Source organism: Roseburia hominis, assembly GCA_040702975.1.
In the GTDB taxonomy this organism is placed as follows: Bacteria; Bacillota; Clostridia; order Lachnospirales; family Lachnospiraceae; genus Allocoprococcus; species Allocoprococcus hominis_A.
Genome location: CP159990.1, coordinates 2,940,828 through 3,056,170 on the forward strand (window position 1 = coordinate 2,940,828; position 115,343 = coordinate 3,056,170).

The following is a 115,343-nucleotide window of genomic DNA, read 5'->3' on the forward strand; positions in this document are numbered from 1 at the left end:
AGCGACAGACGGGACTCGAACCCGCGACCTCCACCTTGGCAAGGTGGCGTACTACCAACTGTACTACTATCGCATAAGTTATTTTGTTTTCTCTTGTGTTCCTCGGAACAATATATACTATACACGATGAACCGGGATTTGTCAACAAAAAAACGAAATTTTTTAATGTTTTTCTTTTTTATGTTTTTTTGTAATTTTTCGGAATATTCTGTAAAATAGAATGAGCTCTCGCACGCTCTTCACGCGCAAACGGGCTGCGCAGCAGCAATTTTAAGTAAAATAGAAAAGAGAGGCCCAGCCTTTTCGCTTCTGCCTCTCTTCTCATTCTCACTTACTATTCCGTCTTTGCCAGTTCAAGTCCCAATTCTTCAAGCTGTTTCGTATCAACAGCGGCCGGTGCCTCTGTCATCAGGTCGGAGGCGTCCTTCACCTTCGGGAAAGCAATCACATCACGGATACTATCCTGTTTTGCCATCAGCATCACCAGACGGTCCAGACCATACGCAAGTCCTGCGTGCGGCGGTACTCCATACTTGAACGCATTAAGAAGGAATCCGAACTGTTCATTCGCCTGCTCCGGCGTAAATCCAAGCACCTCGAACATCTTGCTCTGAATCTCCTGATTGAAGATTCTCACACTTCCTCCACCAATCTCGTTGCCGTTCAGCACGATGTCATAAGCCTTCGCGCGAACTCTGCCCGGATCAGAGTCAATATACTGAAGATCCTCTTCCATCGGCATGGTAAACGGGTGATGCATTGCCGTAAAACGATTCTGCTCCTCGCTCCACTCCAGAAGCGGGAATTCCGTGATCCAGATGAATTTATACTCGTTCTTATCCAGAAGTTCCATCTGACGGGCCAGCTCCAGACGAAGCGCGCCCAGCACATCCCAGACAACTTTATTCTTATCAGCGGCAAACAGAAGCAAATCTCCGTTTTCTCCGCCCATCGCCTGGATCAGTGCGCTCATCTCCTCTTCCTTCATAAACTTGGAGAAGGAAGATTTCACGGTGCCGTCTTCCTGGAGCGCAATATACGCCAGCCCCTTTGCGCCATAGTCCTTCGCAAAAGCTACCAGTTTATCAATTTTTTTTCGCGGCATCGCGCCCTGTCCTTTGGCGTTGATACCGCGCACAGAACCGCCATTTTCAATCGCTCCTTTGAATACTGCGAACTCGCAGTCCTTCACGACCTCAGTCACATTCTGAAGCTCCATTCCAAAACGGATATCCGGCTTGTCTGAGCCATAGCGGTCCATCGCTTCCTGCCAGGTCATTCTCTGAATCGGGAGCTGTACTTCGATTCCCAGAACCTCACTAAATAATTTTGCCAATAGTCTCTCATTGACATCGATGACGTCATCTACATCCACGAAAGACAATTCCATATCGATCTGCGTAAATTCCGGCTGACGGTCCGCGCGCAGATCCTCGTCACGGAAGCATTTGACGATCTGGAAATATCTGTCATAACCGGAACACATCAAAAGCTGTTTAAAAATCTGCGGAGACTGGGGAAGTGCATAGAAATTTCCCGGGTGCACACGGCTCGGCACCAGGTAGTCTCTCGCCCCCTCCGGCGTACTCTTGATGAGGAACGGAGTCTCAATTTCCAGGAAGCCTTCCTCCGAAAGGAACTGGCGGGTCAGAGTTGCCACCTTGCTCCTCATCATCAGATTTCTCTGGATATCCGGTCTTCTGAGGTCGAGGAAACGGTATTTGAGGCGCAGTTCTTCCTTAGTTTTGGAATTCTCTTCAATCGGAAATGGTGGCGTCTCGGACTCAGATAAAATCCGCAGTTCTTCAGGTCTGATCTCGATCGCGCCCGTTGCAATATTATTGTTTACCGCACCGGAACGTGCCTCCACGGTTCCCACCACGGCAACCACAAATTCGCTCCGCAGCTTTGCCGCTTTTTCCAGAATCATTTTGTCGGTGCTCTCCTCCTCAAACACGACCTGCACCAGGCCGGAACGGTCGCGCACATCAACAAAGATGAGTCCTCCTTTATTTCTGTTCTTCTGCACCCATCCCATGATGGTAACTTTTTCGCCGATATTCGCCTCAGTAAGCTCCGCACAGCGGTGCGTTCTCCTAAGGCCCATCATTGATTCTGCCATGATATTTTCCTCCTGTTTTCCTCATACTTATTCTTTCTGGGCTTATCGTAATCCGGAAGGCGCATTTCCATACGCCTGCATCTAAAATCCCCTACAGAGACATTACCGAATCCTTATAGCAGTCTACGATATTCTCATATCCGTCAGCGATCATCTGATCCTTCTGGAATTTTTTATTTTTCTTCATGTTCGCGATCAGCACCTGCTTTCCTTCCTCGCGGTCCTTCTTCGCCATCTCCAGAACCTTCAGCACGCCTTCCTTCGGCATTCCCTTCTCCAAAAGATAGGCCTTCTTCTCCCTTTTTGTCGGAAGCTCATAGCCATTCTCCAAAAGCAGCATTACAATACGCTCAAATCCTATGGAAAATCCACATGCCGGCGTATCCTGGCCGGTAAATTTGCCGATCATCTTGTCGTACCGTCCGCCTCCTGCGACAGAGCCGCCGAACTCGTCCATCGTCACCTCAAAAATCGTTCCGGTATAGTAAGACTGCCCGCGCACCAAAGTCGGGTCGAACTTCATCCTGAAATCCGCTTCCTTTGCGGCTTCCACGCTGGAAATGATCATTTCCATGCTCTCCGCCACCTTCTCGTCCAAAAAGCCTGCCAGCTTCTCCTTTAAGAAACGGATTCCCTCCACATCCGGGCTGATCTCGTCAAACAGTTTCAGGTAGGTGTCCACGTTCTCCTGCGTGTAGCCCATCTCCTGAAGCTCTGCACCAACGCCCTCTGCCCCGATTTTGTCCATCTTATCCAAAATGATGAAGACCTCATCAAAATCTTCTTCCCGGAAACCGCTGTATGCCGCCATAGCCTTTAAAATGTTGCGGTCATTAATGCATACGGTAAAATTGTGAAAATCCATCTTTCCAAGCATCGTGGTGGTCGCCAGGATCAGCTCGATCTCCGCTAAGTTTCCCGGCTCTCCAAGGATATCAATGTCACACTGCATGAACTGGCGGAACCGTCCTCTCTGCGGGCGGTCTGCACGCCACACATTTCCAATCTGCATCGCTTTAAACGGAGACGGCAGCTCATTTGCATGGTTCGCATAATATCTCGCCAGCGGAACCGTCAGGTCATAGCGGAGCCCGCCGTCCACCAGATCGATCTCTTCTTTTGCCTGATCGATCTTCAGCTTATCACCGCGCTTTAAAATCTTAAAAATCAATTTTTCATTGTCACCGCCCTGCTTGCTGCACAGGTTCTCGATATGCTCCACACAGGGAGTTTCCATTGAGGTAAATCCAAAGGTTTTATAGGTATCCTTGATCATCTGGATCACATAATCCCTGATCTCCATCTCCTTCGGGAGCATGTCCTTCATACCGGTGACCGGTTTCTTTTTTAACGCCATAACCATTCTCCTTTTCGTTCTATCATCTCGTCAAGCCGCGAAATATACTCTCCTACGTCCTTGACATTCTCAATTCTGATCATATTCGTCTTTCGGCCGTTCCTGCTGCCCGGCGCGTCGATTTCATAGGGAAGCACCACCTTGGTAGAAGCACCCGCCCCTGCCGCTATGATGGATTGTTTTTCTTCCATAATAAGTATATTGTATATTCCGGCTTTGTCAACCTTTGCATAGCCTACATTTTCAAAATTTCCGGCAATATTTTTCTGACGGTAGAGATAATAGGGCGCAAGACCCATCTCTTTTGCGCAATCGGCTGCCATATCGATCATTTCTTCCAATTCTCTTGCCATCTGCGTATTGTTGATTTCTTCATCTGCTTTAAGCGAGGGGTCCGCTCCCCTGGCGCTTTCATTTTGCATAGCCTTCTGCCGCTCTATTTTTTCCCTTGTCAGTCTCGATCCGTGCTTCATCGCAAGAGCGTGTACGGTCAGGCTGTCCGGGGAAAGCTCCCTGATCTGCCGGAGCGTATCCTTCATCTCCTCCGGATGCTCTCCCGGGAGACCTGCAATCAGATCCATATTGATATTGTCAAACCCGATCTGCCTTGCCATATGAAATACATTTACCACATCTTCCACCGTATGCCGCCGGCCAATCACGTCCAGTGTCCTCTGTTGCATGGTCTGCGGATTGATCGAGATTCTGCCCACGCCATGGCGGTAGATGACTTCTAGTTTCTCCTTTGTAATACTGTCCGGCCGTCCTGCCTCTATGGTAAACTCTTTCAGATCTGCGAAAGAGAAATTCCTCTCCAGGTGAGTGAGGACCCTGTCCATCTGCGCCGCACTCAGGGTCGTAGGGGTGCCTCCGCCCATATAGACCGTGTTCAGCTTTTTCTCTTTGGAGACCTCCGCGATATAGGAGAGCTCTTTTAGCAGCGCGTCCACATACTCGTCCATTCGGCTCTGCCATTTTGCGACCGGATAGGAGGTGAAGGAACAATAGCTGCATGTCGTCGGACAGAACGGAATTCCGATATACAGGCTGTATCCGTTCTGATAATCCAGCTTTTCAAGCTGCGCCTTCTCTCTTCTTGCAATCTCGATTCCAAGCCTTGCCTTTTTCTCACTGACCACATAGGTATCCTGCATGAAATCAATAATCTCCTGCTCGCTTCGCCCCTCTTCCAGCTTCTCCATGATCATCTTCGTGGGACGCACGCCTGTCATATCTCCCCAGGCATGCTCCTCCCCCGTCATTTCCGAGAGCAACTTATATAGTTTTTTATTAATATAGCGTTTCTGTTCTCTCTTATCCTCTATCGCCTCTATTTCCGAAAATGCAACTTCAAATCTTAAGTTCGCTTGGCGGCCGAGACAAAGGTCCACCGGACCTTTGCTTAGGCATGCCGAGCCACCGAGATGAATGTCCACTGGACATTCACTTAGGTTCGCTTGGCGGCAGAAAAAACAAGAATCACGATCGAATTCTATCTGTATCAGTGATTCTTGTTCCGGTTCCACCGTCTGGTTTATCTCGGCATCCGGAAAGAACGATTTCACAATATGGTACATATCATAGGTGAAACGCTCATTCTGACATTTAATCTGAATCATGCCATGAAACCTCTTTACTTTCTATATTATATTCCTACACAAATGGATTATTGACCTTCTCATTTCCGATCGTAGTCGCTCCCATGTGTCCCGGATATACGACCGTCTCATCCGGCAGAAGGAACAGCTTCTCCTTGATTGAGCGGATCAACGCCGAAGTGCTGCTGGTCGCGAAATCGGATCTGCCTACTGAGCAGCAGAACAGCGTGTCGCCGCTGAACAGTATATTCTCCTCTGCAACATAGTAGCATACGCCGCCTGCCGTATGCCCCGGCGTATGAATCACTTTGAAATCTCTTCCCAGCAGATGGAACACATCTCCATCATGTATCACATCTCCGCCCGCATAGCTGTAGCCTGCGGTATAGACGGTAGACTCGTTGAGCTGCGGCGTGTGAAGAAGCTCCAGATCCTCTTCCTCCACATACACCGGCATCTTACCATAAAGCTGAATCAGCTTGTCGATTCCCATAATGTGGTCAAAATGCGCATGCGTCAGAAGAATCGCTTTGAGCTGAATCCCCTGCTCATCAATATAGCTGATCAGTTTGCGGGGCGCAGCCGCCGGGTCCACAATGACGCCCTCTTTCGTCTCCTCATCCCAAACGAGATAACAGTTGGTACTGATGATGCCCGTTACAATAATATCTACTTTCATCTTATCTATCCTCACTGCTTTTTACGTATTTTATTCTTTCACTTCAAACGATCTCTGGCTGCAATATAATTTCAGAATGCACCGCATACCATGCTAGCCCACCGCGCGCTCAATATCCAGCACGCCCTGAAGCTGCCTGAGTTTCTCGATCACTTTTCCCAATTCATCTCTTCCCTGGACAATAAATCCGGTCTCAATCGTCGCAGTTCCCTGTTTGCTGGTGCGGACATTCATGGATTTCACGTCAATATTCATCTCTGTGAACACCTTGGACATATCCATCAAAAGTCCCTGTCTGTCGTGGGCATACATCTTGATCTCGGCCAGATAGCTTCCAGTTCCCTCACCTTCCGCCGGTTTCTCCCACTCGGCCGGAATCAGCCTAACTCGTTCCTGCTCGGACAAATGAATCATATTGACACAATCCGTCCGGTGAATCGACATTCCACGCCCCCGGGTAATAAATCCAACAATCTCATCTCCCGGAACCGGATTGCAGCAGCGTGAAAAACGAACCGCCATATCGTCGATTCCTTTGACCACAATCCCGCTCTTCGACTTGGTCACATGAACCCGGTTCTTGGCCGCCTCAGCCACCTTCTCCAGAACACTCTCGTCCGTCATTTCCTTCCGGTGATCTTTACTGTACTCTTCCGCCAGCCGGTTCACCACCTGACCTTCCTTCAGACCGCCGTGCCCGACCGCGGCAAGAATGGAATCCCAGTCGCGGAATCCGTATTTCTCCTGCACGATCTGCATATACTTCGGCTTCATCAGATCCGAAATGACAAATCCCTTCGCTTTACAGTAGGTGGAGAGCATTTCCTTTCCACGGACAATATTGTCCTCTTTAAACTCTTTCTTGAACCACTGGTTGATCTTATTCTTCGCCTGGGTGCTCTTTACAATATTCAGCCAATCCCGGCTGGGACCCTTGGAATTCTGCGATGTCAGAATCTCGATCCTGTCCCCGTTCTGTATCTTATAATCGATGGTCACCAGTTTCCCGTTCACTCTGGCGCCCACCATCTTGTTTCCTACCGCTGTGTGGATCGCATACGCGAAATCGATCGTCGTCGAGCCGCTCGGCAGATTCTTTACATCTCCGTTCGGCGTAAAGCAATAGATATCTTCCGCAAAAAGATCCAGATCGCCCTTGAGAAGATTTAAGAACTCCCGGTTGTCTGACATATCCTTCTGCCATTCCAGGATCTGGCGGAGCCAGCTTAATTTCTCCTCCTCTTTTGCTTCCACACTCTTCTTTCCGTCATCGGATTCCTTATATTTCCAATGCGCGGCAATTCCGTATTCCGCGGTCTTATGCATCTCTTTTGTCCGAATCTGGATCTCAAAGGGCTGCCCTACCGAACTCATAAGCGTCGTGTGAAGCGACTGGTACATATTGGGCTTCGGCATGGCGATATAATCCTTAAAACGTCCGGGAACCGGAGTATACATCTCGTGGATCACGCCCAGAGCCGCATAGCAGTCCTTGACAGAATCCACAATGATCCGCACGGCAAACAGATCATAGATCTGATCCACCGTCTTATCCTGATTCACCATCTTCTTATATATACTGAAGAAATGCTTCACCCGCCCGTTGACATCGGCCCGGATGTGCGCATTCTCCATATGTCTGGAAACCTCATCCACGATCTGGCGGACAAATTCCTCCCTCTCTGTCTTGCGCGCATTGATCTGTTTTACCAGATCCTGGAATACCTCCGGCTGCGAATATTTCAGCGCCAGATCGTCAAGCTCCGTCTTGATCTTGGAAATACCGAGACGCTGTGCAATGGGCGCATAGATATCCATCGTCTCCTTTGCCTTTTCCAGCTGCTTGGCCGGACGCATAAACTGCAGAGTCCGCATATTGTGCAGACGGTCCGCGAGTTTGATGATAATGACACGAATATCCTTTGCCATGGCAAGGAACATCTTCCTTAGGTTCTCCGCCTGGACCTCCAGCTTATCCGAAGAATACGAGATCTGCCCCAGCTTGGTGACGCCGTCCACAAGAAGCTCCACTTCCGCGCCGAACTCCTGCCTAATCTCCTCGCAGGTCATCACCGTATCCTCCACCACATCGTGGAGCATGCCGGATACGATCGTCTCTTTATCCATCTCCAGATCCGCCAGAATAATACTCACCCAGAGAGGGTGGATAATATAGTCTTCACCGGATTTTCTCTTCTGCCCCTCATGTGCGCCTCTTGCGATGCGGTACGCCTTCTCTATCATAGAAATATCCGTAGATGGATGATATTTCCGAATCCTTTTTATCAAAAGATCGTAAAGTTCATCCGGGTTCTGATAGTCCGCAGGCGCTTTCACCGCATGACCGTCCACAATATCAAGCTGTTTGTTTGTCGGTGCGATCACCGACTCTTCCTGAATGCCGATAACAACGTCTGACATACCTTTCCCCTTCTTCCTTTTCTCTTCCTTTGTTGTCTTTTTGTTTAGTTGCCCGGATACTGAATCACAGCGTCCACTTCATATCCTTCCAGCTTCTCCCGTCCCTTAAGGCCCATAAGCTCCATCAGGCACAGAACTTCCACCACTTCTCCGCCTAAGCCTTCAATCAGAGAGATCATCGCCGCTGCGGTCCCGCCGGTCGCCATAAGGTCATCCACAATGACCACCTTATCTCCCGGTTTGATGGAACGCTTATGAATCTCGATCTCTGCACTTCCATATTCCAGATCATACTTGATGGAAGCCGTCTCACAAGGAAGCTTTCCCTTCTTCCGGATCGGCACGAAAGGCTTATGTAAATTATAAGCGATCGGCATACCGAAAATAAACCCGCGGGACTCCGGTCCCACTACGATATCAAATTCCTTATCTTTCAGCTTCTCCTGCAAAAGTTCAATGGCAAGATGCAGTCCCTCGGCATCTTCCAGGATACTGGTCACATCGCGGAAAATAATTCCTTTCTCCGGGAAATCTGGAATACTTAATACATAATCTTCAATCTTTTTCATTGCTTTCTCCACCTTTAGAATCGACATAAATTTTACAATATCTTATAGTATACCATAATTTAATCAATTTTCAAATTTATTTATAGTTTTGTACCACAATTTGCGGGGTTTTTACGCCCTGGTACTCATTGATATCCGGATAAAAGGTAAATGCCATGACAATTTCACCCGCAGACAGGAGGCTGCCTGATTCCAAGCGCTGCCGCACATAGGCGCCGAACCTCTGACCGACATAATCCATAAAGTCCGGAATATTTCCGAAATACATGGCCGTAAGCCGCTCGCTTCCATCTTCCACCTGCATTTTTAATACGTTTCGGTTTTTCCCCAGAATCCGCGCGTTTCGCACGCTCACCTGCCGCTGGGCAAAGACCGGCTTCGCATTTCCCTTTCCGAAGGGCTCCATAACATGGATCTCCTGCACGAACTCCTCTGTGACATAGCGAAACGGAAGCTGCATATCGATGGAAACTTTCTCTACCAGATCCGCTCTTTGAAGCCCCGACCTGGCATTAATCAGCCTGCGGAATTCTTCCAGATTCTCCTCCGGCATTGAGAGCCCCGCCGCCATCTTATGTCCTCCGAATCTGGTCATGAGATATGCGCACCGGTTGAGCCCTTCGTACATGTGCCAGGACTCGATGGATCTTCCGGAGCCCTTCAGCCCTTCCTCCGCCCTGGTAAGAACAAAGACCGGCCTATAATATTTTTCCCTCACTCGCCCGGCAACGATTCCGGCCAGACTTTCGTGACAATCCGGCAGATAGATCACCAGCACATCGTCTTCCCGTATCTCTGTATTTTCCACCTGAATCAGGGCGTCCTCCACGGCGGCTGCCGTCATGTCTTTGCGGCTGTCGTTTAGCGCTTTTAAATCCCCCGCCAGAACATCGGCCTCCCGGACTGTTTTGGCCTCCAGAAGAGCCAGGGCGCGTTTCGCCGTATCCAGACGTCCGCTGGCGTTCATACATGGTCCCAGCACAAATCCGATATGGTAGGCCGAAAGAGACTCCTTACGCACCCCCGTACACTCGATCAGGGCACGAAGGCCTTTATTCTGTGTGCGTTTCAGCATCTCCAGCCCCTGCCTCACAAAAATGCGATTCTCATCTACCAGGTCCATCACATCACCCACCGTAGCGATGGCAACATTTTCCATCAGATAATCCACGTCGCAGACATCTTTTCCCATGGCTTCAAGCAGCGCTTCCACCAGCTTATATGCCACCGCTGCTCCGCACAGACCCTTAAATGGATATTCACAGTCCCACCGTTTGGGATCGACCACCGCATCTGCCGCGGGAAGCAGATAACGCCGCTCCCCATCCTCCGTTTCCTCATAGGGAACTTCATGATGATCTGTCACCACCACCGTCATTCCCATCTCTTTTGCATAGGCGATCTCCTCACGGGCCGCAATCCCGTTATCACAGGTGATGATCACCTCTATCCCGTCGTCAAGCGCACGCTCAATCAGATGCCGGTTCAGTCCATAGCCGTCCTTCATCCGGTCGGGGATATCACTGTCCACCTCCGCACCCAGCGCGCGAAGTCCCTCGAGAAGAATATAGGTGGACTGAATCCCGTCAATATCATAGTCGCCGATGATTCGCAGCTTCTTTCCCTCCCGGATACTCTCCATCAGGACATCCACCGCCTTATCCATATCCCGCATCAGCATTCCGTCATACAAATCGTTTATCGTGCCGTTCAAATACCGTTCGATCGCCTCATCTCCCACCACATCGCGGTTGCGTATCAAGGCCGCAATCCGGGGGCTGATATGGAATTTCTCACTAATATGCGAAAAATCTGCACCTTTTCTCAGAAGCACCCAGTTCTCCATCTTTCGTTTCCTCACCCGATTCTTTTATCTGCCCGCCATCTTCAGGAAATGTCCGGCAAATTCTATTTCTCCATGTATAGAGGAAAAGGTGCCGGATATGCTCCAACACCTTTTCTCTATGCAATTCTGTTATTTTTTCTTCTTTCCAACGGCTGCTTTCACCGGCTCTGCCTTCTTGCCGAACCTTGTCCGCATCACATACCACAGTGCGCCTGTGATACATACAGAAGAGTATGCTCCGCAGATAATACCTACCATCAACGGGCTTGCGAACTCTTTGATAGAGCTGACGCCCATGATATAAAGTACCGCTACCATGACGAAGGTCGTCAAAGAAGTGTAGATACTTCTGGTAAGTGTATAAGTAATACTCTTGTTCACTACATCAGCAAGGTCCTCGTCGCGCTTCTTAAGGTGCATCTCCTCACGGATACGGTCGAAGATTACGATAGTCGCATTGATCGAGTAACCTACGATCGTCAGCATACATGCGATAAAGGTGTTGCCCACAGATACTCTCGCAACTGCATAGAACATGAGTACCACCAGTACGTCATGAATCAGCGCTGCTACCGCACTGGTCGCGAACCGGATATCCTTGAACCGGAACCAGATATAGATCAGCATACAAATCGTTGCAATCACCACCGCTACAATCGCGTCGCTTCTCATCTCCGCACTTACGGTAGAACTGATATTTTCAGCAGTAATCAGGGAATCATCTACTCCGAACTTCTCGACCAAAGCCGCATTCAGTTCTTCACGCTTCTGAAGATCCAGAGTCTGAGTCTTGATCACTACCTGATTGCTGCCCTTTACCTTCTGTGTCTGCACGTTCTTGTCGCCTGTCACTTCCTCTACGACCGGAACGATCTCAGAGTCAATCTCTTTGATACTGTAATCCTTGTCAAAGGTCACGTTCGTCGCCGTACCACCCTTGAAGTCAAGGCTGTAATTCAGCGCTCCGTCTCCTTTGCCTGCATGGATTCCCATTGCAGCAAATCCGGCAAGGATCACAACAGCTGACAGTGCAAAACATATAGCTCTTTTGCTAAGGAAATTAATCACCTTTCTATCTTTATGTTTCTTCGCATAGAACTTCTCACTGCGGATACCGATAGCATAGAAGGCGAATACAATCACTCTCGTAATGATCAGCGCCGTGAACATGGATACCACGATACCCAAAGCCAATGTCTGTGCAAATCCCTTCACACTTCCGGAACCCTTAAGTCCCAGCACGATTGCCGCGATCAGGGTCGTCACGTTACCGTCCACGATTGCAGACATTGCTTTCTTAAAGCCGTTTCTCAGTGAAGAGCGAACACTGATTCCTGCGCCGATCTCCTCACGTACACGGGCAAATATAATGACGTTCGCATCTACCGCCATACCGATACCCAGAATAATACCTGCGATACCCGGCAGAGTCAGGGTAATGTCGAATGCATTCAAAAATACGATTACGATTCCGGTATAAATGATTAGTGCCAGGCTGGCAGCAAATCCCGGAAGCAGGTAAACGATACACATAAATACAAAGATAATTGCAAGACCGATGGCACCCGCATACAAGCTGGTGCTGATTGCTTCCTCGCCGAGCTGTGCGCCCACCACGTTGGAACGGAGTTCTTCCAGTTCCAGCTTCAGTCCACCAATACGGATGGTGGAAGCCAGGGTATCTGCTTCCTCATAGTCAGCCATACCCTCGATGATTGCCTGACCATTTGAAATCACACTGTTTACTTTCGGTGCACTGACGGTCTCACCGTCATAAATAATAGAAATCACTTTATTAAGGTTCTCTTCCGTCGCTTTTGCGAACTTTTCAGCACCTTCCTTTGTCATTTCCAGAGATACCACATATTCTTTATTCTTTGTGGTCTGATTCTCTATCGCCTTTGCCTCTGCGGTTTTGATATCTGAGCCGTCAAGAACCGTCTCACCCGCAGAATCCTTGAATTCCAGAGATCCCGGTTTTCCAAGCTCTTCCAGAACTTTATTGGCATCGGACACGCCTGGAATCTCTATATTGATTCGGTTATCCCCTTCCTGATAAACGGTCGCTTCCGTGCTGTACTGCTCCACACGCTTTTGCAGCTTGTAGACCGTATCTGCCATCTCTTCACTGGTAGGATTCTTCTCTTTTGCCTGATAGGTGATGCTGACACCGCCGGCCAGGTCAAGACCCAGCTTAATATTTCTCGCAGAACCGATGTGGCCCTTTCCGAATCCCTGCCAGCAGGTAAATCCAAGCAATCCGATAAGCACCGCGGTCAGGATCAGGCTAATGACGCCTTTACTTTTTTTCATCTCTTTCTTACTTCCTTTCTTCATCTGCCAGAGCAGCCTTTATCATAATAGCGCACTCCACTCTCTTACGTTCCATCTCGCAGCCCAGATCATAGGAATCCTTAAGGCCGTCCGCATACTTATATGCATTCGCCATACAACCTCCGCTGCAATAAAATCTTGCAAAACAATCCCTGCATTTTTCCTTTGTGTAGACGTTGCAGCATCGGAATTCATCTGCAATCTCCGGTCTTGTAATTCCCTCATCCACATTACCCATCAGGAAATCCTCGTCCCCGACGAACTGATGGCAGGGGTAGAAGTCTCCCCATGGAGTGACTGCCAGATACTCCGTTCCGCTTCCGCAGCCGGAAAGTCTCTTTGAAAGGCAGGGGCCACCCTCCAGATCAATCATGAAATGGAAGAAATTGAATCCTTCTCCCTTTCTTTCCTTCTCTATCATGTACTTCGCAAGTTTATCGTATTCCTCGAAAATCTGTGGGAGGTCCTCCTCGCGGATCGCATATGGATCGGAGGCATCACCTACCACCGGCTCAATGGACATCTGCTTAAAGCCCAGCTCGTCAAAATGCTTCACATCTTCGGAAAAGTCCAGATTGTTCCGGGTAAAGGTTCCCCGAATATAGTATTTCTCCTGATTCCGTGAATCCGCCAGCTTCCGGAACTTGGGAACGATCAGATCATAACTCCCCTTTCCATTCCTGAACGGACGCATCCGGTCATTGACTTCTCTTCGTCCGTCAAGGCTTAAGACCACATTGTCCATCTCTTTATTAATAAACTCCTGAATCTCATCATTTAACAGTACACCGTTGGTCGTGACGGTAAAACGGAAATGCTTGTCATGCAGTTTTTCCTGCTCCCTTCCGTATGCCACCAAGTCTTTTACCACCTGCCAGTTCATCAGCGGCTCCCCACCGAAGAAATCCACTTCCAGATTGTGTCTGCTGCCTGAATTAGCAATTAGAAAATCCAGGGCCTTTTTTCCTACTTCATAACTCATAAGCGCACGGCGGCCATGGTATTCTCCTTCTTCTGCAAAACAGTATTTGCAGGCAAGGTTACAATCATGTGCGATGTGAAGGCAAAGCGCCTTTACCACCGTCTTACGCTTCATTACTTCCCCAATGTATGGTTCGTATGTATCCGGGACGAACAGCTGTCCTGCGCCGGTCAGCTCTGCCACATCCTCTATGATCTCCTTTAGCTCATCCTCCGGATACTTCTCTCCTAATGCTTTTCTTACATACTCCCAGGTCTCATCGGCCTTAATCGTCTTCTGCGTGTGATTGGGATTTAACTCATTCAGACAGGCGATCACATCATATCCCGGCTCGTCCACCACATGGACACAGCCACTGTTCACGTCCAGCACGATCCGGTATCCGTTATTCTGGTACTGATGAATCATCAAACGTACCCCTTTCTATTGTTATCATTCCTAATTATCGCCAGAACAAATAGCCATCAAACGTCTTCGCGGATACGTTTGGCAACAAAAAAGGTCCACCGGACCTTTTTATCATATGATGTCGAGGTCAAAAGACATTTTGTCCCCTATGATATACGGATTACTCCGCACTTCGTGCCCCCGTAATCCTAAAACACCTCAAATCCGCTCAGATATGCCTGGCACCGAGTGAACATCCGCCGGATGTTCACTTAGGTATGCCTGGCAACCAACAGACAGCGGCTAGTGTCACACTAGGAGCCGCTGTCCGCCTTTTTTCTCAATACTCGTCTGAAATTCTCTATCTACTTATGATGTTCGCAGGTCTGATTTCCTACTGTACAGGAAGTCTTACATGCAGACTGACAGGATGTCTGGCACTCACCGCATCCGCCCTTTTTGATAGTATTGTTCAAAGTCTGGGTATTCAGTGTTTTGATGTGCTTCATCGCAAACTCCTCCTTTATCGCTGTTATACTTAAAATCATAAGCGGTATCTATGTATACACTCTCACCGCTTCTGTATCAGGCCGCCAAAAGGCGCAGTATCCCAAATACTATCCTAGTATAGCATAACTCTCTTAAAATCGTCAATGTATAGCCGAAGAGTTTTTGCAGGTTTTTCAAGATAATTTCAGTTGGAACCCTGCCCTTCTTTTCTACTGTCTAACCGATTAATACCTGTTTTCCTTTAAACGCGAATCCATATCTGCGTATTTTCTCTGCCGGAATCTCTTTTGCTTCCAATGCGGCTGCATATTTCTTATTGTCAATCTGCGAAAGCGCTGCCTCCACCGTATCCTCCAGACACGTTTCTCTGCGCGGGTTAAATACTTTAAATTCCAGTATAATGGCATCCAGTTCCGGTTTTCTCGGCTCCAGTATCACATCGTATCTGCCAAATCCACTCTCCCGATTAGAAATCACGGCATACTTGTCCGTCAGTTCCACCATAAGTCCCAGCACAAATCCATGATAGAAGCGCTCCGGCTCCGCTTCACCGGAAGGTCTGTTCCCAACATCAAAATAACTGAATGTTGCGAGAGCCACCCTGTTCATGTACACATTCATCGCATCTAAATCTCCCAAAAGCAGTGCCTTTATAAAATCATTATAATTCGAAGAGGTCGAGGCAAACCAGCCCCTCACCATGCCTCGGAACATGACTTTTACCTCAAAATTCGTAAGCTCCAGCTCATAGACCTGCTTCCACTCCCCATATTCCGAAGCCTTGATCTCATGATTTTTCACTTTGAGATACCCACTGGCAAGAAGAAGACTCCAGATTGCGCTCTCGTCCAGATCAAGCTGATTATACACAATCTGTTCATCAATCTCGGTAACTACAGATCCGCCATTTAATAGTTCTTTGAACACTTCTTTAATATTTCCTGCACTTTCCCGGACCAATTTTCCTGCCAGACTGTTACTGCTTGTGTTGGCCCAATAAGGCCCTACAGCCTGTTTGTCCAAATAATTAATAATTGACCATGGATTATAGATATCCCTTTTTCCTCCAAACGTAAAACCGTCATACCATGCTTTCACACAATCCCTGTTTTCCCAAAGTCCATACTCTTTCAAAGCCAGATAAACTTCCTGTTCCGTAAATCCAAATACCTCTTCATACTTGGCCGAAGTTCCGAATCGACGTGGGCGGGTGATCAGGGTAACACTGTCCCCGCTCTCCCACCATTCTTTTATAAAAGCCGTTTTATCAATATAGAAATAATCCCTTGTTCGGATTACACTAAAATCCTGATTCCCAATTCCAATCGTTCTTGACATAGAAGTGCCTCCTTCCTGTTACTTTTCAGTATAGCCGATTTTTTTGTTAAATACAATTACGAACTGCCTACAGTTTTTACAAAACTGAGATGAAGATCCACTGGACCTTCACTTAGGTATGCTTGGCAACAAAAAGCTGACCACCTTTTACAATGATCAGCTTTCTCTCTCAGGAAACCATTCCCCCCAGCATTCCTCCCGCCGCGCAGAGTGCAAATGCCATCACGGTACTTGCTCCCCCCTGCGCACTGCGGTAAACGCCAATAGATATTAATAACAACAATGCAAAATACAATGCCCCCAGGATCAACCCCCAAAGAAATCTGCGCACCTTTGCCAGCTTTCCGATGATCAGACCACCGGCAAATGTAGAGATTACGTAGACGGCCAGGATTCCGATCTGCACCTTCCCCTCCTCCAAATCGAACTTATAAAGAAGGACTGTGAGGAGGAGCAAAAGCACTCCGGTCACTATGTAGGATGCCAGCAATGATTTCAGCATCCATATCGCTTTTATATCACTTTGCAATTTCTTTTCCATATTCTTCCGCCTCCTTACTTACATAAAACATATGAAAGAAGGCTGTGAAATATGAATGATTCCAACAAAAAGACAGATCCCCTCCATTGGAATCATACCAATAACAGAACCTGTCTTTTTACATATTTATATATTACCCTATGCAGTTTCCTTTCCCCACCCCCCAATCGTGCGGCGGGACCTCCTGCACTTTGCCTAGTGGGTCGTTCCTCCCACCTGCTCTTTAATATCCTCTTCGTTCTCTACAGTCGCCTCAATCGCATACTCCAACGCTTTCGCGATGGTCTCAAGGGCCATGCTCGGCGTTCCGTTCGGTTTCGTTACTACCTGCTCATCCGCATACGGTACATGGATAAATCCTGCGCGGATATTCGGGTACTTCGTCGCTGCCATATGAAGAACATTATACATAACACAGTTGCATACATAGGTTCCTGCCGTATATGAAATATGGCACGGAATTCCATGCTCACGTACATTCTTTACGATCGCCTTGACCGGAATCGTTGCGAAATACGCGGTCTCGCCCTCTGCCTGAAGCGGCTCGTCCATCGGCTGCTCACCGTCATTATCCGGAATTCTTGCCTCGACCAGATTGATTCCTACCTTCTCGATAGTCACGCAGGAACGCCCGCCAGCCTGACCCACATTGATCACTACATCCGGATTATGTTCCTTGATTCCTGCCTCAACAGCCGGGCCGCTCTTTGAAAATACGGTCGGAATCTCCAGTTTGATGATCTCGGCGCCTGCGATGGCATCCGGCAGAAGTTTTACTGCCTCATACGCCGGGTTCACGCTCTCTCCGCCAAACGGATCAAAGCCTGTAACTAAAACTTTCATTTCTATTTCCTCCTTTACCTTCATACTCCATTTTTTATAGGATGCTTTACGCTCGCCTGCCGCTCTAGTACGGCACAGCCTCCGGTATAATAATCCGGCCCTGCTGCATAATCTGCCTGTTATCCGTATAAATATCCGGCTCATGGCACACCAGGTCAAAATGTCCATTGGCATTCTGCCGTCCGCCAAGCGCCAGATTTCTTCCAAGTCCAATATGGAAGGTCCCATAGGCAGACTCATCTTCAATATAACAATTCCCCAGACACCGGGAATACGAATTCAGGCCGATTCCAAATTCTCCTCCAATATAGATTCTGGAATCCCGATACCCTTCCATGTATTCCTTAAGCCGTTTTCCGGTCGGGGTCTCCTCGATCTTCACGATCCTGCCCCCGCTGAACACGATTTTTGTCGGCTCGTCTGCCTTTCCGATATACCCGAGAGAGCCATCCAGCATCATGACGCCTTCCGTCTTCGTCTCCTCAATCGGAACATACACCTCGATGCTCGCGGAAGAATATCCCTTTCCATCTTTGACCACGCCGTTAAAAAATCCCGGAACGCGTCCGCTCTTTCCCATATGCAGATCCGTGCCCGCCGGAGTCGTCACATGAAGCCTGCTGGAGCTTTTCAGGTATTTCATGATCACCTTCGCCATCAGGCGGCTCTTTCGGGTGTCCATGGTCAGGAAGTCATATCCCAGCATCGACCTACCATCATTCGTGGATAACGGAAGAGACAAAAATTTCTTATGCTTCTGGATCGCACGCTTCGCCGCCTTTGTCGTCACAAGCGAATATTCCGTTGCCGCAATGATTGCAGTGTAAGGATCAAATACCTCCTCATTCTCGTCAAAGAACACCCCTACATGGCGCCCTTTGTTCTCCACGACCAAAGAGTTCACCGACCTGGCCCTTCCAAGAGCCGCCTTGCGCATAATCCGGGACTCTGCCAGATGTTCTTTTGTTGTCACGATCAGCAGCCTGTCCCAGGGCTTTACCTGCACCCATTTTTCAATAATAATTTTTGCCCCTCTCCCCATTTCCCACGACATTTATTTGTACCTCTATAAAACCACGATCAATAAATCCTGTTATTTCAAAGCGATCATGAATCCGATCTGTACGACCAGCATGATAGCCGCAACGACCACCTGATTCTTAATAACACCCCAGCGGTCCTTCATATTCAGGATTGCCACCGGAACGATATTGAAGTTCGCTGCCATCGGTGTACATAAGGTACCACAGTATCCACAGGTCAGAGCCAGCATACCGATTACCACCGGATTAGCACCGTATTCCAACACGAACGGTGCACCAATACCAACCGTCATAACTGTGATCGCTGCAAACGCATTTCCCATGATCATGGTAAAGAGTACCATACCAACTGCAAAAATAATGATACCTACCGTCACATTTCCTTTCGGAACGATCTTGCCCACGAGATCTGCGATCACATCACCTACGCCCGCTGCTGTGAACACACCGCCCAGACAGCCAAGAAGCTGCGGAAGCATACACAGAGGTCCCATAATAGACAGGAAACGCTCGGAATCCTGTAAAAATACCTGCGGTTTATTCTCTTTCGCAGAGTAAAGCATCAAGATCACAATTGCAAGCGCCACGCCAAAGGTGATAGCGATCATAGAGCTGATGTTTGCAAAAAATGCAAATGCCAGTGAAAATACGGCTACGGAAAATGCCGGGATAAAAATCTTCATTCCGATTTTCTCATACTGTGCTCTTGAAAATTCTTTCGTCGGTGCATTCGTCTTACCGACCTTTACTTTCTTGAAGATCGGCGGCAGACACATGATAATGACCAGCACACCGGAAACCTTTGCCGGCAGCCAGGAGCCAAATGCACAAACCACACCAAAGGAACACCAGAAAATAGCAGTTCCTACTCTGGACGGATTCTCCTCGTCAAGCAGGTTCTTAATTCCTGCATAGATCGTAATCAATCCGACAATAATCCATACGATATTCAGACCGTTCGCATTAAACGCATCGCTTACCTGTATAAACTTTAAATTACTCATCGCTTATCCTCCCCCCTATTTTCTTCCGTTCTTTCCTGTGGAACTACCGTAGTACTTCTTTGTCAGTTTCTTATCTTTCATAAGGAAGTAGACACAAGCTACGACCAGCGCGATCAAAGCGACCGGAATTTCCTGCATAGCCAGATCAATCAGCTCTACCTCGTATCCAAGAGACGCCAGTGTGGTCTGTACCAGAATACCACCGGAACCTCCGACGAACAATACCTGGAAGAAGAACCATGTAATATTTTCCATAGCGGACGACATACCTTTAATATCTTCCATGTGTTCCTCTGTCGGCTCATGTCCGGAGTTCTTTACAGCACCTTCCGCCATCGGGAGCAGTACCGGACGGATAAATCCGGCAACGCCGCCGAATCCTACGTTGAATGCTCCGAAGAATCCTCTTAAAATACCATATGCACAGACTAACTTACCGGCGGTCGCTCCTTTGACCTTCTTGATCAGGTCGGCAGCCGCCTCACGAAGACCATTTCTCTCCAATGTTCCGGTAACCAAAAGGATCATGATAAAGATCGCCATGCTTCGGTTCGCAACAAAGTTTGTTCCGATGGTCTCCAGAAGTCCCTCTACTCCCAGGCCGCCAACAATACCGGTGGTAATAAGGGCCAGGAAAATGATCAGGATAGAATCCAGTTTCAGCGCGAATCCAACGATTACGATTACTACGCCAAGCAGTTTGATGAGTTCCATAACTTGCTCCTCCTTTGGATATGTAAAATTTTTATTTTTTCCAGATATCAGACAACCACGGGACGAAGTCTTAAATATCTGGCAAAAATCTTATCTTTGGTGCCATACCATACCTCCTGCGGGCATTTTGCCTGCATCAGCATCCTGATGGTCACTTCATCGTGCGCCGCATGTGCGCGTGCACACAGGTTCAAATACTCTCCCTGCGCCGTCTCATCTGCCACCTCGCTGGTGTAGGATACCGTCGTGATCCAGGGGTAGCGGATCGACGGATACCTGTGGGCCGGATCGTGGGCAAAAGGAATCCAGTAATTGATCATATTTTTATAGTAATCTGCCGGAAACAGCTTCGGCAGCCAGCCATGTGCGTATTTCTCGAACTGTACGCTCCACTCGCGGTTCAGCGCAGTCATCTCGTCATCTTCGGCAATCCGGTCCGCAATCACATCTTCCATTCGCTTATTCACCGGATAATTTCCACTATACTCCGGATCCGTCACATACCAGAAATACCCGTAAAGGAGCGATCTCGGAAGCCAGAATCCCTTATAGGACGGGGACGTGTATCCAGAGAACTGCTGTTCCCACTCATGACTTGGAACCCCATGATTGTCCACCAGAACGTCCGGCGCAAACCGCTCATAAAGGCGGGAAAGCCCCATCGCCTCCGTGTGGATCGTATCCTGCTGAAAATGCTCGTAATAGAACTCTTTTCCCAACGAATTGAAACGCGCCACATGGAATTTCCAGTAAGGGTGCTCCTTTTGGAGTTCATAATGAATCGCCGCGCCGTCCACATTCTCCATCGGCACCAGAACCAGATTCAGCTTATCGGGAAGCTCTCTAAAGTCCTCCGTTGTCAAAAGACGTTTCAGCAAAATAAAGGCCGCGTTGGTGCTGGACACTTCGTTTGCGTGATGCCTGGCATTGATAATCTCACTGGGAACGCGGCTTAAGCGTTTCGTCAAAGAGAGATATCCCTCATACCCGGGCTTAAGCCAGATCGCATACAGCTTTCTACCCGTATAGGACACTGCGCTTTGAAATACTTCGATCTGCGGCACCTGTTTTAACTCTTCTATAATCTCTAAATAAGTATCATACCCAATCAATTCATTCTCATGCAGATTAATGTCCGTAATCTTTTTTGTTTTCTCGCAAACCGGGCGCACAGGCATCTTTGCCTCGCATACTACGCCATCTGTGTCCTCAAACCGAATCACATCGCAATTTGCCATTTCCCGGCTGATACTTAAGATTCCTCGCTCCAAAAGAGAGGCATACTCCCTTAAATGCGGCTTTTCCACGCCTTCTGCATGGACCGTCACGACAAACTGCCCTGCCTCATAAGACAGGCGGCTTATGAAAAGCGCCGCCGCACTGCGTTCTCTCTGTCTGCAAATAACCATATCTGTCCCCGGCTCTTGCCCCGCCTTTTGTACCAGATACGGCTCTTTGGCAAGCTGATCCAGTAGCGTCACTTTAAAAATCGGCCGTCCTTCCTTATTATGAATCTGCGGCAAAATAAGTCCCGGCGCATCCAGCATCACATCGTAACTGCGCAATCCATAATTTTTAAAATAATCACTGCCTGTAAAATACATATCTTCATGCAATGCATCCAGTGAAGAAATCATATCTTCCCTGCTGCCCGTCCGAAAATCCGGTTCGCTGACCGTCACATCGAGAAGCAGTTCATGGAAAAACGGCTGCCTGCCCGGCTCTTAAGTCTTGGCCCGTCTTTTCCTCCACATAGGAACGGACATCCGGCAGGACCTTACTCTGGTATACATCCCAGATCTCCTCCAGATCAGTCCTGACCTTCTGGCTTACGATCGTTTCGCCATTAACCTGCACTTCCAGATAACCGGTCGCAGGGTGCACCTTTCCCAGCTCCGGACAGGAATCCAGATAGGGACGCTCTGAACAATGCGCCAGATAATTTCCCTCATAACAGAGTTCTCCTGCTCTCCAGCATTTGCAGAGATAGGTCAGCTCCTCTTCTCCCTCATATGGCAGAAATACCACCTGCTCTCTCGCAATATGTAACTCGCGCACCAGAATATCCTCGATCGGGTACAACTCCTGCAAATACCGAATCGGCAGGTCATACCATTTATCCGGGTCATTCGCCTTCACATTATGATAAGAAGGAGTTGCCCCGTTCTCATCTACCCATTCTGTCTGTCCTTCCGGCAAGAATGGCTTAAAATAAATCTCAATCCGTTCTGATCCGGCTTCCCTGGCCGCCGGAATCACAACCTCGTCGATCCAGGAAAAGCCTTGTTTATAGGCACAGAGAATCTGCGTCTTTATAAGATCCGCTCCCCGGTCTTTGACCGCAGAGAGAATTCTTTCTTCCAGATCCTCCCGAATCCTTCGGTCTTCACTTAAGGCGCCGGATACCTGGACCGTATCGCCTTCCCGCAGCAGCGGATATACCTTTTCTTCCAATATCTGTTCAAAATTCTCTACTTCCCAGGGAAGCTCATAAATCTTTTCATAAATTTTCTTTCCGGATTTGTAATTGTGAAACACATGCTCCGGGAAATGCTCTTTCTGCTCCTTCGTGATCTCCGGCGAGCCATAGACCTCACAGACACCGCCCGGATTCTCCTCTTCCCAAGCCGCCAGATATGCGAGCTGTCCATCCGCCCCGCGCAGGATAAAATCATCCGTCATCTCCATCAGAATGTCCCGCCAGGTCTTCCACTCGCCCATCTTCGGGAATTTCTCGCAAATCTGTGCAGAAAATGCTTCCAGATCCTTCCCTTCTCCTTGCATCACGGCGTGAACGGCATCTTTCGTTTCCACAAGAGCCAGCTCCGTACACTTCGCATACTCGAGAACGACTGCATTTCCACAGTAGCCCTCGTCCGCTACCAGCCTTCCCTCATAAGCCGTGGTCTCCATTCCGAACCGATACGCCAGATTGCAAGCCGCGATCAGCATGGAATCATCTATCTTATCTGGCAGTATCAGCTTCACATCCAGCTTATCCGGAAACAGATCCTGATCTTCGTCCTTCAAAAACGGCCCTTTTCCGAACATACACTCCAGGCCTTTCTTTTCCCGGAAATCCAGATCGAACATCTCTTCACCTAAGTCTGCCTGGTAGCCATGATGAGAATCTGTCGGATCTCCAATTAAGCATGCCTGGCAGCCATGGTGAGCCGCCTGATACCCTTCCGGTACCGGTGCCTCATGCTGCATCCAAAGTGCCCGAAGCTCCTCATCACTTTCCGGAATTCGAATCTCCCCGTCTTCTGCGATCACGGGAAACTTTGCCGTCTCAGACTGAAATCCAAGAAGCAGCGCCGCCTCCACCGCATAGCACACCCTTTGCCTGTCTATCCCCGTCTCCAGTCTCAATCTTTTCATAGTGTTCTCCTTTAAAGCTGCAGTAACAATGTACACCCCGTTTAGGAATGCATACCGTATTTGATACAGCATTACATTCCGTACTGCGTTCTCTTTTTTAACTTATGGCATCATTTTAGCACAACCTAACTCATATCGCAATCATTTTCTCCGCTTTATCACTGTATCTCAGTAAAGTAATTATTGCTCATTTTCTTTTCAACAGCACACTTCACCGAAGGAACGCCTGCGAACAATATAATTTTTTCTATAAGTTCTTTCAACTTGAGTAAAACATAATAATAATTGAAAACCCTTCTCATTTTATGGTACACTACTCATATGGATATCCGAGTCAAAAGATATGTATGACATGCTTGCATACCAACTGACTGTAGGACCTGCAAAACACCGAAAAGCAGCCATTTTTGAGGAAAATGAGCGGATTTGAGGTTTTTTAATATAGATAAGTAAAGAGGAATTATAATTATGAAACCGTCCACCAAAAAAAGTGCAAAAACGAAAATACAGGAGACCGCCTGGGAGCTATTTCTCGCCCAGGGCTACGAAGAGACCACCATTTCCCAGATCATCGAGAGGTCCGGCACCTCCCGCAGCGCCTTTTACCATCATTTCCGTGGAAAGGACGAACTGCTTTTCAGCGTGGCCTATACTTATGACCTGCGCTATCAGGACTGGGTCGACGCCTGTCCGAAGGATTTGCACGCGGTCGACAAACTGATTTCTTTCAATGATTATATCTTTAAGGCTTTGGAGGATTCCCCGTATCGTTCTCTGTATTCGCTGCTTTACGGGCTCCAGGTCTCCACCACCGGCACCCGCCATATCCTGAACCCGGACAGACAGTATTATCAGATTCTGCGCTCCATCACAAAAGAAGGCATAGAAAAAGGAGAGATCATCTCTCCTCACTCCTACACAGAACTCTCCAATATGATTTCCAGTTTTCAGATCGGCACGACATATAGCTGGTGTCTGCAGCGGGGGCAGCACTCGCTCTTTCAATATGGAAAAGAATTATTAACACCGTTTTTAGAATCACTCAGGGCACCCAGATAGGGTGCCCTTCTTTTTTACGTCAAAGGAAAGTGCGAAAGCACATTCTATTTTTATCGTATATCATATACACTTCTAAGCCTGATTCCTTTGATTTCCCCTGACAGCACCCTGACTCTCTTTTCATTTCCGTTCAAGTCAAAATAATTGTCTGACAGGATCAAATCTTCATTTTCGTTTAGAATCTCCACGCTTTTTGCATACGCTTTCGCGGACACGACAATCTCATCGCCTTCAATCCGATAAGAAAGCCCGGGATCCTCGTACCGGAAATACTTCGGGTAAGAGAAGATTACCGTTCCTTCGGAAAGGACTTCGCCATTCCGGGTCATCTCGTAGCTCACATATTCCGAAAAGATATCCACCTCGGGAAGCAGCACCTTGTCAAGCCACACACTGCTAAGCGCAGGCACCCTGATCTCCTGCGTACCGCCGTTTCTTAAAATCTCTGCCCTTGCATTTCGCACCGCCCAGGATACCTGCACGGTTTCTTCCTGCATCGTCTCATTTGCCACATTCAGGCGAATGGATTTCTCAAATTCAAAGTGTTCCCGGTTCATGTCAGCTTCTACCGTCATCATTCCCTCTTCCTGGCAGGAAAGAAGCAGCGGTGCAAAGAACCGTTTTTCCGCATAATGCAATGCCTTCCAGCGTCCGCAGTAATCAATGGACGCCCACGAGGTGACCGGCCAGCAGTCGTTGAGCTGCCATACGATCGCTCCCATACAGCGGCCTCTGTTTCTCCGGAAATGCTCCACTCCATAGCGGATTGCATCTGCCTGAAGAAGCTGTGACGCATAAAGAAGAGTATCAAAGCTGGTGGGATACAGGTAGGTCTGCTGCAGATAATTCATGATCTTCCCGTTGGCGCCATACTGTCTTTGATGCTTTTCCATCACATAGGAAAAAATATTCATATCCTTCGGATCGTCGGTAAAAGTCTCGACCGTCTTCCTGCTCGGGAAAGACTGGAACCCGAATTCCGACGCATAGCGGAAAAAGAATTTCCGGTATTCGGAGAACGGCTTATTGCCGTGCCATACGTCCCAGTAATGCACATCGCCCCGGCCTGGACTGTTCGGCTCATCAAAGGAGCCGCCGGAGGACGGACTTGCCGGCCAGTAGAAGGTCTGCGGGTCATACTCTAAGAGCACCTCGGGGATCAACTGTTCATACATGATGATGTAATCACGTACCTCCGTTTTCTTTGTCACCCAGTGGTGGCCGTCCCCCACGAACATTTCCATCTCATTGTTCCCGCACCACAAGCCTAAGGATGCATGATGACGCAGCCGTTTCACATTATCTATAAATTCCTGACGGATATTTGCCTTGAACGCAGGGGTCAGCTCGTAAACTGCACAGGCGAACATGAAGTCCTGCCACACGATAAGGCCCAGCTCGTCGCAGATATCATAGAACCAGTCGTCGGGATAATAACCGCCGCCCCACACGCGCACCGTATTGTAATTTGCCAAGACGCACTGCTCTAGGAGTTTTCTCGTCCTCTGGGGCGTAACTCTGCCAAGCAGGTGATCCTCCGGGATATAATCCGCTCCCATAGCGAAAATCGCCGTCCCGTTCACCTCATGCGCAAAGCTCTCTCCCCACTCGTCCTTCTCGATTTTCATGGTCATCGTGCGAAGCCCGATACGTCTCTCCCAGGTATCCACCGCCATTTCATCTGCGTACAGCGTTACCTTCACCTTGTAGAGCGGCTGGCTGCCGTATCCGTTCGGCCACCAGAGCAGAGGATCTTTGACCTTGATCTTTTCCGGCGAACCCTGATAAAAATGAAGGTTTCCCTCCGGGTCCGTGATCTCCACTTCATAAGAAAGCGCTGCGTCCGCAAACTGCTCTTCCTCCACCTTAAAGCAGAGGTCTACCTCGCCCTCCTTATGCTCCTGCCGGATATAAACACTGTCGATCCGTGCTTTGGTGATTCCAAGCAGAGAGACCTGACGGAAAATTCCGGCGTCCGGAAGGTGTGCCCCCCAGTCCCAGCCGAACATACAATGCGCTTTTCTCATGTGTACGAACCCGTCCATGGCGTCCTCGGAACCCAGGGTACGGCATTTTTCAAACTCTTCTCTGATAAAACGGGTCGGAGAATGCAGCACGACGCGAAGCAAATTTCCTTCTTGTCTTACCACATCTGTCACATCGTATTCCCAGATGCGGTGCATATTGAAGGCCTCTCCCACCTTTTTGTCATTCACATAGATGTCCGCGATGGTATCGATTCCGTCAAAGCGAAGCAAAATCCTGTCGCTTCCCATCAGCGCCTCTTCACAGTCAAATACACAGGTATACTCATAGTCATCTTCCATGAGCGCCAGTGCCTGAATCTCATTGTCCTTCCAGAAAGGGTCCTCCATATTGCCGTTCCTCAAAAGGTCGGTATACACCGTTCCCGGCACGACTGCCGCCTGATGCTCCTCCCCGGCACGCTTCATCTTCCAGTGCTTACCTATCCACTGCTGTATCATGCAAGTTCCCCCTTATTCTGCCTTTGGATATTCATTGCACAGTAACCGGTACGGTGCCTCGTCCTCTTCGATTTCCGGGAAACGGCCGATCGGCTCATAGAAACGGTTATCATTCTCATCATCGTTGCACATGGAAACCTCGCCAAGCAGTACATCTCCGCTTCCTTCTTCCACATGGAAATCGTGGTACATGTACGGATAGATGGTAATACTTTCACCCGGAGTTAATTTTACCTGACTTCCGGCCGGTACCGTAAATTCGCGTCCGTCACAGTTTACCGTTACGTCTGTATCCGCAAACTCCCCTTCCGGAGTAGAATTGTATACGGTGATCAACACATTTCCGCCGCCGCGGTTGATAATATCCTCCATCTTGTTCCAGTGGAAATGCATCGGCGCCATCTGGCCTTCCTTTACCACCAGTAGCTTCTCCGCATAGGTCTTCGTATACTTATCCATCTTCAGATTTCCATTACGGATCGTAATCAGAGAGAATCCTACCTCGTCGAATTTACCGAGGCCATAGTCTGTAATGTCCCACCCCAGCATGTTATCGCGGATCTCATTGTACTCTGCTCCTTTGGCCTTCCATTCCTCTGCCGTCCATTTGCAGAACGGCGGAATCTCAAAACCGTGCTCCCTGATTAGCTGTTCCATATGTTTAATTTCTGCATTGATTTTTGAACGTTTCATAACCTGTAATCTCCTTTTTTCTTTTCTATCAGAACGCGAATGACGTTTTCATCATTTTCCTTTTATCTTAACGCAGGGACTTTCTCCTGCCAACAGTTTTTTTACTTCTTTTTTTACTTCCTGTAATTCTGCTCCCTGAAGAAACGTGAGGGTCAGCTCCATCTGCTCCGTCTCAAAGGCGTCAATGGTGTGAAGGGTATCCTGCTTCATGTGATACAGCCTTCCATAAACGCTGGAGTTCGCAGGCTCCAGTCCTACCACATAATCCCCCGAAGCGATGGATTTCCACTGCATAAAATACGGCAGATTCCTCTGGTTGAACTCTATTTTCAGCCCGATTCCCAGCGCTTCATTGATCACCGCGGCAAAGGTATTTCCCTCCTCGTCGGCTGCCAGCTCGTGCAGAAATACATATTCCGTCTCGCCGTCCCTGGGACTTTCCATATGGTTCCAGTTGCCCGTATGCCCTTCGGCCGCAGCATCTCTTGCCGTCACCTTCCTTGTCGGAAGCAGGATCTCACTTTTCTCACACAGGAGCGGGTAGCCCACATTCATATGATAGAGAAGCATCATCGGCTCCGCGCGGAAGCCTTCATTGGTAACCTCATCTACAATATGGATCTGATTCTTTCCATATTGTGTCTCGATGCGCCTCCTAAAAACAAGATTCTCACCGAAAAGCTCTGCCTCCCGCATCTCTCCTGAAAGCACTGCCTCATACTCTTCGCCGTTCCACTTGGCATCGGCACTGACATGCTCTGCCGGCGTCGTCCGTATCCGCCCATGCATCGGGTAATCCTTCCCGTCCGCCTGACAGGGGGCACAAATATTTTCCAGACCGCAGGTAAAAAGCATACCTCCCATGATACTACGAAGCGCCTCATCTCCATTGGTGTCAAAATGATTTCTCCCCATCAGTCCCGGTTTTGACAGGAAATTCATGTTGCAGCCCATAAAAGACACGTCCGTGATATCCAAACACTTGTCGGCCAGCACCGTAAACGCAAGCGGTCCGTTTTTCACCTCGTACGCCTTCATGCCTTCGGCTCTTCCCTCTTCATATTTCAATGGACGCACATACATAAGCTGCTGCATACTGCCTACACGGCTTAATAATTCCTTCTTCCTGCTCTGCATTTTTCTATTCCTTCTCTTCAAAAAGGGCACCCTTCTATAAGAGTGCCCGTGTTTTACTGTCTGCGATTATTTTGATGCTTTCCACTCATCAATCTGTCTCTGCATTTCCTCAATTACTTTGTCAATGCCTGTCGCTTTCAGCTTCTCCTGCAGTTTTGGCAAATATTCATCAGGATCTACGCTACCTGTATAAAGAGATTTACCAAACTCGTCCATTACATTTCCAAAACCTGCCACTTCTGTGCTTACCGGCTCAAGGTCAAAGTCGAATCCGAAGGACGGCGCATCAACAGAGGAGTCGTTGAACTCTTTGAAGGTTGCCCATTTGTCAACCGGCTCGTTCTCCAATACATAAGTGTTGAACAGTCCTCCCTGTACCCAGTAGGAAACAGAGTAATCTTTTCTTGTCGCTTCATTCAGCTTGATCTTGTTGTCATATACGTACGGTTTTCCTTCTGCTTGTGCAGCTTCATCTGCCGGTATTTCTACCTTATCCCAGTGTACGCCCTCGATACCGTAGTTCAGAAGGTTTCTGAGGTATTCGTCTGTGTTGATCAGGTTCAGAAGCTCCACTGCTTTTTCCGGATATTCGGTCTGTGCATTGACTGCTGTCAGAGCGCCACGTGCGGAAAGATTGGTCACGTAGGTATCCATGATCGGAGAAGTCACTACCTCATATCCAAGGTCTTTTCCCCATGTCAGCTCGGCGTATGGCTGTCCATCTCCTTTGGTCACAAAACGTTTGAGAGACTTGTCGTCCTGTGCAGTCGCTGCGTCTTTGTTGATATAGCCTTCGGTATAATACTTTCTCATGGTCTTCAGTGTAGATTTCATCTTATCTGTCTCAAATACGTTCTTGACAGTAAGGGTCTCATCACCGTACTCGATACCGACCGGATTCTGGATCAGGTCCATGTAAATCGGTGCAGAGTATCCGCTTGTCAGATAGAACGGTACTACGTCCGGCTCATTCTCTTTGATCAGCTTGAGCCACGGCTCCAGATCTTCCAGGCTGTGGATCTCATCGACCGGAACATTATATTTGTCTACATATTCTTTTGTGAATACCCACATCGGCATAGAACCGATCTCTTTTTCACTCGGAACACCGTATGTTTTTCCTTTTACCTTTGCAGCTTCCCAGAAACGTTTGTCGATACTCTTATACATATCCATGTCCTTGATATAGTCGTCAAGCGCAAGGAAAGCACCTTTGTTCGCATTCTGAAGATAGTTGTTTGCCCAGGAACAGGTAAATGCCAGGTCCCATCTGTCACCGGTGTTAATAACGACCTGCATCTTCTGATCGTAATCTCCCCAGCCTGCCGTGTTGATCTTCAGCTTTACGCCGATTTTTTCTGCGGTGTACTCGTTCACTTTCTCAAGCACCTTATCCTGGTCCTTCTGCGCGTCGCCGATCTGCCACCACACGAGCTCTACCACTTCTTCGCCCTTCGTGTTTGTCTCAGCCTTCTTTTTGCCGCACCCTGTAATGAGTCCTGCTGCCATAATGACCGCAAGTCCTGCTGCAGCAAACCTTTTCCATGCCTTTGGTCTCATAAATTTTTCCCTCCTGAATTCGTTTACTCTTTTACTGCACCTACCGTCAGACCATTTACAAAATATCTCTGGAAGAACGGATATGCAAAGATGATCGGTAATGTAGAAATTACTACGATCGCCATCTTAATCGTCTCTTTCGGCATATTGGCCGCAGCCGTAATACCGTCCACACCCATCATGGCTTTATTATTTGCCAGCCAGTCGATGGAACTTTCGATCTGAATCAACAGATACTGAAGCGGAATCATGTTCTTATCGTCCATGTACATCATCGCATTGAACCAGTCATTCCAGTAACCAAGTGTCAGGAACAGACCGATGGTCGCAAGTCCCGGAAGTGCCATCGGGATTACGATCTGGAAGAAAAGTCTCCACTCAGATGCTCCGTCGATCTTCGCCGATTCTACAACGGCGTCCGGTATACTCGTCTTGAAGAATGTCCGCAGGACGATGATGTTAAAGGAGTTAAGGCAGAGCGGAAGAATCAGCGCCCACAAGGAATCCTTGAGCATCATTACCTTCGTCACGATCAAATAGTTCGCGATCATACCACCGCTGAACAGCATCGGAATCGTGATGACGGTAGTAAAGAATTTGCGATAGGCGTATGATTTTCTGGACAATGCATAGGCATAGGTTCCGGTCAGAAGAAGACCGATGATCGTTCCTACCACTGTGACCAGAATCGTTACGCCGTAACTCCTGATAATACTTTCTCCTGCACTTATGATGTATTCATACGCGTACAGGCTGAATTTTTCCGGAATGAAACGGTAGCCGTTCATTACCAGTGACTGTTCATCTGTCAGGGAAATGATGATGACAAAGATGAACGGGATCACACAGATCAGAGATAAGATTGCCAGTATTACATTGAATAAAACATTCGTGGAATTCTTGATCTGATTATATTTGCATTCTTCAGCTTCGATCTTTTTGATCCGCTTTTCCATTTTTCTTCGGCTCATCGCCTTATTAAGTTCTGTTGCCACAATCTTACCTTCTTTCTAGAACAGTGCGTTTTCGTTATCAATTTTTGATACGATTTTATTTGCGATCATGATCAGGACAAATCCTACCGTAGACTGGAACAACGCTGCCGCCGAACTCATTCCGATCTCGCCGCTGGTCTTAAGTGCACGGAAGATGTATGTATCAAGTACGTTCGTCACCGGATACAGCGGACCGGAGTTCTTCGGTAACTGATAGAACAGACCGAAGTCGGCCTTGAAGATTCCTCCGACGGACATGATGAGCAGGATTGTGATGACCGGTTTCAGAAGCGGCAGTGTGATGTATTTGATCTGCTGCCATTTCGTTGCACCGTCAAGTGCTGCTGCTTCGTAATAGGTTTTGTCGATACCGCAGATAGATGCCAGGTATACGACCGTATTATATCCCATACCTTTCCACTGGCTCATGAAGATGATGATAAATGGCCAGAACTTCTTCTCTGTATACCATGAGATCGGCTGACCGCCAAACTGCTGAATGATCGCATTGAAATATCCTTTTTCCGGATTTAAGAATGCGAATACGCAGTAGCTTACAACTACCCATGACAGGAAGTACGGCAGGAACATGGAACTCTGATAGATCTTCATCATTCCTTTGTTCTTGATTTCATTTAAGAGCAGAGCAAGCACTACCGGAACTGCCACACCGAGAATAATGAATGTGAAGTTATAAAGAACAGTGTTCCTTACGATAATCCATGCATCGCCGCTGCTGAACAGGAACTTGAAGTTGTCAAATCCAACCGTTTCACTTGTGAACAGGTTATAGAAAAATCCGTTGCCGCTCAGTCTGAACTTTTTAAATGCTACCAGAATACCGAATAACGGCAGGTATGCAAAGAACAAAAACCAAACTGCTCCGGGGATACTTAAAACAAGTAGTTCCTTGTTTGCTTTAAAGCGTGCAAAAAAACCGTTTTTCGGCGATTTTGCCGCTTTTTGGGTATTAGCTTTCACCTTTAGACCTCCCTCTTTCCTATACCGCAAAGAGACCCGCCGGCTGGTCAATTTGCAGTACGATTTTGTCTATATACACTATATCATTGTGCAATTTTTCTTTAAAGTTGAAAACTTTTAGGTTCATTGTACAAATTCTAGGGAATCTGTGAAAAATCGCGAGATCCCAGGCTACCTATCTCGCGATTTTCCCTTCATTTCTGCTAATATTTTTTCATTTCACGCAAGGACGCCGGAGAAACTCCGTAGCATTGTTTAAATTTCCGGTAAAAATAGCTCGTGTCCGGATACCCGACTTCCTTGGCTATATCATTGATCTTCATATTCGTGTTCAAAATAAGATCCTTGGCAATGCTGTTCTTCGTATTGCTCAAATACTGGGCGAAGGAGCAGCCCACCTCCTTCTGGAAGATCTGTCCTAAGTAAGAGGCGTTCATGTGATACTTATAGGCCAGTGTTTTTAAGTTCATATCCTCCTTATAATTCCGCTGCACCTCGGCGATGATCTGGCGCACTACCGGAGTATACTGGGAGTCCTCCTCATGCATACTGGTAATGATCTCCGTAATTTCTGATATGAACGCCGTCTTTAATCCCAGGATATTATCCGCCTGGTAGATCGTCTCGATCAGCTCCGGCATGTCATGAAGCCGCACGTTTTCCTCCAGCTTATACTCTTTTTTGATCTCCTGTAGAAGCATGGCGATTTTAACTGCCATCTTATACAAGGTATCGACCGCCGCCCCTCTTTGTATATTATTGATGAACAGGTCCTCCAGATAGTCCACCGCCGCTTCTTTTTCTTTCTTAAGGATCAACTTTCTTAGCTGACTTTCATTGATATCCACATCTTCACTTTTTCTGTCCCGTATCTGCCCTGCACTGATGCAGCTTCCATAGCCCTCAATGATCAGATATTTCTGGAGCTTCATGGCCGCCTTATAGACTTCCGGAAGCTCTTCAAATCTTTGAAATCCCGGTCCGACACAGATGAAGGTCATGACGTTAAAATGGCTCTCGATCTGGCTCTGGACCTTCATAAAATATTCCAGGACCTGCCCCTCGCCAGATTCCTCATCCTTCAGGATCATAAGCAGGCTGTCCGGCGGAAGATGTACGACCCTGAGATCTCTTTCCGCCTTCCGAAGCCCCACGATCACATCCGCGATCTTCTTCTCTTTGAGTCCTTCCATGCTCCATTTCATAATGGCTGCATGATAGCTGCCTTCTTCCAGATGACAGTCAAGACGCCTCTCGTAAAGCCCGTACTCCTCCCGCTTTACCTTCCCGCTCAGAAAGTGCAGCCATTCCGCCTTTTCATCGATATATTTGATCTTCTTCTTTGCCATCTCATCGATCTTGGCAGCCGTCTCGCAAAGCTGGCGCTTCAGCTCTTCCTCGTCGATCGGCTTTAAAATATAATTCTCCACTTCCAGCCGAATCGCTTCTCTCGCATATTCAAATTCATCGTATCCGGTCAAAATAATGAAACGCACGCTTTCTTCCAGGCTGCGGATCTTTTTAAGGAGGGTAAGCCCGTCCATGACCGGCATACTCAAATCCGTGATCACGATATCTACCGGCTCCTGCTGCCACATTTCAAATGCTTCCTGCCCGTTGCGCGCCATATGCGCTACTTCAAGTCCCAGGGAGTCCCAATCCAGAATATTGCGGATTCCCTGCAGAATGAATTCCTCATCTTCCACTATCATTACTTTCTTCATCTTGACCTTCCTCCTCATTCGGCCTGAATCTTAAGATGACGCGCAGACCTCCCTGCGGATTCTCCTCGATTCGGATCCCGTACTCCTTTCCATAAACCGCCTTTACTCTTCTGTTTACATTCGCAATTCCTATAGAGGCATTCTTTTTCATCTCATTTGCTTCCAATTCCTTATTTTTTGCCGCAATTTCCCCTCTTGTCATACCTCGTCCGTTATCTTCCACGATCATCCGATATATCTCGTCCACCTGATCCACTATAATGCGGATATGGTTATCCTTCTCCCCCATGCGGATTCCATGGATAAAATAGTTCTCAATGATCGGCTGTATGACAAATTTAATGATCGGAACCGTCAGATATTCTCTCGGGCATTCCACGCTGGACTGAAACTGCCCCTGATACCGGTATTCAAACAATTCCAGATACTTTTTACAATAGTGAAGCTCCTGTGCCATCGTGATGACATCTGCTTCCTTGATCTGACTGCGGAAGGTGACCGCCATACTGTACAGCATCTTTCCCACTTCCCGGTCGCCGTTGCAGACTGCCTTCATCCGAATCGCTTCCAGTGTATTGTACAGAAAATGTGGATTGATCTGGCTTTGAAGTGCTGCCATCTCCGCATTCTTCTGCTCAATCTCCGCAAGATACCGCTTCTGGATATGCTCGTCCAGCTTCCCGCACATTTCATTAAAATGCTTGGCTATGACGTCCAGCTCATCTCCATTGCGGTCCACCGGAATCCGCACCCTCAGATCTCCGCTCATGACCTCCGTCATTCCGTTCAGAATCCGGTTCAGACGCCCCGCAAGCCTCTTTAAGTACCATCTGACAAATATTTCCCCTGCTGCTGCAAGAACGATTCCCACGCCAATAATCATACAGGTACGGGACATCGGCACCCTGGCCGCCTCTTTTCGGTCCAGATAGCTGATAATATGGTAGGATCCCACTTCCTTTTCTTCCACATAGGCTCCAAGCACCTCTTCCACTTCCTCCGGTCTGTCAGCTTCCATGATCTTCCTGATATCAAAACGGTCTGCCGAAGCGAAGATCACCGCTGCACTGTCATTATACACCAGCATCTGTGCCCGGGAATAATACTGCCAAATCGTCGCAAATCTCTCCCCGTCAAAGGTCAGGATCATACAGCCGGCACTCTGCATGGTATAGGGGTCGCGGATTTCCTTGAGGAAAGAAAAGCCTCCCGGCTCCGCCAGGTTGCCGCTCTCGATCCGTGCCCTGATTTCTTCCCCCGCATGCTCCCGATAGAGCTCCCGTTTTCCGCTGTAAGCAGTGAGCTCGCCCTGGCCATAGCTAAAAAATGCCACACGCTTCAGATTCTTGTAGGTATCAAATATATCTTTGACAAAGGTATCCATTCCTTTATATTCAATGTCACTGCTTTTCATATAGGCGTCCAGGCGATACTGCTGATACTGCTCCGCATCACAGTTCAGATAATGCAGAAGATCGTCCAGCTCCGTATTCGATTTGTACAAATTCTCATGAATCACTCTGGCCGTATCCTGAACCCCCTCCAAATAGGCCACTGCCTCCTCGTTCATCAGCCTGGTATAATCCAGATTCTCCTCCAGGTAACGATTCTTCGTACTGGACAAAAAATAAAACACCAGCGCCGACACGACTCCTATGATAATGGACGTATAGATCAGCAGCAGTTTATTATATAATTGTTTAGAACTTCTGATTTCCATATCTTTTTATTTCCCTCTCCTCATTTAGATCCGCACCATTTTCAATTACCTCCATTATACCAAAGGGAATGCAAAAATGGAATGCCGTGCCCAGCAGCATTCCACCCAAACACTATGTGACTTATTCCTGTTCCAGACTTCTTAAGACACCCTGGTTCATGAACATCACAAGAAATCCATAAATACTTCCCATAAAAAGTACAGTCGTCCCTGCGGCCAGTTCATATGCCATCAAAACGACCGCCAACGCCGCAATATTTCCGATGGTCGCGACCGGTCTTGCGATCAGAAGGGTCAACGCAGTCCGCACAATCTGCAAATTCTTCATCTCATACCGCGCGATCAGCATATAGAGGTTCGGCGTGATCAGCACCGATACAGCAAACAGGATCACGAACAGAATTTCCAGCGGCAGCACCGGAATCTGTAAGGAGAAAAATCTGATATTGGTCCAAAATACCAGTATGGCAAATAGCTGTCCGGCTGTCAGAAGGATCTTCTGCTTAAGATCCGAACAATATCCCTTCTTATAATCCCGCAGTACACGCCCCTCCGTCCCCCGGATCAGCCGGTTCATGGTGTAGAACACCGCGCCAAGCGCCGGGCCCATCGGAAGCAGGCTAAGCAGAAAAAGCGGGAGACATTCCCCGATCTGCTGTACCCCGACGAATAGCAAAAACAGCAGCACCGGAATATTGGAACCTATGAACAGCAGGTTCACTATAAAAAAATACCATACCTTTTCACAGAACCCCAATACTCTCTCTATGTTAAATAATTCGGACATTTTCGGAATCCTCCCTTTTCCTGTTCTTTCCTGCCCGGGCGAAGGCTTTAAGTTCCTTCGTCCGGACAGATTCGATTGCCATACATACCTAAGTGAAGGTCCGGCGGACCTTCATCCCGGCCAGCTATAATTCAATCAGAAGCGTCTTGATCTCATATGCGTGTAGCTCCATGGTAATCTCTTTCTTTTCAGAGAATGTGCTGATCGGACGTTCTCTCAAATCGCTCTCGGCCCATGCTTTGAAATCAAATCCGGTCTTCATCGTCACGTTCTGTCTGGAACCTGCAAATTCATGGAATCGGATCACGATATACCTGCCGTCTTCCGATTTCTTCACTGCGTCCAGCTCCACCTGCTCGTTGTCAAATGTAAGGAAACTCTCATAAGCAAGAGTGCTCTTTCCTTTTACTGCCTGCATCGGCTCGTTCAGGGCAAATGCCTCCTGTACCACATTTCCTTCCACAAAATCTCCGCCGTGCGGAAGCAGGGAATAGGTAAAGGCATGCATTCCCTGATCCTGCAGATGATCCGGCTGAAGCCCGGACTTCAAAAGCGTGATCCGCATCACGTTATCCTTGATATCGTGACCGTATTTGCAGTCATTTAAAATACTGACGCCATAATTTCTCTCCGACAGATCAGCCCATCTATGCGCAACCGTCTCGAATCTTGCCTGATCCCAGCTTGTGTTCCAGTGATTCGGCCGTCTCACATTGCCATACTGGACATCGAAGGTTCCATAGGTGGAACGAACGTCTACCGGGAAGGCCGCTTTCAGAAGCTGCTGGCGCTCATGGTAATCCACGTTGGTCCTGAAATCGATTCTCCGGTTGTTGCTGTACAGGACCAGATCCTGCCGGATCAGGGAACTCATGTATTTCCATTCCATATGAATCGTCATCTGAAGCGCCCCCATCTGCGTCACCTCAAATGCGGTAAGCTCCGTGATCTCGCGCATTTTCTGCTGATAGAAAATGTCGATATCCCACGCGTCGTTGTCGATCGGTTTATCCTCAAACATCTGCAGCACGTTTGCCCGCTCCCCTTCCGGAAGTACATCGCGCTCAAACGTTTTATCGTAAAGTCTCGTAATCTGACCATAGTTGTTAAGGGCAATATGGTAGAACGGTGTGTCGATATCCTTTCCGTTCACCTCAAAAACGGGATCGGCGAGTTCCGCCTCCAAAGGCTCAAAGTAGATCACCTTTGCCCCCATTTGCGGTACGTCTTTTACTTCTACATAGGTAACACCTTCTTCTGTCTGAGAGGTGAGGATATTGCCTTCCTCGTCCTTGTAGATTCCCGGCACATCATTTAAGATCTCCACATTCTGGTCCAGCCTCCAGGCCGATGCGTTAAATACGGTGTAGGCATTTTCCTTTGCCTCGAGCACCGCTTTGTAAGCCTTTTCCTCTACTTCCTTTGCAATACATTCAATATATTCGTAATCTTTTCTGGAATCCTCATATACCTCATGGATCGAAGAACCCGGGATGATATCATGGAACTGGTCAGTCAGGATATGCTTCCAGCCTTTGGTCAGTTCCTCCTGTCTGGCCCTCTCAAGACTTCCTTCCTGCAGGGCTTCCATCACTGTCAGCCATTCTGTCCTGCGGTAGAGAAGCTCCATTTTCCGGTTCATGCGCTTGTTGTAACCCTGGCTGGTATACGTGCCTCTGTGGTATTCCAGGTACAATTCTCCGTCCCAGGTATGCACATACTGATCAGTATTTTTCACCGTTTCCTGCAGATTCCGGAAATACTCTGCCGCTGTGGACGTTTTCAGATGCGGCAGTCCCGGAATCCTATCAATCCTCCTGCGGTATTCCAGCATATCACGGTTTACACCGCCGCCTCCGTCGCCAAAACCATAGGCAATCAGAAGTTCCTTATTCATCTGCTTTTCGCTGTATGCGTCCCAGGTTCCTTTGACCGTCTTCGGGAGCAGTTTTCCATTATAGGTATAGAACCACGACCCCGGCTCATTCCACGGCTCCGGCGCGGTGATAAAATGCGTCAGCACTTCGCTCCCGTCGATTCCCTTCCACTTGAACGTGTCATGCGGCATACGGTTATACTGGTTCCAGCTTATTTTCGTCGTCATGAAGGTGTCGATTCCGGCTTTTTTCAGAATCTGCGGCAGTGCCCACGAATAGCCGAACACGTCCGGCAGCCAGAGGTACTTTACGTCTTTGCCAAACTCATCTTTGATGAACTTGCTTCCGATCAGAATCTGCCTCGTCAGGGACTCACCGCTTGTCAGGTTGCAGTCAGCCTCCACCCACATCGCTCCGTCCACTTCCCAGCGTCCCTCTTTTACTTTCTCTTTGATCTTTGCGTAGATCTTTGGGAACTCTTCCTTCATATATTCGTAAATCTGCGGCTGTGTCTGAAGGAAAATGTATTCCGGGTACATTTCCATCAGGCGAAGGACCGTCGAGAAGGAACGGGATCCTTTCTCCTTCGTATGTTTCAGCCTCCAAAGCCACGCCATATCAATATGTGTATGACCCACGCAGCGGATATTTATCATAGAATCCTTGTGCATTCCGTCAATCTTCTCATTCAGGAACTCGTCCGCCTGATATACGGATTCATAGAATTCTTCACTTCCCGGATAGGACCAGTCGATCAGATGGCAAGCACCATCCAGTGCTTTTCTGAGTTCATGCTGGATCGGATCAAACTCGTCCAGTTCCCTGATCGTCTGCCATACCATAGATGCCATATAGTAAAAATCATCTGTTTTTTCATCCAGCCACGCAAGATCCGCACGGGCGATCCGATGCTCCTGCGCTGTCGGAACTCCGCCGCCTTCCAGACCTGACCAGAGACGGAAGGTCACATCTGCCGTCGTGCCGCAGAGCGCATCGTTAAAGAACACCTCTTTGTGATTCGCATCTACTGCCTGATACATCTCGCCATTTAAATAGACCATGGACTCAAATCCCGCATTATTTCCCGCTCCGGTATTTCCATAATCAAAAACTCCCACCACTTTTCTGCCCTTCCACTGGGAGGGAATCTCAATATCCTTGTGCATCCACAGGTACAGATCGCGTCCTTTCCATGTATCCTGCACTCTCAAAGTGTCCCAGCCTTCAAAAGAAGTCGGGAGCACCGGATTTACTACGCCCTGCGTATCTTCCTGCACAGCAAATTCGTTCAGGGCGATGATGTCTCTGTATCTGTATTTTTCCAGTTCAGTAATCCGCCGTTCTAATTTTCTGTCCGTTAAAAACATAGTATCCTCCTACGATATTCACCTGATCATTACGGGACATCCCCTTTTTTACTGGTGTACTGATTTTATCGTACTACGCAGGGAATTTTATCTCAATTCAGAGAATTCTATATTTGATGGAAAAATTTTAGGAAATGTATTGTTTCCATATGACCGGTATAGAAAAGGATTTCACTCGCAGAACTATTGTGAAATAGAAAAACGGCTATCGGATTCTGAGGCCTTTACCTCAAAATCCGATAGCCGCAGTAGTCAAGTACAAGTTCACTGAACATTGCATTCGCCCACGAAAACCATTCTCTTGTATACTGTTCCGGGTCATCCACATGAAATCCTTCATGCATCAGGCCTTTTCCCCCATCAGTCCTGGAAAGGATGTGCAGAACTGCCTCCTTCTCTTCCGGCGTCCTGGCAGTCAGCCCCTCCATGGCAAGAGCGATATGCCACACATATTTCACCGGAGTATGAGGGCTTCCGATCCCCGCCGCGCACCTACCCTCATAGTAATAGGGATTTGCCTCACTTAGAATGAGCCTCCTTGTATTCCTTGCAACCTCCGGATTCTTCCCCCAGTATCCGAGATACTCCATAGAAAGAAGGCTCGGCACATTTGCATCGTCCATCAGGTTATACTGTCCATAGCCGTCCGTCTCATAAGCATAGACCTCTCCAAAGCCTTCCTTCCTCGTGATACCATAGGTTTCGATCCCCTCATAGATTTCTTCCTTTAATTTCCCGGCCTCCGCTTTCAGCATCTCATCTCTTAGCACGACTTCCGCAATTTCTTCCAAATATCCCAGCGCCACGACCGCAAACATATTGGAGGGTACAAGGTAGCCATAAGTACATGCATCATCACTGGGACGAAATCCCGACCAGGTCATTCCGATTCCGGATCTGACAAGCGCGCCCCTTCCTCCTCTGGATAAGGTATCGGTATAATACGTGTTCTTTCTCACGAAACGGTACGCCGACTCTTCCTCGTGGTACTGCTCCGTCCGAAACACTTGCAGGATTTTTGGCACTCCTCTCCGGAAGCTGGTGTCAAACTGGTCTGTACGCCCGGTGTTTTTCCAAAGCAGATAGGCAAACTGAATCGGATAACAAAGGGAATCGATCTCATATTTCCGCTCCCAGACCCAGTCATTCCTTTCCGTTTCATCCTTTTCCCAGCAGTTTCCACTTGCCTCCTCGTTAAATGCATTTGCATAGGGGTCAATGTTTATATACAGGAACTGCCGTTTTACCAGACCGACCAGGAGGTCCGCAACCTCCTCTTCTTCCCTCGCCGCTATCAGGTAGGGCCGAAGCTGGGCGACCGAATCACGCAGCCACATGGCGGGAATATCCCCGGTGATCACGTATGTGGTTCCATCTTTTGGCCGCCTCACCGTCGTATTTAAGGTATTCGTAAAACAATTCCGGAACATCTTATACAGCCTTAGGTCCCCCTTCAGCTTCTCCTTTACGTCCTGCAAAATCCGCTCTATGGAAGGATATAATACGTTCTTTTCCATTTTTCTTCTCCTCGTCACTTGTAAATGATACTGACTGGATTTTAGCATCTGCACATGAGGAATACAAGGGTGGCAAAAAGATGTAGAGAATATGTCCTTTAGAACTAGAATATTTACAGACAGCGTCGGCGGACTTCCGGCGGGGATTTCCCTTCATCCCGAAATAAAGTTTTAACCATGCCGTTACGTCTCCCCGACTCAGCTATTTATTTTCGCCGTTGCAACGATTATAATCCCGCCAGAACTCATCCGCTGTGTTCAGCAAATGTAAGACCATATACTGGCTGGCCTGGTCAGCCTCTTTTCGCTCAATGCAGGAAATAATCCGTTCCCATTCATTAATACTTGCCAGTCTTCTCTCTTCCGAGACCGAGGTCTTTGATGTAATACGGAGAATATTTGCCATCATATTATCCAGCAGGTTTACGACTATCGCATTTTTGGTCTTTTCTTTTATTACCGTATGATTGTCCAGTTCGCGATAACCGTATTCCTCATGCTCGGCCACCCTCATCCGCTGGGTATTATATTTCATTCGTTCGATATCGGACGCCGTCATTTCATTCATATTCCAGATCAATATCTGGGGCTCGACCATGAGCCGGACCTGGAAGGACTCCTCAATCGTCTTCTTGTCAATGGGCGCAACATAGGTTCCTGATTTTGCTTTAACGTAAAGCCAGTTTTCTTTCTTCAGACGATCAATAACAATCCTGACGGCAGGACGCGTCACATTATATGCTTCGCAAATCTCACGTTCGCTGATCCGCGTGTTTTCCGCCAGTTCACCAGATAATATTTTATCCTTTATTTCCTGTTCAATCTGTTCTTCTATACTTTGATATTCCATGATTTCCCCCTTAAATGCGTTACAATTCTTTTCAAATGGCCCTAGGAATCCGAACCATTCCCATTTTCGTATCTTAATCTAGAATACCATCAAAAAACAGGCTTTACAACTAAAAATTCGGCTCCGGCAAAATCTGCCGGAGCCCCAAATCCATCAATCTGCTTGTTCCTTCCTCTTCGTCTGATACATCCCAATCCCGACTGCCGCCAGGAGCAGCGCCATGATCGGATTCCCGTAAGTATTCAAACTGTAAAGCGCATATCCGTTCGTCCCAAAGACTTCCACCCCCAGAGTCGCGACATAAAACGCCCCTGCTGCGCTCCACGGAACCAGCGGCAGCAACATCGTTCCGGAATCCTCAAGTGTCCTGGAAAGGACAAATGGCGGCATCCCTTTCTTTTTAAACTCCTCTGTAAACATTTCTCCGGTAATGATAAATGCCGGATAGGATGAGCCTGCACATGCCGCAACCAGGAAATTAATGAGCAGTGCACTTCCCACCAGGGATACTCTTGTTTTGCATCGTCTTAGCAGTGGCCTTGCCGCAGTCGACAAGAATCCCGCTTTATCAATAATCGCCGCATACGCATAGCCGCAATAGACGACAATTACAATACCGGCCATGGACTTCATCCCGCCTCTATTCAGCAGGGACATGATCGATTCTGCAACCTGGCCATCATAGACCGCTGATATAGAAAACCCATTTACACATCCATCGATTCCGGCTGCAACATCAAACCCCTGGACCACCCCGCCGAGGAACAACGCCGCCGCAGATGAGACGATCATGACCGGAACCGTAGGCATTTTCAAAAACGCACCTAAAAAGAGAATCACAAACGGCACAAGTAATACCAGATTCCAATGGTAGATTTTATCAAGTGAATCTATCATTTCCGCCGCCAGAGCCGGCATGGTGTCAGCCGCGACAGAAAGTGTCCGGCCACTGATTCCGAATAACAGCAGCGAGAGGAGGCTTGCCGGCACCGTCGTCCACAGCATGGATTTGATATGGCTGTATATATCCGTGCCACAGCACATCGGAGCCAGATTTGTCGTTTCGGACAGCGGCGACAGTTTGTCCCCCACCAGCGCGCCGCATATGACCGCCGCCGCAGTGATATTCAGCGGAACTCCAAAGCCTGCTGCCACGCCCATCATCGCCACGCCTCCGGTTGCCGCCGACCCCCATGAGGTTCCTGTCACAGTCGAAAGTATTGCACAGACCAGAAAGCTGCATACATAGATGTAATGAGGATGCAATAATTTTAACCCATAATATATGACCATTGGTATCGAGCCGCTGAATATGAAAGAAGCAATCACGATCCCGATCATCCAGATGATTAATACCGCCGGAGTGGCCTTCATCAGTTTCTCGCAAATCGCATTTTCCATATCCTGATAGGAATAGCCTAACCGTTTTGCAGCCACGCCCGCTACGACAGCAGACAAGATCATTAAGATCTCAATACGCACATGGAAAACGATATATCCGACCGCAACTATAACTGCCATCTGCGCAACTGCAAACAATGCCTCCCCAAATCGTGGTTCTCTTTTCCGCGCATCCTTCATCATACACCACCCTCTCTAAGATTTTTTCTGCATAAACCACCCTGTAAATCCATATATGATCAACAAAATGGAAGAAATCCAGAAGGAATAGTAAAACGGCAGGAAATCCCGGAACGTAATTCCCAGTGTCGAAACAATCAAAACATGACTTCCACACCACGGAACCAGCGCGTTTGTATGACCGGAACCTTCCAGTAAGCTTCTCACCATCGTCAGCTTATCCATACCCGCATCTTCGTATGGTTTTTCAAACATTCCCGTATTTAAAACAATTCCTGTATAAGCGGTTCCCCCTAAGTATGTGCAGAGAACTGCCGAAATATAGGAAGATAAGACAAGGGTTCCTCTGTTTCCGGTAATTTTACCCATTTTTGAAATCAAAGCGTTCATGACGCCGACGGACTCCAAAGTACCGGCCAAAATAAATGCACAGAATATAATCAGCATGATTCCCATCATATCGAGCATTCCGCCTCCGGTAAGGAGCTTATCGATCTCGGCTACCCCTGTATCCGTAACATATCCATTATAGAGCGCATTCAACATCTGTCCCGGATCTTTGCCCTGGTAGAACACTGCAATACCGAGCGCCAGTACGACTCCTAATACCAACACCGGCAGAACCGGCTTCTTTTTAGCCGCCAGTACGACCACCACGATGATCGGTATCAAGAGTAAAACGAGATTAATCTTATACTGACTGCTGATTCCGTCAACCAGGAACTGGATTTTTTCTTTGTCCATCCCGCTTCCGGCATATCTAAGGCCCATGACTGCAAAGATCACTGCCGCAGCCACGCCACCGATTCCACTTGTGGGCAGCATCTTTTTCCAGACGTCGATCACATCTTCGCCGGTCATGGCTGCTCCCAGATTCGTGGTGTCTGATAACGGACTCCATTTATCCCCGATCCAGCAGCCGCTGACGATCGCGCCTCCTGCAATACCAACAGGCACTCCGATTCCATTGGCCACTCCCATAAGCGCTACGCCCACGGTCGCACAGGTCGTCCATGAAGAACCCGTAGCTATGGATACAACCGCGCAGGCAATAAACGCCGCAACAAGGAAAGTGCCTGGCGTCAATGTTTTAAGTCCCATGATCACCAGCGCCGGAATCGTGCCACTCGCAAGCCATGATGCGCTGATCAGGCCGACCATCAGCAGAATGATGACAGCCGACATTCCTTTGGAAAACATCGCAAGGATATTTTTGTAAATTTTATCCCACTCTATTTTCAGTACAATAACTCCGTACGCCGCCGATACCATTGCACATAGCAGAATCGCCATCCCTGTCGGGAACCGCCCGCTGGCCAGGACAAATATGACAACAAATATAGCAACCAAAATTAATGCTTCCAAAAAACTAATATCTCTTTTTTCTTTTCTTTCCCCCATCTTCCTTCCTCCTTCTATAATACATTAAAAATCGTCTGATCATCAATGTCCGTCTGTAAAGCCTTTAACGCCGTTTGTACCAGTTTTCTTCTGACCTCCTTCTCTTCCCCGGGAGTAACATTCGGATTCCCCGTCACATGTGGTATGGATATGCCCGGAACAATTCTGTTTGCTCCGACCGACTTGGAGATCGGGGTAACTGTACAAATATGGACTGCCGGAATACCTTGTGCTTCCAACTGTTTTACGATCGTTGCGCCGCAACGTGTACAGGTACCTCATGTAGAGGTCAGGATCACACCGTCTACCTTGTCCTCCGCAAGTTCTTCCGCTATGGATTTTCCAAATTCTGTCGCCCTCGTCGTCGGCATCGCAGTTCCGGTGGTGACGAAGACTTTGTCATACAGATGTCCTATTTCCCCTGCATTTTCCATCTCTTTTAGTACGTCCGACGGCAGTACACGCCTTCCGTCCTCATTGACATACACAGGATCGTATCCTCCATGCACGGTTTCCGAACAGGAAAGATCGAATCCCCCGTACTCGTCAAAGCTGTGACTCACGTATTTCATCGCCGCCGATGCCTCTAAGTGGTTAGGATTTCCCTTCGGCACCAGTCCGCCCGTCGTGACAAATGCAATCGTGGCATTCTTAATATCCCGGATCGCGGGACTTGGCAGCACCTTTTCAAATACCGGCATTGGGAGTTCTGTCTTATATGGTCTCCCGCCGATCTTGTCCATGAGCATATCCACGCCACGCTGGGCGCCTGTCTTGTCCGACATGAAGACTTTACGAATTCCCCGCTGGATATATCCGTCTTTCTCCGGCTCGTCGATGATCTCCCCAGCCGCGATCCTCTTAATAAATTCGGCCATTCTTTTGATGGTTTTCGTCATGTATCTTGCAGAGTCTCCACACGGCAATATGTAAGCATATCTTCTGTACATCAGCACGCCCGGATTATCTTCGTTCATGGAGCTGACGGCTTCCACTCCCATCTCATATGCGCTTTTGCAAACTTCTCCGCAAGAGACGCCATAGCGTCCTGCCAAAAATGCCGGACCTGCGACAAGCAAATCGGCCTGATACTCTTTTAGAATTTCTTTAACCTGTTCTGCCGCTTCTGCATGTTCAACGTAATAATTGTCGCCGCAGATGATCGTCGCAACAATTTGGGCCGCATCCCCCAATTCCTTTTGCAATCCGTTTCCGGGGCCCACGCTGCCGCTTCTTACTTCTAATGGGTGACCGGCCGCTTCCTCGCCCCCGATCTGCCCGAAGAACTGATTAATATAATGAACAATCCGCATTCTGTACACCTCCCATTAATATACCTTTGATGTCAATTTTGTCATACCCATTCCGTTATGCATACTCATAATGCTGGAAACCGTTACATATAAACTTCCATCGGGACGGATACTCTCCTCTGAGCCTCCGGCAAGAATCTTAATCTGCTCCTCATGGCCGATGATCCGATCCATTTTAGGCAGCAGCATTTTTTCAATTCTGCTTCCCACATTGACGACCGCATCCGCTTCCGGAGTTGAATCCGTGATGGCTTCTTCCTCCCCGATGGCACCTACTATCATGACTGTGCGGATTCCATTTTTTTCTGCGTTCCGGCAGAGCATCATGAGGTCCGCCTCCGGATTCCCGCCGCCCTCTTCCGGGAGGAGAAGCCCGTCGAGCCCCAATGTCCTTGCAATGTTAATCGCACCGGTACAGCATCTTTTCTTATCTGCAAGTCCCGGACAGGAAGGGGTAAATATGATTCCGGCAAATTCCAGATCCTTCCCATGTCTTTTATACAGTTCCTTGACTAATGGGTTATTCTGATGATCATAAGTGGTGTACTTGTTCGACGCAACCACGCAGTTTCCGCTTACGAGCGCTCCATCCATCAATTCATTCGGATGAAGCAGCGTCGTGTGAATCTTCTTTGCATCTACTCCATAAACATAATTGTCGTGGAGAAGTCCCTGTGCCATCGCCAAAAACAGGATTGCGACCTTCGGCAGAGGCTTGTCAGGTTTTTCCAAATGATAGACCTCCTCTTCGTCAGCGGCCACATTTTTCGCACAGGAGGCCAAATATTTTGCGGCTTTGATCCCTGCCAGACGAATCGCGGTCTCATGCTCGGCAGGCGCTACTCCCTCCTTCTTTTCAGCCACGATCACAACATTATTCAAAACAGAATAATAACAGTGCTCGGCTGCCGGACCTGTCATGTCGATGATTCCTTCCTGGAATCCAACGATCTTCCCCGTTGTAACTACTCCGACCCCTTTCAATACTTTTGTCCGACCGTCCCCGGTTCCTTCGCACTCTCCCAGAAATCCCGGAAATGCATTTCCCTCTTCATCGATTTTGACTCTCGGCTCGATTACATCTTTTACCGGTATAATGCGAACCGACTCTCCCGGTCTGGCAAGCTCTATATCGATTGATGTCAGCCTGTCATCCTGTAAATAGTCAATCAATTCTTTCTTATTGATTTCCAGAACATGCTCCTTTACCTGCGTTACTTCGCCAAATCTGATATCCTTGATGTGGATAAGTTCCAACGTAAGATTCATTCCTCCCATAAAAATCCTCCTATTATCTGGTATACCATAATTTCTTTTTTTCTTCTCATTTTTGCGCATAACAGAGTTTTTATTGATTGTTTTACAAAATCTAGTATACCACTTAGCATTGATATCGTCAATATATTTCTTTTATTTATAAATATATTTTATTTTTGCATTTCTTTGGTATACAAGTATGTCTATTTTCCATAATAAGCATTGGGAATTTTTGGGATACCAGATTTGAATATCTCAATCATAAATTAAAAAATGGCACTTCCAGCCTTAATGCCTGAAAGTACCATTTTTTTATTTCAGAGAATTTACACTCTTCCTTTTATCACGATCTTAATTGTAACATTTTACCAGTACAGCGTCCGCCAAATAAATATACCAAGATTCCCCCGTATACCCTATCTTATACTTAACTTAGCGCGAACTGGCTCTGGTACAATTCCTTATAAAATCCGCCCTTCCTTAACAGCGTTTCGTGATTCCCCTGCTCGATGATCTTTCCGTCCTTCATGACCAGAATCACATCTGCCTCGCGGATCGTGGACAAACGGTGTGCCACGATAAAGCTGGTACGCCCCTCCATGAGGCTTGCAAATGCTTTCTGGATCTTCACCTCTGTACGGGTATCGATGGAGGACGTCGCCTCGTCCAGAATCAGCATCGGCGGACGGCAGAGCATGACTCTGGCAATACACAGAAGCTGCTTCTGTCCCTGGGAAAGACCGCCTCCATCTTCCGTAATCCAGGTATCGTACCCTTTGGATAATCTCTTAATAAAGCTGTGGGCGTGAGACGCCTTTGCCGCCTCGATCATCTCTTCCTCCGTCGCGTCCGGTCTTCCCATGATAATATTATCCCGAATCGTTCCGGTCTTCAGCCATGTTTCCTGCAGCACCATTCCATAGCCGGCTCTGAGGCTATGGCGGGTTACCTCACGAATATCCAGATCCTCCACCTGAATACTTCCGCCACATACATCGTAGAAGCGCATCAGCAGGTTAATGAGCGTCGTCTTTCCACAGCCCGTCGGTCCCACGATGGCGACCCTCTGCCCCGGCCTTACGTCAAGGCTGAAATTCTCGATCAGCCTCTGCTGTGGTACATAGGAAAATGACACATCGGACAGCTTCACATTGCCCTTGATATTTTTAAGCACCACCGCGCGCTCCTTCTCCGGCACCTGCGGCTCCTCCTCGATCAGGTCAAAGATACGCTGCGCGCAGGCGATCGCATTTTGTAACTCTGTTATGACGCCGGAAATCTCGTTGAATGGTTTGGTATACTGATTTGCATAGCTCAAAAAACAGGACAACTGTCCGACGCTGAGCGAACCGTTCACCACCGCAAACGCACCGGTGATCCCCACGCCCGTGTAGACCAGACTGTTGACGAACCTGGTCGCCGGATTGGTAATGGAAGAGAAAAAGATCGCTTTCAGAGAACATTTCTGCAAACGTCCGTTAATCTCATCGAACCGCTCCAAAACGTCCTCTCCTCTTCCAAACGCCTGTACCACCTTCTGGTTTCCGATCATTTCATCAATCAGACCTGTCTGCTCCCCGCGGGTCTCCGACTGGAGCTTAAACATGGAAAATGTCCGTTTTGCGATGAAATTCGCCACCAGGAAGGATACCGGAGTGATGAGCACCACCACGAACGTGATCCTGACATTGACCGAAAGCATGAACCCAAAGGTTCCTATGATCGTCGCCACCCCGGTAAAAAGCTGGGTAAATCCCATCAAAAGTCCGTCGGCAAACTGATCCACGTCCGCGATGACCCGGCTCACCACCTCTCCATAAGGGTGGCCGTCAATATATTTTAGCGGAAGTATCTCGATTTTCTGAAATGCCTCATTCCGGATATCCCGCACTACCTGAAAGGTCATTTTATTGTTGCACACATTCATAAGCCACTGTGCAAAAGCCGTGATCAGTGTGCAGATTCCGATCTGGATCATGATCCGTACCACTCCCGAAAAATCCACAAGGCCCCTCTCCACAATGTAATCCACCGCTTTACCTGTCAGCTTCGGCACGTATAAGGTCAGCGCCACCGTCACCGTCGCAAGCAAAATGGAAAATACCAGAAAGATCCGGTATCTTCCCAGACGGCGAAATACCTTCTTCAAAATCTCCGACTGTTTTGTTCTGTTCTTATCTGCCATTTTCTGCCGCCTCCTTTGGGAACTGGGAATAATAAATCTCCTGATAGATCGGGCAGGTCTCAAGAAGCGTATCATGCGTTCCGATTCCCGCCAATTCTCCGTCGTCAAGCACCAGAATCTGATCTGCGTACTGGATAGAAGACGCCCGCTGAGATACAATGAAAACGGTCGGACGGCTCTCCATTTCCCGGATCGCTTTTCTCAGCCTCGCATCCGTCGCAAAATCAAGCGCGGACGCACTGTCGTCCAGGATCAGGATCTCCGGCTTTTTCACCAGCGCCCTGGCGATCGTCAGCCTCTGTTTCTGCCCTCCGGAAAGATTTCTTCCGCCCTGCTCAATCTTAAAATCCAGCCGGCCTTCCTTCGTATCCACGAATTCTTTCGCCTGAGAGATAAGCAGAGCCTCCTCCATCTCCGCCTCGGTCGCATCTTCCTTGCCCCAGCGCAGATTCTCTGCAATGCTTCCTTTGAACAGGACTGCCTTCTGAAGTACCACGCCGATTTTCTCCCGAAGCACATCGGTCCGGTACTCTTTGATATTTCGCCCTGCGATCCGCACCTCTCCGGCGGTCGCGTCGTAGAATCTGGGAATCAGATTCACCACAGATGACTTTCCAGAACCGGTACCGCCGATGATTCCGATGGTCTGTCCCTTTAAGGCCTTGAACGAAATATCACTTAAGGATTCCCCGCCCGCACCTTTATAGGTAAGGGATACATGATCGAATTCTACCACCGGGATTCCATCGTCCAGGCTGAAACTACTACTTTCCGGTTCTACAAACCTTTCATCATTCTCCGTTTTGTCGGCGCCTTCTGCCGGCCAGCCACACGTTCCGCCCTGCATGTCCGGCTTTTCTTCCAATACAGCCTGAATACGGTTTCCACAGGCGATTGCCTTGGTTACCGTGATGATCAGATTCGCCAGCTTCACCAATTCCACCAGGATCTGGGACATATAGTTTAAAAGCGCGACCACCTCTCCCTGGGTCAGCACACCGATATCCACCCGCACTGCCCCGACATAGATCAGAACGATCGTCGCACCATTTACAATCATATAGGTAAGCGGATTCATCAGCCCCGAGATACGTCCCACAAATTTCTGTGCATCGGTCAGGATCTGGTTGCTCTCCTCGAACCGTTCTCTTTCCTCTTCTTCCTTATTAAACGCCCGTATCACTCTGGCGCCGGTCAGATTCTCTCGCGTCACCAAAAGCACCCGGTCCAGGTTCGCCTGCACCTTCCGGTAAAGCGGCATCGTGATCAGCATGACCCCAAATACCACCACTGAAAGCAGCGGAATCGTGACCACGAACACCAGCGCCCCCTCAAAATCCACCGTAAACGCCATGATCATCGCGCCAAACACGATAAAAGGTGAGCGCAGGAACAGCCGCAGAACCAGATTGACTCCCGACTGCACCTGATTCACGTCACTGGTCATGCGGGTAATCAGCGTCGAAGTTCCCAGCGTATCCATCTCCGTAAAAGTAAAACTCTGGATATGCTCAAACAGTGCGTACCTCAGCTCCGTGGAAAATCCGGTCGCCGCTTTCGCCGCAAAGAACTGCGCCGTGATCGAACAGATGAGGCCGATGATTCCCAGCGTGATCAGCACCAGACACATTCGCACAATATACGGCTTGTCATTACCTGCAATTCCCGTATCAATGACCGCCGCCATCACGAGCGGCACCAGCAGCTCAAACGACGCTTCCAGCAGCTTGAACAATGGGGCAAGAATGGTCTCCTTTTTGTAATGTTTCAGGTATACCAGTAATGATTTCATAATGATATCTCCTCATTCCTTTTCTCTGTTGCAAAATCTCCTGTTTTATCTTATCATAGGATAAAGCATATAAAAATACTTACTTTTGTATATAAGCTATATTTTTTTCATATGGTTTATAGGGAGGTTCATCATGGATTTAAAACAAATGGAATACTTTCTTACGATTGCCGAGGAAGGCACCATATCTGCCGCCGCCAGAAAGCTGCACCTTTCCCAGCCGCCCTTAAGCGCGCAGATGAAGCTGCTTGAGGCGGAGATTGGCTGCCGGCTCTTCAACCGCGGTTCCCGCAGGATCGAACTGACCGAGGCGGGCCGGCTGCTCTACGAGCGGGCACAGACGATCCTTCGGCTCTCCGACCTGACCGTTCGCGAGCTTCAGGATCACCGTGACGGCAAGGCGGGAACTCTGCGGATTGGTATCGTCTCCTCCGTGGGCGATCTGCTGCTGAAGAACTGGGCGCTTCCCTTTCACCAAAACTACCCGCATATGCATTTCGAGCTTTTTGAGGCCAACACCTATCAGCTTCTGGAGCAGCTTGGCGCCAACCTCCTGGATTTTGCCATCGTGCGGACTCCTTTTCAGTCCGAAAATCTGATCAAGCATACCTTGCTGAGCGAACCGATCCTTGCTGCCGGACATGTTTCCTTCTTTACGCCCAAAGAGCAGAAAGCGGACACCCTGCCGCTTTCTGCTCTCGCTGACAAACCGCTGATCCTTTACCGCCGCTGGGCCAATGTTCTGAATCAGCATTTTGACCTTCTGCATCTTAAGCCTTCCTTCTTCTGTATAAACGACGACGCGAGGACCTGCGTTTCCTGGGCTGACGCCAAAAGCGGCGTGGCGATCCTTCCCGCCTCGGCAGCCGCCCTTCTTGCAAGTGAGGATCTTCTGATCAAACACATCAGCAATCCGGCCCTGACCTCGGACATCTGTGTGATCCACAACAAGAACGGATATCTCTCCTCCGGAGCCGCCGCCTTTTTGGATTACATGAAGGAGCACCCTGGCCCTTCCTAATCCGCAGACTCCCCGGGCTTACTGCTCCATTTGTCTTCCCAGAAATCCTGCCGCACACGTGGCGAGCTTCTGCTCCGTGTCCCCCATTTTCTTCTTCCCTTCCTTTGCCAGGATCACCACGGCCCCGATGGCGTCACCCTCACAGATGATCGGGCTTACGACCTGACAGTCAAACTCCGCCGGCTGTTCCGCCGTCACCCTGGTGAACTTCTTGTCATCAGCTCCCGCCTGAAACTGCTCTCTTCTGAGAATCACTTCTCCGAGCTGCTTCGTAATCGCCTTCTCCTGGAAATCCTTCTTCCCCGGCCCTGCCGCCGCGATGATCTGGTCCGTATCGGTCACACAGACCAGATAGCCCAACGTCTGCGCCATACTCTCCGCATACTGCCGCGCAAAGGTCCCCATTTCCCCGATCGGCGAGTATTTCTTTAAAATGATCTCACCCTCGCGGTCTGTAAAGATTTCAAGTGGATCGCCCTCCCGAATCCGCAAAGTCCGACGGATCTCTTTGGGGACGACGACCCTTCCCAGATCATCTATTCTACGTACAATTCCTGTTGCCTTCATATATAAATTCCTCCGTTTACTTTACTTTCCATTTCTGGGAGTAGTATCTGTAAATGGAGGAAATTTTATTCGCTAACTATGAATTCTTCCACCAACACTTTCTGCTTTTACATATTATTCGATACCATAGCATTCTTCTAAAACTTTCACCAACTCCTCATACAAAATATTTCTTATGCCTAAATTTTTCAAATCTAAAGGATTTACTTTGGCCCTCTGCATGAATTTCTCTGCATCTTTCTTAACCTGTCCAGAAATAGATACCCTTGCATCATTCTCAAGGTTTACTGCTAATCGAAACACATCATTCTTATGCTTTTTAATATCCTTACTATCAATTTTCTCTCCGCAATTTTTTCTTTCAATTAAATCAAGCCAGGCCTTCATCTTAAACAATATGATATACTCCAGATTTAAAACAGAAATTTTGTCAACAACCGTCACTCCTGTTCTAAGCAAATTATAGTAAGCTTCATCTAATAGTATCGCTGATAAACTCATAACATCATCACTAATATGTATTGGACTTAATCGGCTCATGATACTTTCAATATAATCCGGCTTTTTACTAAACAATTCAATCATATGCGGAAAGGTTATATCTCTTGGTTTAGAAAACCGAAAAAACTGATTTTCTCCAGTTCCTTTATCAATATGTTCATATCCTCCTGATTCTATAAAACAAATGAACGTATTAACAAAATCGCCATTCAAGGCTTCTATAAGAAGTACTATATCCAGATCCTTTGTTGATCTAAAATCCACCCCCATATTTCCAAGAAGAATATCACATGCCGCCCCTCCAATAAACACGTACTGTCCTGCGTAATCTTCAAAATATTCTTTGAACTTATCTATGCCTCGTACCATTCAGTTCCCTCCATAAATTCATCTACTGCAATCTCAACTCTCTCATCAATTTGCCCCAAACTTAAAATCATTGTAATTGGGTCCACATATTGGTTCTCTGTTAGTTTACTGATATCATATTGCATAATTTGCACTTCTGGCAAATCTTCACTTAATGCCTCTGCTCTCGTTCTCTGATAGTTTAAAACTTCTTTAACATTTCCATAAACCGCATATTTTTCACGTGTTGGCTCAGCCAACATCGTTTGCTCACCTAACGCCGTTAATCCACATTTATAAGCTTTCAAGTTTTCAGGAATATGACTTACATTGACACTTCTCTTCACAGGGTTAATCAAATAATCCTTTCCAATACGATAGTATTCTTTTTTCTCAATAGGTCGAATTATCTTTTTTCTTCCGGTCTGTCCTCCAATTTCGTAATTAACAACACCGATCCTCTTCAATTCATCAAACGCTCTTAACACTGTCATTGTGGAAACGTTCAACTTCTTTGCAAGCTCCTCTGCTCCGAACTGCGCTTCTTCGGAATATAACAATGCCAAAAAAATCATCTGTGTAGATGCCGTAAATTTTTCCCGTATCTCATTTTCCATTTTTTTCTTCTGTATTTTTCTTATATGCAATGCTAAAAAGGGCAGATATAATTGTCGATCTACCGTTATAAATGCAATTCTTTCTTCCAACATCTTTTTGACAGTATAAGGCGTAGCTTCTTCAATTAATACAGCCACATCATATTTTACTTTTTCCTGAATTCTGAGGATATGAATCCTGAGCCTTTGAATGGACTGCATTTCAATTGGCTTAATTAAAAGAAATGCTTCAGCAAAAATAGTCACCAAATAATATTCATAGTTACCAGCCAACTGCAAATTAAGATATTTCTTCGCATTCCAACGTTCAAGCGATGCCTTTTCATCTATTGCATCTTTTAGATAATTCAAAATATTTCTCATAATTCTCACCTCTTTTATAATATAACATCATTATGTTTTATTGTAAATAGTTATGTTTTATTTAAGAAAAGTTCACTAATTTCTTTCATATCTTGATATCTCATTTTCACATAAGTGATATAAAAAATTCCTCTGTTTACCACCCTCCCCATTCCTGGAAATAGTATCTGTAAACAGAGGAATTCTATCCACCAGCGAGAACTATCGATCAAAAACATGATTCCCCGCCAATCTTCATCTTATTCCAACCTCTAACCAATCGGTTCAAAATCCGTGGCTCCATGTTTACAGAGCGGGCAGATGATATCATCAGGAAGCGTATCTCCCTCATAAATATATCCGCAGACCGTGCAGACAAATCCTTTCTTCCCTTCCGTCTGCGGTTTCGGCTTCACATTTTTCTGATAATACGTGTAGGTCATCGTCTCCTTATCAGACATTACCCTCGCCTCGGACACCGTACAGATAAACATACCGTGCGTTCCCAGATCCACATAAGACTCTACTTCCAATGACATAAATGCATTGATGTAGCGTGACAGGAACGGAAGGCCATTATCTGAATACAGCGCATCATAATCTGCGAACTTGTCCACAGTGCGTCCGCTCTGGAATCCAAAATGCTGGAATACGGAGAACGGAGCCTCCACTGACAGACAATTGACATTCAGCTTCCCGGTCTGTTTGATCACATGGTGGGAATAATTCTGTTTATTGATGTTGACTGCCACCCGGTTCGGATTATCCGTGAGCTGAGTCACCGTATTTACGATCAGGCCGTTATCCTTCTTGCCATCATTGCAGGTCACCACATATAATCCATATCCGATTCTGAAAAGCGCCGTCATGTCATTTTTATTTGCTTTTTCCGGCGACTGCGCGATGTAATCACGACAAAGCTCCTCTGCCAGCTTCTCAATGGCCTCCTTGGAATCTTCCTTGAGCGCGGACTTAATCGTCACTTCCGTTTCCGCATACGTCAGATTCTTGGAGCTCTCCAATAATTTCTTCATCACTCTGGTCGCAAGCGGCGCCCAGCTTCCGTTCTGGATAAATGCAACGGTACGATTCTGGAAATTACGTTCCGTCAAATGTGTGATAAAAGTATGCATGAACGGGAAAATCTCTGCATTGTAGGTCGTAGTGGCAAGTACCAATTTCCCATAGCGGAACGCATCTTCCACCGCCTCAGCCATATCATCGCGCGCAAGATCAAAGACGGATACCTTCGGGCAGCCCTTGTCCCTCAGTTTGGACGCCAAAAGCTCCACTGCCTTCTTCGTATTGCCATATACGGAAGTATAGGCGATCACGATTCCATCACTTTCCACACGATAAGATGACCAGATATCATAAAGGTTCAAATAATATCCCAGGTTCTCGTTAAGGACCGGACCATGAAGCGGGCAAATGACCTGGATATCCAGTCCTCCCGCTTTCTTAAGAAGGTTCTGCACCTGCGCGCCGTATTTTCCAACAATTCCGATATAATACCTGCGTGCCTCACAAGCCCAGTCTTCCTCCACGTCATTGGCTCCGAACTTTCCGAAGCCATCGGCAGAAAAGAGCACCTTATCCGTCGTATCGTAAGTAACCATAACTTCCGGCCAATGAACCATCGGGGCAAATACGAAAGCCAGGGTATGCTTTCCTAATACCAGGGTATCTCCTTCTGCCACCGTCAGACGTTTCACAGAGGCGTCCAGATCAAAGAACTGGTCCATAATCCCGAAACATTTTGTATTTGCCACGATCGTGGTATCCGGATACACATTCATAAAATTTTGAATATTTGCGGCATGATCCGGCTCCATATGCTGTACGATCAGATAATCCGGCTTTCTGTCTCCTAAAACCTCACTCAAATTATCCAGCCACTCATGCGTAAAACGGATATCTACCGTATCCATGACCGCTATTTTTTCATCAAGAATCACATAAGAATTGTACGCCATTCCGTTTGGTACCACATACTGACCTTCAAACAAATCAATCTCATGATCATTAACGCCAACATATCGAATATCGTCCGTAATCTGCAATTTTTCCATCTTAGTCACCTCTGATTATTATTTTTACATTCTATTGCCAAGCAGCAGAACTGCCTGTCCTCTTTCCTATTGTATTCTATTTTATAGATTATGACAAGGTATTATCTGGGTAATCTTACCCAAGGTATTTCCCCAGGCGTCCGGAAGACTGTCTGCAAATACTCCGAACAAGCCGCCAAAATAGTCTTTTTCCGGCACAAAAACCTGCGCTTTGAGAGGAATAGAAAATGGACTGATTGAAAATCCATTTTCCAGCCAATCAGCATCATATGCAAAAGCGGCTTTCCGGTCCGTTGTCAAAGCCAGCGTACCTACCAGCCGATCTTTATAGCATACCTGTAAATGTTTATTTGCTTTCATTTATGACCTCCTCAATGCTCCTATATGGCACTTTTTGAAACATTCCCCGAATCTCCTGTGCACAATCAAGTGCAACTGCGATCCTGGTGAGCGCAAGAAGGGAAATCTGCCCGGTCGTTTCAAATCTTTTGATGGAACCATAGCTGACTCCGCTAAGAACGCTTAGCCTTTCCTGCGAAATATTTTTCCTCTTCCGAATCAATCTTACTCGTCCGGCCAGTTTTTTATCCATTTCCTCCGGTGTTTCCCATAACAATGCTTCCATGACTTTCCATTCCCTTTCCGGTACCACTGATTTACTCTGCTTCTAATGTTTCAGACAATATATTTAAGATAATATATTATCTATTTTTCAAAATTCGTATCATTATAGATAAAATATTATCTATTACCATTATACAATATTACCCTCTACATGTCCAGGTAATGTCTCAAATTTTCTCTCGGGATACGTTCCATATTTATTGCTTCTGTTACCTTGGCTGTTCCATAGATACCGTGTTTATGCCCGACAACACAAAATAGATTCTTTAAAAGCGACGGACCACATTCCTACCTGCTCCTAAAGAATCTATTCTCATTTCTTTCATCTCAGCTAATCTCACCCTATTTCAAAAACATATGAACCAGCTTCCCATAAATCTTCCTATATGGCTGATACCGCATCGGCAAATCCAGCCAGGTCTTTTTATCCACAATACTCTTGTAATGCGTAAAGGTATCAAATCCGTCCTTTCCGTGATAGGACCCCATTCCGCTCTCTCCAAAACCGCCAAATCCCATCTCACTGGTCGCCAGATGAATGATCGTATCGTTGATACAGCCTCCGCCGTAGCCGCACCGTGAAGTCACTTTGTCTGCGATCTCCTTATCGTTCGTAAACAAATAGAGCGCCAGCGGGTGCTGCATGGAGTTGATCTTCTCAATCGCCGCATCGATAGATTCATAAGTCAGGACCGGAAGCACCGGCCCAAAAATCTCTTCCTGCATAACTGCATCTTCAAACGTCACGTGATCCATAATCGTGGGCTCGATTTTCAGAGCCGCAGCGTCCGTCTTTCCTCCGAACACTACTTTTCTGCTGTCCATCAGGCCGCAGACTCTGTCAAAATGTTTCTCATTGATCATCTTTCCGTAATTTCCGTTCGCCAGCGGCTGTTTTCCAAACTGTCTGCGGATCTGCCGCTTCATCTCGGCAATCAACTGATCTTTGATCATCTTATCGCAATAAATGTAATCCGGCGCCACGCAGGTCTGTCCGCAGTTCAGGTATTTTCCGAACACGATCCGCCTTGCCGCCAGCTTAATATTTGCGCTTTTTTCCACGATGCACGGACTCTTCCCTCCAAGCTCCAGCGTCACCGGCGTCAGATGGCGCGATGCCTGTTTCATGACCTCCCGCCCCACTGCCTGACTTCCGGTGAAGAAAATATAGTCGAAATGTTCTTCCAAAAGGCATGTATTTTCCGCCCTGCCTCCTGTGACAAGCGCCACATATTTTTTATGGAAACACTCCTCTATGATGGTCCTCATGATCTCACTGGTGTTCGGGGAGTAGGCACTGGGCTTTAACACCGCCGTATTTCCTGCGGCAATCGCATCTACCAAAGGCTCAATCGTGAGAAGGAACGGATAATTCCATGGACTCATCACCAGCACGACGCCATATGGGGACGGCTTTTTATAACTTCGGGAATGGAATTGTGCAAGAGGCGTCATGACCCGTTTCTCTTTTGCAAATTTTCTGATATGCTTTAGCATATAGGTAATCTCACTTTGCACCAGCCCCGTCTCACACATGTAACTCTCAAATGCGCTCTTCCCCAGGTCTTTTTTAATCGCCTCATTAATCTCCTCTTCATGGCTTTGGATACTGGCCTTCAGCTTCCTAAGAGCCTCGATCCGAAACTCCACCTCCAAAGTCACACCAGAATGGAAATACGTTCTCTGGTCCTCTACGATCTGCCTGATTTCTGCCTTATTCATAGCTCGACGCCGTCCTTTCTACATTTATCAAATTTCAGTTCTATAACCGCCCTTAAACAGAAAGCAGCATATAGTAAAATGTCTCCAGCTCACCGGCGTCCATCAGCACCGGAACCGGGTAGAGCGGATTGGCCTCCTTATCTGCGTAATGTGCCAGCTTGGTAATATCCTCTTCCTGAATCTCCGGCACCGTATCTCCAATCCCAAACCGTTTTTTCATAGCTTTGATCTCTTCAATAAAAGCCTCTGCCGCCTGTGCTTCCGGAGTGTCCGCATCTGCAATACCTGCCGCAACGGCAAGCTGTTTTAATTTCTTATATATTTTTTCTCCATAAACTTCCAGCACAAACGGGAGAAGAATCGCATTTGCCAGGCCATGAGGTACATTATATTCCCCGCCAAGAGAATGCGCAACAGCATGTACATATCCCACATAAGATTTCGTAAATGCACAGCCCGCATAGTATGAGGCCTTTAGCATATTACTTCTCGCTTCCACATTTGCACCATCGCTGTAAGCGATATCCAGGTTTTCAAATATCAATTTCACTGCCATCAGCGCATCTTTTCTCGTCCCGGGCGTAGTTGAATTCCCGATATATGCCTCCACCGCATGAGTCAGGGCGTCCATTCCGGTCGTCGCCGTAATATGTGGCGGCAGGCTTAAAGTCACCTTCGGGTCAAGCACCGCATAACGCGGAATCAGCGGGAAATCATTGATTGCGTATTTATGCCTTGTCTGGGCGTCCGTGATCACTGCCGCCAACGTTGTCTCGCTGCCCGTTCCCGCCGTAGTCGGAATGGCAATCAAGAGCGGAATCCTCTTATGTACCTTCAAAATCCCCTTCATCTTTGCAAGGGACTGTTTCGGCTTAGCGACCCGGGCGCCCACTGCTTTCGCACAGTCCATACTGGAGCCGCCCCCAAAACCGATGATTGCACTGCACGCGTCCTGCTCATACAGTTCCAATGCCTCCGCCACATTTACAGTCGTCGGATTCGCTACCGTCTTATCGTAAATAGAATAGCCGATCTGATTTTCCGTCAAAGCCTTTTCCAACCTTTTGGTAAGTCCTAACTGCATAATTCCGGCGTCCGTCACGATGAGCACCCGATCACAGCCCCGTTTTTTCAACACATCAGGCAGAAGTTTAACACTCTTTACGGTTTTAGGTCTCCGATAAGGCAACACTGGCAATGCCAGTTTAAATGCTCCCTGAAATATTCGACAATACATTTTCTTAAGTGGATTCATTTGGTTTTTCCTCCATTTGTTTTATTTTAAATTCAAATCATTTTATAACCGAACTATTTTATCACACATTTTCCTTTATGGAAACTCTTTCCTGCATATTTTTATAGATTATTCTATGCCTCATCGATTAAATCATAGATTTTATACAAAGACAGCATATTCTGATACATTACTTTGTTTCCCATAAGCTGCCTGTAGGTGGCAGATTTCACCTTTCCTTCCCCTTTGAGTCTTTCCATTTTCTGATTCACGTCCCTGTAGTTTTCCTGCACTGCCAGGAGCATTTTTTCAAATGCCTCTAATCGTTTCTCTTCCATTTTCTTTCCTTTCTCATATTATGAAATCACCATTGCCTACTTTACAATATCTATTTCCTATGCAACTTCAAACAAGCCAATATCTTGGAATAAATTGCTTAACCTATGCCATAAATGATATCGCTACCGCAAATATAATCGCCGGGAGAAGGTTTGCCACACGTATCTTTTTCCCCCAGACCAGATTGAGTCCCACACAGAAAATAAGGATTGAACCGATCATGGACAGATATGTCAGCGCCAGCTTTGTCATAAGCGGTTTCATAAATCCGGCCAGGCAGGTGAAGGTTACTTGGATCGCGGCGACCGGTATTGCGGAAAAGACACACCCTTTTCCCAGAGAACAGGTCATGACAAGAACGATTATGAAGTCCAGCACGGCCTTGGTCGCCAGAATCGAATAATCTCCGGTCAGACCGTCCTCGATTGCACCCACAATGGCCATCGCCCCAATGCTCACGGTCAAAGAAGCCGTCACGAATCCTTCCACAAACCGCTTCTCCCCGGAATTCCCTGTCCTCTTTTTCAGCCACTCGCCAAATTGTTCCATTTTATCTTCCAAATTCAAAAGTTCTCCCAACAATGCTCCCAGCACCATACAAATCACAATCAGCATGGAACTGCCGCTCGCAACAGAATCGCCGTTTACGGTGAGCATACCCTCCATCGCGCCGCCGATTCCTATGAAAAGAACGCAGACACCGCAGGTCTTATTCAAAGTATCCTGATAGCGCTCTTTCAGAAAACTTCCACAAACTCTCCCCAGGATTCCTCCTGCAATAATGCCAACTACATTAATAATCGTCCCAAGTCCTGTCATTTCAAAATTCATTTCTATGCCTCTATTCTTCTGTACTATTTTGCATCGGCTCCGCTTCCCTAAGCCTCGCCTCGAACTGGGAATAAAAATCCCCTTCCTCATACGGAATCAAATAAAATCTTTTCAGGATCTCCATGGATACCGCCTTCATCTCCCAGGGGTTCTCCTTCACCCTCTCTTCCATATCCATCAGGAAATAATGCCAGTCATTCACAAATTTCTCATACCGCTTAAGTTCCGGGGTATCAATCCACTTTTTCACTTTCACCTTCGCCCGATTTTCCTTTCGGCACTCATGTACCTGGAGAAAATACTGGAATCCCCCATTTTCGTAATATCTCCCCAGCGGAAACAACCGGCAGATTCCCGGTCTGATGGCGTGAATCGTGCAACGCCCGGATTCGCTCAAAAACCCGCATTTCCCACCTGCTTCCTCCGGGCCTTCGGCCACGCCTCTCGCATTTTCCGTCTGCATTTTCAAATTAGGCAGAATCAGACCGTCGACCACATGCAGTTCTACTTTCCCGGCCAAAAGCTCCTCGAAACTCATATTCAGCCCTTTCGTTAATCGAAATACGTCGAGCGGATCGAGAATGATTGACTGCCCCATGTTGCAGCAGCACGCAAAGCACCCCGCGCAATCACCGCAGTCTGCCTTCACCAAATCATTACTGCCATATAACCTTCCGTCTGATATTTCCTTCAAATCTACCTGTCGTTTCATTTTATACTCCTTCCAACGTAAACGGCGGAATAAAACTTTCCTTTGCCGTCTCGCCCTCCTGGATAAACGCCTGCTCCACCCCCAAGGAAATGGCATAGTCAACCAGCCGTTCATAGGCGCGCTCACTCACCTTGTTCCCCAGCCTCGGATACTTTTCTCTATCCAGCGTGTTAAGCGGCGTATACTGATTCATAAGACTCATATAGATCTGATTTCCATAAGTCCGATACAAATATTCCACGATTTTTTTAGCGTCACCGAGGCACCCGGGCAGTAATAAATACCGCACGATCACGCCTTTTACCATCATTCCCCGCTCATCAAACACGGGGGAGCCCGTCTGCTTTACCATCTGAGCAACTGCCCTCATCGCGACCTGCGGATAATCCGGCGCTGCCGAATACTGCCCGGCATGCTTAACACTCATATATTTAAAATCCGGCAAATACACGTCTACATAGCCTTCCAGCATTTTCAAGGTCTCTTCGCACTCATAACCGCCCGTATTGTACACCACCGGAAGATGCATTCCCCGGCTCTTTGCCTTGTCAAGCGCCCGAATGATCTGCGGCACAAAATGAGTCGGCGTCACCAGATTGATATTATTTGCCCCTTTTTCCAAAAGCTCCAGAAAAATCTCCGCCAGCCTCTCCTCAGATACGATCTTCCCTACATCTCCGACAGAAATCTGATGGTTCTGGCAGTATACGCACCGCAGCGTGCACCCGGTAAAAAATACGGTCCCGGACCCTTCCGTCCCTGAGATGCAAGGCTCCTCCCACATATGAAGGGCAGCACGTGCCACACGCACTGCTGCCGTCTCCCCGCAAAATCCTGTTTTTCCGTTCTCTCTGTCCGAGCCACATCTTCTCGGACACAGCATGCACCCCATTGTTATCCTCCTTCTACCACCGCATTCCCGGAATCCTCGGCGCAAACATATGAAGACTCAGTTCCTTTGACAAATATTGCAGCATACTCCGCCCCGCAATACTATTTCCCTTCTTATCCAATGCCGGTCCAAAGATTCCGATTCCCATACGCCGGTCCACGACCGACAGAAGTCCGCCGCCCACGCCGCTTTTGGTAGGAATGCCGACACGCACCGCAAATTCCCCCGAACCATCGTACATTCCGCAGGTCAGCATGATCGTCTCCACAACCCGGACCACATCACTGTTTAAGAGACGCCGCCCGGTAATCGGGTGAAGCCCGTCCGTCGACAGCACCAGCCCAAATCCCGCCAGACTCTCCGCCGTAACGCTTAAGGAACACATGCGCACATAGAGATCCAGACATTTTTCCACATCTACTTTGATAATCCCTTTACTTTCCAACAGATAGGCAATCGCCTTGTTTCGGGAAATGTGACTCATCTCAGACTGATAGACCGCCTCGTCCATCACAATCTCCTCGTCCAGGCAGAGTTTTCTGGCAATATTCAGCATTTCCTCAAAATCTGTCACCTGCACCAGGTATCCCGCAATCGCCAGGGCTCCGGAATTGATCATCGGGTTAAAGGGATAATTACTGGAAAGGTCCAGCTTTACCAGCGAATTAAACGCGTCCCCCGACGGTTCCATTCCCACCTTATCAAAAACCTTGTCAAATCCACATTTTTCCAGCGCGACCGCCAGCGAAATAACCTTGGAAATACTCTGTATGGTAAACCGTACCTTTGTATCTCCAACACTATAACGTCTTCCGTCACTGGTGAAAATGCTAAGTCCGAGCTGATTCTTGTCCACTCTTCCCAGCTCCGGAATATAGGAGGCTGTCTCGCCGAAGGGAATCTCCTTCCTTCCCTCAAGCATCGCCTGCTCCATGATATCCTTCATTTCCGTTATCCTCCGTACATACCTATTATTTTTCCCAATCTCCCGCCTCAAAATCCCAGGCTTTCGCTCAAACCTTCACTTCCTTTTGGCGAAATACTTTCTTTACTTCCAAGCATAATGTAATCTGAAATTCTGTTTCCCATACTCGTAACTACTAGAAATTCTACCATTTCCAATTCTATATTTCAACTTGCTTCTGATAAAATCTTCCAAATCTGCACTTTATGCTGGTAATTTTTTACCAGCGATGTATAATAAATGAAGAATCCCTTTAGTCAGCTTAGGTGATACAGGGATAGACTGAACAGTTTGAATAAATGGAGGGATAGATTATGAGTAAGATTGATGAAGTAAGAAGCGCCATGGTAGCCGCTATGAAGGCAAAGGACAAGGACACAAAAGAGACCTTATCCTCTCTTCTGGCCGCTCTTAAGAACAAAGCGATCGACAAACGCGCCGATCTGACTGAGGAAGAGGAAGTCCAGGTCATCATGAAGGAGATCAAACAGACCAAGGAAACCCTGGAGATGACTCCCGCAGACCGCACAGATATTATTGAAGAATGCCAGAAACGAATCGCCGTTCTGGAACAGTACGCACCGAAGCTGATGGACGAAGCCGAGATCAAAGAAGTGATTGCCTCCGTTCTCGCCGCTCTGGGGATTGAAACGCCCACCGCAAAGGACAAAGGCCGCATCATGAAGGAACTGATGCCGAAGGTAAAAGGGAAAGCCGACGGCAAGCTGGTAAACCAGGTGCTTATGAGTATGATGTAGAAAGTTTTTCACTCCGTTCCAATCAGTGTTAACCGGGTGGCACCAGGCACCCTCACGGAACGTATTGTATGTCATAGGACACACTTTTCTATGAAATAAAAAAGTGTGCCGCCTTATAATCGGTCAGACTGCCTTTAAGCGTGTCCGTCATTATAAGGTGGCACTCTTTTTTCTACAATGGAAATTTTTTCTTCAAAAACGTTTCGTTCAGAAGATGGTTAGTTTCATAAACTCCATTATAAAAAACGGCCCAGTTATTAAAAACACAGGGAAGGTTTTTTGCTTTTTCCAAAGTATCCACAGCGATTAAATGTAACGGTATGTCTTTTCCCGTACAGTATTCCTGCACCTGCCTGGCACAATCCGGAATATACGGACATTGCAAACCATAGTATATCGTCAGTCCGTCACTATCTATCTTCATTTCCTTCGCGCTTTCAGAAAAACGGGGCTTTTTTCCGTCAAATGACAGTGCCAATAGTTCATAATCATTTCCCACTGTATCTACGACCTCAAACCCGTATTTCAGAAAAAACTTTTTCTCTGACAGAAACGGTTTCTTCTTTTTTGAGCTAAGAACACATACTCCTGCTTTCTTCTTTTCTTTCGCATCATTGATGCAATACTCAATAAGGGCTTTCCCATAGCCTTTCCCTTTGTAGGAACCGGCCACCCAAAGACAATAAATATACAAATAATCCTCTCCATAAACAGGTACCCATGCCTTCTCCAGAGGAGCATACTCAATAAATACTTTTCCTTTTTCGTCAAGTTTACGGAAAACATGTCCCTCGGCAAGCCGCTCCTTCAACCACTGCCGCTTTACGGCCACTCCGGCCTGATGTTTTTTGTCTGCAATAGCACAACACAAATGCTCTTTTTCTATATTACTGCTCGTTAAATTTATAAATTGTCCGCTCATACTGATTCCCTCCGCATTTTTTAACTGTATTGTAGCAAATCAACCATGACAACATTGTGTCATGGTTGATTTGTTTTAAATCTTTTATTGTTGTGCAGATAAACAGACTAAATAACTTCGCCATGCCACCGCAAACGCTTCATTTAAGAGGGGCTCGCATTCTGATGCCCTTACCTAATCCCTACGAAGCCGGCGAATCGGCAAGATTGCAAAATTCTATCAAATTTCTATATTTTTCTTTATTATCCCATAACAACCAACGTTTGAATGCTGCGAACGGAGCTCCCTCCTCCACCTCTCTTCTGATTGCATATTTGAAATCCTCTTTATCATACTCCTCCGCTTCATCGTATTCACGAATCAAATTCTTAAAATCTGATAAATTTCGTCTCAACGCCCTTCTGATATTGGTAGCCTCCAGCCTCTTTTGCGGAGTCGAACCATAATAGGCTTCATACAATAAAGCAACTGTATTCTCAACCTCAACACTATCCTCCAAAGCCAAGAACTCAAACTTCTCATCTCTGCCAAAGTACCCTTCTTTACGAAATGCAATCTTTCTATCAGCCTCAACTTTGGTACAATCCAATATTGGTTCATATTTAGCATTTTTTATATTATTACAGTGCGCACACGACCAAAACAGATTATTCCAATCATATTTCAATTCTGGATTACCTCGATGAGGTACCAGATGCTCGATTTGATAAGAAGAAACCCCTTCCTTATTTTCACAAATATAGCATTTACCCCTAAACAACTCGGCAAGAGCCGCATTTACCTCCGGTGTATTATAGCTGCCCCTACTCTCCTTGGCTATCTTTAGTGCTTCTATCGCCGCTTTCGCCCTGGGCGTTTCCCTACGACTATACTTTATCATTCCGCTTCCTTCTATCCTCTATTTCCTCAAACGCATTTCTCGCATCTCTTGCCAAATCCCCTGACAGTTGCTTCATTTCCATTAACAATACAGCTCGTTCCGCTCTCTCATCATCTGTCGGATTTTTCAATTCCACCAATTCTCCGTATCGTTTTACTTTTCGTAAAAGCAGATCCGAATAAGAATCCTGCTCAAAATATCCCTCTACGATTCCTTCAGCCGAATACCCTGACATGTCCTCCATACGGAACTTATTTTCCAAATCATAAATCACACAATTCCCAACAGAATTCAGAATATATGGGGAATGTGTCGACACGATAAACTGTATTCCTGGAAAGAACTCCGTCAGAAATGGCAATATCGTTTTCTGTAAGCCTATGTGCAAATGTGTCTCCAGCTCATCAATCAGAACAATACCTTCCGCATCATAGGAACTCAAAATGCCTTTCTTCAGCCAATTCTGCTCCATTCTCAGAATCAAATCTGCAACAATCTGTATAGCTGCGGAATACCCATCAGAAAGCTGGTCAAAACCAAAAGCATTCCTTCCATCTTCTTTGATTTCAAAATTGTAATTCTTATAGTCATATCTTAATTCTATACTCTGATTATCAAGCAATACCTTTAAAGCGGATACAAAACGTTCAAACCACTGATCCAGCATCTGTACTGTTTCGATATCCCCCTCGTTCCTTGCATATGCCTGTTGCGTTTTCAGATGTACCAGATATTTGAGAAGCACCTGCCCCGGGTTCTCCTCCAATGAATAACTGGTATCCAAAACGACATCTTCTGCACCATTTTGCTTTATAATCCCCGTCTTTCGGTCTGCTCCATAAAACGCCAGAATAAACTGCCCTTCCCGAAATGCTCTACACAAACCAGCGGTTTCGTTAAAATCAACAGAAATTCCTTCCTTGTAATTCTTTTCCAGATTCTCCAACTTATTATCGGCAATTGCCGATAAATATTTTTTGAGTGCTCTTAAAACCGTAGTTTTTCCCGACCCGTTTTTTCCTGTCAAGAGCAGATGAACCCTTCTGTCCCTATTAAGTTCAATGCAAATATCAGACAAATGTCTTAATTCTTCTATTTTAATTTCTGTAATATAATGGTTCATTCAGGACTATCCTTTCACTATTGGTTACAATCTTTTCGTAATTTTATCATAAACCAATCCACTTTTTCTGGCAACCTAAATTTCTTATTTGCCATACCCTATCGCGTCTTTAGCCCTTCATACATCCGCTCCGACACCGGAACCTCTATTCCAAGCCTCTCCGCCTCCCGCACCAGATAACCGCCAAAGGTATCCAGTTCGTTCCTTCGCCCGGCTCTGATATCCCGCTGCAGGGAACTGGTCGCGTTCTCTGCAAGTTCAAAATAGAACCGATGGATTATCGCCGCCACATGCTCCCCAGTCACCTGCACGCCCTTCGCCCGGGCCACCGCGAACGCCTCATTCACGAGAGCCTCATACTCCGACGCCTTGACCGGATCGCTGCGAAGCTGGCCGATCGTATTGTCATAATAGGCAGACTCCACATTATAGGCACAATTTAAAATATATTTCCGCCAGATCTCCCGCTCAATATCCTCCGCGATCTTACTGTCAATATCGGCGGCCCCCAAAATCCCGGCGACCTCTTTCACACGTGCTTCCTCTTCTGCCGACGCATTCCTGACGCCGATTCTGAGATTTGCGAAATCGCCCTGCTGGGTAATCGAGTAATCTGCATTAGCAAATGCCACAATATAAATCAACGAATCCACCACGATTCCTTTTCCCAGCAGTTTTCTCGTCTTTTCTCCCGGGTCCGCGCCGTTCATCACCGGAATGACCACCGTGTTCTCATCGATGCTTTCCGCCAGATCCCGGCAGATTTCTTCCAGAGAATAATTCTTCACGCAGATAAATACATAGTCCTGGTGTTCTAGTCTGCGGCAGGAATCCACCACCTTCTCCGGTTGCACAGCGATTTCTCCATGGTAATCACTGTGAAGAATCAGCCCGTTTTTCTCTATGGATTCTTTTCGCCCGCCTCTGGCGACCAGCGTCACATGCGGAAATGCCTTGATCAGCATTCCCGCCAGGTAACCGCCCACTCCGCCGATTCCCACAACCGCTATCTTCTTATTTTTTAACTGATCTGTATCCATGCCAAACTCTCTTTCCTTTCAATCCGCCGATTTCTTCTATTCCTCATCTATAGGGAATCGAATCTCCTCATCACGCACCGGCTCTGCATCTTCCGCTTCAAGTTCCGGAATCTCTCCAATTTCTTTCTCCCCCACGTCCTTATCCATAGCCTGATCCGCCGCCTCGGCAAAGGACTGGTCAATCGCCAGCACGATATTTTCCTCGTCCGTATCCACATCGGAATCCACGTCGACCACCTTGAGCTCACGTCTAAAGAAAATGTCGTAGAGCACCGGCACAATAAAGAGGGTCATGAAAGTGGCGTAGGTCAGTCCTCCGATGGTGACCGTCGCCATGCCTTTACTCATCGCGGCTGTCATCTCCTGATCAAACGCCAGCGTAGACATAGCAAGGATCGTCGTAAGAGCCGTCATCAAAATCGGACGCATACGAGTCTTTCCGGTCTCTACCAGTGCTTCCCTTTTCCCGCGCCCGGCAAGCCGGAGCTGATTCACATAATCCACAAATACAATACCATTATTTACGACCACGCCTGCCAACACCAAAAATCCCATCATAGCGACCATAGACAGGGTCTGTCCGGTTCCCCAGAGCGCCAGAAGCCCTCCTGTAAATGCAAGCGGTATGGTGAACAGTACGATAAACGGCGACAGCAGGCTCTGGAACTGCGCCACCATGATCATATAAATGAACGCAATCGCGAGGGCGATCATCTGAATCAGGTCGATCATCGTCTCCTGGACATTCATGACCTCTCCGGCCATCTCCACCGTATAACCCTCCGCCACCTGATACTCGTCAAGAAGCTTCTCCACCTCACGTCCCAGAAGGGTCGTATTGTAGCCCTCCTTTGTAACTGCCGTCACCGACATCTGCCGGGCCTGGTTGTCTCTCCGTATTGAAGCAATACTGTTCGCGTCCTCGGTCGTCGCAAACTCTTTTAATTTGTGCGTTTCCTTGACATCGTTTCCCTCTTCATCTTTCTTCGTCGTCTCGAACTCATATTCCAACAGGTTCTGCACTGTGAGAGGATTCGCTTCATCGACGATCAGCACCTGATAGTCATTTCCATCAAGAGTCAGATTCGTGGCCTTCGCCTCGGTCTTTAATTTGCCGGCAAGCTCACTGTAAATCTGCGCCACCGTCAGACCATTTCTCATGGCCGCGTCTTTATCAAGGGCCAGCTTGATTCCCACATCGCCCTCTTCCTGTCCATTGGTGATCTCCTCAAAGCCGTCCACTTTTCCGAGTATTTCCATCACATCTTCACTGATCGCAAGTAAGGTGTCCAGATCCTCTCCCTGAATATCGATCTGCATTCCACTGCCGCCAAGCGCCGACATATCCATACCAGAAGCGGCTGCCTCCAGCTCATACTCCTCATCTTTTCCTTCTCCCAGCTTCGTGATCTTCTTGGAAATCGCATCTCCGTCATTGGCATGCTCCTCATCTAAGAGTGCATAGAAGGTAAACTGGGTCTGCTTCTCCCCGGAAGATGCACTTCCCCCTGTCATAGACGCCATGCTGACGGTACTTCCGCCGGACATGACGCCCACCGTCTCAACGCCCTCAAGCTCTGTCATAGCTTCCAGAAGCTCATCTGCTTTCTTGTAAATACTCTCCTGATCCAGCTCCTCATTCATCTGTACAGAGACATTGATCGAATCACTGCTCATACTGGGAATCATCTCCATTCCCATGCGGGCTGTTCCCCATACGGCCACTACGAGAAGGGCAATCGAAAGTCCCAGCGGCACCACCTTCACCCGCAGGCAGAAACGCAGCACCTTCTCATAAAGTACCATCACCTTATCAAAAAGCGGGTGCTGTTTTTCTTTACTCTTTCTCAGGACGGTCGCACTCATAGACGGAACAAAGGTCAGCGCCACCACAAGACTCGCAAGCAGGGAATAGGCAATGGTAAGGCCCATATCCGTAAACAGCTCCCTTGTCATACCTTCCGTGAACACGATCGGAAGGAATACACAGATCGTCGTAAGCGTGGAGGCAAAAATCGCTCCTGCCACCTGTTTCGCGCCGAGCACCGCCGCCTTCGGGGCCGGAACTCCCTCGCTTCGCAGACGGTAAATATTCTCAATGACAACGATGGAGTTATCCACCAGCATACCCACGCCCAGCGCCAGGCCGGACAGAGAAATAATATTCAGTGTCACATCTGAAAAATACATCAGCACAATGGCAAACAGCACACTAAGCGGGATACTGAAAGCCACAACTACCGTCGGTTTTACATCTTTTAAGAACAAGGCCAAAATAATAATCGCCAGGACAGCTCCCACAATCAGGTTCTGCAGCACGGAATCGACGATCAGCTTGATATAGTCTCCCTGATCCATCATCGGTACGAACCGGAGGCCATCGTACTCTTCTTCCAGATCCTCAAGCGCCCGGTTCAGCGCCTTAGACACATCTGATGTGCCCGCTGTCGAAGACTTCATGATACTGAGCATGACCGCATCATTCCCATTGATCTTCGCATAGCTCTCATCTGCATTGTCCACGATAGATACGTCCGCCACATCACCCAGACGCACGTCGCCAACGCCCTCAAGATTGCAGAGCAGGGTGTTCTTCAGCTCATCAATAGAGTCAAACTCATCTCCGATTTTCAGCATGATCTGGCTCTCGCCTTCCTTGATATATCCGGCAGGCATCTCAAAATTCTGTGCGTAAATGAGCTTGGACAGGGTATTCATATCCACAAGTGCGTCGATATTCGCACTCTCCAAAGCGGTCTTGCGGGCGTCCTCATACTGCTTACGCGCCACATCAAGCTGGGCCTGGGCCGAAGTGATCTGGCTCTCTCCCGCCGCAAGCTGGGCACTCGCCGCCCCAAATGCTGCGGCAGCGGTAAGTTTCCCTTTCTCCACAGAGGTATAGTTACTCTTCGCCACAGCCACCTGCTGGTTGACCTGATCCAGAACCGCCTGTGAAGCCAGAATCTCTGTATTCAAATTGGCAAGCTCGGTATTGATCTGCGGAACCCGGATAAATACGACTTGTTCCAGTTTTGCAAGGTTCTCCCAGGTAAAATTCTCCAGCAATTCACCCAGCTTTGGATCGTCCGGCTGCGCCTTAATCATCTCTTCCAGAGCTGCACGGATCTTCTCAAAGGTCTCCTGGCTCGTATCTGCCAGAATATCTGAAATATCAAGCTGCGTATCCCCCAGCTCCGGATTCTTTGAGCACAAATCTTTCAGGGCTTCGTTAATCTGATCATATACCAGCTTAAGTTGCTCTTCATAGATCTTCTTCTCCGCCTGGAGCGCCGCCTGGTTGGCCTTAAGGCCATTTACCTGCGCCTGATAGGCCGCCGACGTTGCAACTGCCTCATCAAGCATCTGACTATATTTTGCCAGCTCGTCATAGGTAGCGTCCTGCTCGTCTGCCAGCTTCTTCTTTCCATTTTTTATCTCGCCTGCCGCCGCATTTAGCTGCCCTTCTTTTTCATCTAAGGTTGCCTTCGCCTCGGCAAAGGTACTGTCCAGCTTGGCAAGAAGCCGGTCGTTTACATTATCGATCTTACTCTGATTCAGGCGCAGTTCAACCTTCTCCTCAGTAAGCCCCGTAGCCGTCACGCTGGCCACGCCCTCCTGCCGTTCCAGATAGGGAATCAGCGTATCTTCTGCAAAACGGCTCAGTTCCTTGATATCCTTTCCCTCATAATCCATGCTCACCATCATGGTCGGCAGCATATCAGGTGAAATCTCCATCAACATCGGGGATCCCGCCTCCTCAGGCAGCGCATCTTTCAACTGCTCCACCGCCGTCGACAGCTTCACCATGGCACTATCCATATTCGTATCGTCCTCAAATTCCAACATGACCATACTGAAATTCTCAGAGGACGTACTGGTCACATTCTCCACGCCATTTACCGTTCCAAGAGAACTCTCCAGAATCTCGGTCACAGAACTCTCCACTTTTTCGGGCGTCGCTCCCGGATATGTAGTGATTGCCACCACATAGGGCAGGGTGATCGTGGGCAGCAGATCGGTCGTAATCTTCGTAAAACTGATGAATCCAAGCACCAGTACCATCACAACGCCCACCAGCACGGTAAACGGTTTCTTCACGCAATATTTTGACATATACATACTCCTCCTGTCGGCTATTCTTTTATTCTATTACCTGGTTTCCAAAGAATCAATGACGTTTTTATCCTTTCCTGGAAATTTATAATAATTTAATATTTGTCCTTTTTCAAAAATTACGGTATACTTATCTTTGCGAAAATGCTGCGCGATACTAAACCATACACAAAGGGGAGATTATACATATGAATAAAAAAGAAGTAACCGAAATCAAGAAACAATTTACACCGACGAACTGCGCGATCACGCGAATCTGCGGCTGCTATGTGGACGGAGAAAAAGAAAAGAAGACGGAGTTAAAAGAAGCCTTTCTCTCCCTTCCCGAAGAAGAGATCTTCAAATATTTTGACATATTCCGCAAGACCCTCTCAGGCACCATCGGGAAGAACCTGCTGAACATGGAATTTCCGCTGGAGACGGAGTCCGAGGGAGGCACGCAGGAATTCCTCTTAAAGCTCAGGAACAGCCGTCTGACCGATGAAGCGCTGCTGGAAGATTTCTATAACCGGGTGATCGATGCCTATGATTATAGTGAGAATTACCTGATCCTTTTGATTCACGCCGCATATGACATTCCCGGAAAGGCTTCCGACGGCAGTGAGATGTTCGATGCCTCCGATGAGGTCTACGACTATATTCTCTGCAGCATCTGCCCGGTAAAGCTCTCCAAGCCCGGCCTCAGCTACCACGCTGACGAGAACAGCTTCCACGAGCGCGTCCGCGACTGGATCGTGGAAATGCCGGACGCCGGTTTTCTATTCCCGGCCTTCAATGACAGAAGCACCGATATCCACAATCTTCTTTACTACTCAAAGAATGCGGAGAATCTGTCCAACGGACTGACCGACACTCTGCTGGGCTGCGTCCCCCTCTCACCGCAGACAGCCAGAAGGAGACCTTCAAGGCGCTGATCGAGGACACGCTCGGCGATGACTGTGGTTATGAAGTGGTGAAGAATATTCATGAGAATCTGAACGAGCTGATCGAGCAAAACGCTGACAATCCGGAACCGCTCGCCCTCGATAAAGCGGAGGTCAAATACCTTCTTACCAAGAGCGGGGTTGATGAAGAGAAACTGGAAACCTTCGATGAACAGTTTAACGCGGCCGCCGGAGAACACGCGACCTTACTGGCCACAAATATTGCGAACACCAAAAAATTTGAGATCAAGGCGCCGGAGGTCACGATCCAGATCAGTCCGGAATTCATTGGGCTTGTAGAGACGCGCGTGATCGATGGCCGCAAATGCCTCGTCATCGGAGTCGACGACCGGGTGGAAATCAATGGAATCCGTGCACGCACCTTCATTCCGCAGAGTGCGGAAGAATAGACGGAGCATCATAGATAAATGTGCGGTATACCACCTGATATTTTCTTAGGTGGTATACCGCACATTACACTATTGATGACTCACTTTACCATGATTCTTCGAATCATGGCCCCTCCGGGAGATTTTAGCGCTCACATTTCTGCGGTGAACGCAGAAATCTATGCGCAGTATAATGTCTAACGACATTGTACCAAGTCGCTAACGCGACGGCTAGCCCTAAGTACGTGATTCCACTACTTTTTCTTGAAAATTTCATTTTTCTCAAAATAAAAGTAGCAGTTTTTTTATATTTGTTTTATTGTTGAATCACCACAAGACAACCTAAAACAATACAAGAAAACTGCTATGCTTAGTTTATCATGGATTTTTAAACTCAACAACTACTTATCTTATTTTTTTATTCGTCCACCGCCTTCTTGCGTGAGGAATACATTACTTTTCATTTCATCACAAAGGAGTTTTTTATCATGGACAAATATTTCAATACTTTTCGGGAAATGATTTCCCTTCGCGGTCTTACTGACCATACCTTATCTGCTTACTGTACCTACATTCGCGCTTACCTGGACTATCTTGAATGTTTTCTTCATAAACAGCCTGAAGAAGTGACATGGTCAGAACTGCGTGATTTTGTCAGATGGCTTTCATATAGCAGAAACCTGTCTGACCGCACCATTAACTGTGCGATTTCCCAGCTCCGTTTTTTTACCATGTATGTTCTTCATAAGCCCTGGGATGCTACCCACCTCCCCCTACGTAAGTTCGACACTTATATCCCGTTTGTCCCTACAAGAGAAGAAATCTCTGGTTATTTTTCCGATATCCCTGATATAAAAGAAAAAACCATGCTTGTTCTCATGTATTCTTCCGGGCTTCGTCTCGGTGAAGTCTGTTCCCTCCGTTATGAGGATATCGACCGCAAACAGATGAGGATCTTTATCCGGCATGCAAAGAACCGTTCTTCCAGGTACGCTATCCTTTCAAAGTATGCCCTGGATTTACTTACTGCTTATTGGTTCCAATGTGGAAAACCCAAAAACTGGCTTTTCCCTGCGAACCGAAAGGAAAATGCACCCTATAGCTCTACTAGTTTCTCTAATAAATTTGTGCAATACCGCAAAACTTTTCGTTGGAATGAGAAACTCACCTGCCACTCGTTTCGCCATGCTTTTGGCACCCATCTTTATGAAAATGGCACTGACCTGCTCACAATCAAAGAGCTCCTTGGACATAAATCACTGTTATCCACCACTATTTATGTCCATCTTGCCAGTAATGGGGTACAGGCGGCACTTAGTCCTTTTGACCAGTTTGGAGGTGCTCTTGTTGACAAACAGTAAAATTTCCCAAATCTGGCACTATTCCTATGAAAATTTTTCTGCCTTACATCACCAGTCCGGTGTTCAGGAAAAGACTTCTCATGCCATCCTTAACTGTAAAACCGGAAAACTCGGCTGTAACATCAGCCAATGTACAGTCTGTGGACATACGCAAGTCCACCACAATTCCTGCCGGAATCGGAACTGCCCCAACTGCCAGGCTGTACGAATGGAAATCTGGGCAGATAAGCGGAGAGCAGAGGTCATTGACACCCCTTACTTTCATGTGGTGTTCACACTCCCACATGAACTGAACTCCCTGATCTACTGTAATCAGAAACTCCTGTACAATCTTCTGCACAGATGTTCCGCCGAAACACTTCTGGAATTATCCCAAAATCAGAGGTATCTCGGAGCAACGCCCGGCATTATTCAGGTTCTTCACACGTGGAACCAGGAACTGGATTATCATGTGCACATGCATTGTATCGTATCCGGAGGCGGTCTGACTGCTGATCAAAAGATCCGGAAATCCAAAGGGACTTTTTTTATTCCCGTTAAAGTGCTTCGCGATAAATTCAAAGGAAAATATCTTGCCCATCTAGAGAATTATTATCGGAACAGAATGCTGTCCTTTTCCTCTTCCTGTAAAGAACTCCAGAACTCTTACTGTTGGAAAGAATGGAAAAACAATCTATATGAAAAAGACTGGTGTCCTTACATCAAAGAGACGTTCAATGGTTTTGGGAATGCAATCGAATATCTGGGACGATATACCCATAAGATTGCTATTTCCAACAGCAGGATTCTCTCTGTCACACAATCAGAAACCACTTTTTCGGCACGTGGAATAAAACCCGGTGACCCTAAACGGGAAATCACTCTTCCGAACACAGAATTCATCCGAAGATTTCTGATGCATGTACTTCCATCAGGATTCCAAAAAATCCGTTACTATGGTTTCCTAAATAACCGTATGAAATCAAAAAATCTGAAATTGATTTTCAAACTACAAGGATACCAGAAATTCAAGCGACAATATACAGATTTATCTATAGCAGAACTGTTAAAGGCTGTCTGGAATTATGATATCCGTGTCTGTTCGGAATGTGGCTGTGCGAGTATGGAACAACTCGGAAGGACATATGCAAAACCAAGCTAAACAGCAGTTCCATTCATACTGTTTTTTCAAGACCTCCCAACGGAAGGTCTGCGAAGCATGCCCAAAAAAATTTTTTCGGCCGGTTTTTCCATTGATTTCTTACAGTTTTATCCGAAATCTGGAATTTTTATCAAATGAGGGAAAATACTATCCCCATATCATTTCAGGCTAAACGTCCGCGAATTGGTACAATTGAGAAGAATCACATTCAGAGCAGTTCTTGTTTATTCCGAACTGCTCTTTTTGTCTGCTCAGAATCTGATACTTCTCTAAAGAATTATACCATGATAGTCTTTTCGCTATTTATAACGCTTTCATATACAAAAATACCCAGCGCCTCCTGCCTTTCAGTTCCGCAAGCACACCTCCCCGGAATTTCTGATATAATTTATACATCTTCACCCAGTCCTCTTTCCCCGTTTTTTCACCGGAAAATGCAGATCTGACGGCACAATGAGTCAGCCAATCCCACTCTTCGCCCGTAAGGTAGGGATATTCCCTCTTCCATATTTCGCCCAATTCGTTTTCGCTAAAGCCCATATCCTTCATTCCCAGGAAAACAGTGATTCGATAAATCTCCGCATAAATGCTGGCGATTCCCCGGTTATCTTTCCTCTTCCGAAATGCCTGCAGCCTTTTCCTTCTTCTTATTCTATACCACACGAAACCTGAAATCCAAAGAATTCCAATCAGCGCAGCTAAGCAGCCAAGCCCTGACAAAACCCTCATCATCAAAGCATACGCCCTGCTCTCCCTGAACTTTTGCCACTTTTCAAATAATGTACCGCCCTGATTTGTGCCTCCCATACCGGAACCCTTCCCGGAAGATACAATGCCAGGTCCTCCCTCTTCCTCGTCCGCCGGATCATTTTCTCTTATACCCTCTTCCGAGGCAGGCTCATTTTCATTTTCCTCATCTTCCCCTTCCGGATCAGCATTTTCATTTTCCGTATCCTCCGGGTTTTCTTCCTCCCGCCGATCCTCATCTTCTGTATTGTCCGGGCCCGGGGCATTTTCCTCATCATTTTGGTTGCGCAGGGCCTCCGGCTGCGCCTCTGTACCGGTATAAGGCAGCGTATGTTCCCTCACCTGCCAGCCAAGCTCCGAATCAAAGGTCTCACACCAGGCATGCGCCATCTCGTCAGTCACTACCGCACGGTAGGTTCCGTCACTTTGCTTTTCAAATCTCTCCGGGGAGACGGCGTACCCCTCCACATACCGGGACGCATATCCGCATTTCCGGTAAATCAGCGCAGCCGTCGTCGCAAAATGGACACAGAACCCTTTTTGATTATCCAGCAGAAAATACTCTGCAAAATCCTTCCCCTCCGGAGTTTGTCCCGGCTCCAGACTATAGCTCAGATCGTCGGAAAACTCATAATCAATCCCACTTGCCACCTTATCTGCTGAGCCTTTATCAAACAAGACACAATACTTTCCCAGCCGCTCAAGTTCCTTAGGATATTCCTTATAATTTTCTTCCACAAACGTACAATAATTCTCCCAGTCCTTTGATTTTGCAGCCAGATCCTCTTCTCCTACATTCTCCGCTTTTCTACTCGGATAATACTCATATTCCCACTCTTTTCTACCGTTCCCCTTGACATAGGCGTCCAACCGCACAGTCAGGTTATCCGGAATCTGCGCATAATACGGCGTGTACCCGAACTCCCCGGAAGCGCCAAAACGCTTGATCCACATACTCTCCGCTTCAATTCCACTGCTCCCTTCATGGATACGCCGGAACGGTTCATTTAACAAATCCTTCTTCTTTCCCTCTCCGACGATCGGCGCCGCCATTTCGGCAAACCGGATACTGCTCATCTCTTTCCAGCCATTTCCCGTATAATCTACTCCCACATACGCGCGCAAATACACACGGGATTTGGGCTCACCTGTCACAACCACTTCCAGTTCCTTCGTCCCCTGCGGGTGATGACTGGACAGATTTCTGAAATCTCCCTTTCCCACCCCGCCTTTGGAATAATCGGATTCTCCCTTCATATGCTCCGCCAGCATGGCCCCCACATCTACCTTCTGCGCCTGGAGAAGATCTTTTCTGATTTTGGTGTATTCCTGCTCATGCTCCCCGACAAGCTGCAGAATCGCCGGACTTACAGCCGCCGCGCAGCCATAGAGAATGAGGAACACCAGCATACCTCCGGCCAATTCAAGGGTCCACCCCTTACCACAGCCGGAATGCCCCACGATCATGAACAGGCAGCATGCGCCCAGAAGCACCCAGGAAGCAGTGACCGACGGCAGATATCCCACAAACGCACCAAGAATCCCCGGAAGCAGCATGACCGGAACCGCCACGAACAGAAAACGCCCCCTCAGAAGAATCCCCACAAGGATCGCTCCCAGCAAAAACTGCACCACAAAAAGGGCGCAGAAAATCGCAACGCCTCCTGCTTCCTCCATACGCGGAAACCCGGCGCCATAAAACTGATTATATTTCCCTATAAAATCATTGACCAGCACGAAGGCTCCCGGCGTCCAGAGCCGATACCCCAGCACCATCACCACCGCTGCCGCACCACTAAGTGCAAAACCCATTTTCCGTATTCCCGGCCTTTTCTTTCCACCTTCGAACAGAATCACAAAAATCCCCAGGCAAAATACGGCCACCGCCCGGCTTCCATAGGCGAGTTCCCGGTTCACCCCAGTCTCAAACACAGAGACATAGGCGGCAAACATGGCGGACAGAATCAGATACACCACCGCCAGGCAAATATATCGATACGCTTTATTCTCTTTGTTCGCATGAATCATCTTCAGACCCGACATATCATATCCTCCGGTCTTCCTCACATTAAACAACGAAATACAGTCTGCTCCAATTTTTCTCACGTCAAACAGTAAAATACAGCCTGCCCCAATCTATCTTTTCTCCATTTATCGGTATCCGCAGGAATTCCTCCCCGTTCATCAGAACAGCTCCGTTTAGCCGGAATTCTATGATTCTGCTGAACGCATCTTCTCCCGGCAGACGGCCCACATTGCTCTCTTTCGTCCCGGAAGAACTGCCGAGATGAACGTCCACCGGACGTTCACTCAGGTATGCATGGCAGCCAAACGCCTCCGCCCACCTTGCCTCGGCCTGCTCCCCGCCCCGATAGGGAGATGCGTACAACAAACGGTTCGCCAGCTCGTATACATGCTCCTCCCTGCTGACTTTCACTTTGACCACACGCCCGTTCGCTTCCTCATACCAGGCGGCCATATGCACACATTTCTCCTCCAAAAGGGAAAGCGACAAAGATGCGACCGCTTCCAGAACCTCTGACGGCCAGCCCTTTTCTCTATTCCTTCGCCTGTCCCCTTTTTGGGCAAATTCCCGATTCAGATTCAGATAAAGAAGGACCACCGGGCCTAATGGTTTCCCGTGCTCCTTGACCAGAAGCTCCTCTGATTTTGCCGACAGTTTCCAATGCACATCATGCAGGGCGTCTTTCTCCTTGTACTCCCGGATCTGATAGATCTCAGACGGGTCGTCTCCCTTCTCCCGGTCCGAATACTCCTCGGCATCTGCCAGAAATTCCCGTGTCCGCCTGCTGACCTCCACCGGAACCAGATGACACTCCGGCAGGATTCCTACCTGGCTGACCTCTTTGCAGCGTTTTCTCGTCAGAAAAATATGCAGCAGATCATATAGCTCCACCGCTTCCAGCACAATCCGCAGATTTCCACACTGATCCGACTGGGTGTGCATTTTCACCTCTGTTTTTCTTCCACGCAGCGCGCAGCCCTTTACGCTGCACGTTTTGATTTCTCCCGTAAATGTATTTTCTATGCGCATCCTCAGCCGAAAATGAACCGCCGGTATCCGCGAACCATTCTCTATTCTTACCGGTACCGGAATCTTCTGTCCTTTCTCCGCCACTGCCAGAATCGTTCCAAGCCGCACCTTGATCCCTTTTCTTGCAAATAGAAGAAACCCCGCTCCCAAAATCGGATATAAGAACTCTGCGACCAGCAGCATTCCCAGAATCCGGTCATCATACAGGAAAAAACAATATAAGGTCAGCAAAACGACTGCTATATAACTAACAATTCTCTTAATCATGCCCCACCTGTTTTCTTCTTGCCGTTGGCTTTGGAACCTCACCAAGCACCTGATTCAGCACGTCTTCCACATTGACGTGAGCGACCTTCGCTTTGATCCCCAGCGTTACACGATGTCTGACCGTACACAAGAATACTTCTTTCACATCTTCCGGAATCACAAAGTCTCTTCCCGCAAGATAGGCCCTCGCCCGGCTCATCGCCGCAAGCGCCACCGTTCCTCTGGGGCTTAAGCCCGAACTTAACAGTTCCTGCTCCCGTGTCGCTTTAGCCAGCCGCGCTATGTACTCAAACACAACCTCATGCACGAACACCCCGGCAGCCTCTTCCTGCATCTGAAGGATCAACTGATCATCGGCCACATTTTCCACCTGTTCCACCACGCTTCCGGCCTGTCTGCGCTTTAGTATTTCGATTTCCTCCTGCACCGTGGGATATCCCATATGAATGCTGATCATAAACCTATCAAGCTGCGACTCCGGCAAAAGCATCGTTCCCGCCGATCCTTCCGGATTCTCCGTCGCAATCACAATAAACGGCCGTCCCGTTTCCCGGCTCACGCCGTCCACCGTTACCTTTCTCTCCTCCATAACCTCCAAAAGCGCCGACTGCGTCTTGGGAGAGGTCCTGTTAATCTCATCTGCCAGAAACAGATTGCACATGAGAAGCCCCGGCTGATACACGAACTTGCCTCTCTCCTTCTGATAAATGGAGAATCCTGTCAGATCCGCCGGCATAATATCCGGCGTGAACTGTACTCTTTTTTCCATAAGCCCCATAGCTTTGGCAAATGCCAGTGCCATGGTGGTCTTCCCTACCCCCGGCATATCCTCTATCAAAATGTGGCCTCCCGCCACAATCGCCGTCATGATCTTCTCAATAACGTCCGATTTCCCGACTACTGCTTTTTCAACTTCCCTGATGATTGCTTTCGCTTCCTGATATAAAGCTGACATATTCCCTACCTCACTGCTTAATGCAGTGTACTGTTGACCTTCATTATGATACACTGCACTGGTTTTCCATTTCTTCCAGTATACCCTAAATATCCGACGGTTGAAATAGAAAGAGGCTTAATATTTCCTTAAAAGAAGAAATTTCTATTTTTCAACTGCCACATACAAACACATATTAATGCATAATAAAGCCACCAATTATCTCAACTGGTGGCAATAAAACCTGATATTTACATGAATAAAAAATTATTCAGCGGGCACCCGCTTCCCCTACATCGCTTCTGTCTCAAAGACTGCGCGGCTGCGGCAAAATTTATCTCTCCAACTAATCACCCAGACAAAGCCCATCTACACGATCGTCCCTCCGGACGCCGTCCCAACGCCAATTCGCAGGATTGCCTTCACCAGCGTCATAAGCGCATTTATAATTCCATCATTCAAAACAGCCAGCGGAGCATTCAGCACACCACTTCCCAACAGTACCGCAAGAATCAACACGCTGTAAGGCCGGATTCTTGCATAGAACTGATTCACTCCCGGAGCAATCTCCGACAAAATATTCGATCCGTCCATCGGTGGAATCGGAATCAGGTTAAATACCCCAAGCCCCACATTCAACACCGCCGCATAATAACAGAGAACATACAGGTAATTAATAATCACCCCATGTGTTCCTACTTTATTAATAATTCCATAAAGAAGCATGAACAAAAACGCCATGATAAAATTCGCTGCCGGACCTGCTGCCGATACCAGGATCAGATCCCTCTTCCGGTTCTTATAATTCCTGGTGTTTACACGCACAGGCTTCGCCCAGCCCACATGGAAAAGCAGCAAACATAACGTCCCCCAGGGATCAAGATGCTTAAACGGATTCAGCGTCAGCCGTCCGTCCAATTTAGGCGTCATATCCCCTAATTTATAAGAAACATACCCATGCGCGAATTCGTGCATAGAAATCGCTATGAGCACCGCCGGCGCAACATAGATCAGGGTCTGAAAAAAACGATACATATAACTGGTCAACACATTACTTATTGGAAAGAACATATTTCATAACTCCATTTCATTTCATACGTCACATTATAGAACGGAATCCGTTCATAATCAATATCCAGAGTGTGAATAATTTCTAAAGAAATATGAAATAGAATGTGGAATAAAAGAAAGACAGCCCCTGACCAGACTGTCCTTCTCCTTTACCTGACTTATGTCCAACTCTACTTATTCGTTCTCGTACTCTGTAATTCTTGCAACCTTTGCTGCTGAACGTGAATTCGGATCATAGGTAACACTCAGATATTCTTTTACCAGACATTTTGCAAGTTCGATACCGGTAACCTGTGCGCCCATAGTGATAATGTTTGCATTGTTGCTGAGCTGTGCTCTCTGAGCCTGATATACGTTATTTACCAATGCTGCATAAGCTCCTTTTACCTTGTTCGCTGCGATACTTACACCGATACCTGTTCCGCAGATCAGGATTCCTCTGTCACATTCACCTGCTGCTACGCTCTTGGCAAGGCGGATCGCTGTGTTAGCATAGATCGGATCGTCACTTCCGAAATCTACGCACTCATGTCCGAGGCTTTCGATAAACGGTGTTAAGATGGTCTTGTACTCTGTTGCGTTCGGGTCACATCCAATAGCAATTTTCATTGTTTCGTCCTCCATTTTGAAAAAGTATTCTGATACTGGCTTTATTATACATCACCTTACTCATAATTTCAATTCATTTTTTCGCTTTTTTCAATTATTTTCGCTTTTGCCGTTTATTCCTTTTGTTTTCTTTCGTTATTTTTGGATATTGGATTTTGTATAAAATATTACGCATTAAATATCACAAAAAGCTACCGAATTCAAAATAGAATTTTTCAAAAATCTTCCAATTTTTCAAAACACCTCTTTTACACGTTCCCCGAAAATGCTATGATAATTAAAAGGCCCTAAAAAACTGTGGAACATAAGGCTTTAAGTGCAAGGGCTCCCATTCTCTCGGCAGCCTTTTAGGTCAGACATATCTGACCTTGAACCATTACTTCGGGAGAATAAAGACGATACTACACAAAATTTCAGGAGGCATTTATAATGGAAACAAAATTTACACATGAATCGGCATTAGAATTACTTAAAAAATACAACAAAGAACCTTTTCATATTCTCCACGGTCTGACTGTGGAAGGCTGTATGGCCTGGTTCGCTAAGGAGCTGGGACACGGCGAGGAAGAGAATTTCTGGGCGTGTGTCGGATTGCTCCATGATATTGATTTCGAACTCTACCCGGAAGAACACTGCCAGAAGGCTCCCCAGCTTCTTACTGAGGCCGGCGCTGAGCCGGAACTGATTCACGCAATCGTAAGCCACGGCTACGGAATCTGCAGCGACGTGGAGCCGGCTCTGGAAATGGAAAAGGTCCTTTTTGCCGCGGACGAGCTTACCGGATTGATCGGTGCCGCCGCTAAGATGCGTCCTTCCAAAAGCGTAATGGACATGGAAGTAAAGAGCCTGAAGAAAAAATACAAGGACAAACGGTTCGCCGCCGGCTGCTCCCGTGATATCATCGCACGGGGCGCCGAGCGGCTTGGCTGGACCCTGGAAGAATTGATGGAGAAAACAATTCTCGCCATGCGGTCCTGCGAGGAACGTATCCAGCAAGAGATGCAGGAACTGGGACTGGAAGCTTAATCTTGCCAAACTGCGCCAGGAATTTAAGACAGGAGACGGCGAACCACCGTCTCCTTACATCATAATACTCTACCTTGTTTACTTCTGCTTCCATGCCAGGGAGGCAACTCTTTTCTTGTCCAGAGGACACCTACTATTTCTTGCGGCCACTACTTTGCGTCAGCAAAAACTGCAGCCTCCTTAATCCAGGTCATCAGCTCATCATCAATTTCTTCTGTATCCGCTATCAGAAGATGGTGTGTCCAGCGGTTCGGATAAGGCTCTGTTGCGATTTCTACCCTTGGGGATTCCAGCTTATAAGCCAATCCAATTGTCACAACAATATAGCTTGCTGGACACGCACTCTTTTTCCTTACTTTTGCAAAGGAAACGCAGGTAAATAGATGTTTGTTATAAAACGAAATCTGGCTCTTCTGAACCTTTATCCACACATTTTCTATCTCATTTAAGATTCGATTTTCCAAAGCCTCATATAGGGGCATCGCATCCATATGTCTATCAAAGAAAAGCAAACAATCCGCATTCATAGTCATCCTTTCTCCTTCCCGCACCATTTGTCTATTTCCACTATTTACTTCCTTCCATAATCCATCAGCCGCTTTTTTGCTAAGGTTACTTTTGTATACATTATAACAATTAAGCGGCGGCATTACCATCGAAATTTGCATGTACAAACAATCATCGGAAAATGGGAATCTACGGAGAAGACCACAGCAAAGATCTGTATGCAATCTAATTTGCTTTACTGTTTGAATTATCTAAAAACTTTTACATCCATATGCAGACTGTGACAAGGACTGCCCTACGGCGTCTCGGCTTCGCCTTGTTCTTTGACCTCACTAGTTTTTGCATATTATTAAGAACCCGACAAACTTGAAATTAACTAACTGTTTTCAATCTCATTTTCTATAAAGTGATTTGCTATTTCAAAAGCTCTTACTCATCTTTTCGCCAAAGTGATTTGCGACTTATATCTTTCTGAATTTTCTTTTGCTTCAAAGGTTATTATTGTTTCTCGCAACTTATGCAATGTTGAATCAATTTGCCTTTTTGCTTCAATTAAATCTTCCTTTGTATATTCCATTTTTGTCCTCCTCAAATCCCGATCTGTTCATTTCTTTTGAAATCTATTGTACTACGTTCTTCTCATGTTCTCAACAAAAACCATATGAGCAATAATACTTCTTTATAGAGATTTACAGCGTCTGGAAGTGTTGATGAAAAAGCACATTGCTGAATTTGAAAAGACTCTTAGAAAAATTGAGTTTGATTAATAGTCTTTATTTATCAATTACGTATGTATGCAAAAAAGCGATTACCACATATAGCAGTCTCTTTTTTCAAAAAAATGACGCAGACAATGTTTCCACTACCTACGCCATTCCTTATAACATCTTGAAATATTTACTCCATTTGCTTTCGACTTTTACTCCAAATTTACTCCATTTTAAAAATCTTTCACAATATTTTACGGTATTTTATGATACCCCTTTCTTGAAGAAAAACTGTCGTAAACCTTGATTTTCAGCCAACTTTTCAATATTTCCAAGCACTTTATTCTGTTGCGAGATTTTCTCTCAAATTATTTCTGCACAATATTAATAATCTTCTTCGGCACATAAATCTCTTTCACAATCGTACCGGTCAGTTTATCTGCGATTGCTGCCTTTCCTGCCGCAATAGCCTCCTCTTTCGTCGCCTCGGCAGAGATGGTCACAACGACTTTCGTCTTTCCGTTGATCTGTACCGGAATCTGAATCTCATCGTCCCTCATAGCCTCTTCGTCACACTTCGGCCATTTGGCTGCAAATACGGTGCCTTCCTGTCCCAACTCTTCCCAGATCTCTTCTGCCATATGCGGTGCAAATGGTGCGATCAGAACAGCCAGAGTATCCAGCGTCTCTTTATCTACGCCGCCTTCTTTTCTGGCAATCTCTGCCAGCTTATTGGTATTTTCCATAAATGCAGAAATTACCGTGTTCAGGCTGAAGCTCTCCAGACGAGTCGTCACGTCATAGATCAGTTTGTTGCGGACCTTCAGCATTTCCTTCGTTGCCTTGATATCCTTATCCTTGCTGTCCATAAGCAGGTTCCAGAGCTTCTTGAGGAAACGGTATACACCGTCGATTCCACGGTCGTCCCACTCTGCGTCAAGCTCCGGCGGTCCAACGAACAGCTCATACATTCTCAGGGAGTCACAGCCGTAATCTCTCACCAGATCGTCCGGGGATACTACATTTCCTTTGGACTTGCTCATCTTGATTCCGTTCTTACCGGTAATCATTCCCTGGTTGAACAGCTTCGTAAATGGTTCGTCAAAATCTACCACGCCGATATCGCAGAGGAACTTGGTGTAGAAACGGGAATACAGAAGATGAAGTACCGCATGTTCTACGCCGCCGATATACATATCGACCGGGAGCATGGCGTCTGCTTTCTCTCTTGATACCAGTTCTTCGTTGTTATGATTATCCACATAGCGCAGAAAATACCAGGAAGAACCTGCCCACTGCGGCATGGTATTCGTCTCACGTTTTGCCGGTTTTCCACATACCGGGCAGGTCGTATTTACCCATTCGTCGATGGCAGCAAGCGGAGATTCTCCGGTTCCTGTCGGTTCATAGGACTCTACGTCCGGCAGTGTAAGCGGAAGCTGATCCTCCGGTACCGGTACACAGCCGCAATCCGGGCAGTGTACGATCGGAATCGGCTCTCCCCAATATCTCTGACGGGAGAATACCCAGTCGCGGAGCTTATAATTCACCGTTGCACGTCCGATTCCCCGCTCTTCAATGATATGCGGAGCTTCCTTTTTAAGGACAGCGGACTCCATACCATTCCACTCACCGGAATTAATCATGGTTCCGGAAGCCTCGGTATATGCCTCGGTCATATTTTCAATCTCTTTTCCATCTTTTGCGATGACCTGAATGATCGGAATACCAAATTTTGTGGCAAATTCAAAGTCACGGTCATCATGAGCCGGTACACACATGATTGCGCCTGTACCGTAATCAGCCAGAACATAGTCGGACAGCCAGATCGGCGTCTTCTCCCCATTCAGCGGATTGATCGCATAGCTTCCGGTAAATACACCGGTCTTTTCTTTATCCTGAAGACGGTCTACGTTAGATTTCATAGACGCTTCATAGATATACTGCTCTACAGCCTCTTTCGTCTCATCAGTAGCCAGTTCTTTTGCCAGCTTATGCTCCGGCGCAAGAACCATGAAGGTTGCTCCATACAGGGTATCCGGTCTTGTGGTGTAAACGGTGATCTTCTCGTCCCTTCCTTCTACCGGGAAATCTACCTCGGCGCCGTAAGATTTGCCGATCCAATCCGTCTGCATCTTCTTTACCTTCTCCGGCCAATCCAGTTTATCCAGATCATTCAGAAGACGGTCTGCATATTTGGTGATCCGAAGCATCCACTGACGAAGATTCTTCTTGGTCACCTCCGTGCCGCAGCGCTCACATTTTCCATTTACAACTTCCTCATTGGCAAGTCCGGTCTTGCAGGAAGGACACCAATTGATCGGGAATTCCTTCTCATATGCCAGCCCCTCCTTGAACATCTTCACAAAAATCCACTGTGTCCACTTATAGAAATTCGGGTCTGTCGTATTGACCTCCATATCCCAGTCATAAAGTGCAGAGATCTCGTTGATCTGACGTTTAATATTCGCCACGTTCTCTGCGGTGGATTTAGCCGGGTGTACACCCATCTTGATCGCGTAGTTCTCTGCCGGAAGTCCGAATGCATCCCAGCCCATCGGGTGAACGATATAATATCCCTGCAGGAGCTTATATCTGCTCCACACATCGGAGATGACATACCCTCTCCAATGTCCCACATGCAGTCCGTTTCCTGACGGGTACGGGAACATGTCAAGACAGTAGTATTTCGGTTTCGGATTACCGTTTGCATCTACCTTCGGATTCACCGGGTTCTCCGCCCATCTTTGTTTCCATTTCTTCTCAATCGCCTTATGATTATAAGGTACAGCCATGTTTATTTCCTCCTTGTAAAATGAAATCCTGCACTTTTCTGTGCAGTAAAATATAAAAGCCCCTCATCTCATAGAAAGAGACGAAGGACTTACCTCTCCGTGGTACCACTCTTTTTCATTGCTTCTTACGCACAAAATATGCCAAGCGCCGGAAACAATGCACTTTTCTTCTATAACGGGAATCCCCGCCTGCGGCTACTTCGCGCACTGACGAACCTATTCATCGTAATCTGTCATACGCTTCAGGCAAGCGATCTGCAAGGCTCCATATTCACCACAGGAACTCCAAGGCGAGTTCAAAGTCTTTACCTGCTGCCTTGCACCAGCCGGCAGTTCTCTGGAAAGTATCTGACTTCTACTACTCCTTATCTTCGTTTCTACATATTCTTGTATATTATAAGAAGAATCTTAAAATTCGTCAAGTACTTCTGTGCAAAAAATTCACTCTCCTAAATTGCAAAAGTAAATTCCACCTACTTTTTCTTTGATAGAAGTTACTTTTGCATAGGTTGAATTTAGTCCTGCATACGTATTATGATGGTTTTATTCCTGACAGCAGTAGAAGGAGACATCATGAGTAAACATATCCCAGGAAACCATAAACATCTTACTACCGCAGACAGACTTTATATTGAACGCCAGTTGAATGCAGGGGCTTCTTTTAAGGAGATTGCTTGTTACCTCTGCAAAGATCCCAGTACCATATCCAAAGAGGTGCGTTCTCACCGTCTATCCGATTTCTATCCAGGCAAAGGACTCTTCCTGAATGCTAAAAATTTCTGCGTCCACCGTTTCCATTGCCAAAAAAAGAATGTCTGCAGAAAAATCATTCTCTGCGATACGAAATGTTCTTCCTGCCCCTCCTGCAACCAGCACTGTAAGGATTTTGTGAAGGAACGCTGTAACAGACTTGACCGGGCTCCCTATGTCTGCAATGGTTGCGATAAGACCCATGTCCGTTGTACCGTTCCTCATAAATACCATTACGATGCTCTCTTTGCAGACCGCAAATACCGCGAAATGCTTCGGGATTCCAGGTCTGGTATTAACCTTTCAAAAAAGGAACTCCACCACATTGATGAGGTCGTTACCCCTCTGATCTGGCAGGGCCATTCTCCCTATCAGATCGTTGTGGAACATCCGGAACTGGGGCTTTCCGTACGCTCCATTTACCAATACATAGAACTCGGACTGCTTACCGGACGCAACATCGACCTGAAACGGAAAGTGAAGTTCAAGGCACGCAAGTGCCACAAAACTCAGATTACAGACCGGCAGGTGTTTTCCGGCCGCCTCTACAGTGATTTCCTCCAACTCCCTCCCACGCACGTAGTTGAAATGGATACCGTTAAGTCTTCGCGGGATTCTAAAAAATGTATCCTGACATTCTACTTCCGGGACGAGAAACTGTTCCTTGCCTATCTCTTGAACCGATGCACCAAAGGCGCTGTCCGTGCTGTTTTTGACCGTCTGGAAGCACGGCTCGGCACGGAAACATTCCGCATCCTGTTTGAAACGGTCCTGACAGACCGGGGCGGTGAATTCGGTGATCCACTGGCCCTGGAAACCGGCATGGATGGCAGCCAGCGTACTAATATTTATTATTGCGATCCCATGCGCAGCGGTCAGAAAGGTGGCGTTGAAAATGTTCACACAAAACTACGTGAGATTCTTCCGAAGGGTACCAGCTTCGAATATCTGACGCAATGGGACCTGAACCTGATTGTAAATAACATCGATTCGGTTCCGCGCCAGAGCCTGCTCGGCCTTACTCCATATCAGGCGGTAAAGGAAAACTTCGGTATGGATATCTTGGCAGCACTTCAGCTCAAGCCTGTCAATCCAGAAAAGATCGTCCTGACGCCTGAGCTGATTAAGTAACCCATAAACCCAAACAAAAAATCTGCTGTTAGGTAATTCTGCTTTTAAATCTTCATAAAAAATAAACAAAGCTAATAGAATTTAGTCCTGCACACGACATTTCCTGTTGGCTTGTTTGCCATACCCTATTTTAGAATATTTGCTTGGATTAGAATCTATTATAACCCATTTTTTCGTCCTATGCTCAAAAAAAGTTTAAAAAAACAGCAGATTTTAAAGGCGGGTAGAATTTACTCCTGCACTGGAATTTACTTTTGCAATTAAGGAAAAATTCACTCTAATAACGATGAAGCACGCCTCCGTTCTCTCTAAGCCAACTCCGATACTTCCGGTAATCCGGCATGACCTCTTCCACAATCTCCCAGAAACGCGGCGAATGGTTCATCTCTTTTCTGTGAGATAACTCATGCACGACCACATAATCCAGGACCCCTGGCGGTGCCAGGATCAGCCGCCAGTTAAAATTCAGATTCCCCTTATCTGAGCAGCTTCCCCAGCGGGTCTTCTGATCCCGAATGGAAATCCGCTCAAAGGAAACTCCCATAAGCGAAGCGTAATACGCAGTCCTCAGCCGGATAATCTCCCGGGCCTTTTCCTTATACAGCCCTGCTTCGGCCTCACTAAGAGGACGTACCTTCTCTGCCCTCTGCTGCCTCTCCCTCTGGGACTTCACCTTTTCCCTGATCCAGTCCTGCTTTTCCAAAAGGAACCTGTCGATCTGCCTCTTAGGACACCTCCTGGGCGCACGAACGAGAACAGAGCCATCTTCCCGCACTTCCACCGACATGGTTCTGCGCGCAGACCGCCTAAGCTCATACTCTAACTTCATCACCGCTCTTTCCTTTGCCGCCGCTTCCTCACTATTTTGCGTGGAGCTTTTGGATCAACGCCTCCTGAAGCACCTGGGAGAAATTGATTCCTCTTGCCAGCGCTTCCTCATTCAGCCATTCCGGTATGCTGAGCGTCTTCTTCACCGCACGGGAACTGTGCTTCTTTTTGTATTCTTCCATATCAAAGCAGATTACTACCACTACTCCTTCTCCCGCTTGCACTTCTTCTACCCGGGAGGGAACAGGAATCTCTTCATTTTCCTTTTCCCTGCTGACAAGCGCCAACCCCAGGGCATCAACTGCCATCTCGTAAGCCTGATTTCTGTCGTCACCTTCCGTAAAACACTCCGGTAAATCCGGGAATGAGACCCAAAAGCCATTCCCTTCCCGATGAAATATTGCAGGATAAAATAATTTATTCATCATGTACCTCCGTCTACTCTCACATTATAACAGCCCTGCCGTTTTTAAGATTGCCTGTTCCAGCCCCTTTTTCATAGATTTACTATGATACGGGACTATCACTTGCTTTCCGGTCCGAAAATTTTTTAATTTTATATGCGAACCATTCTGGCTTACCTCTGTAAACCCATGTTTCTTAAGGAGTTTTATGATCTCCTTCGGTGTCATTGGCATCTTCCGAACTCCTTCTTTCTCATTTATTATTCTATCACTTTATCCACCATGTTTCAAGCATTTTACGTAATATTACGTATTTATTCCTTTTAAAAATCTCTCCCCATATTTCTGATATTTAAACTCCCCAACTCCGGTGATCCCAAGCATCTCTTTCTTGTTCTGCGGCTTTTCCAGACACATATGTACCAGCGTTTTATCCGAAAATACGATATAGGGCGGCACTCCCTCCTCTTTTGCGATCTCCATTCGCAGCCTTCTCAGCTTTTCGAACAGTGCTTCATTCTCATGCGTAAGCACTACCCCTGCCGTTTTCTTTTTCTTCTTTTTGGGCGCGGCCTTCTCCCGCATCTCCTGCTCTTTTGCCATCTTCATGACCAGCGTTTCCTGTCCATTTAGCAAAAGCTCCGACTTCTCTGTCAGCTTCACGAGCATATATTCGTCATTTGTCGTAAACAGATACCCTTCCAAAAGCATATAGTTCAGTATCTGGCGCAGACGATATGCCGGAACTTTGGAGAGCGTACCGTAACACGAATTTTCATTCATGCGGTACTGCCTGATCTTCGCCGTATTGGCTCCATGAACCGTGTCAAGAATCACATTGATTCCATACCTCTGTCCGCATTCTCTGACGCACTGCACCAGCTTTATTGCCATCTCAGTCACATCTACAGTCTCAAACTGGCTTAGGCAATTGGAACAATTTCCGCAATAATTTGAACTATATTCCCCAAAATACCGCAGGATATAATCCCGCAGACACTCATTCGTAAAACAGTAATAAGTCATTCGTTTCAGTCTTTCCCGGTCCCGCTCCATCACGATCTCCCGGGTCAGGTCATCAAGCTCCTCATTCTCCTGATTATATTCAATGAACCTCTGATTCGTGACCACGTCCTGGCCGCCGTACAGCAGAATACATTCGCCGCTCTGGCCGTCCCTTGCACACCTTCCGGCCTCCTGATAATAGGATTCCAGATTCTTCGGCATATTGTAGTGAATAACATACCGCACATTGGACTTATCGATCCCCATTCCAAAAGCATTGGTCGCCACCATGATCAGCTTCCTGTCATAAATGAAATCGTCCTGATTCTCACGGCGCTCCAAATCTCTTAGCCCGGCGTGATATTTCGTGACAGAAAACCCGTCGTCCTCCAGGCGCGCGCACACCTCTTCCACCAATTTTCTCGTCAGGCAGTAGACAATCCCGCACTGATCCGGGTGCATATCTACATAATTCTTGAGCGTACCATATTTGTCCTTAGGCGAAATCACCCCGAAGTACAGGTTCGGCCGGTCAAATCCCGTGGTGACCACTACCGGGCTTCTGAGCATCAATATATCTACAATATCTTCACGCACTTCCTTCGTTGCCGTAGCCGTAAAAGCGCTGATCACCGGCCGCACCGGTAACTTCTCCACAAAGCTCAGGATCTTTAAATAACTGGGCCTGAAATCCTGTCCCCACTGGGAAACGCAGTGCGCCTCATCTACAGCCACCATCGCTATCTTCGTATGCAGAGCAAAATGCAGGAACTCCTCCGTCTCCAGTCTTTCCGGCGCCACATAAATAATCTGATATCTCCCCTGCACGGCAAACGCCAGCGCCTTCTGGTACTGTCCATAAGTCAAAGAGCTATTTAAAAATGCGGCGTGAACTCCGGCCTGATTGAGCGCCGCCACCTGATCTTTCATCAGAGAAATAAGCGGAGAAATGACCAGCGTAATCCCATCCATCAAGAGTGCAGGAATCTGGTAACAGAGCGATTTCCCCGCTCCGGTCGGCAAAATACCGAGCACGTCCTGCCCGGAAAGTATCCCGTCGATCAGTTCCTCCTGCCCCGGTCTGAACTCGTCGTATCCAAAATATCGTTTTAAAATCTGAAATTTCTGTTCCGTATATTCCATCTTATACCCTTTCCTCTAAAAGTGTTCCCAATTATACACACCTGCTCAGGTAAATGCAAGTCTTCAACTTTCACAAATTTCACGCCCGATTCCTCACAAATCCCATGCGCGACAAAGGCAGAACCCCCTTAAATTCAAGGAATTCTGCCTTTGTATAATTTGCCACTTTCCTATTTATCACCCAAGATAAACAACTTCCTCCTCGGGTCTGTCAGCTTTTTTTGCGTCCAGAAGGTAGAGAATCGGCTGCTTTGGCGCAAATTTTCTGACTGCCTCAAATTCGAACCGCACACGCACGCGCATCCAACTGCGCTGCTCGATGCGTGCCTTCTCACTCATTTTACAGGGATATCCGTAAAACCGGATATCCTCCGCACAGCACGCCATGATCTGCCGTCCCGGAATCAACATATTCGCCGGCATTCCCTTGGGCCTGAATACCTGTGCCAGAAATAAGATTTCCTTATGCTCATACCGCTCCGGGTGTTCATATGCGTCAACATACCATATACCGAAATCTGTGTCCTCTATCTCAATCTTGTCTGCTTTTATGTCAAACGGAAGATCCTCGGCCGTCTGCGGGATAATATTTCCTTCCATATCCTCAAAAATAAGCTGCGCCATAGGATTCTGTATTTTCAGCGCTCTCCTGAATGATGAGCGGTCCGTATTTTCACCACAGCGGTTCGTCACGATCAGCTCGGACTCTGTCAGCTGGTTCATCAGCATATTCCGCATATTTTTCAGATACACATCGAGCGTCTCGCCATTTACGGTAGAATAGACGCCCTGAATCTCCCAATTCTCCGGGAAACTCTCATTCATGATCTCCTGTAGATCCCAGGTCCCGTTATACTCGATGATTACCTGATCCGGGTGGTAAATGCGCTCACAGTTTTGAAAAAATGCTTCGTTAAGCTGCTCCCTGTCCTCAATTTCAAATAAAAATACTCCATTTTCATCGCGCCAATCTTCGGGATACTCCTCCTCTCCTTCTTCACATTGCAGAAGCAGAGTCGGACCGTCCTCTATCCAATCCTGTTTCATCAGTGTATCCTTGACAAAGGTTGTCTTCCCGCTGTCCAGAAACCCGGTACAGATATAAACCGGTGTCATCATCTCATTTACCTCCTCGCAAAATCCATTCCCTCATCTCCTAGATGTGGAACAGCGTCTTCAGCTCGTCTTCCTTCAAATCTGTACCGATCACACAAATACGTCCTGTATAATCCGGCTGTCCTTCCCGCACCTCATATTCCTCCGGAACCATGTCGAACTGCTTCCAGGTTCCGTTTTCCATCTGTACGATTCCCTTCGCACGGAGAATAGTGCCGTATCCTTCAGTCTCTGATAACGCTTTCAAAATGAAATCCATCTCCGTCTCCGTATACTTATGCGCCGTCTCCTTGCCCCAGCTCGTGAAGATCTCATCTGCATGATGATGACCGTCATGATGGTGATGGCCACATCCACACTCGCCGTCGTGATGATGATGTTCATGCTCTTCGTCATGGTGATGGCCACAACCGCACGCACCGTCGTGATGACGGTGTTCATGCTCCTCGTCATGGTGATGGCCGCAGCCGCATTCTCCGTTATGATGGTGTTCATGTTCCTCGTCATGGTGATGGCCACAGCCACATTCTCCGTCATGATGGTGCTCATGCTCCTCGTCATGGTGGTGTCCGCAGCCACACTCGCCGTCATGGTGATGGTGCTCATGCTCCTCGTCATGGTGGTGTCCGCAGCCACACTCCTCGTCATGATGATGTGCTTCGCCATGATGTTCCAGGCAACCCTCGTCACCATATTCATGTCCGCATTCCACTCCGTGATGATGACCACATTCACCCTCATGGTGATGCTCATGGCAGCACTCGTCGTCATGATGGTGGTCATGCGCATGAAGCAGCTCCTCGATCTCCGCTCCCTGCTCCAGTGCGCGCAGGATCGCATCTTTTCCAAGCTCGTCCCATGGAGTCGTGATAATCGCCGCCTCCTGGTTCTTCTCGCGGAGCAGATGAACACAGCTCTCGATCTTCTCGTTTGTCATCATCTGCGTCCGGCTCATCACGATCGTAGAAGCATGCTCCACCTGATTGCTGAAAAATTCACCGAAATTCTTCAGGTACACCTTCGCCTTCTTTCCGTCCACAACGGTGATCCGCCCGCTGATCCCAATATCCGCTTCCGCCTTGACACCCTCGATGGCTTTCACAACATCGGACAGCTTGCCCACTCCGGACGGCTCAATGATTACACGATCCGGCTGATATTCTGAAAGAACCTGCTGAAGTGCCTTGCTGAAATCACCTACAAGCGTACAACAGATGCAGCCTGAATTCATTTCTGTGATCTCTACTCCGGCATCTTTCAAAAATCCACCGTCAATGCCGATCTCTCCAAATTCATTCTCGATCAGCACCAATTTTTCTCCCGGAAATACTTCCTCAATCAGTTTCTTAATAAATGTTGTCTTTCCGGCACCCAAAAAACCTGAAATAATATCTACTTTAGTCATCATATTCCCTCTTTTCTATTCTATGTTTTCCATATAAATCCGGACTCATACCCGGTTATTTGTTGCTTCCGAAAGTAATATATCACAAATGTCAAAAAGATGCAAATAAATGGCTTGTTTATCGATTATGATTAGTGTATAATAGACCCAACAGAAAAAGTACCATTTTTAGTACAAATATACATAAAAAGGAGACTTGACGATATGGTAAATTTATTAACAGGCCCAAAGGGCAGTGGAAAGACACAGCAGATGATTGAACGCGCGAATGAGGCAGTAAAGAATTGTGACGGACACGTATTCTTTATTAAGAAGAGCCACCGCGATACATACAGCCTGTCTTTCAACATCAGAGCAATCTGCATGGACGACTATGATGTAATCCAGACCGCAGATGAATACCTCGGATTCATTTACGGTATGAGCAGTGCTGACCATGATATCCAGGCCATCTTCATCGACGGTATCCTGAAACATGCCAATATCACATTAGAGAGTATGCCGCACTTTATTGAAAAGTTGAAAAAACTCTCCAAAGACTGCGAGATTGATTTCTATGTAAGCGTAAGCGCAACCAACGAGCAGCTCGGTGATATAGACATGAACGACTGCCAAATCCTCAACTAAATATCGACAAATTTTAAAGGACAGTTACTTCTCACTCGTAACTGTCCTGTTTTTTATGGAAATCTTTTTATCCCTGATACTTTACATAACATGGACAGCGATTTCTCTTTCAATTCCATTCTTTCTTTTGTGCAAAGGCACTGCTGCCTGTCCCTACTCTTTCAAAGCAGTGACCGTATTCATCTTCTCGCCCTCTTTGTATTCCAGATTAATCTCATCTCCCACGTCATACCGGATAATTTCCACGAACTGTACTACCGGAATATCGTAAATCTCTTCCGAATCCGCAAGCATAATATAGTAATGCGAATTCCCTTCCACGACTCCCTGGGCAATCTTCGTGATCACACCCGACACCGTCTGAATCTCACGCTCATCTTTTTCCTCTTCCCTAAGTCCATTGGTAAGCAGGAGGTCATGATACTGCGCTTCACAGTCGCTGACCGTATCTCCAATCGCCACCACCTGGTATTTTTGGACATTTACCATCGCATATTTCTTTACCAGTCCCGCATCATCTTTGAGCGCCAGAAAATACGTCGGCTCACCGGATATGTTGAGGAGCAGCGGGAAGGTCGCCTGATAATGCAGGTTCTGGACCTGTCCTTCCGCAGAGTCCATGGCGGAATCCTCTATCGCTCCCTCGATCGGGTAGTACTTCGTCTCCATCGTCCGCTGATTCATCAAAACAAATCCAACGTTAGACTGGTCACTATTTACCGAAGTCACGCCAGTGTAGACCCACACATCGTCATCAATTGCCAGAAAATTATACCCGTTCGTTGTCTTAAGGCAGTCCTTCTGGCTGAGCACACTGTTAAAGAAGCCGTGCTTTAAAGCCCCATAATAGTCATAGAGCTGTACCAGAAGATCCGCGGAATACGCCCGGTCAATCCATTGTGGAACATCTTCCACCTTATAATCCTTAAGCTCGCCCGTGATCGCATTACAGAGGACCACACGCCCTACGGTCTCTCCGCCAAACAGGCCAATGTTGAATTTCTTCACCGGGGCGATCCAGTACGGAACTCCCTCATCATCGATCTCAAAACTCAGCTCGCCGTAAATATAGGTCGGGTGAGCAAAGCGAAGATGCCGGTACACATTTCTTCCAAAATGTTCACTGGTGGAATATTTCATACCTTCTTTTAATTTCACAAGCTCCGTCGTCTGACTGGCCATATCAAGCCTAATGTACGCCGGAATTCCGTCGCTGCGGTTCGTGAACCACTTAATCACGCTGGCGTATCTAAGCGGCGACACCCGCACCGGCCGGTCCTGATAATTGATCTGGCTGTAAATATCGTCTACCTCGAACTGGGATACCATATCTGACATACTTCCCATCTTTCGATTACCGAGAAGCAGCGCGGAATCCCTGTCCAGAAGCGGAATCTGATCAAAGGACAGCTCTTCGATATCCTTCGTAAATTCGCCTTCCTCGACAGTCAAAAGCTGCTGATATTTCTTCGCATTGATGATCGGCGAGGACAGAAGGCTTCCCACAAGGTACACCGCAAGCAAAAGAAAAAAAAGTCCGAAAATCGCCCTGACCCCTTTCTCCTTCCTGACTTCCCGGAGGGAACTTAAATCACCTCTTCGCGCACCTTTCCGAAACGCATAGATCACGCCTGCTGCGGCCACAACAATTAAAATGAAATACCATACATCTACGGAATGAATGTTGATCGCCGGCAGTGCAACATAATAATAGATCCCCGCCGCCAAAATCGCAGCAATCGCTCCAAATAAAATTCTTCTTTTTTTCATATTCTCTCCTGTCATTCATACTATCGACCAGTTCCCCGGGTACCTTAAGATCTGATCTTTTAAAACTTTTTGTTCCACAAAGTCGGTGAAAACAGCATCAGGAATGGGAAAATCTCCAATCTTCCGATTAACATATCAGCACAGAGTACTAACTTGGAAAATCCTGAGAACTTGGCAAAATTCTCCACCGGTCCCACAAGTGCAAGCCCCGGCCCTACGTTATTGATCGTGGTGAGCACAGAGGTAAACGTCGTCTCAAAATCAAAATTATTCAGAGAGACCATGAGTACCGATGCAATAATAATAAGCACATACGCAATAAAATATACATAGACCCCGCGCATCGTCTCATCTTTTACCCTCTTTCCGTTCACATTCACGATCGTGACCGCCTTCGGGTGCAGCATCAACTTCAACTCCCTCTTAATACTCTTTAGAAGGATCAAAAGCCTTGACACCTTGATACCGCCTCCCGTTGATCCGGCGCATGCACCAATCACCATGATCATCAGGATTACGCTCTTCGACAGCTCCGGCCACAGATTGAAATCTGCCGTAATAAATCCCGTGGTCGTGATGACGGAAGCCACCTGGAAAGAGGCGTAACGAAACGCTTTCGCCACGGAATGGTACATCGGCATAATATTTATTACTATAATGCCCACTGCGGCTGCAATAATTCCCAGATACATGCGTAATTCTTCATTTTTCCATACACTCTTAAATTCTCGCAGGATCAGGAAGAAATACAGGTTAAAATTCACTCCGAACAGGATCATAAATACTGTGATCACACCATCTACATAGGCGCTGTCAAAGTGCGCCACACTGGCGTTATAGCAGGAAAATCCTCCTGTCCCCGCCGTACTGAAGGCGTGTGTGACGCTGTCGTACAGATTAAGCCCCCCAAAAAGCAGGAACACCACTTCCACTGCTGTCAACACAAAATACATTCCATACAGAAGCTGAGCTGTATTCCTTGCCTTTGGCACCAGCTTATCCGCCTCGGGCCCCGGTACCTCCGCACGCATCAGGTGCATGGAGTTCTTCTCATCTAACGAGGTCAGCACCATAACAAATACCAGCACTCCCATACCGCCGACCCAATGCGTCAGCGCCCTCCAGAAAAGCATACCCTTTGGCAGCCCTTCAATCTCCGCCAGGATCGTGGACCCTGTCGTTGTAAATCCTGAAACCGTCTCAAAAAAGGCATCGATGTAATTCGGAATCGTCCCGGATAAAAAGAAGGGTATTGCACCGAACAACGACCAGAAGATCCAAGCTGTCGCCACAATGATCAGGCCCTCTTTGGCATAAATCGTCGTATTCTCAGGCGCTTTTCTTCCCCAAAGCGCCCAGATGACCAACAGTATCCCTGAAACTGCCAGAAAATAAATAGCCGAATGCTCTCCATAAAGCATACCTACTGCCATGGGAATGAGCAACAAAACCGCCTCTACTCCCAGCATCTTACTAATAATATAGACTGTCATTTTCGTATTCATCGCTTGGCACTCCCCCGCTACAACAGAATATCTGAGATATCCTGTACTTTTTTCTGCGTGGTCACCAGAACAACGCTGTCGCCCACCTGCATGGAATCCTCACCGCCGGGAATAATGATTTTTCTTCCCCGGCCGATGCAGGCGATCAGATTATTGGACTTGATCGCCAGGTCCTTAAACGGAATATCTGTATATTTGGTCTTTTGCTTTACAATAAATTCAAGCGCCTCCACACGTCCGCCGACCAACTGATACATGGACTCCACATTGGCACTACTGTAGGAATTATTTCGTGCACGGACATAACTCATAATCGCGTCCGCCGCCGCTGTTTTCGCTGAAACGATACCGTCAATCCCCAGCTCCTCCACAAGCTGCGCACGGCTGTCTTCGTTTACCTTCGCAACGATCTTCTCAACGCCTTTCGTCCTTCCAAAAAGTGCCAGAATAATATTCTCCTCATCGACTCCGGTCAGATTGATCATGGCGTCCGCCATCTCAATCCCCTCTTCGATCAGAAGCTCCTGATCCGCCGCATCTCCGCAGATGATGGTAGCCTTGGGAAGCTGCTCGCAAAGCTCTTCGCATTTTTGATGATTGATCTCGATGATCTTCACCTGCATTCCCAGGTTCAGGAGCAGCTTTGCCAGATAGTATCCAACGCGCCCTCCGCCGCAGATCATCACGTTCTTCACATTTCTCTTCTTCCCAATAATATGATAGAACTCCTCAATGGACTTGTGAGATGCCACGATGTGCAGCCTGTCCCCTTCATGTACAACAAAATCACCGTCGGGGATAAGGACCTCGTTCCCACGTCTTACTGCACATACCAGAAGTTTGATCTGGAATCTCTGGTATATCTCTGCCAGCGACATCTTTTCCAAATGGCTCCGCTCCCTGACGATGAACTCGACCAGTTCCACCTTCCCTTTCATGAATGTCTCGACCTTTGCCGTATCCGGAAGCAAAATTGCACGCGAAATCTCAAATGCCACCGAAAGTTCCGGATTGACCGCCATACTAAGCCGCAGATCCTCCCGGATCAAATCAATCTGCTGATAATAAATAGGATTCCTTACCCTGGTAATGGTGTGTTTGGCACCCAGTCTTTTTGCCAGAAGACAGCTCAGCATATTAAGCTCATCCGTGGACGCACAGGCAATTACCAGGTCCGCTTCCGGAACCCCCGCCTGTTTTTGAATCTCCGCGTCGGCGCCATCACCGGTAATACATAGAATATCCAGCTTATCCAGCGCCTGTTTTAATTTTCCTTCATTCTGGTCAATCAAAACCACATCATAATTCTCCTCGGACAACTTCACAGTCAGCTTATGTCCGACTTTTCCGTCACCAATAATTACAACCTTCATTGCAAGTTCCCTCTGCCTTTTCTCTCAATGTAATGTAATTGGGGCAGCGTAAAAAGACATTTGTCTTATACCGGCCCCCGATAGCTGCATACTACAGACCATCTCTACCGTAGAATACCACTTTTCCATCAAAAGTACAATAGCAGAAAATACCTTCCCTGTGCGTTTTTTACCCACAAGGAAGGTATTACCTTACGTCACATACAGCCTACGGATCATTAAAATTAAAAACCCTGGCATTCTTATATTTTCAAATCTGATATTTCTACGCCTCTTCTGCTGCACGTTTTGCAATCTCTTTCTCCTGAATATCATTCGGAGCCTGCTCATAACGTGCAAATTCATAAGAATATGTTCCACGACCGCCCGTCATAGAACGAAGTGTCGTACAATATCCGAACATTCCTGTCATCGGAACATCTGCCTCGATGATCTGGTACCCGCCTGCCACCGGGTTCATGCCCAGCACACGGCCGCGGCGTTTGTTCAGGTCGCCCATAACATCTCCGGTATAATCATCCGGAACTTTGACCTTCACAGATGCGATCGGCTCAAGAAGAACCGGACCTGCTTCCATGAATCCTTTCTTAAATGCCTGGCTCGTAGCGGTCTTGAACGCCATCTCAGAGGAATCTACCGGATGGTATGATCCATCATACAGAGTCGCTTTCACGCCAACTACCGGATAGCCGGCAAGAGGGCCTTTTACCACAGAGTCCTGAAGTCCCTTTTCCACTGCCGGGAAGTAGTTCTTCGGTACTGCACCGCCCACTACTTCTTCCGCAAATACATACGGCGTCTCCAGATCGCCTGACGGCTCAAAACGCATCTTAACGTGACCGTACTGTCCATGACCACCGGACTGCTTCTTATATTTGGTATCCACATCGGAGTTCTTGCGGATGGTCTCACGGAACGCTACCTTCGGTGTTTCTAACGTGATGCCTACTTTATAACGCTCAGCCAGTTTGCTTGCAACGATCTCCAGATGCTGATCGCCCATACCGTAAATCAGAGACTGGCGGTTCTCACTGTCATTGACTGCCTTTAAGGTAACATCCTCAGCCATCATTCTGCCAAGAGCCTGGGAAACCTTGTCCTCATCTCCTTTATTATTTACCACATACTTCATATATGTATACGGTTTGGAGTACTCTGTCTTTCCGTAAGAAATCGGTGCAGACTTGGTAGATAAGGTATCTCCTGTCTTGGTATTATTCAGCTTCGCGATCGCACCGATATCTCCGGCAAACAGTTCGGAAACCTCCAATGTCTTATTGCCCATGAGTGTGTAGATCTTGCCCAATTTTGCTTCGGAATCCGCATCCGGATTATAGAGCACGTCATCGCCCTTCAGAACACCGGAGCAGACCTTTACGAAGGAATATTTTCCGATAAACGGATCGACCATCGTCTTAAATACATAAGCGCTCTTGGCCTTTGCGAAATCATAATTAGCCTCAAAAATCTCATTCGTCTTCCGGTTAATTCCCGCGCACTCTCTGTACTCCGGACTCGGGAAGAAACGAACGATATCAGAAAGCAGATTGGCAACGCCCTGCGCCTGAATATTGGATCCCATAGCTACCGGTACAATGGAGCCTTCCATTACTTCGGTTCTCATTGCGGAACGAATCTCTTCTACTGAGAACTCGTCTCCCTCAAAATATCTTTCCATAAATGCTTCGCTGGTCTCAGCTACTGCCTCAAGAAGCTTCTCGCGGTAAATCTGAAGATTGGCCATGGAATATTCCGGAATCTCGCATTCTTCTCTCTGTCCGATTCCTGTATATCTTCTCGCTGCATTCTTAATAACATTCACATAGCCTACCAGTTTCTCGTTCTCACGAACCGGCATAAAATGCGGTGCGATGACTTTGCCGTATCTTGCGGTCAGGTCTTCTACCACCTGACGGAAGCTGGCGTCATCCACATCCATCTCTGTCACGTAAACCATACGCGGCAGGTGGTATTTGTCACAGAGTTCCCATGCTTTCTCTGTTCCTACCTGAACACCCGCTTTACCGGAAACAACGATCACCGCTGCATCCGCAACGCTGACTGCCTCTTCTACTTCTCCCACGAAATCAAAATATCCCGGGGTATCCAGCACATTAATCTTCGCTTTCTCCCATTCGATCGGAATCAGGCTCGTGCTGATCGAGAACTTTCTCTTCTGCTCCTCTTTATCGAAATCACTGATCGTGTTGCCGCCATCAACGCTGCCCAGACGACTGGTCACTCCTGATACATAGGCCATAGCCTCCGCCAGGCTTGTCTTTCCACATCCTCCGTGTCCCAGGAGAACGACGTTTCTAATTTCATCCGTTCTGTAAACCTTCATGCTGCTGCCTCCTTGCTATAAGTTTCTCATGGATACATTGTACTAAATTTTTATCTTCGTTACAACTATTTTATGAATTTTTAACAAGAAGTTATTTTACTTTTTCACTTTAAAGTGTCATATCATTGACAGATTTCATTTTATCTATTAGAATAAGTCTATGTGCATTTGAGCCTTAAGGGCTTTATTTTACAGTTTATACCTATTTTATACCTTGTAAAACGGCCGAATGGCCATACGGGGTGCCCTATGGGTATACCTTGTAAAACGGCCGAATGGCCATACGGAATGCCCTATGGGTATACCTTGCAAAACGGCCGAATGGCCATACGGGATGCCCTATGGGTACACTTTATCCGGAAAGGAAGAACAACTATGGAACAGAAAAAAATCGGTTTTATCGGACTTGGACTTATTGGCGGCTCTATCGCAAAGGCAATCCGCCGATATTATCCCGATTATGAGATCGTCGCTTTTGACAATCATAAAGAAACTCTGGCACTTGCCACTCAGGAATCCATTATCAATGTTGCCTGCACAGCGCTCGACGACAATTTCAAGCATTGCGACTACATTTTTTTATGCGCGCCGGTAGCATTTAATACCGCTTACCTGAAACAGATGACGCCTTATCTTCACGATAAGCTGATCCTGACCGACGTGGGCAGCGTCAAGACCCCGATTCATGAGGAAATAATCCGTCTGGGGCTGGAAAAATATTTTATCGGCGGGCACCCTATGGCCGGTTCGGAAAAAAGCGGCTTCGCCAATTCCAAACCGCTGATCATCGAAAATGCTTACTTTATCCTGACCCCCTCCTCTCAGGTACCAAAGGAGAAGGTGGATGCTTACGCCGCATTTGTGGAATCCCTGCGGTCCCTTCCTCTCGTACTGGACTTTCGGGTACACGACAAAGTAACGGGTACGATCAGCCATTTGCCTCACATCATCGCCGCCTCCCTGGTCAATTTCGTGCGGGATACCGATACTTCCGACGAATTGATGAAGAACCTGGCGGCCGGAGGATTTAAAGATATTACGCGAATCGCCTCCTCCTCTCCCACCATGTGGCAGCATATCTGCGCCCAGAACAGGGAGAATATTTCCCAGATTCTGGGCGACTATATCCAGGCACTGACCCGGACAAAGGAACTGGTCGATGACAGGCGGGAGCAGGATATTTACGACATGTTCGATCACTCCAGAAATTATCGCAATTCCATGCCGAACGGTTCTGCCGGAGCAATCAAAAAATCCTTCTGCATCTACTGCGATATTCCGGACGAATCCGGCGCTATCGCTACGATCGCTACGATTCTGGCCTCCAATGCCATCAGCATCAAGAACGTCGGAATCATACATAACCGTGAATTTGAAGAAGGGGTACTGCGCATCGAATTCTATGATGCGGATTCCTGCGAAAGATCCGTAGCTCTTCTTACAAAACATCGCTATATCGTATATGAGCGGTAACAGAATTTAACCGAACAAAGAAAAGAGGACATATAATATGGAAATTACACCTTCCAGGGGACTTAAAGGGGAAGTAGTGATCCCCGGCGACAAATCCATTTCACACCGCTCCATCATGTTTGGGGCGCTTGCCAAAGGCACAACTGAGATCACCCATTTTCTTCAGGGCGCTGACTGCCTTTCCACCATTGGCTGTTTTCGCGAGATGGGAATTGAGATTGAAAATACTCCCGAGCGGATACTGGTTCACGGAAAAGGGTTGCATGGCCTTAATGCCCCTTCCCGAATTCTAGACGTAGGAAACAGCGGAACCACCACCCGGCTGATCTCAGGAATTCTCTCCGGTCAGCCATTTTCCAGCACTCTCTCCGGTGATGCCTCCCTGAATTTAAGACCCATGAAGCGAATCATCGACCCCCTCACCTTAATGGGTGCGGACATCGCAAGCCAGACCGGAAACGGGTGTGCGCCGCTTTTGATCAACCACCATCTGCCCTCCGGTGCGCAGCCGGCCATGCATGGTACCCATTACCATTCCAGGGTGGCGTCTGCTCAGGTAAAATCCGCCGTGCTGCTGGCAGGATTATATGCTGACGGTGTCACCAGGATCACGGAGCCTACCCTTTCACGGAATCACACGGAGCTGATGCTGGGCGGTTTCGGGGCGTCCGTCTCCACCGAGATTCATGAAAATGGCACTGCGACCGCTTCCATTTGCCCGTGCGCGGAGCTATTTGCCCAAAAGATCCCGGTTCCCGGAGATATTTCCTCTGCTGCTTACTTTATCGCGGCCGGGCTTCTCGTTCCCGGCTCAGAGCTGCTGGTGAAAAATGTGGGAATCAACCCGACCCGTGCCGGACTTCTCGCCGTTTGTAGGGCAATGGGCGCAGATATCACTTACCTAAATGAACGTAACGACGGCGGAGAGCCCACCGCCGACCTTCTGGTCAGGAGCAGTTCTCTTCACGGAACTATTGTAGAAGGCGCCCTGATTCCGACACTGATCGACGAGATTCCGATGATTGCCGTAATGGCAGCTTTCGCAGAAGGGACCACCGTGATCAGAGATGCCGCAGAACTAAAGGTCAAAGAGACGGACCGTATTCGAACGACCACCGAGGGGCTTACTGCTATGGGAGTAGATGTAACTCCTACTGAGGACGGAATGATCATTCACGGTGGAAGACCAGTACACGGCGGAACAATCAATAGTTATCTGGACCACCGAATTGCCATGGCATTTGCCATCGCGGGACTCGCCGCAGAAGGACCTACGACCATTCTGGACAGTCAGTGTGTCGACGTTTCCTATCCCGCATTTTTTGAGACTTTACATGCACTTCGTTAAATGAAACCTATCCGGCAGGGTGTAAAGGCTGAACTCTTTTGCCCTGCCTCGCCATCTGTCAATGCACCATTTTTTCCGACTGCCATACTATAATATTGTAAACACTAAAGGAAGGGGCTATTACTCATGCCAAACTATCGTGGTAATACGAACGATTATATGAGACGAAACGCCTACAATCAGAACCGTGGCCGCAGACCAGGAAACTGCGGGACGATGCAGACACCCACGCCTTATACGACATACAATGAACCCTCTCCCTGCTGCGAACATGATGACGAGCTGAGCCAGATGCCGCTGGCAATGGCGTATGTACCGTGGCAGAACTGGAAACGTATTTATGATAAGGAGCAGGCCTTCTGCCGGGGAACTATTTTCGAGGAACTGGATAAACCATTTTGTGGAATGGGAGGCTGTAACTCATGAGCGATATGAATCTTGAAACCAAACCGAACCGCAAAGACCTGCTCTGCCTGATAGGCCAGGCCAGCTTTGCAGTCGATGACGTCAAACTGTATCTCGACACCCACCCCTGTGACACCGATGCCCTGGATTATTTCTATGAGCACAGTAAGATAAGAAATCAGGCGCTTCGTGAATACGCGAAATATTATGGTCCGCTGACCGTCGATACTGCGGTCGCTTCCTGCACTGACAGGTGGAACTGGATCAACGAGCCATGGCCGTGGCAGGAAGGATGGTGCTAGAATATGTGGAATTATGAAAAACGTCTGCAATATCCGGTAAACATTACCCAAACGAACCCTAAGATTGCCCAGGTCATCATCACGCAGTTCGGCGGCCCGGACGGCGAACTGTCCGCTTCCATGCGGTATCTGGCGCAAAGATATACAATGCCGTACCGGGAAGTGACCGGGATTTTGACTGATATCGGGACGGAAGAACTTGCGCACATGGAAATGATCTGCGCCATCGTTCATCAGCTCACACGCAATCTCACCCCGGAAGAATTAAAAGCCTCCGGCTTCGACAAATACTATGTAGACCATACTCTCGCCCTCTGGCCGCAGGCTGCAAGCGGTGCCCCGTGGACCGCGACCTACTTCCAGTCCAAAGGCGATCCGATTACCGATCTGCATGAAGACATGGCAGCAGAACAGAAAGCACGCTCGACCTACGACAACATTCTCCGCCTGGTAAAAGATCCCGAGGTCTGCGACCCCATCCGTTTCCTGCGCCAGAGAGAAATCGTCCATTATCAGCGCTTCGGTGAAAGTTTAAGAATTGTCCAGGACCATCTGGACAGTAAAAACTTCTATGCAATCAACCCTGAATTCGACAAAAACAATTCCTGCGGGTGTAACTAGACTATGAATAGAGTATTAAATGAAACAATAACCATTCTCATCGGTCATGATGCGGAAGCGGTGGCTCAGATTCGCGGAAGCAAAGACTATCCCCGGCTTCTGGGAGAAGTCATGTTTTATCCCCTTTGGCGCGGCACACTGGTCATTGCAAGCATTTCCGGCCTTCCTACAGGCCAAAAGCCCTGCGGTGAACGGTTCTTTGGATTTCACATTCATGAAGGGGCCGTTTGTACCGGAACGGAAAATGATCCCTTCGCAGACACCGGACAGCATTTCAACCCTTACGGCTGCGACCATCCGGAGCACGCAGGTGATTTCCCTCCCTTAATGGAAAATGACGGATATGCATTATCTGCCTTCTATACCGACCGATTCTATCCGGAAGAGATCATCGGAAGAACCGTAGTGATCCATGACATGCCCGATGATTTCACGAGCCAGCCGTCCGGCAACAGCGGAAACAAAATTGCCTGTGGCCCCATTACAGAAACAGACTGATCTTTTGGCCTGCACTTCCAACTGAACCTTATTTCAGGTATGCATGGCAGCCAAAACAAGGTTCACCGTACCTTCACTTAGGTATACCTGGCAGCCCAGGAAAGCCTCCGCACAATCTCCGGAGGCTTTCCTTCTCTACTTACTTTTTCCAGTATGTTCTCTCAAATAATCTGCCAGAATCGCAATCAGCTCCATTGCGGTAGGCCTGTTATACAAACGCTGCCCAGCTATCTTCAGCAGAATCGAGTCTCCATGCTGATTCCAGTAATCCCAAATCATTCTTCTCATCGCTGCCTCCACCGAACCTCCACTCACTCCATAGATTTTTCCCACCTCTACATACAGCTTGCCTGTCACATTCCGCAAATAACTTCTGTCCGTCATCACGAAATAAATGCAGTGCACCAAATACTCAAACCCTACATAATGAGATCTTATTCCAATTTTTCTTACCAGTTTGTACGCCTCTTCCATAGTTCCTTCCTTCTCGCCTTACATTGAAAGAAAACCTACATTATACTTTACATGATTTTATAAAAAATGGAATATTTTCGACGAATTTATACTTTTTTCGACGAAATTTATTTTTCAGCATAGATCTGAAAAAGTGCGATTCCCGGCGGCGCATAAGTAAAAATAAAAAAACCGACCATAAGCCCCACATTCAACGTCACCAGCAGGGCCACAGGCAATATTCTAGAATTCTGTACAGCCAATCGATAACTTATACAAAATGCGATCACTACGCTGATGATAAATGTAGCAATGTCCAACGCCAGATAATGTTTTCCAATAATGCCTGTGTACGTGTAAAAAATAATCGCCACAAACATGGTACCCGTGATCGTTCCCGCCAAATGCGAACGAAAAAAGGCCGGAACAGACCGGGAAAAAAAAGGCCAGCCTAACAGGACATAAAGAAACATCGGAAAAAACAGCATTTTCATATGTTCCCAGGTAGATTCATTTACCGGCGCGAACATTCCCACCAAAGGGTTGCTGCCGCTCCTTTCATATGCAAAATGCAGGCAAGTCCCGGCTGCCGCCGTAAAGATGGCACCTCCGATCGCATAGTACATCAATTTTTTATTCACATCGATTCTTTCCTTTCCTTGGTATTTGAAATGAAATCGCTTTGCTAAAAATTATGCACCAATTCCTTTATTTTATACGGAAGCTCCTATCTATTTTCCTTCGGCCCTTTTATTCCAATAGCTTAGCAGCCGAGATGAAGATTCACCGGACCATCACTCAGGTATGCCTGGCAGTAAAAAACAGGGAACTTGCGCTCCCTGTTTTTACTGTTCTATTTCCTTATGAATTCTTTCCCAATGTCACTGTAACCTCTTCCTTACTGTATTCACCGTTTCTTTCCGGCACATTTATGGTAAGTGTTACTTCTTCTCCGGCCTTATAGTACTCCAACTGCTGTTTCAGATCATTCATGCTATAAATAGCCGTTCCCTCAAATGCTGAGATTACAGTTCCTTTAGAAAGACCTGCCTTATCTGCTCCGCCGCCTTCAATCACACTGTCGATATAGACTCCCGTCGGCATATTGTAAAGCTGTGCATACTCCGCTTTCACATCATATCCTTTGATTCCGATCACTCCTCTTTCGCTCTCGGCAACCTTGGAACGTGTCTCCTTATTCATCAGGTTCTGGATAATGTCATGTGCATCGGTGATCGGAATTGCGAATCCCATACCTTCTACCGCTGAATTATTGATCTTGGCTGAATTGATTCCAACCACTTCACCGTTAATATTAAGTAATGCTCCTCCACTATTTCCCGGATTGATTGCTGCATCTGTCTGTATATAGACTCCTTCAAAGCCTTCCATGGAACGCTGCGTTGCGCTGATAATTCCGGTCGTAACTGACTGGCCATAACCAAGCGCATTTCCAATCGCGATCGCCGGCTCGCCTACCTTTAACTCATCAGAATCGCCAAGTGTTGCCACCTTAATTGCCCCTAGTGTATCATCGTCAATATTTTCCAGCGGCACCGCTACGACTGCAAGGTCTCTTGAAGAATCCGTCCCTTTGATCACAGCTTCCACGCTCTTTCCATCGCTGAACGTGATCGTCAGAGTCTCACTGCCTTCCACCACATGGTTATTCGTCACGACCAGCAACTCCTTATCCGTCTTGCTGATGATGATTCCAGATCCGGCACTCTTACTTTCCTGCTCACTGATTCCTCCGAAAAAGCTCTGCACCTGCTGTACACTCATATTTGTAATGGACACAATAGATGGTATGGTCTCACTGACAATATCAGAAACATCTGATGTCACGGAAGTCTTTGTCGTGCTGACATTCGTGTGGGCAACTTCCTTGGTCTTACTCACTTTTTCTTCTTTTGTGCTGATTCCAAGAAGCTTTCCTGCTACATAGCTGGTTCCCTGGAAAGTCACCCCCGCAACTCCTCCGAAAATTATGGCAAGGCCTGCGATTACAAGCGCCTTTTTCACAAAACCATTCGTATGCTTTGGCGCCTTGGGCTGCCTTTGCGGTTCCTGATATTTATTTGCATTATTACCGTCATCGTCCGGCCTATAATAACTATACTGATTATCCATAATCAAAACTCCTTCCTGTTTTTCATTTCTGAATAGAAGTTTATCTTATAATTGTGATAAAAGTGTGTTTAATTAGTTAAAAAATATTGAAAAAGAACATACTTTGACATATCCTTCTTCTCAAAGGAAAAGGCAGGTCCCAGCCTGCCTCTGATTCCCTATTCTACCGTAACGGATTTTGCCAGATTTCTCGGTTTATCCACATCGCAGCCCTTGCCAATGGATACATAATAGCCAAACAACTGCAGCGGTATAATAGCCAGAGAATTTGTGAAATACTTATTGGTATGTGGAATGTAGATCACATAATCCGCTGCCTTCTCAACCTCCGTATTTCCCACATTCGTCACAGCCATCACGAACGCTCCACGGGTCTTGACCTCCACCATATTGCTGATCATCTTCTTGTACAGATCCTCCTGAGTCAGAACGGCCGAAACCAGCGTCCCGTCCTCGATCAAAGAAATCGTACCATGCTTCAACTCTCCCGCGGCATATGCCTCCGAGTGAATGTAAGAGATCTCCTTAAGCTTCAAAGAACCCTCCAGAGAAATCGCATAGTCGATCCCGCGGCCGATAAAGAACACATCCTTCGCAGCCAGATATCGGTTTGCAAACCGCTGAATCTTCTGTTTATTATTCAAAAGCAGCTCTACCTGCTCCGGAAGACGCCGTAAATCCTCCAGCATAGACGCCAATTCCTCATCATTCATCTTTCCGCGCACGTGAGCAAACTTCATTGCCAGCAAATAGTGTGCAATAAGCTGGGCAGAATATGCCTTGGTCGTCGCGACTGCGATCTCCGGACCTGCCCATGTATACATTACGTTATCCGCCTCACGGGCAATGGAGCTTCCCACTACATTTACGATTCCCAGCACTCTCGCACCGCGCTTCTTCGCCTCGCGCAACGCCGCCAGAGAATCCGCTGTCTCACCGGACTGGCTGATCACAATGACCAAAGTGCCTTCCTCAATGATCGGATCACGATACCTGAATTCCGATGCCAGATCCACCTCGACCGGAATCCGCGCCAGCCCTTCATAAATATATTTGCTGGTCACCCCGGTATGATAAGCAGATCCACAGGCGACGATCACGATCTTCTTCACTTCTCTTATCTCTTCGTCTGACATTCCCAGTTCTTCGATCACAATCCTGCCGTCTTTGATTCTCGGGGAAAATGTATCTGTGATCGCTTTCGGCTGCTCATACATCTCTTTCAGCATGAAATGCTCATATCCGCCCTTTTCGGCTGCATTCACATCCCACTCAATCCGCGTGGACGTCTTCTCGATCGGCTCCTCATCTACCGTAAAGAACTCCATGGAATCCTTCGTCATACGTACAATTTCTTCGTTTTCAATAAAATATACATCTCTGGTATACTTCAGCACCGCCGGAACATCAGAAGCAATGATATTGCCGCCCTTAGTAGAACCCACAATCAGCGGACTGTCCTTGCGCACCGCGTACAGTTCACTCGGGTGATCCTTAAAAATAATTCCCAGCGCATAAGACCCCTCCATACGATGCATGATCTTCGTCACTGCCTGCAAAGGATTACCGGTATAATAATAATCCAGAAGATGCGCGATTACCTCCGTATCCGTCTCAGATATAAACTCATAGCCCTTCGTCTGCAATTTCTTTTTCAGTTTCAGATAATTTTCAATAATACCATTATGTACAACTACAATACTTTCCTCTTTGTTAAAATGTGGATGCGCATTGGTATCTGAGGGCTCCCCATGCGTTGCCCATCTCGTATGACCAATTCCCAGAACTCCCGGCATCGTAGAGCCATCATGTGTCAGCTCACTTAATACCTTCAATCTTCCCTTCGCCTTTACCACTTCTATATTCGTCCCGTTATAGACAGCAATTCCTGCCGAATCATACCCACGGTACTCTAACTTCTCCAGTCCATCAAGCAAAATAGGTGCCGCCTGCTGTTCTCCAATATATCCTACAATTCCGCACATAGTATGCCCCTCCATTTTACATAAATGTATACATTTTTTAACAACACTTCACTATTTTAACAAATTTGTAACAATAAGTAAATAGAAAAAGGGATATTGTTTCCAATACCCCTTCGTATCTTCCTAATCCAGATCGATGAAATCCATCTCAAATGTATCCGCCTTCTTCGCTCTCTTTGAAGAAGATTTTCTAACCGGCTCTTCCTCATACTCATCATCAAAATCGTCGAAATCATCGTCAAAGTCATCGAAGTCGTCATCATCTAAGCCATCGAAATCGTCATCATCTAAGCCATCAAAGTCATCATCAAAATCTTCATCTTCCAAGCCATCAAAGTCATCATCTTGATATCCAAGCTTCAGATCTTCTTTTAACTCATCCAGATCGTCATCATAGTCATCGTCAAAATCTTCATCTTCCAAATCATCATAATCAGGCTCTATTGACTTGCTCTGTTTTACGACCTTGCGGTCTTCTATATCACCTGGTACATTATCACTATCAATACTATATTCATCATACAAATCATCCAACTCCACATTTCTATGGTGAAGCTTCACCGCCAGGACGATCAGGAACACCAGCAAAATAACAACCAGGCACCCGACACCTACCATGATCCAGAGCAAATAATCCGTAACAATCTCCGTAATCTTATCCCAGGTAGTCGCTTTCTTCTTAGGTGTTGATGCTGTCTTAGGCGTTTCCATCCTCTGATAAGTATGCTCCGACGAATCATATAAATACAAAGACTTCTGTCCCTCGTTATTCACCGCATACATAATGTAAAACTCTGCTCTGTCCGGTTCTAACCAGGCAGGAAATGCCTGACCATTAATCTCCACACTCGCCTCAACATACTTTTTCGGCAGCTTAACATCCGAAATATCATTCAAGATCACAATGGAATGCGTATCCGAAACTACAATCTCCTCAAATGGATAGAACTCTCCGCTCTCCGTATTATAAACCCAGAAACTGCCTGCCTTCTGATCATCCACCAAATACGCAATTGTAATTCCGCTGTTTGCCTGCACCGCGCCCTTATATGTTTCACCATTGTACGTAAATTCACCAGTAGCAAAATTTTCCGGAAGCTCTGCCTCACTGAATGCTTCTGACAACGTATAATTTACTCCGTCAATCGTAACTTCCGCCGACTTCCCCACCGGCTGGATCTTGCTCGGATCGCCCTCACCTATGGAAATGTCCGCATAACCCTCCTCACAGGTCACACTCTCGCCAGACTCCGTTGTGACCGTAGCCGTCCCCTGTTCAAGCCGGGTATCCCCCTCCTTGAGAGCCTGGAATTTCATCGTAAACTCCGTACGGTCACTGCTTCCATTCCCGCTTCCGGTGTAAACCAGTTTGCCGGAACCATTGTCCGTAACGCCTTCGCCTTCCATAAACTGCATGCAGCTGGTATCATAGCTCATCTCAACAGTAGCTTCGCCGAGCACATCATTCCTTGCAACAACCGTACCGGTTATGGTAAATGTATCCCCAACTTTCGTCTCAAGATCGCTGAAAAAAATGATTCCATCTGCAGCCAGCACCACATTTGAAAAACAAGGTACCAACAGGCAAACCGCCAACAGTACCGACATTATTCGCTTTC

At 47.3% G+C, this 115,343-nt stretch carries 90 protein-coding genes, 1 tRNA gene, 2 pseudogenes and 1 other annotated feature (1 of these 94 only partly in view); of the genes and pseudogenes, 15 read left to right on the forward strand and 78 right to left on the reverse strand.

The window, feature by feature from the left end; translation table 11 throughout:
- The 19 genes from ABXS75_13690 to ABXS75_13780 all read right to left on the reverse strand — a co-directional run bounded on the left by ABXS75_13690 (position 1) and on the right by ABXS75_13780 (position 23,669).
- A tRNA-Gly gene (locus ABXS75_13690) sits at positions 1–73 on the reverse strand.
- A gap of 261 nt (positions 74–334) precedes the next feature.
- Positions 335–2,122 (reverse strand): aspartate--tRNA ligase, encoded by a 1,788-nt coding sequence (aspS, locus tag ABXS75_13695; protein XCP84115.1) that lies wholly within the window; start codon positions 2,120–2,122, stop codon positions 335–337.
- 91 nt (positions 2,123–2,213) lie between these two features.
- A complete protein-coding gene (gene hisS / locus ABXS75_13700) occupies positions 2,214–3,485 on the reverse strand; it encodes a histidine--tRNA ligase (GenBank protein ID XCP84116.1) in 1,272 nt (423 codons plus the stop codon).
- Positions 3,470–5,098 carry a coproporphyrinogen dehydrogenase HemZ gene (gene hemZ, locus ABXS75_13705; protein ID XCP84117.1) on the reverse strand — a complete coding sequence of 543 codons (1,629 nt, stop codon included), beginning with the start codon at positions 5,096–5,098 and terminating at the stop codon, positions 3,470–3,472. The genes hisS and hemZ overlap by 16 nt, the downstream gene beginning before the upstream one ends.
- Positions 5,099–5,132: 34 nt before the next feature.
- Complete coding sequence (locus ABXS75_13710; protein XCP84118.1) at positions 5,133–5,756, reverse strand: MBL fold metallo-hydrolase; 624 nt, start codon at positions 5,754–5,756, stop codon at positions 5,133–5,135.
- Positions 5,757–5,849: 93 nt separating this feature from the next.
- Entirely contained in the window at positions 5,850–8,177 is a 2,328-nt protein-coding gene (locus tag ABXS75_13715) for a bifunctional (p)ppGpp synthetase/guanosine-3',5'-bis(diphosphate) 3'-pyrophosphohydrolase (protein XCP84119.1), read from the reverse strand.
- A 44-nt stretch (positions 8,178–8,221) separates the two neighbouring features.
- The gene (locus ABXS75_13720; GenBank protein XCP84120.1) at positions 8,222–8,746 is read right to left on the reverse strand and encodes an adenine phosphoribosyltransferase; all 525 of its coding nucleotides are present in this window, start codon (positions 8,744–8,746) and stop codon (positions 8,222–8,224) included.
- Positions 8,747–8,822: 76 nt separating this feature from the next.
- On the reverse strand, positions 8,823–10,592 hold the full coding sequence (gene recJ / locus ABXS75_13725; GenBank protein XCP84121.1) for a single-stranded-DNA-specific exonuclease RecJ: 1,770 nt from the start codon (positions 10,590–10,592) through the stop codon (positions 8,823–8,825).
- Positions 10,593–10,721: 129 nt separating this feature from the next.
- Positions 10,722–12,905 carry a protein translocase subunit SecD gene (gene secD / locus ABXS75_13730; protein ID XCP84122.1) on the reverse strand — a complete coding sequence of 728 codons (2,184 nt, stop codon included), beginning with the start codon at positions 12,903–12,905 and terminating at the stop codon, positions 10,722–10,724.
- 7 nt (positions 12,906–12,912) lie between these two features.
- Positions 12,913–14,316, reverse strand: a complete 1,404-nt coding sequence (gene scfB, locus ABXS75_13735; protein ID XCP84123.1) for a thioether cross-link-forming SCIFF peptide maturase — start codon at positions 14,314–14,316, stop codon at positions 12,913–12,915.
- A 344-nt stretch (positions 14,317–14,660) separates the two neighbouring features.
- Positions 14,661–14,804 (reverse strand): six-cysteine ranthipeptide SCIFF, encoded by a 144-nt coding sequence (gene scfA, locus ABXS75_13740; protein ID XCP84124.1) that lies wholly within the window; start codon positions 14,802–14,804, stop codon positions 14,661–14,663.
- 217 nt (positions 14,805–15,021) lie between these two features.
- On the reverse strand, positions 15,022–16,143 hold the full coding sequence (locus ABXS75_13745; protein ID XCP84125.1) for an AAA family ATPase: 1,122 nt from the start codon (positions 16,141–16,143) through the stop codon (positions 15,022–15,024).
- A gap of 169 nt (positions 16,144–16,312) precedes the next feature.
- Entirely contained in the window at positions 16,313–16,684 is a 372-nt protein-coding gene (locus ABXS75_13750; GenBank protein ID XCP84126.1) for a TIGR04086 family membrane protein, read from the reverse strand.
- Positions 16,685–16,879: 195 nt separating this feature from the next.
- Positions 16,880–17,527 carry a pyroglutamyl-peptidase I gene (gene pcp, locus ABXS75_13755; protein ID XCP84127.1) on the reverse strand — a complete coding sequence of 216 codons (648 nt, stop codon included), beginning with the start codon at positions 17,525–17,527 and terminating at the stop codon, positions 16,880–16,882.
- A 64-nt stretch (positions 17,528–17,591) separates the two neighbouring features.
- The gene (locus ABXS75_13760; protein ID XCP84128.1) at positions 17,592–18,581 is read right to left on the reverse strand and encodes a peptidase; all 990 of its coding nucleotides are present in this window, start codon (positions 18,579–18,581) and stop codon (positions 17,592–17,594) included.
- 39 nt (positions 18,582–18,620) lie between these two features.
- The gene (locus ABXS75_13765) at positions 18,621–19,574 is read right to left on the reverse strand and encodes a DUF979 domain-containing protein (GenBank protein ID XCP84129.1); all 954 of its coding nucleotides are present in this window, start codon (positions 19,572–19,574) and stop codon (positions 18,621–18,623) included.
- A 15-nt stretch (positions 19,575–19,589) separates the two neighbouring features.
- Positions 19,590–20,288 (reverse strand): DUF969 domain-containing protein, encoded by a 699-nt coding sequence (locus ABXS75_13770; GenBank protein ID XCP84130.1) that lies wholly within the window; start codon positions 20,286–20,288, stop codon positions 19,590–19,592.
- A 47-nt stretch (positions 20,289–20,335) separates the two neighbouring features.
- Positions 20,336–21,925 carry a M14 family metallopeptidase gene (locus tag ABXS75_13775; GenBank protein XCP84131.1) on the reverse strand — a complete coding sequence of 530 codons (1,590 nt, stop codon included), beginning with the start codon at positions 21,923–21,925 and terminating at the stop codon, positions 20,336–20,338.
- Positions 21,926–21,983: 58 nt separating this feature from the next.
- Positions 21,984–23,669, reverse strand: coding sequence for a hypothetical protein (locus ABXS75_13780; protein XCP84132.1), 1,686 nt, complete (start codon positions 23,667–23,669; stop codon positions 21,984–21,986).
- 468 nt (positions 23,670–24,137) lie between these two features.
- Between ABXS75_13780 and ABXS75_13785 the strand changes: the two genes are divergently transcribed.
- A complete protein-coding gene (locus ABXS75_13785; protein XCP84133.1) occupies positions 24,138–24,728 on the forward strand; it encodes a TetR/AcrR family transcriptional regulator in 591 nt (196 codons plus the stop codon).
- A gap of 50 nt (positions 24,729–24,778) precedes the next feature.
- Here the strand turns inward: ABXS75_13785 and ABXS75_13790 are convergent, their stop codons facing one another.
- From ABXS75_13790 to ABXS75_13875, 18 genes are all read right to left on the reverse strand, one after another.
- A complete protein-coding gene (locus ABXS75_13790; protein XCP84134.1) occupies positions 24,779–27,214 on the reverse strand; it encodes a glycoside hydrolase family 2 protein in 2,436 nt (811 codons plus the stop codon).
- A gap of 12 nt (positions 27,215–27,226) precedes the next feature.
- Positions 27,227–27,907 carry a D-lyxose/D-mannose family sugar isomerase gene (locus tag ABXS75_13795; protein ID XCP84135.1) on the reverse strand — a complete coding sequence of 227 codons (681 nt, stop codon included), beginning with the start codon at positions 27,905–27,907 and terminating at the stop codon, positions 27,227–27,229.
- Positions 27,908–27,958: 51 nt separating this feature from the next.
- Positions 27,959–29,044 carry an aldose 1-epimerase family protein gene (locus ABXS75_13800; GenBank protein ID XCP84136.1) on the reverse strand — a complete coding sequence of 362 codons (1,086 nt, stop codon included), beginning with the start codon at positions 29,042–29,044 and terminating at the stop codon, positions 27,959–27,961.
- Between the two features lie 66 nt (positions 29,045–29,110).
- Complete coding sequence (locus ABXS75_13805; protein ID XCP84137.1) at positions 29,111–30,604, reverse strand: ABC transporter substrate-binding protein; 1,494 nt, start codon at positions 30,602–30,604, stop codon at positions 29,111–29,113.
- 23 nt (positions 30,605–30,627) lie between these two features.
- Positions 30,628–31,575 (reverse strand): carbohydrate ABC transporter permease, encoded by a 948-nt coding sequence (locus ABXS75_13810; GenBank protein ID XCP87156.1) that lies wholly within the window; start codon positions 31,573–31,575, stop codon positions 30,628–30,630.
- A gap of 39 nt (positions 31,576–31,614) precedes the next feature.
- Positions 31,615–32,580 carry an ABC transporter permease subunit gene (locus ABXS75_13815; protein ID XCP84138.1) on the reverse strand — a complete coding sequence of 322 codons (966 nt, stop codon included), beginning with the start codon at positions 32,578–32,580 and terminating at the stop codon, positions 31,615–31,617.
- A gap of 203 nt (positions 32,581–32,783) precedes the next feature.
- The gene (locus tag ABXS75_13820; GenBank protein ID XCP84139.1) at positions 32,784–34,304 is read right to left on the reverse strand and encodes a response regulator; all 1,521 of its coding nucleotides are present in this window, start codon (positions 34,302–34,304) and stop codon (positions 32,784–32,786) included.
- Positions 34,276–36,024, reverse strand: a complete 1,749-nt coding sequence (locus tag ABXS75_13825; GenBank protein XCP84140.1) for a histidine kinase — start codon at positions 36,022–36,024, stop codon at positions 34,276–34,278. Before ABXS75_13825 ends, ABXS75_13820 begins: the two co-directional genes overlap by 29 nt.
- Before the next feature lie 121 nt (positions 36,025–36,145).
- The gene (locus ABXS75_13830; protein ID XCP84141.1) at positions 36,146–36,811 is read right to left on the reverse strand and encodes a DUF624 domain-containing protein; all 666 of its coding nucleotides are present in this window, start codon (positions 36,809–36,811) and stop codon (positions 36,146–36,148) included.
- Positions 36,812–36,935: 124 nt separating this feature from the next.
- Entirely contained in the window at positions 36,936–40,055 is a 3,120-nt protein-coding gene (locus tag ABXS75_13835) for an alpha-mannosidase (GenBank protein XCP84142.1), read from the reverse strand.
- Positions 40,056–40,279: 224 nt separating this feature from the next.
- Positions 40,280–41,572 (reverse strand): glycoside hydrolase family 125 protein, encoded by a 1,293-nt coding sequence (locus ABXS75_13840; GenBank protein ID XCP84143.1) that lies wholly within the window; start codon positions 41,570–41,572, stop codon positions 40,280–40,282.
- 202 nt (positions 41,573–41,774) lie between these two features.
- A complete protein-coding gene (locus ABXS75_13845) occupies positions 41,775–42,422 on the reverse strand; it encodes a GntR family transcriptional regulator (GenBank protein XCP84144.1) in 648 nt (215 codons plus the stop codon).
- Between the two features lie 153 nt (positions 42,423–42,575).
- Positions 42,576–44,006, reverse strand: coding sequence for a Na+/H+ antiporter NhaC (gene nhaC, locus ABXS75_13850; protein XCP84145.1), 1,431 nt, complete (start codon positions 44,004–44,006; stop codon positions 42,576–42,578).
- Positions 44,007–44,018: 12 nt separating this feature from the next.
- Positions 44,019–45,404 carry a Na+/H+ antiporter NhaC family protein gene (locus ABXS75_13855; protein ID XCP84146.1) on the reverse strand — a complete coding sequence of 462 codons (1,386 nt, stop codon included), beginning with the start codon at positions 45,402–45,404 and terminating at the stop codon, positions 44,019–44,021.
- Positions 45,405–45,418: 14 nt separating this feature from the next.
- Complete coding sequence (locus ABXS75_13860; protein XCP84147.1) at positions 45,419–46,726, reverse strand: glycine/betaine/sarcosine/D-proline family reductase selenoprotein B; 1,308 nt, start codon at positions 46,724–46,726, stop codon at positions 45,419–45,421.
- Between the two features lie 6 nt (positions 46,727–46,732).
- Positions 46,733–47,995, reverse strand: a complete 1,263-nt coding sequence (locus ABXS75_13865) for a glycine/sarcosine/betaine reductase component B subunit (GenBank protein XCP84148.1) — start codon at positions 47,993–47,995, stop codon at positions 46,733–46,735.
- A gap of 406 nt (positions 47,996–48,401) precedes the next feature.
- Positions 48,402–50,159: an ABC transporter ATP-binding protein gene (locus tag ABXS75_13870; protein XCP84149.1), complete on the reverse strand. Its 1,758-nt coding sequence runs from the start codon at positions 50,157–50,159 to the stop codon at positions 48,402–48,404.
- Positions 50,149–51,951, reverse strand: coding sequence for an ABC transporter ATP-binding protein (locus ABXS75_13875; protein ID XCP84150.1), 1,803 nt, complete (start codon positions 51,949–51,951; stop codon positions 50,149–50,151). Before ABXS75_13875 ends, ABXS75_13870 begins: the two co-directional genes overlap by 11 nt.
- A gap of 133 nt (positions 51,952–52,084) precedes the next feature.
- Between ABXS75_13875 and ABXS75_13880 the strand changes: the two genes are divergently transcribed.
- Positions 52,085–52,972, forward strand: coding sequence for a LysR family transcriptional regulator (locus ABXS75_13880; GenBank protein ID XCP84151.1), 888 nt, complete (start codon positions 52,085–52,087; stop codon positions 52,970–52,972).
- An 18-nt stretch (positions 52,973–52,990) separates the two neighbouring features.
- Here ABXS75_13880 and spoVT read toward each other — a convergent pair whose 3' ends face one another.
- From spoVT to glsA, 13 genes and pseudogenes are all read right to left on the reverse strand, one after another.
- On the reverse strand, positions 52,991–53,539 hold the full coding sequence (gene spoVT, locus ABXS75_13885; protein ID XCP84152.1) for a stage V sporulation protein T: 549 nt from the start codon (positions 53,537–53,539) through the stop codon (positions 52,991–52,993).
- Positions 53,540–53,653: 114 nt separating this feature from the next.
- Positions 53,654–54,409: a hypothetical protein gene (locus ABXS75_13890; protein ID XCP84153.1), complete on the reverse strand. Its 756-nt coding sequence runs from the start codon at positions 54,407–54,409 to the stop codon at positions 53,654–53,656.
- The gene (locus ABXS75_13895; protein XCP84154.1) at positions 54,394–55,368 is read right to left on the reverse strand and encodes an HTH domain-containing protein; all 975 of its coding nucleotides are present in this window, start codon (positions 55,366–55,368) and stop codon (positions 54,394–54,396) included. The genes ABXS75_13890 and ABXS75_13895 overlap by 16 nt, the downstream gene beginning before the upstream one ends.
- A gap of 251 nt (positions 55,369–55,619) precedes the next feature.
- On the reverse strand, positions 55,620–57,410 hold the full coding sequence (locus ABXS75_13900) for a flavin reductase (GenBank protein XCP87157.1): 1,791 nt from the start codon (positions 57,408–57,410) through the stop codon (positions 55,620–55,622).
- A gap of 129 nt (positions 57,411–57,539) precedes the next feature.
- A pseudogene (locus tag ABXS75_13905) lies at positions 57,540–57,779 on the reverse strand (HipA N-terminal domain-containing protein).
- Complete coding sequence (locus tag ABXS75_13910) at positions 57,766–58,044, reverse strand: helix-turn-helix domain-containing protein (GenBank protein ID XCP84155.1); 279 nt, start codon at positions 58,042–58,044, stop codon at positions 57,766–57,768. Before ABXS75_13910 ends, ABXS75_13905 begins: the two are co-directional and overlap by 14 nt.
- A gap of 341 nt (positions 58,045–58,385) precedes the next feature.
- On the reverse strand, positions 58,386–59,765 hold the full coding sequence (locus ABXS75_13915) for an aldehyde dehydrogenase (GenBank protein XCP84156.1): 1,380 nt from the start codon (positions 59,763–59,765) through the stop codon (positions 58,386–58,388).
- Between the two features lie 52 nt (positions 59,766–59,817).
- Positions 59,818–61,020, reverse strand: coding sequence for an iron-containing alcohol dehydrogenase (locus tag ABXS75_13920; GenBank protein ID XCP84157.1), 1,203 nt, complete (start codon positions 61,018–61,020; stop codon positions 59,818–59,820).
- 113 nt (positions 61,021–61,133) lie between these two features.
- Entirely contained in the window at positions 61,134–61,337 is a 204-nt protein-coding gene (locus ABXS75_13925) for a hypothetical protein (protein XCP84158.1), read from the reverse strand.
- 103 nt (positions 61,338–61,440) lie between these two features.
- On the reverse strand, positions 61,441–62,169 hold the full coding sequence (locus tag ABXS75_13930; GenBank protein XCP84159.1) for a DUF554 domain-containing protein: 729 nt from the start codon (positions 62,167–62,169) through the stop codon (positions 61,441–61,443).
- A 10-nt stretch (positions 62,170–62,179) separates the two neighbouring features.
- Positions 62,180–62,881 carry a YkgJ family cysteine cluster protein gene (locus tag ABXS75_13935; protein XCP84160.1) on the reverse strand — a complete coding sequence of 234 codons (702 nt, stop codon included), beginning with the start codon at positions 62,879–62,881 and terminating at the stop codon, positions 62,180–62,182.
- Position 62,882: 1 nt separating this feature from the next.
- Positions 62,883–63,773 (reverse strand): radical SAM protein, encoded by an 891-nt coding sequence (locus tag ABXS75_13940; GenBank protein ID XCP84161.1) that lies wholly within the window; start codon positions 63,771–63,773, stop codon positions 62,883–62,885.
- 13 nt (positions 63,774–63,786) lie between these two features.
- A complete protein-coding gene (gene glsA, locus ABXS75_13945; protein XCP84162.1) occupies positions 63,787–64,719 on the reverse strand; it encodes a glutaminase A in 933 nt (310 codons plus the stop codon).
- A gap of 332 nt (positions 64,720–65,051) precedes the next feature.
- Between glsA and ABXS75_13950 the strand changes: the two genes are divergently transcribed.
- Positions 65,052–65,495: a GatB/YqeY domain-containing protein gene (locus ABXS75_13950; protein XCP84163.1), complete on the forward strand. Its 444-nt coding sequence runs from the start codon at positions 65,052–65,054 to the stop codon at positions 65,493–65,495.
- A gap of 172 nt (positions 65,496–65,667) precedes the next feature.
- Here ABXS75_13950 and ABXS75_13955 read toward each other — a convergent pair whose 3' ends face one another.
- From ABXS75_13955 to ABXS75_13975, 5 genes are all read right to left on the reverse strand, one after another.
- Positions 65,668–66,417: a GNAT family N-acetyltransferase gene (locus ABXS75_13955; protein XCP84164.1), complete on the reverse strand. Its 750-nt coding sequence runs from the start codon at positions 66,415–66,417 to the stop codon at positions 65,668–65,670.
- 181 nt (positions 66,418–66,598) lie between these two features.
- The gene (locus ABXS75_13960; protein XCP84165.1) at positions 66,599–67,297 is read right to left on the reverse strand and encodes an HNH endonuclease; all 699 of its coding nucleotides are present in this window, start codon (positions 67,295–67,297) and stop codon (positions 66,599–66,601) included.
- Positions 67,284–68,420 carry an AAA family ATPase gene (locus tag ABXS75_13965; protein XCP84166.1) on the reverse strand — a complete coding sequence of 379 codons (1,137 nt, stop codon included), beginning with the start codon at positions 68,418–68,420 and terminating at the stop codon, positions 67,284–67,286. Before ABXS75_13965 ends, ABXS75_13960 begins: the two co-directional genes overlap by 14 nt.
- Before the next feature lie 98 nt (positions 68,421–68,518).
- Positions 68,519–69,460, reverse strand: a complete 942-nt coding sequence (locus ABXS75_13970; GenBank protein ID XCP84167.1) for a 2-dehydropantoate 2-reductase — start codon at positions 69,458–69,460, stop codon at positions 68,519–68,521.
- A gap of 36 nt (positions 69,461–69,496) precedes the next feature.
- Complete coding sequence (locus ABXS75_13975) at positions 69,497–73,573, reverse strand: efflux RND transporter permease subunit (protein XCP84168.1); 4,077 nt, start codon at positions 73,571–73,573, stop codon at positions 69,497–69,499.
- A gap of 188 nt (positions 73,574–73,761) precedes the next feature.
- Here ABXS75_13975 and ABXS75_13980 point away from each other — a divergent pair.
- From ABXS75_13980 to ABXS75_13990, 3 genes and pseudogenes are all read left to right on the forward strand, one after another.
- Positions 73,762–74,906: pseudogene (locus ABXS75_13980) on the forward strand (DUF4317 domain-containing protein).
- A gap of 467 nt (positions 74,907–75,373) precedes the next feature.
- A complete protein-coding gene (locus ABXS75_13985; GenBank protein XCP84169.1) occupies positions 75,374–76,246 on the forward strand; it encodes a tyrosine-type recombinase/integrase in 873 nt (290 codons plus the stop codon).
- Positions 76,182–77,387: an IS91 family transposase gene (locus ABXS75_13990; protein XCP84170.1), complete on the forward strand. Its 1,206-nt coding sequence runs from the start codon at positions 76,182–76,184 to the stop codon at positions 77,385–77,387. The genes ABXS75_13985 and ABXS75_13990 overlap by 65 nt, the downstream gene beginning before the upstream one ends.
- A 303-nt stretch (positions 77,388–77,690) precedes the next feature.
- On the opposite strand, the gene ABXS75_13995 is transcribed toward ABXS75_13990, so the two are convergent.
- The 5 genes from ABXS75_13995 to ABXS75_14015 form a co-directional block, all read right to left on the reverse strand.
- The gene (locus ABXS75_13995; GenBank protein ID XCP84171.1) at positions 77,691–80,177 is read right to left on the reverse strand and encodes a transglutaminase domain-containing protein; all 2,487 of its coding nucleotides are present in this window, start codon (positions 80,175–80,177) and stop codon (positions 77,691–77,693) included.
- 64 nt (positions 80,178–80,241) lie between these two features.
- Positions 80,242–81,456 (reverse strand): DUF58 domain-containing protein, encoded by a 1,215-nt coding sequence (locus ABXS75_14000; GenBank protein XCP84172.1) that lies wholly within the window; start codon positions 81,454–81,456, stop codon positions 80,242–80,244.
- On the reverse strand, positions 81,449–82,411 hold the full coding sequence (locus ABXS75_14005) for a MoxR family ATPase (protein XCP84173.1): 963 nt from the start codon (positions 82,409–82,411) through the stop codon (positions 81,449–81,451). Before ABXS75_14005 ends, ABXS75_14000 begins: the two co-directional genes overlap by 8 nt.
- A gap of 348 nt (positions 82,412–82,759) precedes the next feature.
- A complete protein-coding gene (locus ABXS75_14010; GenBank protein XCP84174.1) occupies positions 82,760–83,461 on the reverse strand; it encodes a site-2 protease family protein in 702 nt (233 codons plus the stop codon).
- Positions 83,462–83,635: 174 nt separating this feature from the next.
- Positions 83,636–84,070: an RpiB/LacA/LacB family sugar-phosphate isomerase gene (locus tag ABXS75_14015; GenBank protein XCP84175.1), complete on the reverse strand. Its 435-nt coding sequence runs from the start codon at positions 84,068–84,070 to the stop codon at positions 83,636–83,638.
- Positions 84,071–84,499: 429 nt separating this feature from the next.
- On the opposite strand from ABXS75_14015, the gene ABXS75_14020 reads away from it, so the two are divergent.
- Positions 84,500–85,096, forward strand: a complete 597-nt coding sequence (locus ABXS75_14020) for a hydrolase (protein XCP84176.1) — start codon at positions 84,500–84,502, stop codon at positions 85,094–85,096.
- Positions 85,097–85,245: 149 nt separating this feature from the next.
- On the opposite strand, the gene ABXS75_14025 is transcribed toward ABXS75_14020, so the two are convergent.
- The 3 genes from ABXS75_14025 to leuS form a co-directional block, all read right to left on the reverse strand.
- Entirely contained in the window at positions 85,246–85,623 is a 378-nt protein-coding gene (locus tag ABXS75_14025; GenBank protein ID XCP84177.1) for a DUF5655 domain-containing protein, read from the reverse strand.
- Between the two features lie 413 nt (positions 85,624–86,036).
- Positions 86,037–86,180, reverse strand: coding sequence for a hypothetical protein (locus ABXS75_14030; protein ID XCP84178.1), 144 nt, complete (start codon positions 86,178–86,180; stop codon positions 86,037–86,039).
- A gap of 498 nt (positions 86,181–86,678) precedes the next feature.
- Positions 86,679–89,105 carry a leucine--tRNA ligase gene (gene leuS / locus ABXS75_14035; protein XCP84179.1) on the reverse strand — a complete coding sequence of 809 codons (2,427 nt, stop codon included), beginning with the start codon at positions 89,103–89,105 and terminating at the stop codon, positions 86,679–86,681.
- A gap of 73 nt (positions 89,106–89,178) precedes the next feature.
- Positions 89,179–89,486 (reverse strand) — a binding site (T-box leader).
- 192 nt (positions 89,487–89,678) lie between these two features.
- Between leuS and ABXS75_14040 the strand changes: the two genes are divergently transcribed.
- Entirely contained in the window at positions 89,679–90,986 is a 1,308-nt protein-coding gene (locus tag ABXS75_14040; GenBank protein XCP84180.1) for an IS30 family transposase, read from the forward strand.
- 277 nt (positions 90,987–91,263) lie between these two features.
- Here the strand turns inward: ABXS75_14040 and ABXS75_14045 are convergent, their stop codons facing one another.
- The 6 genes from ABXS75_14045 to ABXS75_14070 form a co-directional block, all read right to left on the reverse strand.
- A complete protein-coding gene (locus ABXS75_14045) occupies positions 91,264–91,815 on the reverse strand; it encodes a SprT family zinc-dependent metalloprotease (GenBank protein XCP84181.1) in 552 nt (183 codons plus the stop codon).
- Positions 91,816–91,846: 31 nt separating this feature from the next.
- Positions 91,847–92,239: a type II toxin-antitoxin system HicB family antitoxin gene (locus ABXS75_14050; GenBank protein XCP87158.1), complete on the reverse strand. Its 393-nt coding sequence runs from the start codon at positions 92,237–92,239 to the stop codon at positions 91,847–91,849.
- Between the two features lie 24 nt (positions 92,240–92,263).
- Entirely contained in the window at positions 92,264–92,452 is a 189-nt protein-coding gene (locus ABXS75_14055; protein ID XCP84182.1) for a type II toxin-antitoxin system HicA family toxin, read from the reverse strand.
- Positions 92,453–92,524: 72 nt separating this feature from the next.
- On the reverse strand, positions 92,525–94,366 hold the full coding sequence (gene recQ, locus ABXS75_14060; GenBank protein XCP84183.1) for a DNA helicase RecQ: 1,842 nt from the start codon (positions 94,364–94,366) through the stop codon (positions 92,525–92,527).
- Between the two features lie 177 nt (positions 94,367–94,543).
- Positions 94,544–95,485, reverse strand: a complete 942-nt coding sequence (locus tag ABXS75_14065; protein XCP84184.1) for a hypothetical protein — start codon at positions 95,483–95,485, stop codon at positions 94,544–94,546.
- Between the two features lie 37 nt (positions 95,486–95,522).
- Complete coding sequence (locus tag ABXS75_14070) at positions 95,523–96,887, reverse strand: CobW family GTP-binding protein (protein ID XCP87159.1); 1,365 nt, start codon at positions 96,885–96,887, stop codon at positions 95,523–95,525.
- Positions 96,888–97,091: 204 nt separating this feature from the next.
- Here ABXS75_14070 and ABXS75_14075 point away from each other — a divergent pair, with 204 nt between their 5' ends.
- Positions 97,092–97,514, forward strand: a complete 423-nt coding sequence (locus tag ABXS75_14075) for a hypothetical protein (protein ID XCP84185.1) — start codon at positions 97,092–97,094, stop codon at positions 97,512–97,514.
- Between the two features lie 153 nt (positions 97,515–97,667).
- On the opposite strand, the gene ABXS75_14080 is transcribed toward ABXS75_14075, so the two are convergent.
- The 4 genes from ABXS75_14080 to ABXS75_14095 all read right to left on the reverse strand — a co-directional run bounded on the left by ABXS75_14080 (position 97,668) and on the right by ABXS75_14095 (position 104,506).
- Positions 97,668–99,284, reverse strand: coding sequence for a CvpA family protein (locus ABXS75_14080; GenBank protein XCP84186.1), 1,617 nt, complete (start codon positions 99,282–99,284; stop codon positions 97,668–97,670).
- A gap of 59 nt (positions 99,285–99,343) precedes the next feature.
- Positions 99,344–100,789, reverse strand: coding sequence for a TrkH family potassium uptake protein (locus tag ABXS75_14085; GenBank protein XCP84187.1), 1,446 nt, complete (start codon positions 100,787–100,789; stop codon positions 99,344–99,346).
- A 17-nt stretch (positions 100,790–100,806) separates the two neighbouring features.
- On the reverse strand, positions 100,807–102,162 hold the full coding sequence (trkA, locus tag ABXS75_14090) for a Trk system potassium transporter TrkA (GenBank protein ID XCP84188.1): 1,356 nt from the start codon (positions 102,160–102,162) through the stop codon (positions 100,807–100,809).
- A 265-nt stretch (positions 102,163–102,427) separates the two neighbouring features.
- Complete coding sequence (locus ABXS75_14095; protein ID XCP84189.1) at positions 102,428–104,506, reverse strand: elongation factor G; 2,079 nt, start codon at positions 104,504–104,506, stop codon at positions 102,428–102,430.
- A gap of 321 nt (positions 104,507–104,827) precedes the next feature.
- Here ABXS75_14095 and ABXS75_14100 point away from each other — a divergent pair, with 321 nt between their 5' ends.
- The 6 genes from ABXS75_14100 (at position 104,828) to ABXS75_14125 (ending at position 109,153) form a co-directional block, all read left to right on the forward strand.
- The gene (locus ABXS75_14100) at positions 104,828–105,979 is read left to right on the forward strand and encodes a prephenate dehydrogenase (protein ID XCP87160.1); all 1,152 of its coding nucleotides are present in this window, start codon (positions 104,828–104,830) and stop codon (positions 105,977–105,979) included.
- 37 nt (positions 105,980–106,016) lie between these two features.
- Positions 106,017–107,327, forward strand: coding sequence for a 3-phosphoshikimate 1-carboxyvinyltransferase (gene aroA, locus ABXS75_14105; GenBank protein XCP84190.1), 1,311 nt, complete (start codon positions 106,017–106,019; stop codon positions 107,325–107,327).
- A gap of 126 nt (positions 107,328–107,453) precedes the next feature.
- On the forward strand, positions 107,454–107,753 hold the full coding sequence (locus ABXS75_14110; GenBank protein XCP84191.1) for a spore coat associated protein CotJA: 300 nt from the start codon (positions 107,454–107,456) through the stop codon (positions 107,751–107,753).
- Positions 107,750–108,034 (forward strand): spore coat protein CotJB, encoded by a 285-nt coding sequence (locus tag ABXS75_14115; GenBank protein ID XCP84192.1) that lies wholly within the window; start codon positions 107,750–107,752, stop codon positions 108,032–108,034. The genes ABXS75_14110 and ABXS75_14115 overlap by 4 nt, the downstream gene beginning before the upstream one ends.
- A gap of 3 nt (positions 108,035–108,037) precedes the next feature.
- Positions 108,038–108,655, forward strand: coding sequence for a manganese catalase family protein (locus ABXS75_14120; protein XCP84193.1), 618 nt, complete (start codon positions 108,038–108,040; stop codon positions 108,653–108,655).
- Between the two features lie 3 nt (positions 108,656–108,658).
- Positions 108,659–109,153: a superoxide dismutase family protein gene (locus tag ABXS75_14125; GenBank protein XCP84194.1), complete on the forward strand. Its 495-nt coding sequence runs from the start codon at positions 108,659–108,661 to the stop codon at positions 109,151–109,153.
- Between the two features lie 135 nt (positions 109,154–109,288).
- Here ABXS75_14125 and ABXS75_14130 read toward each other — a convergent pair whose 3' ends face one another.
- From ABXS75_14130 to ABXS75_14150, 5 genes are all read right to left on the reverse strand, one after another.
- A complete protein-coding gene (locus tag ABXS75_14130; GenBank protein XCP84195.1) occupies positions 109,289–109,627 on the reverse strand; it encodes a sporulation initiation factor Spo0A C-terminal domain-containing protein in 339 nt (112 codons plus the stop codon).
- A 107-nt stretch (positions 109,628–109,734) separates the two neighbouring features.
- Entirely contained in the window at positions 109,735–110,247 is a 513-nt protein-coding gene (locus tag ABXS75_14135; protein ID XCP84196.1) for a DUF6512 family protein, read from the reverse strand.
- A gap of 220 nt (positions 110,248–110,467) precedes the next feature.
- Complete coding sequence (locus ABXS75_14140; GenBank protein ID XCP84197.1) at positions 110,468–111,739, reverse strand: trypsin-like peptidase domain-containing protein; 1,272 nt, start codon at positions 111,737–111,739, stop codon at positions 110,468–110,470.
- Positions 111,740–111,897: 158 nt separating this feature from the next.
- On the reverse strand, positions 111,898–113,724 hold the full coding sequence (glmS, locus tag ABXS75_14145) for a glutamine--fructose-6-phosphate transaminase (isomerizing) (GenBank protein XCP84198.1): 1,827 nt from the start codon (positions 113,722–113,724) through the stop codon (positions 111,898–111,900).
- A 123-nt stretch (positions 113,725–113,847) separates the two neighbouring features.
- Positions 113,848–115,343, reverse strand: partial view of a hypothetical protein gene (locus ABXS75_14150; GenBank protein ID XCP84199.1) — the 3' portion only. It continues 10 nt past the right edge of the window; the window shows 1,496 of its 1,506 coding nt (coding positions 11–1,506); its start codon lies off the right edge, out of view — the gene reads right to left on this strand; the stop codon is at positions 113,848–113,850.

Excerpts from the sequence above, each read along its gene's own strand:
- aspS (XCP84115.1), bottom strand. The coding sequence starts at position 2,122 with ATGGCAGAATCAATGATGGGCCTTAGGAGAACGCACCGCTGTGCGGAG.
- hisS (XCP84116.1), bottom strand. The coding sequence starts at position 3,485 with ATGGTTATGGCGTTAAAAAAGAAACCGGTCACCGGTATGAAGGACATG.
- hemZ (XCP84117.1), bottom strand. The coding sequence starts at position 5,098 with ATGATTCAGATTAAATGTCAGAATGAGCGTTTCACCTATGATATGTAC.
- ABXS75_13710 (XCP84118.1), bottom strand. The coding sequence starts at position 5,756 with ATGAAAGTAGATATTATTGTAACGGGCATCATCAGTACCAACTGTTAT.
- ABXS75_13715 (XCP84119.1), bottom strand. The coding sequence starts at position 8,177 with ATGTCAGACGTTGTTATCGGCATTCAGGAAGAGTCGGTGATCGCACCG.
- ABXS75_13720 (XCP84120.1), bottom strand. The coding sequence starts at position 8,746 with ATGAAAAAGATTGAAGATTATGTATTAAGTATTCCAGATTTCCCGGAG.
- recJ (XCP84121.1), bottom strand. The coding sequence starts at position 10,592 with ATGGAGAACTGGGTGCTTCTGAGAAAAGGTGCAGATTTTTCGCATATT.
- secD (XCP84122.1), bottom strand. The coding sequence starts at position 12,905 with ATGAAAAAAAGTAAAGGCGTCATTAGCCTGATCCTGACCGCGGTGCTT.
- scfB (XCP84123.1), bottom strand. The coding sequence starts at position 14,316 with ATGATTCATCAGTACCAGAATAACGGATACCGGATCGTGCTGGACGTG.
- scfA (XCP84124.1), bottom strand. The coding sequence starts at position 14,804 with ATGAAGCACATCAAAACACTGAATACCCAGACTTTGAACAATACTATC.
- ABXS75_13745 (XCP84125.1), bottom strand. The coding sequence starts at position 16,143 with ATGTCAAGAACGATTGGAATTGGGAATCAGGATTTTAGTGTAATCCGA.
- ABXS75_13750 (XCP84126.1), bottom strand. The coding sequence starts at position 16,684 with ATGGAAAAGAAATTGCAAAGTGATATAAAAGCGATATGGATGCTGAAA.
- pcp (XCP84127.1), bottom strand. The coding sequence starts at position 17,527 with ATGAAAGTTTTAGTTACAGGCTTTGATCCGTTTGGCGGAGAGAGCGTG.
- ABXS75_13760 (XCP84128.1), bottom strand. The coding sequence starts at position 18,581 with ATGTCGTGGGAAATGGGGAGAGGGGCAAAAATTATTATTGAAAAATGG.
- ABXS75_13765 (XCP84129.1), bottom strand. The coding sequence starts at position 19,574 with ATGAGTAATTTAAAGTTTATACAGGTAAGCGATGCGTTTAATGCGAAC.
- ABXS75_13770 (XCP84130.1), bottom strand. The coding sequence starts at position 20,288 with ATGGAACTCATCAAACTGCTTGGCGTAGTAATCGTAATCGTTGGATTC.
- ABXS75_13775 (XCP84131.1), bottom strand. The coding sequence starts at position 21,925 with ATGATTTCTTCACTGGATGCATTGCATGAAGATATGTATTTTACAGGC.
- ABXS75_13780 (XCP84132.1), bottom strand. The coding sequence starts at position 23,669 with ATGAAAAGATTGAGACTGGAGACGGGGATAGACAGGCAAAGGGTGTGC.
- ABXS75_13785 (XCP84133.1), top strand. The coding sequence starts at position 24,138 with ATGAAACCGTCCACCAAAAAAAGTGCAAAAACGAAAATACAGGAGACC.
- ABXS75_13790 (XCP84134.1), bottom strand. The coding sequence starts at position 27,214 with ATGATACAGCAGTGGATAGGTAAGCACTGGAAGATGAAGCGTGCCGGG.
- ABXS75_13795 (XCP84135.1), bottom strand. The coding sequence starts at position 27,907 with ATGAAACGTTCAAAAATCAATGCAGAAATTAAACATATGGAACAGCTA.
- ABXS75_13800 (XCP84136.1), bottom strand. The coding sequence starts at position 29,044 with ATGCAGAGCAGGAAGAAGGAATTATTAAGCCGTGTAGGCAGTATGCAG.
- ABXS75_13805 (XCP84137.1), bottom strand. The coding sequence starts at position 30,604 with ATGAGACCAAAGGCATGGAAAAGGTTTGCTGCAGCAGGACTTGCGGTC.
- ABXS75_13810 (XCP87156.1), bottom strand. The coding sequence starts at position 31,575 with ATGAGCCGAAGAAAAATGGAAAAGCGGATCAAAAAGATCGAAGCTGAA.
- ABXS75_13820 (XCP84139.1), bottom strand. The coding sequence starts at position 34,304 with ATGAAGAAAGTAATGATAGTGGAAGATGAGGAATTCATTCTGCAGGGA.
- ABXS75_13825 (XCP84140.1), bottom strand. The coding sequence starts at position 36,024 with ATGGAAATCAGAAGTTCTAAACAATTATATAATAAACTGCTGCTGATC.
- ABXS75_13830 (XCP84141.1), bottom strand. The coding sequence starts at position 36,811 with ATGTCCGAATTATTTAACATAGAGAGAGTATTGGGGTTCTGTGAAAAG.
- ABXS75_13835 (XCP84142.1), bottom strand. The coding sequence starts at position 40,055 with ATGTTTTTAACGGACAGAAAATTAGAACGGCGGATTACTGAACTGGAA.
- ABXS75_13840 (XCP84143.1), bottom strand. The coding sequence starts at position 41,572 with ATGGAAAAGAACGTATTATATCCTTCCATAGAGCGGATTTTGCAGGAC.
- ABXS75_13845 (XCP84144.1), bottom strand. The coding sequence starts at position 42,422 with ATGGAATATCAAAGTATAGAAGAACAGATTGAACAGGAAATAAAGGAT.
- nhaC (XCP84145.1), bottom strand. The coding sequence starts at position 44,006 with ATGATGAAGGATGCGCGGAAAAGAGAACCACGATTTGGGGAGGCATTG.
- ABXS75_13855 (XCP84146.1), bottom strand. The coding sequence starts at position 45,404 with ATGGGGGAAAGAAAAGAAAAAAGAGATATTAGTTTTTTGGAAGCATTA.
- ABXS75_13865 (XCP84148.1), bottom strand. The coding sequence starts at position 47,995 with ATGGGAGGAATGAATCTTACGTTGGAACTTATCCACATCAAGGATATC.
- ABXS75_13870 (XCP84149.1), bottom strand. The coding sequence starts at position 50,159 with ATGGCAGATAAGAACAGAACAAAACAGTCGGAGATTTTGAAGAAGGTA.
- ABXS75_13875 (XCP84150.1), bottom strand. The coding sequence starts at position 51,951 with ATGAAATCATTACTGGTATACCTGAAACATTACAAAAAGGAGACCATT.
- ABXS75_13880 (XCP84151.1), top strand. The coding sequence starts at position 52,085 with ATGGATTTAAAACAAATGGAATACTTTCTTACGATTGCCGAGGAAGGC.
- spoVT (XCP84152.1), bottom strand. The coding sequence starts at position 53,539 with ATGAAGGCAACAGGAATTGTACGTAGAATAGATGATCTGGGAAGGGTC.
- ABXS75_13890 (XCP84153.1), bottom strand. The coding sequence starts at position 54,409 with ATGGTACGAGGCATAGATAAGTTCAAAGAATATTTTGAAGATTACGCA.
- ABXS75_13895 (XCP84154.1), bottom strand. The coding sequence starts at position 55,368 with ATGAGAAATATTTTGAATTATCTAAAAGATGCAATAGATGAAAAGGCA.
- ABXS75_13910 (XCP84155.1), bottom strand. The coding sequence starts at position 58,044 with ATGGAAGCATTGTTATGGGAAACACCGGAGGAAATGGATAAAAAACTG.
- ABXS75_13915 (XCP84156.1), bottom strand. The coding sequence starts at position 59,765 with ATGAATAAGGCAGAAATCAGGCAGATCGTAGAGGACCAGAGAACGTAT.
- ABXS75_13920 (XCP84157.1), bottom strand. The coding sequence starts at position 61,020 with ATGAATCCACTTAAGAAAATGTATTGTCGAATATTTCAGGGAGCATTT.
- ABXS75_13925 (XCP84158.1), bottom strand. The coding sequence starts at position 61,337 with ATGGAAGAGAAACGATTAGAGGCATTTGAAAAAATGCTCCTGGCAGTG.
- ABXS75_13930 (XCP84159.1), bottom strand. The coding sequence starts at position 62,169 with ATGAATTTTGAAATGACAGGACTTGGGACGATTATTAATGTAGTTGGC.
- ABXS75_13935 (XCP84160.1), bottom strand. The coding sequence starts at position 62,881 with ATGAAACGACAGGTAGATTTGAAGGAAATATCAGACGGAAGGTTATAT.
- ABXS75_13940 (XCP84161.1), bottom strand. The coding sequence starts at position 63,773 with ATGGGGTGCATGCTGTGTCCGAGAAGATGTGGCTCGGACAGAGAGAAC.
- glsA (XCP84162.1), bottom strand. The coding sequence starts at position 64,719 with ATGAAGGATATCATGGAGCAGGCGATGCTTGAGGGAAGGAAGGAGATT.
- ABXS75_13950 (XCP84163.1), top strand. The coding sequence starts at position 65,052 with ATGAGTAAGATTGATGAAGTAAGAAGCGCCATGGTAGCCGCTATGAAG.
- ABXS75_13955 (XCP84164.1), bottom strand. The coding sequence starts at position 66,417 with ATGAGCGGACAATTTATAAATTTAACGAGCAGTAATATAGAAAAAGAG.
- ABXS75_13960 (XCP84165.1), bottom strand. The coding sequence starts at position 67,297 with ATGATAAAGTATAGTCGTAGGGAAACGCCCAGGGCGAAAGCGGCGATA.
- ABXS75_13965 (XCP84166.1), bottom strand. The coding sequence starts at position 68,420 with ATGAACCATTATATTACAGAAATTAAAATAGAAGAATTAAGACATTTG.
- ABXS75_13970 (XCP84167.1), bottom strand. The coding sequence starts at position 69,460 with ATGGATACAGATCAGTTAAAAAATAAGAAGATAGCGGTTGTGGGAATC.
- ABXS75_13975 (XCP84168.1), bottom strand. The coding sequence starts at position 73,573 with ATGTCAAAATATTGCGTGAAGAAACCGTTTACCGTGCTGGTGGGCGTT.
- ABXS75_13985 (XCP84169.1), top strand. The coding sequence starts at position 75,374 with ATGGACAAATATTTCAATACTTTTCGGGAAATGATTTCCCTTCGCGGT.
- ABXS75_13990 (XCP84170.1), top strand. The coding sequence starts at position 76,182 with ATGGGGTACAGGCGGCACTTAGTCCTTTTGACCAGTTTGGAGGTGCTC.
- ABXS75_13995 (XCP84171.1), bottom strand. The coding sequence starts at position 80,177 with ATGTCGGGTCTGAAGATGATTCATGCGAACAAAGAGAATAAAGCGTAT.
- ABXS75_14000 (XCP84172.1), bottom strand. The coding sequence starts at position 81,456 with ATGATTAAGAGAATTGTTAGTTATATAGCAGTCGTTTTGCTGACCTTA.
- ABXS75_14005 (XCP84173.1), bottom strand. The coding sequence starts at position 82,411 with ATGTCAGCTTTATATCAGGAAGCGAAAGCAATCATCAGGGAAGTTGAA.
- ABXS75_14010 (XCP84174.1), bottom strand. The coding sequence starts at position 83,461 with ATGTTCTTTCCAATAAGTAATGTGTTGACCAGTTATATGTATCGTTTT.
- ABXS75_14015 (XCP84175.1), bottom strand. The coding sequence starts at position 84,070 with ATGAAAATTGCTATTGGATGTGACCCGAACGCAACAGAGTACAAGACC.
- ABXS75_14020 (XCP84176.1), top strand. The coding sequence starts at position 84,500 with ATGGAAACAAAATTTACACATGAATCGGCATTAGAATTACTTAAAAAA.
- ABXS75_14025 (XCP84177.1), bottom strand. The coding sequence starts at position 85,623 with ATGAATGCGGATTGTTTGCTTTTCTTTGATAGACATATGGATGCGATG.
- ABXS75_14030 (XCP84178.1), bottom strand. The coding sequence starts at position 86,180 with ATGGAATATACAAAGGAAGATTTAATTGAAGCAAAAAGGCAAATTGAT.
- leuS (XCP84179.1), bottom strand. The coding sequence starts at position 89,105 with ATGGCTGTACCTTATAATCATAAGGCGATTGAGAAGAAATGGAAACAA.
- ABXS75_14040 (XCP84180.1), top strand. The coding sequence starts at position 89,679 with ATGAGTAAACATATCCCAGGAAACCATAAACATCTTACTACCGCAGAC.
- ABXS75_14045 (XCP84181.1), bottom strand. The coding sequence starts at position 91,815 with ATGAAGTTAGAGTATGAGCTTAGGCGGTCTGCGCGCAGAACCATGTCG.
- ABXS75_14050 (XCP87158.1), bottom strand. The coding sequence starts at position 92,239 with ATGAATAAATTATTTTATCCTGCAATATTTCATCGGGAAGGGAATGGC.
- ABXS75_14055 (XCP84182.1), bottom strand. The coding sequence starts at position 92,452 with ATGCCAATGACACCGAAGGAGATCATAAAACTCCTTAAGAAACATGGG.
- recQ (XCP84183.1), bottom strand. The coding sequence starts at position 94,366 with ATGGAATATACGGAACAGAAATTTCAGATTTTAAAACGATATTTTGGA.
- ABXS75_14065 (XCP84184.1), bottom strand. The coding sequence starts at position 95,485 with ATGATGACACCGGTTTATATCTGTACCGGGTTTCTGGACAGCGGGAAG.
- ABXS75_14070 (XCP87159.1), bottom strand. The coding sequence starts at position 96,887 with ATGACTAAAGTAGATATTATTTCAGGTTTTTTGGGTGCCGGAAAGACA.
- ABXS75_14075 (XCP84185.1), top strand. The coding sequence starts at position 97,092 with ATGGTAAATTTATTAACAGGCCCAAAGGGCAGTGGAAAGACACAGCAG.
- ABXS75_14080 (XCP84186.1), bottom strand. The coding sequence starts at position 99,284 with ATGAAAAAAAGAAGAATTTTATTTGGAGCGATTGCTGCGATTTTGGCG.
- ABXS75_14085 (XCP84187.1), bottom strand. The coding sequence starts at position 100,789 with ATGAATACGAAAATGACAGTCTATATTATTAGTAAGATGCTGGGAGTA.
- trkA (XCP84188.1), bottom strand. The coding sequence starts at position 102,162 with ATGAAGGTTGTAATTATTGGTGACGGAAAAGTCGGACATAAGCTGACT.
- ABXS75_14095 (XCP84189.1), bottom strand. The coding sequence starts at position 104,506 with ATGAAGGTTTACAGAACGGATGAAATTAGAAACGTCGTTCTCCTGGGA.
- ABXS75_14100 (XCP87160.1), top strand. The coding sequence starts at position 104,828 with ATGGCCATACGGGATGCCCTATGGGTACACTTTATCCGGAAAGGAAGA.
- aroA (XCP84190.1), top strand. The coding sequence starts at position 106,017 with ATGGAAATTACACCTTCCAGGGGACTTAAAGGGGAAGTAGTGATCCCC.
- ABXS75_14110 (XCP84191.1), top strand. The coding sequence starts at position 107,454 with ATGCCAAACTATCGTGGTAATACGAACGATTATATGAGACGAAACGCC.
- ABXS75_14115 (XCP84192.1), top strand. The coding sequence starts at position 107,750 with ATGAGCGATATGAATCTTGAAACCAAACCGAACCGCAAAGACCTGCTC.
- ABXS75_14120 (XCP84193.1), top strand. The coding sequence starts at position 108,038 with ATGTGGAATTATGAAAAACGTCTGCAATATCCGGTAAACATTACCCAA.
- ABXS75_14125 (XCP84194.1), top strand. The coding sequence starts at position 108,659 with ATGAATAGAGTATTAAATGAAACAATAACCATTCTCATCGGTCATGAT.
- ABXS75_14130 (XCP84195.1), bottom strand. The coding sequence starts at position 109,627 with ATGGAAGAGGCGTACAAACTGGTAAGAAAAATTGGAATAAGATCTCAT.
- ABXS75_14140 (XCP84197.1), bottom strand. The coding sequence starts at position 111,739 with ATGGATAATCAGTATAGTTATTATAGGCCGGACGATGACGGTAATAAT.
- glmS (XCP84198.1), bottom strand. The coding sequence starts at position 113,724 with ATGTGCGGAATTGTAGGATATATTGGAGAACAGCAGGCGGCACCTATT.